The organism is Mesorhizobium sp. M1C.F.Ca.ET.210.01.1.1 (assembly GCF_004791585.1).
GTDB lineage: Bacteria > Pseudomonadota > Alphaproteobacteria > Rhizobiales > Rhizobiaceae > Mesorhizobium.
The window spans coordinates 1-112,470 of the sequence record NZ_SRUU01000007.1 but is presented as its reverse complement, the minus strand read 5'-3'; the positions used below and the strand labels follow the sequence as shown (position 1 = coordinate 112,470).

Annotated in this window: 113 protein-coding genes (1 of these 113 only partly in view); 65 read left to right on the top strand and 48 right to left on the bottom strand. The window is 64.0% G+C overall.

What is annotated here, in order from left to right; all coding sequences use genetic code 11:
- A protein-coding gene (gene waaC, locus EN853_RS10260; protein ID WP_127858459.1) for a lipopolysaccharide heptosyltransferase I crosses the window boundary here: on the top strand, positions 1-862 show its 3' portion. Its footprint begins 113 nt before the window's first position; only the last 862 of its 975 coding nucleotides appear in the window; its start codon lies off the left edge, out of view; the stop codon is at positions 860-862.
- 140 nt (positions 863-1,002) lie between these two features.
- Here the strand turns inward: waaC and greA are convergent, their stop codons facing one another.
- Both greA and EN853_RS10250 read right to left on the bottom strand, forming a co-directional pair.
- Positions 1,003-1,476, bottom strand: a complete 474-nt coding sequence (greA, locus tag EN853_RS10255) for a transcription elongation factor GreA (RefSeq protein WP_127858458.1) — start codon at positions 1,474-1,476, stop codon at positions 1,003-1,005.
- 273 nt (positions 1,477-1,749) lie between these two features.
- Positions 1,750-2,286 (bottom strand): tetratricopeptide repeat protein, encoded by a 537-nt coding sequence (locus tag EN853_RS10250; protein WP_127858457.1) that lies wholly within the window; start codon positions 2,284-2,286, stop codon positions 1,750-1,752.
- 181 nt (positions 2,287-2,467) lie between these two features.
- On the opposite strand from EN853_RS10250, the gene EN853_RS10245 reads away from it, so the two are divergent.
- The 6 genes from EN853_RS10245 to EN853_RS10220 all read left to right on the top strand — a co-directional run bounded on the left by EN853_RS10245 (position 2,468) and on the right by EN853_RS10220 (position 8,776).
- Positions 2,468-2,893: a DUF3775 domain-containing protein gene (locus EN853_RS10245; RefSeq protein WP_127858456.1), complete on the top strand. Its 426-nt coding sequence runs from the start codon at positions 2,468-2,470 to the stop codon at positions 2,891-2,893.
- A 511-nt stretch (positions 2,894-3,404) separates the two neighbouring features.
- Entirely contained in the window at positions 3,405-4,181 is a 777-nt protein-coding gene (locus EN853_RS10240) for an extensin family protein (RefSeq protein WP_245516905.1), read from the top strand.
- Positions 4,182-4,313: 132 nt separating this feature from the next.
- Entirely contained in the window at positions 4,314-5,138 is an 825-nt protein-coding gene (locus EN853_RS10235) for an extensin family protein (protein WP_127858455.1), read from the top strand.
- A 73-nt stretch (positions 5,139-5,211) separates the two neighbouring features.
- On the top strand, positions 5,212-5,919 hold the full coding sequence (locus tag EN853_RS10230) for an LssY C-terminal domain-containing protein (protein WP_127858454.1): 708 nt from the start codon (positions 5,212-5,214) through the stop codon (positions 5,917-5,919).
- Between the two features lie 125 nt (positions 5,920-6,044).
- On the top strand, positions 6,045-7,361 hold the full coding sequence (locus EN853_RS10225; RefSeq protein WP_127858453.1) for a hemolysin family protein: 1,317 nt from the start codon (positions 6,045-6,047) through the stop codon (positions 7,359-7,361).
- A 113-nt stretch (positions 7,362-7,474) separates the two neighbouring features.
- Positions 7,475-8,776, top strand: a complete 1,302-nt coding sequence (locus EN853_RS10220; protein WP_127858452.1) for a glucoamylase family protein — start codon at positions 7,475-7,477, stop codon at positions 8,774-8,776.
- 227 nt (positions 8,777-9,003) lie between these two features.
- Here EN853_RS10220 and EN853_RS10215 read toward each other — a convergent pair whose 3' ends face one another.
- Positions 9,004-9,609, bottom strand: coding sequence for an NADPH-dependent FMN reductase (locus EN853_RS10215; RefSeq protein ID WP_127858451.1), 606 nt, complete (start codon positions 9,607-9,609; stop codon positions 9,004-9,006).
- A 91-nt stretch (positions 9,610-9,700) separates the two neighbouring features.
- Between EN853_RS10215 and EN853_RS10210 the strand changes: the two genes are divergently transcribed.
- A complete protein-coding gene (locus tag EN853_RS10210) occupies positions 9,701-10,069 on the top strand; it encodes a helix-turn-helix domain-containing protein (RefSeq protein ID WP_127858450.1) in 369 nt (122 codons plus the stop codon).
- Between the two features lie 147 nt (positions 10,070-10,216).
- Here the strand turns inward: EN853_RS10210 and EN853_RS10205 are convergent, their stop codons facing one another.
- Positions 10,217-10,441: a hypothetical protein gene (locus EN853_RS10205; protein WP_127858449.1), complete on the bottom strand. Its 225-nt coding sequence runs from the start codon at positions 10,439-10,441 to the stop codon at positions 10,217-10,219.
- A 118-nt stretch (positions 10,442-10,559) separates the two neighbouring features.
- Positions 10,560-10,955, bottom strand: coding sequence for an acyl-CoA thioesterase (locus tag EN853_RS10200; RefSeq protein WP_127858448.1), 396 nt, complete (start codon positions 10,953-10,955; stop codon positions 10,560-10,562).
- 191 nt (positions 10,956-11,146) lie between these two features.
- On the opposite strand from EN853_RS10200, the gene EN853_RS10195 reads away from it, so the two are divergent.
- Genes EN853_RS10195 through EN853_RS10185 form a run of 3 tightly spaced genes read left to right on the top strand, consistent with a single transcriptional unit; the run spans position 11,147 to position 14,891 of the window.
- Positions 11,147-12,763, top strand: coding sequence for a GMC family oxidoreductase N-terminal domain-containing protein (locus EN853_RS10195; protein WP_127858447.1), 1,617 nt, complete (start codon positions 11,147-11,149; stop codon positions 12,761-12,763).
- Positions 12,760-13,971, top strand: a complete 1,212-nt coding sequence (locus EN853_RS10190) for a mandelate racemase/muconate lactonizing enzyme family protein (RefSeq protein WP_127858446.1) — start codon at positions 12,760-12,762, stop codon at positions 13,969-13,971. Before EN853_RS10195 ends, EN853_RS10190 begins: the two co-directional genes overlap by 4 nt.
- Complete coding sequence (locus tag EN853_RS10185; protein WP_127858587.1) at positions 13,971-14,891, top strand: NAD(P)-dependent oxidoreductase; 921 nt, start codon at positions 13,971-13,973, stop codon at positions 14,889-14,891. Before EN853_RS10190 ends, EN853_RS10185 begins: the two co-directional genes overlap by 1 nt.
- Positions 14,892-14,963: 72 nt before the next feature.
- On the opposite strand, the gene EN853_RS10180 is transcribed toward EN853_RS10185, so the two are convergent.
- Positions 14,964-15,902 carry a diacylglycerol kinase family protein gene (locus EN853_RS10180; RefSeq protein ID WP_127858445.1) on the bottom strand — a complete coding sequence of 313 codons (939 nt, stop codon included), beginning with the start codon at positions 15,900-15,902 and terminating at the stop codon, positions 14,964-14,966.
- Between the two features lie 784 nt (positions 15,903-16,686).
- On the opposite strand from EN853_RS10180, the gene EN853_RS10175 reads away from it, so the two are divergent.
- Positions 16,687-17,208 carry a hypothetical protein gene (locus EN853_RS10175; RefSeq protein WP_127858444.1) on the top strand — a complete coding sequence of 174 codons (522 nt, stop codon included), beginning with the start codon at positions 16,687-16,689 and terminating at the stop codon, positions 17,206-17,208.
- 16 nt (positions 17,209-17,224) lie between these two features.
- On the opposite strand, the gene EN853_RS10170 is transcribed toward EN853_RS10175, so the two are convergent.
- Positions 17,225-17,845 (bottom strand): hypothetical protein, encoded by a 621-nt coding sequence (locus EN853_RS10170; protein ID WP_245516904.1) that lies wholly within the window; start codon positions 17,843-17,845, stop codon positions 17,225-17,227.
- A gap of 177 nt (positions 17,846-18,022) precedes the next feature.
- Here EN853_RS10170 and EN853_RS10165 point away from each other — a divergent pair, with 177 nt between their 5' ends.
- Complete coding sequence (locus tag EN853_RS10165) at positions 18,023-18,517, top strand: DUF2314 domain-containing protein (RefSeq protein ID WP_127858442.1); 495 nt, start codon at positions 18,023-18,025, stop codon at positions 18,515-18,517.
- A gap of 12 nt (positions 18,518-18,529) precedes the next feature.
- On the opposite strand, the gene EN853_RS10160 is transcribed toward EN853_RS10165, so the two are convergent.
- Together EN853_RS10160 and EN853_RS10155 are read right to left on the bottom strand one after the other, a co-directional pair.
- Positions 18,530-19,501, bottom strand: coding sequence for a DUF3137 domain-containing protein (locus EN853_RS10160; RefSeq protein ID WP_127858441.1), 972 nt, complete (start codon positions 19,499-19,501; stop codon positions 18,530-18,532).
- Positions 19,502-19,582: 81 nt separating this feature from the next.
- Positions 19,583-20,626, bottom strand: coding sequence for a CapA family protein (locus EN853_RS10155; RefSeq protein ID WP_127858440.1), 1,044 nt, complete (start codon positions 20,624-20,626; stop codon positions 19,583-19,585).
- 134 nt (positions 20,627-20,760) lie between these two features.
- On the opposite strand from EN853_RS10155, the gene EN853_RS10150 reads away from it, so the two are divergent.
- The 6 genes from EN853_RS10150 to EN853_RS10125 all read left to right on the top strand — a co-directional run bounded on the left by EN853_RS10150 (position 20,761) and on the right by EN853_RS10125 (position 28,415).
- Positions 20,761-22,020 (top strand): hypothetical protein, encoded by a 1,260-nt coding sequence (locus EN853_RS10150; protein WP_127858439.1) that lies wholly within the window; start codon positions 20,761-20,763, stop codon positions 22,018-22,020.
- A 109-nt stretch (positions 22,021-22,129) separates the two neighbouring features.
- The gene (uvrB, locus tag EN853_RS10145) at positions 22,130-25,261 is read left to right on the top strand and encodes an excinuclease ABC subunit UvrB (RefSeq protein ID WP_127858438.1); all 3,132 of its coding nucleotides are present in this window, start codon (positions 22,130-22,132) and stop codon (positions 25,259-25,261) included.
- 314 nt (positions 25,262-25,575) lie between these two features.
- Complete coding sequence (locus EN853_RS10140) at positions 25,576-27,102, top strand: ABC-F family ATP-binding cassette domain-containing protein (RefSeq protein WP_127858437.1); 1,527 nt, start codon at positions 25,576-25,578, stop codon at positions 27,100-27,102.
- A gap of 135 nt (positions 27,103-27,237) precedes the next feature.
- Positions 27,238-27,420, top strand: a complete 183-nt coding sequence (locus EN853_RS10135; protein ID WP_127858436.1) for a hypothetical protein — start codon at positions 27,238-27,240, stop codon at positions 27,418-27,420.
- A gap of 145 nt (positions 27,421-27,565) precedes the next feature.
- The gene (locus EN853_RS10130) at positions 27,566-27,982 is read left to right on the top strand and encodes a glyoxalase/bleomycin resistance/extradiol dioxygenase family protein (RefSeq protein ID WP_127858435.1); all 417 of its coding nucleotides are present in this window, start codon (positions 27,566-27,568) and stop codon (positions 27,980-27,982) included.
- A 79-nt stretch (positions 27,983-28,061) separates the two neighbouring features.
- On the top strand, positions 28,062-28,415 hold the full coding sequence (locus EN853_RS10125) for a DUF1428 family protein (RefSeq protein WP_127858434.1): 354 nt from the start codon (positions 28,062-28,064) through the stop codon (positions 28,413-28,415).
- A 213-nt stretch (positions 28,416-28,628) separates the two neighbouring features.
- Here EN853_RS10125 and EN853_RS10120 read toward each other — a convergent pair whose 3' ends face one another.
- Together EN853_RS10120 and EN853_RS10115 are read right to left on the bottom strand one after the other, a co-directional pair.
- Positions 28,629-30,263 (bottom strand): tetratricopeptide repeat-containing sulfotransferase family protein, encoded by a 1,635-nt coding sequence (locus EN853_RS10120; RefSeq protein WP_127858433.1) that lies wholly within the window; start codon positions 30,261-30,263, stop codon positions 28,629-28,631.
- A 187-nt stretch (positions 30,264-30,450) separates the two neighbouring features.
- A complete protein-coding gene (locus EN853_RS10115; protein ID WP_127858432.1) occupies positions 30,451-30,843 on the bottom strand; it encodes a Kazal-type serine protease inhibitor domain-containing protein in 393 nt (130 codons plus the stop codon).
- A gap of 467 nt (positions 30,844-31,310) precedes the next feature.
- On the opposite strand from EN853_RS10115, the gene EN853_RS10110 reads away from it, so the two are divergent.
- From EN853_RS10110 to EN853_RS10100, 3 genes are all read left to right on the top strand, one after another.
- Positions 31,311-31,523, top strand: a complete 213-nt coding sequence (locus tag EN853_RS10110) for a cold-shock protein (protein ID WP_006202520.1) — start codon at positions 31,311-31,313, stop codon at positions 31,521-31,523.
- A gap of 238 nt (positions 31,524-31,761) precedes the next feature.
- The gene (locus EN853_RS10105) at positions 31,762-31,974 is read left to right on the top strand and encodes a cold-shock protein (RefSeq protein WP_006202521.1); all 213 of its coding nucleotides are present in this window, start codon (positions 31,762-31,764) and stop codon (positions 31,972-31,974) included.
- A gap of 193 nt (positions 31,975-32,167) precedes the next feature.
- Positions 32,168-32,575 carry a BA14K family protein gene (locus EN853_RS10100; protein WP_127858431.1) on the top strand — a complete coding sequence of 136 codons (408 nt, stop codon included), beginning with the start codon at positions 32,168-32,170 and terminating at the stop codon, positions 32,573-32,575.
- Between the two features lie 126 nt (positions 32,576-32,701).
- On the opposite strand, the gene EN853_RS10095 is transcribed toward EN853_RS10100, so the two are convergent.
- From EN853_RS10095 to EN853_RS10085, 3 genes are all read right to left on the bottom strand, one after another.
- Positions 32,702-33,343, bottom strand: a complete 642-nt coding sequence (locus tag EN853_RS10095) for an MBL fold metallo-hydrolase (protein WP_127858430.1) — start codon at positions 33,341-33,343, stop codon at positions 32,702-32,704.
- A 145-nt stretch (positions 33,344-33,488) separates the two neighbouring features.
- The gene (locus EN853_RS10090) at positions 33,489-33,797 is read right to left on the bottom strand and encodes a hypothetical protein (protein WP_127858429.1); all 309 of its coding nucleotides are present in this window, start codon (positions 33,795-33,797) and stop codon (positions 33,489-33,491) included.
- Positions 33,798-33,942: 145 nt separating this feature from the next.
- Entirely contained in the window at positions 33,943-34,836 is an 894-nt protein-coding gene (locus EN853_RS10085; RefSeq protein ID WP_127858428.1) for a branched-chain amino acid aminotransferase, read from the bottom strand.
- 260 nt (positions 34,837-35,096) lie between these two features.
- Here EN853_RS10085 and EN853_RS10080 point away from each other — a divergent pair, with 260 nt between their 5' ends.
- The 5 genes from EN853_RS10080 to EN853_RS10060 all read left to right on the top strand — a co-directional run bounded on the left by EN853_RS10080 (position 35,097) and on the right by EN853_RS10060 (position 40,333).
- Positions 35,097-35,630 (top strand): MarR family transcriptional regulator, encoded by a 534-nt coding sequence (locus tag EN853_RS10080; RefSeq protein ID WP_128165513.1) that lies wholly within the window; start codon positions 35,097-35,099, stop codon positions 35,628-35,630.
- The gene (locus EN853_RS10075) at positions 35,617-36,336 is read left to right on the top strand and encodes a response regulator transcription factor (RefSeq protein ID WP_071095537.1); all 720 of its coding nucleotides are present in this window, start codon (positions 35,617-35,619) and stop codon (positions 36,334-36,336) included. Before EN853_RS10080 ends, EN853_RS10075 begins: the two co-directional genes overlap by 14 nt.
- Positions 36,337-36,386: 50 nt before the next feature.
- The gene (locus tag EN853_RS10070; RefSeq protein WP_127858427.1) at positions 36,387-37,802 is read left to right on the top strand and encodes an ATP-binding protein; all 1,416 of its coding nucleotides are present in this window, start codon (positions 36,387-36,389) and stop codon (positions 37,800-37,802) included.
- 271 nt (positions 37,803-38,073) lie between these two features.
- Positions 38,074-39,096, top strand: a complete 1,023-nt coding sequence (locus EN853_RS10065) for a glycosyltransferase family 1 protein (protein ID WP_127858426.1) — start codon at positions 38,074-38,076, stop codon at positions 39,094-39,096.
- Between the two features lie 364 nt (positions 39,097-39,460).
- Positions 39,461-40,333, top strand: coding sequence for a hypothetical protein (locus EN853_RS10060; protein WP_245516902.1), 873 nt, complete (start codon positions 39,461-39,463; stop codon positions 40,331-40,333).
- A gap of 4 nt (positions 40,334-40,337) precedes the next feature.
- On the opposite strand, the gene EN853_RS10055 is transcribed toward EN853_RS10060, so the two are convergent.
- The 3 genes from EN853_RS10055 to EN853_RS10045 all read right to left on the bottom strand — a co-directional run bounded on the left by EN853_RS10055 (position 40,338) and on the right by EN853_RS10045 (position 41,834).
- A complete protein-coding gene (locus EN853_RS10055) occupies positions 40,338-40,697 on the bottom strand; it encodes a tRNA-binding protein (RefSeq protein WP_127858424.1) in 360 nt (119 codons plus the stop codon).
- A gap of 18 nt (positions 40,698-40,715) precedes the next feature.
- Complete coding sequence (locus tag EN853_RS10050; protein WP_127858423.1) at positions 40,716-41,216, bottom strand: YbjN domain-containing protein; 501 nt, start codon at positions 41,214-41,216, stop codon at positions 40,716-40,718.
- A gap of 315 nt (positions 41,217-41,531) precedes the next feature.
- Positions 41,532-41,834, bottom strand: coding sequence for an accessory factor UbiK family protein (locus EN853_RS10045; protein WP_127858422.1), 303 nt, complete (start codon positions 41,832-41,834; stop codon positions 41,532-41,534).
- Positions 41,835-41,965: 131 nt separating this feature from the next.
- On the opposite strand from EN853_RS10045, the gene lgt reads away from it, so the two are divergent.
- From lgt to EN853_RS10015, 6 genes are all read left to right on the top strand, one after another.
- Entirely contained in the window at positions 41,966-42,820 is an 855-nt protein-coding gene (lgt, locus tag EN853_RS10040) for a prolipoprotein diacylglyceryl transferase (protein ID WP_127858421.1), read from the top strand.
- Positions 42,817-43,884, top strand: coding sequence for a class I SAM-dependent methyltransferase (locus tag EN853_RS10035; protein ID WP_127858420.1), 1,068 nt, complete (start codon positions 42,817-42,819; stop codon positions 43,882-43,884). The genes lgt and EN853_RS10035 overlap by 4 nt, the downstream gene beginning before the upstream one ends.
- 152 nt (positions 43,885-44,036) lie before the next feature.
- Entirely contained in the window at positions 44,037-44,825 is a 789-nt protein-coding gene (gene pgeF / locus EN853_RS10030; RefSeq protein WP_127858419.1) for a peptidoglycan editing factor PgeF, read from the top strand.
- Positions 44,825-45,976 (top strand): Xaa-Pro peptidase family protein, encoded by a 1,152-nt coding sequence (locus EN853_RS10025; RefSeq protein WP_127858418.1) that lies wholly within the window; start codon positions 44,825-44,827, stop codon positions 45,974-45,976. Before pgeF ends, EN853_RS10025 begins: the two co-directional genes overlap by 1 nt.
- Positions 45,977-46,030: 54 nt before the next feature.
- Complete coding sequence (locus tag EN853_RS10020; RefSeq protein ID WP_127858417.1) at positions 46,031-46,636, top strand: hypothetical protein; 606 nt, start codon at positions 46,031-46,033, stop codon at positions 46,634-46,636.
- A gap of 156 nt (positions 46,637-46,792) precedes the next feature.
- Complete coding sequence (locus EN853_RS10015) at positions 46,793-47,728, top strand: ribose-phosphate pyrophosphokinase (protein WP_112098911.1); 936 nt, start codon at positions 46,793-46,795, stop codon at positions 47,726-47,728.
- Positions 47,729-47,853: 125 nt separating this feature from the next.
- Here EN853_RS10015 and EN853_RS10010 read toward each other — a convergent pair whose 3' ends face one another.
- The gene (locus EN853_RS10010; protein WP_127858416.1) at positions 47,854-48,729 is read right to left on the bottom strand and encodes a helix-turn-helix transcriptional regulator; all 876 of its coding nucleotides are present in this window, start codon (positions 48,727-48,729) and stop codon (positions 47,854-47,856) included.
- Between the two features lie 131 nt (positions 48,730-48,860).
- Between EN853_RS10010 and EN853_RS10005 the strand changes: the two genes are divergently transcribed.
- On the top strand, positions 48,861-50,105 hold the full coding sequence (locus tag EN853_RS10005) for an MFS transporter (RefSeq protein ID WP_167524412.1): 1,245 nt from the start codon (positions 48,861-48,863) through the stop codon (positions 50,103-50,105).
- Positions 50,106-50,256: 151 nt separating this feature from the next.
- Positions 50,257-51,171 (top strand): alpha/beta hydrolase, encoded by a 915-nt coding sequence (locus EN853_RS10000; RefSeq protein ID WP_127858584.1) that lies wholly within the window; start codon positions 50,257-50,259, stop codon positions 51,169-51,171.
- 73 nt (positions 51,172-51,244) lie between these two features.
- Here EN853_RS10000 and EN853_RS09995 read toward each other — a convergent pair whose 3' ends face one another.
- Positions 51,245-52,108 carry an alpha/beta hydrolase gene (locus tag EN853_RS09995; protein WP_127858415.1) on the bottom strand — a complete coding sequence of 288 codons (864 nt, stop codon included), beginning with the start codon at positions 52,106-52,108 and terminating at the stop codon, positions 51,245-51,247.
- Between the two features lie 146 nt (positions 52,109-52,254).
- On the opposite strand from EN853_RS09995, the gene EN853_RS09990 reads away from it, so the two are divergent.
- On the top strand, positions 52,255-52,698 hold the full coding sequence (locus EN853_RS09990; RefSeq protein WP_127858414.1) for a MarR family transcriptional regulator: 444 nt from the start codon (positions 52,255-52,257) through the stop codon (positions 52,696-52,698).
- Between the two features lie 155 nt (positions 52,699-52,853).
- Here EN853_RS09990 and EN853_RS09985 read toward each other — a convergent pair whose 3' ends face one another.
- The 6 genes from EN853_RS09985 to EN853_RS09960 all read right to left on the bottom strand — a co-directional run bounded on the left by EN853_RS09985 (position 52,854) and on the right by EN853_RS09960 (position 58,412).
- Positions 52,854-53,615 (bottom strand): ABC transporter ATP-binding protein, encoded by a 762-nt coding sequence (locus EN853_RS09985; protein ID WP_127858413.1) that lies wholly within the window; start codon positions 53,613-53,615, stop codon positions 52,854-52,856.
- A 17-nt stretch (positions 53,616-53,632) separates the two neighbouring features.
- A complete protein-coding gene (locus EN853_RS09980; RefSeq protein ID WP_127858412.1) occupies positions 53,633-54,631 on the bottom strand; it encodes an ABC transporter substrate-binding protein in 999 nt (332 codons plus the stop codon).
- A gap of 47 nt (positions 54,632-54,678) precedes the next feature.
- Positions 54,679-55,527, bottom strand: a complete 849-nt coding sequence (locus EN853_RS09975; protein WP_127858411.1) for an ABC transporter permease — start codon at positions 55,525-55,527, stop codon at positions 54,679-54,681.
- A 25-nt stretch (positions 55,528-55,552) separates the two neighbouring features.
- Positions 55,553-56,917: an LLM class flavin-dependent oxidoreductase gene (locus EN853_RS09970; protein WP_127858410.1), complete on the bottom strand. Its 1,365-nt coding sequence runs from the start codon at positions 56,915-56,917 to the stop codon at positions 55,553-55,555.
- A 36-nt stretch (positions 56,918-56,953) separates the two neighbouring features.
- A complete protein-coding gene (gene msuE / locus EN853_RS09965; RefSeq protein ID WP_127858409.1) occupies positions 56,954-57,511 on the bottom strand; it encodes an FMN reductase in 558 nt (185 codons plus the stop codon).
- A gap of 247 nt (positions 57,512-57,758) precedes the next feature.
- The gene (locus EN853_RS09960; protein WP_127858408.1) at positions 57,759-58,412 is read right to left on the bottom strand and encodes a glutathione S-transferase family protein; all 654 of its coding nucleotides are present in this window, start codon (positions 58,410-58,412) and stop codon (positions 57,759-57,761) included.
- Positions 58,413-58,850: 438 nt separating this feature from the next.
- Here EN853_RS09960 and EN853_RS09955 point away from each other — a divergent pair, with 438 nt between their 5' ends.
- From EN853_RS09955 to EN853_RS09930, 6 genes are all read left to right on the top strand, one after another.
- On the top strand, positions 58,851-59,495 hold the full coding sequence (locus tag EN853_RS09955) for a 50S ribosomal protein L25/general stress protein Ctc (protein ID WP_127858407.1): 645 nt from the start codon (positions 58,851-58,853) through the stop codon (positions 59,493-59,495).
- A 24-nt stretch (positions 59,496-59,519) separates the two neighbouring features.
- Positions 59,520-60,251, top strand: a complete 732-nt coding sequence (gene pth, locus EN853_RS09950; RefSeq protein ID WP_127858406.1) for an aminoacyl-tRNA hydrolase — start codon at positions 59,520-59,522, stop codon at positions 60,249-60,251.
- 93 nt (positions 60,252-60,344) lie between these two features.
- Entirely contained in the window at positions 60,345-61,448 is a 1,104-nt protein-coding gene (ychF, locus tag EN853_RS09945) for a redox-regulated ATPase YchF (RefSeq protein WP_127858405.1), read from the top strand.
- A gap of 176 nt (positions 61,449-61,624) precedes the next feature.
- A complete protein-coding gene (corA, locus tag EN853_RS09940) occupies positions 61,625-62,599 on the top strand; it encodes a magnesium/cobalt transporter CorA (protein ID WP_127858404.1) in 975 nt (324 codons plus the stop codon).
- A gap of 114 nt (positions 62,600-62,713) precedes the next feature.
- Positions 62,714-63,175: a MaoC family dehydratase gene (locus tag EN853_RS09935; RefSeq protein WP_127858403.1), complete on the top strand. Its 462-nt coding sequence runs from the start codon at positions 62,714-62,716 to the stop codon at positions 63,173-63,175.
- The gene (locus tag EN853_RS09930; protein WP_127858402.1) at positions 63,172-63,642 is read left to right on the top strand and encodes a MaoC family dehydratase; all 471 of its coding nucleotides are present in this window, start codon (positions 63,172-63,174) and stop codon (positions 63,640-63,642) included. The genes EN853_RS09935 and EN853_RS09930 overlap by 4 nt, the downstream gene beginning before the upstream one ends.
- Positions 63,643-63,795: 153 nt before the next feature.
- Here the strand turns inward: EN853_RS09930 and EN853_RS09925 are convergent, their stop codons facing one another.
- The 4 genes from EN853_RS09925 to petA form a co-directional block, all read right to left on the bottom strand.
- Positions 63,796-64,341, bottom strand: coding sequence for an adenine phosphoribosyltransferase (locus EN853_RS09925; protein WP_127858401.1), 546 nt, complete (start codon positions 64,339-64,341; stop codon positions 63,796-63,798).
- Between the two features lie 96 nt (positions 64,342-64,437).
- On the bottom strand, positions 64,438-65,295 hold the full coding sequence (locus tag EN853_RS09920) for a cytochrome c1 (protein ID WP_127858400.1): 858 nt from the start codon (positions 65,293-65,295) through the stop codon (positions 64,438-64,440).
- A 20-nt stretch (positions 65,296-65,315) separates the two neighbouring features.
- Positions 65,316-66,617, bottom strand: coding sequence for a cytochrome b N-terminal domain-containing protein (locus EN853_RS09915; protein ID WP_127858399.1), 1,302 nt, complete (start codon positions 66,615-66,617; stop codon positions 65,316-65,318).
- A gap of 16 nt (positions 66,618-66,633) precedes the next feature.
- Positions 66,634-67,194: a ubiquinol-cytochrome c reductase iron-sulfur subunit gene (gene petA, locus EN853_RS09910; RefSeq protein WP_127858398.1), complete on the bottom strand. Its 561-nt coding sequence runs from the start codon at positions 67,192-67,194 to the stop codon at positions 66,634-66,636.
- A gap of 312 nt (positions 67,195-67,506) precedes the next feature.
- Between petA and EN853_RS09905 the strand changes: the two genes are divergently transcribed.
- Complete coding sequence (locus EN853_RS09905; RefSeq protein WP_127858583.1) at positions 67,507-67,851, top strand: cupin domain-containing protein; 345 nt, start codon at positions 67,507-67,509, stop codon at positions 67,849-67,851.
- A 156-nt stretch (positions 67,852-68,007) separates the two neighbouring features.
- On the opposite strand, the gene EN853_RS09900 is transcribed toward EN853_RS09905, so the two are convergent.
- From EN853_RS09900 to EN853_RS09885, 4 genes are read right to left on the bottom strand one after another with little or no spacing between them, the layout of a single operon-like run.
- On the bottom strand, positions 68,008-68,319 hold the full coding sequence (locus EN853_RS09900) for a DUF6665 family protein (protein ID WP_127858397.1): 312 nt from the start codon (positions 68,317-68,319) through the stop codon (positions 68,008-68,010).
- Between the two features lie 9 nt (positions 68,320-68,328).
- On the bottom strand, positions 68,329-70,212 hold the full coding sequence (locus tag EN853_RS09895; protein WP_127858396.1) for an ABC transporter ATP-binding protein: 1,884 nt from the start codon (positions 70,210-70,212) through the stop codon (positions 68,329-68,331).
- Positions 70,209-72,089 carry an ABC transporter ATP-binding protein gene (locus tag EN853_RS09890; RefSeq protein ID WP_127858395.1) on the bottom strand — a complete coding sequence of 627 codons (1,881 nt, stop codon included), beginning with the start codon at positions 72,087-72,089 and terminating at the stop codon, positions 70,209-70,211. The genes EN853_RS09895 and EN853_RS09890 overlap by 4 nt, the downstream gene beginning before the upstream one ends.
- Before the next feature lie 25 nt (positions 72,090-72,114).
- On the bottom strand, positions 72,115-72,675 hold the full coding sequence (locus tag EN853_RS09885; protein WP_167524411.1) for a hypothetical protein: 561 nt from the start codon (positions 72,673-72,675) through the stop codon (positions 72,115-72,117).
- A gap of 284 nt (positions 72,676-72,959) precedes the next feature.
- Between EN853_RS09885 and EN853_RS09880 the strand changes: the two genes are divergently transcribed.
- Together EN853_RS09880 and soxR are read left to right on the top strand one after the other, a co-directional pair.
- Entirely contained in the window at positions 72,960-73,418 is a 459-nt protein-coding gene (locus tag EN853_RS09880; protein ID WP_127858393.1) for a tRNA (cytidine(34)-2'-O)-methyltransferase, read from the top strand.
- 147 nt (positions 73,419-73,565) lie between these two features.
- Positions 73,566-74,009 carry a redox-sensitive transcriptional activator SoxR gene (gene soxR / locus EN853_RS09875; RefSeq protein ID WP_127858392.1) on the top strand — a complete coding sequence of 148 codons (444 nt, stop codon included), beginning with the start codon at positions 73,566-73,568 and terminating at the stop codon, positions 74,007-74,009.
- A 62-nt stretch (positions 74,010-74,071) separates the two neighbouring features.
- Here the strand turns inward: soxR and EN853_RS09870 are convergent, their stop codons facing one another.
- Positions 74,072-74,329 (bottom strand): hypothetical protein, encoded by a 258-nt coding sequence (locus tag EN853_RS09870; protein ID WP_127858391.1) that lies wholly within the window; start codon positions 74,327-74,329, stop codon positions 74,072-74,074.
- 121 nt (positions 74,330-74,450) lie between these two features.
- On the opposite strand from EN853_RS09870, the gene hemF reads away from it, so the two are divergent.
- From hemF to EN853_RS09845, 5 genes are all read left to right on the top strand, one after another.
- Positions 74,451-75,365 carry an oxygen-dependent coproporphyrinogen oxidase gene (gene hemF, locus EN853_RS09865; RefSeq protein WP_127858390.1) on the top strand — a complete coding sequence of 305 codons (915 nt, stop codon included), beginning with the start codon at positions 74,451-74,453 and terminating at the stop codon, positions 75,363-75,365.
- A gap of 237 nt (positions 75,366-75,602) precedes the next feature.
- Complete coding sequence (locus EN853_RS09860) at positions 75,603-75,863, top strand: DUF1344 domain-containing protein (RefSeq protein ID WP_127858389.1); 261 nt, start codon at positions 75,603-75,605, stop codon at positions 75,861-75,863.
- A 335-nt stretch (positions 75,864-76,198) separates the two neighbouring features.
- Entirely contained in the window at positions 76,199-76,384 is a 186-nt protein-coding gene (locus tag EN853_RS09855) for a DUF1059 domain-containing protein (RefSeq protein WP_095766497.1), read from the top strand.
- A gap of 288 nt (positions 76,385-76,672) precedes the next feature.
- On the top strand, positions 76,673-77,251 hold the full coding sequence (locus tag EN853_RS09850) for a hypothetical protein (protein WP_127858388.1): 579 nt from the start codon (positions 76,673-76,675) through the stop codon (positions 77,249-77,251).
- Positions 77,252-77,337: 86 nt separating this feature from the next.
- A complete protein-coding gene (locus tag EN853_RS09845; protein ID WP_127858387.1) occupies positions 77,338-78,318 on the top strand; it encodes a S8/S53 family peptidase in 981 nt (326 codons plus the stop codon).
- 124 nt (positions 78,319-78,442) lie between these two features.
- On the opposite strand, the gene EN853_RS09840 is transcribed toward EN853_RS09845, so the two are convergent.
- The 3 genes from EN853_RS09840 to EN853_RS09830 are packed head-to-tail and all read right to left on the bottom strand — an operon-like array spanning position 78,443 to position 80,984.
- Positions 78,443-79,711: a CCA tRNA nucleotidyltransferase gene (locus tag EN853_RS09840; RefSeq protein ID WP_127858386.1), complete on the bottom strand. Its 1,269-nt coding sequence runs from the start codon at positions 79,709-79,711 to the stop codon at positions 78,443-78,445.
- Positions 79,708-80,340 (bottom strand): CoA pyrophosphatase, encoded by a 633-nt coding sequence (locus EN853_RS09835; RefSeq protein WP_127858385.1) that lies wholly within the window; start codon positions 80,338-80,340, stop codon positions 79,708-79,710. The genes EN853_RS09840 and EN853_RS09835 overlap by 4 nt, the downstream gene beginning before the upstream one ends.
- The gene (locus tag EN853_RS09830; RefSeq protein WP_127858384.1) at positions 80,340-80,984 is read right to left on the bottom strand and encodes a DUF1285 domain-containing protein; all 645 of its coding nucleotides are present in this window, start codon (positions 80,982-80,984) and stop codon (positions 80,340-80,342) included. Before EN853_RS09830 ends, EN853_RS09835 begins: the two co-directional genes overlap by 1 nt.
- Positions 80,985-81,129: 145 nt before the next feature.
- Here EN853_RS09830 and EN853_RS09825 point away from each other — a divergent pair, with 145 nt between their 5' ends.
- The 4 genes from EN853_RS09825 to EN853_RS09810 are packed head-to-tail and all read left to right on the top strand — an operon-like array spanning position 81,130 to position 87,952.
- Positions 81,130-82,134: a MoxR family ATPase gene (locus EN853_RS09825; RefSeq protein WP_127858383.1), complete on the top strand. Its 1,005-nt coding sequence runs from the start codon at positions 81,130-81,132 to the stop codon at positions 82,132-82,134.
- Complete coding sequence (locus tag EN853_RS09820; RefSeq protein WP_127858382.1) at positions 82,134-83,048, top strand: DUF58 domain-containing protein; 915 nt, start codon at positions 82,134-82,136, stop codon at positions 83,046-83,048. The genes EN853_RS09825 and EN853_RS09820 overlap by 1 nt, the downstream gene beginning before the upstream one ends.
- Positions 83,045-85,861: a DUF4159 domain-containing protein gene (locus tag EN853_RS09815; protein ID WP_127858381.1), complete on the top strand. Its 2,817-nt coding sequence runs from the start codon at positions 83,045-83,047 to the stop codon at positions 85,859-85,861. The genes EN853_RS09820 and EN853_RS09815 overlap by 4 nt, the downstream gene beginning before the upstream one ends.
- Positions 85,862-85,864: 3 nt before the next feature.
- Positions 85,865-87,952 carry a hypothetical protein gene (locus EN853_RS09810; RefSeq protein ID WP_127858380.1) on the top strand — a complete coding sequence of 696 codons (2,088 nt, stop codon included), beginning with the start codon at positions 85,865-85,867 and terminating at the stop codon, positions 87,950-87,952.
- A gap of 167 nt (positions 87,953-88,119) precedes the next feature.
- Here the strand turns inward: EN853_RS09810 and clpS are convergent, their stop codons facing one another.
- The 4 genes from clpS to EN853_RS09790 all read right to left on the bottom strand — a co-directional run bounded on the left by clpS (position 88,120) and on the right by EN853_RS09790 (position 89,682).
- Complete coding sequence (clpS, locus tag EN853_RS09805; protein WP_127858379.1) at positions 88,120-88,425, bottom strand: ATP-dependent Clp protease adapter ClpS; 306 nt, start codon at positions 88,423-88,425, stop codon at positions 88,120-88,122.
- 177 nt (positions 88,426-88,602) lie between these two features.
- Positions 88,603-88,923: a hypothetical protein gene (locus EN853_RS09800; protein ID WP_127858378.1), complete on the bottom strand. Its 321-nt coding sequence runs from the start codon at positions 88,921-88,923 to the stop codon at positions 88,603-88,605.
- A 149-nt stretch (positions 88,924-89,072) separates the two neighbouring features.
- A complete protein-coding gene (locus EN853_RS09795) occupies positions 89,073-89,339 on the bottom strand; it encodes a hypothetical protein (RefSeq protein WP_127858377.1) in 267 nt (88 codons plus the stop codon).
- Positions 89,340-89,379: 40 nt separating this feature from the next.
- Complete coding sequence (locus tag EN853_RS09790) at positions 89,380-89,682, bottom strand: hypothetical protein (RefSeq protein WP_127858376.1); 303 nt, start codon at positions 89,680-89,682, stop codon at positions 89,380-89,382.
- Positions 89,683-89,918: 236 nt separating this feature from the next.
- Between EN853_RS09790 and EN853_RS09785 the strand changes: the two genes are divergently transcribed.
- From EN853_RS09785 to EN853_RS09775, 3 genes are all read left to right on the top strand, one after another.
- Positions 89,919-90,635: a response regulator transcription factor gene (locus tag EN853_RS09785; protein ID WP_127858582.1), complete on the top strand. Its 717-nt coding sequence runs from the start codon at positions 89,919-89,921 to the stop codon at positions 90,633-90,635.
- On the top strand, positions 90,632-92,041 hold the full coding sequence (locus EN853_RS09780) for an ATP-binding protein (RefSeq protein WP_127858375.1): 1,410 nt from the start codon (positions 90,632-90,634) through the stop codon (positions 92,039-92,041). Before EN853_RS09785 ends, EN853_RS09780 begins: the two co-directional genes overlap by 4 nt.
- A 212-nt stretch (positions 92,042-92,253) precedes the next feature.
- Entirely contained in the window at positions 92,254-92,628 is a 375-nt protein-coding gene (locus EN853_RS09775) for a YciI family protein (protein ID WP_127858374.1), read from the top strand.
- Between the two features lie 24 nt (positions 92,629-92,652).
- Here EN853_RS09775 and EN853_RS09770 read toward each other — a convergent pair whose 3' ends face one another.
- Positions 92,653-94,134, bottom strand: coding sequence for a pyridoxal-dependent decarboxylase (locus EN853_RS09770; protein WP_127858373.1), 1,482 nt, complete (start codon positions 94,132-94,134; stop codon positions 92,653-92,655).
- A 99-nt stretch (positions 94,135-94,233) separates the two neighbouring features.
- The gene (locus EN853_RS09765; protein ID WP_127858372.1) at positions 94,234-95,319 is read right to left on the bottom strand and encodes a pyridoxal-phosphate dependent enzyme; all 1,086 of its coding nucleotides are present in this window, start codon (positions 95,317-95,319) and stop codon (positions 94,234-94,236) included.
- 171 nt (positions 95,320-95,490) lie between these two features.
- Here EN853_RS09765 and EN853_RS09760 point away from each other — a divergent pair, with 171 nt between their 5' ends.
- Positions 95,491-97,557, top strand: a complete 2,067-nt coding sequence (locus EN853_RS09760; RefSeq protein WP_127858371.1) for a BTAD domain-containing putative transcriptional regulator — start codon at positions 95,491-95,493, stop codon at positions 97,555-97,557.
- A 114-nt stretch (positions 97,558-97,671) separates the two neighbouring features.
- Here EN853_RS09760 and EN853_RS09755 read toward each other — a convergent pair whose 3' ends face one another.
- The 5 genes from EN853_RS09755 to EN853_RS09735 all read right to left on the bottom strand — a co-directional run bounded on the left by EN853_RS09755 (position 97,672) and on the right by EN853_RS09735 (position 104,102).
- Complete coding sequence (locus EN853_RS09755; RefSeq protein WP_127858370.1) at positions 97,672-98,709, bottom strand: MBL fold metallo-hydrolase; 1,038 nt, start codon at positions 98,707-98,709, stop codon at positions 97,672-97,674.
- Positions 98,710-98,880: 171 nt separating this feature from the next.
- The gene (locus EN853_RS09750; protein WP_168247747.1) at positions 98,881-100,455 is read right to left on the bottom strand and encodes an autotransporter outer membrane beta-barrel domain-containing protein; all 1,575 of its coding nucleotides are present in this window, start codon (positions 100,453-100,455) and stop codon (positions 98,881-98,883) included.
- Positions 100,456-101,016: 561 nt separating this feature from the next.
- The gene (gene choV / locus EN853_RS09745; protein WP_127858368.1) at positions 101,017-102,198 is read right to left on the bottom strand and encodes a choline ABC transporter ATP-binding protein; all 1,182 of its coding nucleotides are present in this window, start codon (positions 102,196-102,198) and stop codon (positions 101,017-101,019) included.
- The gene (gene choW / locus EN853_RS09740) at positions 102,195-103,049 is read right to left on the bottom strand and encodes a choline ABC transporter permease subunit (protein WP_127858367.1); all 855 of its coding nucleotides are present in this window, start codon (positions 103,047-103,049) and stop codon (positions 102,195-102,197) included. Before choW ends, choV begins: the two co-directional genes overlap by 4 nt.
- A gap of 117 nt (positions 103,050-103,166) precedes the next feature.
- The gene (locus EN853_RS09735; RefSeq protein WP_127858366.1) at positions 103,167-104,102 is read right to left on the bottom strand and encodes a choline ABC transporter substrate-binding protein; all 936 of its coding nucleotides are present in this window, start codon (positions 104,100-104,102) and stop codon (positions 103,167-103,169) included.
- A 234-nt stretch (positions 104,103-104,336) separates the two neighbouring features.
- On the opposite strand from EN853_RS09735, the gene EN853_RS09730 reads away from it, so the two are divergent.
- The 7 genes from EN853_RS09730 to EN853_RS09700 form a co-directional block, all read left to right on the top strand.
- Positions 104,337-104,948, top strand: a complete 612-nt coding sequence (locus tag EN853_RS09730) for a thymidine kinase (RefSeq protein WP_127858365.1) — start codon at positions 104,337-104,339, stop codon at positions 104,946-104,948.
- Between the two features lie 356 nt (positions 104,949-105,304).
- The gene (locus EN853_RS09725; RefSeq protein WP_127858364.1) at positions 105,305-106,393 is read left to right on the top strand and encodes a hypothetical protein; all 1,089 of its coding nucleotides are present in this window, start codon (positions 105,305-105,307) and stop codon (positions 106,391-106,393) included.
- A 31-nt stretch (positions 106,394-106,424) separates the two neighbouring features.
- Positions 106,425-107,573, top strand: coding sequence for a hypothetical protein (locus EN853_RS09720; protein ID WP_127858363.1), 1,149 nt, complete (start codon positions 106,425-106,427; stop codon positions 107,571-107,573).
- 23 nt (positions 107,574-107,596) lie between these two features.
- Positions 107,597-109,507, top strand: a complete 1,911-nt coding sequence (locus EN853_RS09715) for an AAA family ATPase (RefSeq protein WP_127858362.1) — start codon at positions 107,597-107,599, stop codon at positions 109,505-109,507.
- Positions 109,508-109,552: 45 nt separating this feature from the next.
- The gene (locus tag EN853_RS09710; protein WP_127858361.1) at positions 109,553-110,851 is read left to right on the top strand and encodes a DUF6638 family protein; all 1,299 of its coding nucleotides are present in this window, start codon (positions 109,553-109,555) and stop codon (positions 110,849-110,851) included.
- Between the two features lie 15 nt (positions 110,852-110,866).
- The gene (locus tag EN853_RS09705; RefSeq protein ID WP_127858360.1) at positions 110,867-111,991 is read left to right on the top strand and encodes a DUF2333 family protein; all 1,125 of its coding nucleotides are present in this window, start codon (positions 110,867-110,869) and stop codon (positions 111,989-111,991) included.
- 313 nt (positions 111,992-112,304) lie between these two features.
- Positions 112,305-112,470 (top strand): formate--tetrahydrofolate ligase (locus tag EN853_RS09700; protein WP_135857301.1); only part of this gene is annotated, 166 nt, incomplete at its 3' end.

The following is a 112,470-nucleotide window of genomic DNA, read 5'->3' as shown; positions in this document are numbered from 1 at the left end:
AGAGGCATTTGCCGGCATCGTCGCCCTGCATCCGGCGATAAAGTCCATTCACAAGGTGGCGATCCGGCGCTGGCGCAAGAAGCTGTTTGATGGTGGCATCTGGCGTGAGATGGCCGACCTGCGCCGCGTGCTGCGTGCATGCCGCTATGACCTTGTCATCGACGCGCAAGGTCTGTTGAAGTCGGCGCTGGTCGCCATCCAGGCCGGCGCGCCGGTTGCCGGTTTCGATCGCTCCAGCGCCCGCGAGCCCTCGGCGACGCTGTTTTACGATCGCAAATTCGCCGTGCCACGCGACCTGCACGCCATCGAACGCACCAGGCGCCTGTTCGGTCTGGCGCTGGGCTACCAGCCTGGCCTGTCGATGCTCGGGTCCGGCATTGTGCCGCCTGTTGGCGGCCTTGCTGGTATTGAAGGCAGAACCGCCTTCCTGCTGCACGGCACCAGCCGCGAGGACAAGAAATGGCCGGTCGAGAATTGGATCGAAACCGCCCGCCAACTGGCCGACCGGCAATTCACGCCGGTGGTCACCTGGTCGAATGAGGCGGAAAAGAAAGTGGCGGAAGCCATTGCCGCTTCCGTGCCAAGGGCGGCGCTGGTTGCGAAATCGCCGCTCGCGGATGTCGCAGCGATCCTCGGCCACTCGACGCTCGTCATCGGCGCCGACACCGGCCTCACCCATCTCGCCAGCGCCTTCGGCCTGCCGACGGTCGCCATCTTCCTAGCCACGGAACCCGGCCTCACCGGCCCGCGCGGACAGTACGCGTCGACTTTGCTCGCGCCGGCCGGCGGCAAGGTCACGCCGGTTGAGGTGGTTGCAGAGGCTGAGCGCCTGCTGACGCTCAGATCAAACGCGCCGACGTGAGGACCTTTTCAGAATTTGCTCTGGCGAGTCGAATAGCGTGGTTTTCGAGAACCGGAGCGGAGCGTACTTAAAGTACGCGAGCACCGGAAGCGCAGAAAACCGCGCTAGTTGGCCGCCAGAGTAGAATTATCAAAAGGTCCTTAGATAAACTGCACCTGGACGATCTCATAGCCGCGGGCGCCGCCGGGGGCATTGACCTCGATGGCATCGCCGACTTCCTTGCCGATGAGGGCACGAGCGATCGGCGAGGAGATCGAGATGCGGCCGGACTTCACGTCCGCTTCTTGGTCGCCCACGATCTGATAGGTCTTCTTTTCCTCGGTATCCTCGTCGACCAGCACAACGGTGGCGCCGAACTTCACCTTGTCGCCGCTGAGCTTCGAGACGTCGATGACCTCTGCGCGCGCGATCAGGTCCTCAAGCTCGTGGACGCGACCCTCATTGTGGCTCTGCGCCTCTTTCGCCGCGTGATATTCGGCATTTTCGGAAAGGTCGCCATGCGAGCGCGCCTCGGAGATCGCCTCGATGATGCGTGGACGCTCTTCCTGCTGGCGCCAGCGCAGTTCTTCCTTCAATGACGCGAACCCCTCGCCTGTCATCGGGACCTTGATCATTTGCCTGACCTTTCCTGCCGCCACCCCCGTTTTCGGGAATGGCCCCTTGTCGATGGTACAAAAAGAAAACGGTCCGCAAGCCTCGGGCTAACAGAACCGTTTCACCACAATTTCCCCGAATATAGCGATCTTCGCGCGATTTTCACGCCCTAAAATGAAGTTCGCCGAAATCACCACCGCTTTCGCGAGGCCGTCCGGCGACAAATGCGGCAACCGGGCAGCAAAAACCGGCTGCGATTGCTCGCAGCCGGTTCGAAAGGCGTTGGGCGAGACTCAGCTTCTCAGGAAATGATCGATCTGCTCGGACAGCATCCCGTATTCGCGCGAGCCTTTGCCGGTCCGCTTCTCGATCTCCATCAACTGCTCCTGCGCCCCGGCAAGATCGCCGATCTGCAGATGCGCCTCGCCGAGATACTCGCGCACCAGCGTGTAGTTCGGGTCGATGCGCAGCGCTTCCTCGTAGTAGCCGAGGCCGACTGTCACACGGCCGGAATGGCGATGCGAGTAGCCGAGATAGTTGAGGATGCGCGGATCCTGCTTGTTGGCGGCGAGCGTCAGCACCGAGATCGCCTCGTCATAGCGCCCGGCCATCGCCAAGTCGTGGCCGGCCTCGTAGATGCTGTCGTCATCCAACATGCCGTATTGCGGCACGACGCATTTCTTCGTTTTCTTGTCCCAGACCTCGCCCTTCTTGCACTGCGTGGTCTGACCGCCGCTGCCGCCGCCACCCTCGCCGGCCGTGAAGGCAGGCGCTACAAACAGCGGCAGGGCCGCAACAGCCAGGACCTGAACAAGCAATCGTCTGCGCATCGATGCCTCCTTGAGCGTGACAATGGCAGATTAACGCCACCTAGATGCGGTTTCATCCCGAAAAGCTGGCGGCGGCCGAACTATTTTGGATGTCCAAGCGGATTCTGGTCTTTGCGAACGGACGTGACGCGGGCCACAAATCCGCTATCATCAGTCGAGCGCACCACGAGGAGAAAGGCCAGTGCAGCAGCGCCTCGAGAAGGAATGGGATCTTTCCATCGACCCGGATACGGTGCGCCTGTTCATCCTGAAGGCGAAGGCGCTGAGCGCCGGCGTCAACGAGGACTACGACGACGGCGCCGAGCACGAGGTCGAATTCGACGGCGACAGGCACGCCAGCCATCATCATGACGGCCTTGCCGAGGAAGCCGCGGAAGATCTGACCGAGGAGGAGTTCCGCGAACTCATCAACGACCTCAATGTCGATGAAGCGGCCGAGCTCGTGGCGCTGGCCTGGGTGGGCCGTGGTGACTACGAGGCTTCCGAATGGATCGAGGCGGTGGCGGCCGCGCGCGAGCGCGCCAACAAGCGCACCGCAAAGTACCTGCTCGGACTGCCGCAGCTCGCCGACTGGCTGGAGGAAGGCCTCGAGGCGATCGGCGCGTAACGGGCCGGTAACCGATTTTGATCGCGGCGCCGCAAAGTCCAAGGCAACCTTAAAGTGCCGGGCCCGTTTCCGGCCGATGGCAACGCTGAGCTTTTCCGGATTTTGCAGACTGGCGCTGCCCTTGGCGGCGGCGACCTTGCTGTGCACGCCGGCCGATGCCAGGCATCGCCACAGGCAGTCGCTGACACCGCGTATGGAGCAGCCGTTGACGCTGCGGGCTGATCAGCCACTGAGGCCGAGGAGCAGGCACCGCGTGAAATCGCACGGCAAGCGGCAGATCGCGCCAAAGCAGACGCAGCAGCAATCGCAGGACCAGCCGACCTCGCCTGCCGATGTTCCGGTCCCAGAGCCCCGTCCGACGGAAGCGCGAAAGGCCGATGCCGCGACGATGGAAGAGCGCAACGCTGCCGGTCCAAAGAACGCTGGCGCATCCGCCCGCTTCGATCAAGAAAAGCCTCGTCAGGAAAACGAGGGGCGTCCAGAGCCTTCGACCCCGGAGCCATCAACCGATATGGAAAGCGAACCTGAGGCGCCGGCCCAGGTGCCGATTCCGACACTGAGACCAGACATGGCGGAACCGGAGGGAAAGCCGCCCGCTGTCGCCCCCACGCCGCCGCAGAAACCGGCCGAATTGGAGCCGGAACCGCCTGCCGCCGTGCCAAAGCCGCCGGAAAAGCCCGCACAGGCCAACCAGGAGGAAGTGCGTCCCGATCCGCGCTCCGCTGAACTGCCCGCCGACAAGATGCCGGAAGAGGAAGTGGCCTGTCGTGATCGTCTGAAGGCGCTCGGCGTCGAATTCGAGGAACACAAGGCCGAGCACGATGCCCTGATCGGCTGCTCGATCCCCTACCCTGTTGTCCTGAAAACGCTTGGAAAATCGATCGGCATCGGTTCCGGCACCGAGCTCAACTGCCAGATGGCCGAGGCTGCCGCGCGCTTTGCCGCCGATGTCATCCGGCCGGCCGTGAAGGCCGAATTCGGCGCCGATCTCAAATCGATCAACCAGGCATCCGCCTTTGTCTGCCGTCCGCGCCACGGCGGCGGCAAGCTGTCGGAACACGCCTTCGGCAATGCGCTGGACATCGCTTCATTCACGCTGTCGGACGGCAAGAAGATCGAAGTCGGACCGGCACCCCCTGAGAAGGATGGAAAGTTCCTGAATATGATCCGCAAGGCCGCCTGCGGGCCGTTCAAGACCGTGCTTGGTCCGGGCAGCGACGCCGACCATGCGCTGCACTTCCATCTCGACCTCGAACCGAGACGGCATGGCGGAACCTTCTGCCAATAGCGGAAGGATAGATGCCGCAATTCGGCCCCAGGCGTGAATACCGGCGCTGATCTTTCCTTTACTCTTGCCGACTAGACTTGTGCCATCGGGAGCATGATCCCTCGGGATCAGTTCGGGACAGGAAGCCTTTCGATGGCCGGAAGACTTGGCGGCATGCTTGCCATGGCGCGGCAGAACAATTTTGCGCGCTCCACCGCCGTCAGGCTGGCCGCCGGGCTTGCCATCGCGACGGTCTCAGCCTGCACGACCGGCGACGTCTTCTCGCTGCAGCCGGCCGTCGACGTCGGCAGCCAGACCGCCGCCGTGCCCGAGGCGCCGCAATATTCCGGCATGCAGAGACTCGTCCCGTCCAACCCCTATTTAACCCAAGCCGCCTATCCGCGCATGGATGAGCCGATGTCATCGCCCGAGCAGATGCCGGCCAGCGAGATCGACTGCCGCAACGAGCTGAAACAGCTCGGCGTCGTTTACCAGGACGTCCAGCCGATCCATGAAGGCCAGTGTGGCATCGACTTCCCGGTGAAGGTTTCGGCCATCGGCAGCGTCGAGATGAAGCCGGCCGCGACGCTGACCTGCAACATGGCCGCGACCTTCGCCGCCTGGACCAGGAACGAGCTCGTCCCGGCGGCTCGCTGGCGCTATTTCTCCGGCGTCAAGGCCATCCACCAGGGCTCGAGCTATTCCTGCCGCAACATCGCCGGCGAAGGCGTCCTGTCGGAACACGGCAAGGGCAACGCCCTCGATGTCATGAGCATCGAGCTCAACAATGGCGACGACATCGATGTCCGCAAGCCGGGCCTGTTCGCCTTCCGCACCCGCGGCTTCCTCAATAATGTGCGCGCCGACGGCTGCCAGTATTTCAACACGGTGCTCGGCCCGGGCTACAACTACGACCACCGCAATCACTTCCACTTCGACGTCAAGAACCGCCGGAACGGCTACCGCGCCTGCCGCTGACCGGCACAGCCCACTGCCCAAGCTGCCGAACGCCGCATAGAGTGGCCGCGAATAGGTTCGGGAGTGGGCTCTCTTGGGTCAGCGAAGCCTTCAGCGGCGCGTGGCGATCTGGCTGGCGGCCTTCTGCGCCTTCTATCTGGCATTTGCCTATCTCGCCGCGCCGGAATTCTGGACCTGGCGGGAGCGCGGCTTCCGCACGCAGCGTTTCGAGATGGTGACGCACACGCCGCAGGGCATTCCGGGCGATCCCATCAATGTCGGCCTTGTCGGCACGGAGAAGCAAGTGGTCCACGCCTTTGCCGTCGCCGGCTGGGACACGGCCGACGCCGTCACGCTGAGGACCGCGATCGACATCGGCGAAAGTGTCCTCTTCTCCCGTCCCTATCCCGATGCCCCGATGAGCCGCCTGCTGTTCGAAGGCCGCGCCCAGGACCTCGCCTTCGAAAAGCCCGTCGGCGACAGCGCCGACCGGCGCCACCACGTCCGCTTCTGGCAGACGAACACGGTCGGCGACGATGGCCGGCCCCTTTGGCTGGGCGCCGCCAGCTTCGACCGCGGCGTCGGCCTCAGCCACGACACCGGCGCCATCACCCACCATATCGGCTCCGACATCGACGCCGAGCGCGACTTCCTGATCGGCGATCTCAGCGCCGCCGGCATGCTGACCTCGACCAGCGCGATACCGGGGATCGGCGCCACGAAAAACGGCAGGAACGGCGGCGGCGATCCGTATTTCACCGACGGCATGGCTGTGGTCGGCGTGCTGAAGACGCTGCCGTGACGGGTTCGTTGCAATTCAGGCTGCGGTCCGCCTGAATACCCCACCGTCGTGCTTCAAGATTGTCATGCTTCAAAAATAGCGGCGGACTATTTTCGAATGCGCTGCAGCAATGCTATTGACCGCGCATGCTTTACGTTGAAATCGCCGTCGTGGCCGTGCTCATCCTGGTGAACGGCCTTCTGGCCATGTCGGAGCTCGCGATCGTCTCGTCGCGGCCTGCCCGCCTCAAGGCGATGATCGACCGCAACGTCAGGGGCGCCGGCCGTGCGCTGGCGCTGGGCTCCAACCCCGGCAAATTCCTGTCCTCGGTGCAGATCGGCATCACCCTGGTCGGCGTGCTGTCCGGCGCCTTTTCCGGCGCCACGCTCGGCGAGCGGTTGGCGCAGTACCTGGCCTCGACCGGCATCCGCGAGAACATTGCCGACCCCGTTGGCGTCGGCATCGTCGTGGCGATTATCACCTATGCCTCGCTGATCGTCGGCGAGCTCGTGCCGAAGCAGATCGCGCTGAAGGATCCGGAGCGTGTCGCCGTGCGCGCCGCACCGGCTATGACTATCCTTGCCACCGTCTCGGCGCCGCTCGTTTTCCTGCTCGATATTTCCGGTCGCACCGTGCTTTGGTTGCTCGGCCAGGCCGGCGAGGCGGAAGAGAAGGTCACCGACGAAGAGATCAAGATGCTGGTCGCCGAGGCCGAGCATCACGGCACGATCGAATCCGACGAGCGGCGCATGATCGCCGGCGTCATGCGGCTCGGCGACCGCGCCGTGCGCGCCGTGATGACGCCGCGTACCGAGGTCGACTGGATCAACCTGCAATCCGACGAGGCTGCCATAAAACGGCTCCTGATGGAGACGCAGCATTCGCGGCTGCCCGCCGGCGACGGCAATGTCGACGCCATGGTTGGCGTCGTGCAGACGCGCGACGTGCTGGCGGCGATCCTCGACGGCAAGGTGCTGGAGCCGCGCCAGCATGTGCGGGCGGCACCCATCGTGCATGACCAGGCCGACGCGCTGGACGTGCTGCAGAAACTGAAGGAATCGGACGTGCCGATGGCGCTCGTCCACGACGAGTACGGCCATTTCGAAGGCATCGTCACGCCGGCCGACATATTGGAGGCGATCACCGGCGTCTTCCGCGCTGACCTCGAAGCCGGCGAGGACGAGGAGAACGCCGTCAAGCGCGAGGATGGCTCATGGCTGCTTGCCGGCTATATGCAGGCCGACGAGATGGCCGAGGTGCTGGGCATCGACCTGCCGGAGAACCGCGACTACGAGACGGTGGCCGGCTATGTGCTGTCGCATCTGCATCACCTTCCCGCCACCGGCGAATGCGTCGACGCACAAGGCTGGCGCTTCGAAGTGGTCGACCTCGACGGCCGCCGCATCGACAAGCTTATCGCCACACGCCTGCCCGACGGCCACCGCCAGATCGCGCGGCGGTAGTCGGCAAGGTGCTGGATTGGAGGAACGCGGTCTGACGCCACGAGGCTATCCTCACTTATGATTGACCAGCCACAAAGCTGGGAAGCGCCGCGAAAGCTTCTATATCGGCAACCATGGATGCATCGAGCGACCACCCGCTGAGCGACGAGCTTCTCTCGGACGTCCAGCGCCTGTCCTTCGACTATTTTCTCAAAGAGGCCAATCCGGCCAACGGCCTAGTCGCCGACCGCAACACCGCGGGATCGCCTGCCAGCATAGCCGCCGTCGGGCTCGCTTTGTCGTCCTATCCCGTTGGCGTCGAGCGTGGTTTCATGACGCGCGCCGCCGCCGTCGAACGGACGCTCGCCACGCTTCGCTTCTTCTGGAACGCGCCGCACGGACCGGAGGTCGATGCCACCGGCTGCAAGGGCTTCTACTATCATTTCCTCGACATCAGGACCGGCCGCCGCGTCTGGAAGTGTGAGCTGTCCACGGTCGATACGGCCCTTCTGCTTGCCGGCGCCCTGGCGGCCGGCGCCTATTTCGACGGTGACGACGAATCCGAACTGGAAATCCGTCGGCTTGCCGACGCGCTCTACCGCCGCGTCGACTGGCGCTGGGCGCAGAATGGCGGCGCCACCGTCACTCATGGCTGGCGGCCTGAGAAAGGCTTCCTGCGCTATCGCTGGGAAGGCTACGACGAGGCGCTTATCCTCTATGTGCTGGGCCTCGGCTCGCCGACCCATCCGCTGCCGCCCGAGAGCTATGCGGCCTGGTTGTCCGGCTACAAGTGGAAGAAGATCTATGGCCGGGAACTGGTCTATGCCGGCCCGCTCTTCGTCCACCAGTTCTCGCATGTCTGGATCGACTTTCGTGGCATCCGCGATGCCTTCATGCGCAAGCACGGCAGCGACTATTTCGAGAACAGCCGCCAAGCGAGCTATCTGCAGCGCGATTATGCCATCCGCAATCCGAAGGGCTTCGTCGGCTATGGCGAGAATTGCTGGGGCATCACGGCCAGCGACGGCCCGGGCCTGAAGAAACTTCATCTGACGATCGGTGGCCGCAGCTTCTTCGGCTATCTGGCGCGCGGCGTGCCCTTCGGACCGGATGACGGCACGCTGTCGCCGTGGGCGGCGATCACCTCATTGCCCTTTGCGCCGGAGATCGTGCTCCCGGCGCTCCGCCATTTCCATGAGATCGACCTCCAGAAGGGCAACCCCTACGGCTTCACCGCAAGCTTCAACCCGACCATCGCCGCCGCCGACGGCCGACCCTGCGGCTGGGTATCGCCGGACCATGTCGGCATCAACCAGGGGCCGATCGCCCTGATGATCGAGAATTACCGGTCGGACTTCCTGTGGCGACTGATGCGCCGCGTGCCGGCCATCACCACAGGACTGCGCCGAGCTGGTTTTTCGGGCGGTTGGCTATGACAAGCGACGACGACCCGCCGGACCGTCACGATCCGGTCGGGTCCGAGGCTCAAGGCACCACCTTGCCGGTCGAGCGACGCCCGTCCAGAAGCCGGTGCGCCTCGCCGGCCCGGTCCAGCGGCGAGCTCCACCACGCGGGCACGGCTTGCAATCCGTATCCCCCAATTAAAAAGGGCGGCGCAAGCGCCGCCCCTTGACCGTTGGGAGGATGATTTCAGGTCGCGGGTTCAGGCCGCCTGGGCTTCGCTGGCGATCGCGTCAGCCGCGCGCGCCGCCTTCAGCACCTTCGCCCACCAGGCTACGTCGTTGATCAGTGCCGCGGCCGCCTGGTTCAGATGCTCGATGTCCTCGAGCTTCTTTTCGCCCTGACGGACAGCGAGGAAATCGCCCCAGGCGATGTGGACGGCCGACTTGACCGGCGCCATCTGCAACTCGACAGCGGCCAGGCGAAGGTGTTCAACAGCGCGCGAGCCGCCGACGCTGCCATAACCGACGAAACCGGCCGGCTTCTTGTTCCATTCATTCGCGGCGTAGTCGATGGCGTTCTTCAGAACAGCCGTCGGGCCGTGATTGTACTCAGCCGCGGTGAAGATGAAGCCGTCGAACTCGGCGACCTTCTTCTGCCAGCGCTGCGCCACCTCGTTTTGCGACGGCGCCCAGGCGGAGGACGCGACCTCGTCGAAGAAGGGCAGCGGGAAGTCGCGCAGATCGACGACTTCGACGTCGATGTCGGCATGCGCCTTGGCGATCTTGGCGATCCACTGCGCCGGCACGTCGGCGAAGCGGGCGGCGCGCGTCGAACCGACGACGATGGCGATTTTGGGTTTGGACATTGGGCTCTCCTTGCGGGGGGAATTTCTGGTATCGTTTGGATACCGGCGCTATATGTGATACTGACAAAGCCGCACGCAAGGAGGCACGTTTTTGTTACTGAGGCACCCGCTCAACACCGAGGACTGCCGTGCCGTGTCGGAAATCCTGCAAAGGGTCGGCGACAAATGGACGGTTCTGGTGGTCGGCAAGCTGGGCAATGGGGCGATGCGTTTCAACGAATTGCGCACCGCCGTCGGCGGCATTTCGCAAAAGATGCTGACCACGACCTTGCGCGGTCTCGAGCGCGACGGCTTCGTCACGCGCAAGGTATTTCCGACCATTCCGCCGCGCGTCGACTACGAACTCACCGAGCTCGGCCATGAGCTGCTGGTGCCGGTCGGCGCGCTTGGCGAATGGGCGCGCAAGAACACGGAAAGGGTGAAGGCCGCACGCGCCAAATTCGACGGCCGGCACGCTTGAAGGCCTTTTGCCGCAAGGCATCGACATTTCACCGTGGAAACTATCGGCCCTGTGCGGCCAAACCCGTGGCTTGTTTGGAAAGACCTGCCGGCTTCCCCGCTGGCGCTCGATACCGGCCCGACGCTTGGCGGGCTCTGGCGTAGACACTCATGCTTCCGCGATATCCGCTCGCACCTTCGGTGTGATGCTCTCGCACGGCGCCGCATTGCAGTTTTCGCATGTCGCGACCGCTTCCTTCACGCCCGTGTTGCCGTGCAGGCAGGCAGCACGCGGAAGGTCTTCTTTGACCTCTGCATAAGCCGTTACGCCGAGCAGGCAGACCAGGGCCACGAGGGCTGCCACGAGCCAGCCGTTCAGCATGTGTTGACGCATTGTCTTTCCTCCAACGCCTGCAACAGTGAGGCGTGAAGGCAACCACCGGATGTCGCGAAGCGCCTGACCCGCGCGGGCGTTGTTACAAGACCGGAAGCCTGGGAGAATCGACTTTGTGTCAGCTTTCGGCCGGAACCGGCTTCGGCTTGCCCTCACCATCCAGCGCCACCATGACGAAATCGGCATGGGTGACCTTCTCCATCAGGTCGGAGAGGTAACGCTGCGCCCAGGCCTCGACCTTGAGCGTCATCGAGGTGCGGCCGACGCGCTCGACATGGGTGTAGATGCAGAGCGTGTCGCCGATCTTCATCGGCTTGGCGAAGGACATCTCCCTCACTGCGGCCGTCACCACGCGACCCTTGGCGCGCTCGGCGGCGCGGATGCCGCAGGCAAGGTCCATCTGCGCCATCACCCAGCCGCCAAAAATGTCGCCGGCGGCATTGGCGTCGGACGGCATGGCGAGCGTCCTCAGCGTGAGGTCGCCGAGCGGCTTTCCGTCCGCATAGTGTACCATGGAATGGTCCTTCAACTGCTGCCCTGCCTGCACCCGTATCAACGCGGTTGTCGTGTCGCAAGCTCTGCTGAAAGCGAAAAGCGCGCCAACGCGCCGGTCGCTTTTTTCACAAGCTATGCCGGAAGCCCCGGCGACGACGTCAGCCCGCAGTGTCTAGGCTAAGCCCCGGATTTCGGAGCCGGCCGCGCATCATGCAGACCTATGATTTCATTGTTGTGGGCTCCGGCTCGGCCGGTTCGGTCGTTGCGGAGAAGCTCTCGGCCTCGGGCCGCTTTTCGGTGCTGGTGCTGGAGGCCGGCGGCAGCGATCGACGGTTCTATGTCCAGATGCCGCTCGGCTACGGCAAGACCTTCTTCGACCCGGCCGTCAACTGGAACTATAAGGCCGAGCCGGATTCGGGCCTGGCCGGCAATGCCGATCACTGGCCGCGCGGCAAGCTGCTCGGCGGCTCCAGCTCGATCAACGCTATGGTCTTCATCCGGGGCGCGCGCGAGGACTTCGACGCCTGGGCCGCCGCCGGCAATCCGGGCTGGAGCTATGACGACCTGCTGCCCGCCTTCAAGGCGCTGGAGGACAACGAAGCCGGCGCCAATCAGTGGCGCGGCACCGGCGGCCCGTTGCGCATCACCGATTGCTCGAACGCCGTGCATCCGCTGACAAAGCGCTACCTGGCGGCCGCCCAGCAGGCCGGGCTGCCGTTCAATCCGGACTTCAACGGCGCTTCCCAGGACGGCGTCGGCGTCTACCAGATCACGACAAAGAACGGCCGCCGCATGTCGGCCGCACGCGCCTTCCTGCGGCCGGCGATGAAACGCGGCAACGTGCGCGTCGAGATGAATGCGCTGGCAACGAAAATCCTGTTCGAAGGCAAACGCGCCGTCGGCGTCGAATACGAGCAGAACGGCGAGACAAAAACGGCGCGCGCCGGCCGCGAGGTGATCCTCTCCGGCGGTTCGATCAACTCGCCGCAACTGCTGCAGCTTTCCGGCGTCGGTCCGACGGCGCTGCTTGGCGGCCTCGACATCCCGGTCGTCCACGCCAATGACAATGTCGGCGCCAACCTGCAGGACCATGTCGGCATCAACTACACCTTCAAAGGCAAGCTGCCGACGCTCAACCAGATCCTGCGGCCCTGGTGGGGCAAGCTCCTGGTCGGCATGCAATACATCCTTTTGCGCTCGGGCCCGCTGTCACTGTCGATGAACAATGCCGGCGGCTTCTTCCGCACCGACCCGTCAATGGCGCGGCCGAACATGCAGCTCTATTTCCAGGCCTTCTCGACGGTCATCCCGAAAAGCGGCGAGCGGCCGATCCTGACGCCCGACCCATGGCCGGGCTTTTCCATCGGTCTCTCCAACTGCAGGCCCTCAAGCCGCGGCGAGATTATGATCCGCTCGAGGAATCCACGTGATTATCCAAGGATCATCGCGAACGCCTATTCCACCAACGCCGATGTCGACGAGATGCTGGCGGCGGTGAAGTTCGTGCGCAGGATCGCCGCGATGCCGGCCATGGCTGAGATCATCGAGGAAGAGGTTCTGCCTGGCCCGTCAATCACTTCGGATGCCGATCTGATTCAGGATTTCAGGAAGCGCTCGGGCACGGTCTACCATCCCGTCTCGACCTGCCGCATGGGGCCGGACGCCGCGCGCGCCGTCGTCGATCCGCGGCTCAAGGTGCATGGGCTCGAAGGCTTGCGCGTCATCGACGCTTCGATCTTTCCCGATAACATCACGGGTAACACCAACGCCGCCTCGATCCTCACCGGATGGAAAGGCGCCGAGCTGGTTCTGGAGGATCAGGAATGAAAGTCACCGACGTCAAGACCTGGGTTGTCGGCAACCCGCCGCCCGGCATCGGCGGCAAGTATTTCATCTTCGTCAAGCTCGTCACCGACGGCGGCGTGGTGGGCTATGGCGAGGCGTACAACGCCACCTTCTCGGCGCATGTCACCGCCAGGATGATCGAGGACATGGCCGAGCGCTACCTGATCGGCCGCGATCCACACGACGTCGAGAACCTCTTCCGCCGCATCTATTCCTCGGGCTTCACCCAGCGCCCCGACGTGTCCGGCATGGGCTGCTTCTCGGCCCTCGAAATGGCCTGTTGGGACATCATCGGCAAGGAAGCCGACAAGCCGGTCTACAAGCTGCTCGGCGGCCAGGTGCATGAGACGCTGCGCTCCTACACCTACCTCTATCCGCACACCGGCAGCGTCCACTCGGAAGATGCACGCGGCCAGAACGTCTACAACGATCCCGACATGGCCGCCGCCTGTGCGCTCGAATATGTCGAGCAGGGTTTCAACGCGGTGAAGCTCGACCCGGCCGGCCCCTACACCGCTTACGACGGCCACCAGCCGCGCCTCATCGACATCGACCTGTCCGCCCGCATGATCAAGGCGATCCGCGAGGCCGTCGGCACCAGGGCCGACATCCTGTTCGGCACGCACGGCCAGTTCACCGCCTCGGGCGCGCTGCGTCTGGCCCGCGCCATCGAGCCTTACGATCCGCTGTGGTTCGAGGAGCCGGTACCGCCGGACATGCCCGAGGTGATGGCGCAGGTCGCGCGCGGCACGTCGATCCCGATCGCCACCGGCGAGCGGCTGACGACTAAGTTCGAATTCGCCCGCGTCATCGAGAACCGCGCCGCCACCATCCTGCAGCCAGATCTCGGCCGTTCGGGCGGCATACTGGAAACCAAGAAGATCGCCGCCATGGCCGAGGCCTACCACATCCAGGTCGCGCCGCACTGCTATTGCGGCCCGATCGTCGGCGCCGCCAACATCCAGCTTGCGGTGACGCTGCCCAACTTCCTCATCCTGGAATCGCTGAAGCAGTGGGACGGCTTTCACGCCACGCTGCTCAAGAAGAAGATCGAATGGCAGGACGGCAAAGTCATCCCGTCGAAGGAGCCCGGCCTCGGCGTCGAGCTCGACGAGGAGGTTTGCGACGCCCATCCCTATAGCGGCAAGGACCTGCATTTGCAGATGATGCAGACGCCGCTGATGCCGTGATTACGCGCCTCGCCTACGCATTCATCGGCCTCGGCCATCTCGGCGGCAACCTTGCCGCCAGCTTGGTCCGCAACGGCTTTGCCGTCACCGTCTTCGACCGCGATCCGGCTGCCATTGAGCACCTAGTCGCGCTCGGCGCCACGGCGGCGGCGAGCCCTGCCGAAGCCGCGGCCCGCGCCGGAAATGCGATCACTTGCCTGCCCTCCCCGAAAGTCAGCGAGACCGTGCTCGCCGGACCCGATGGGTTGCTCGATGGCCTGCCCATCGGCGGCACCTGGATCGAGATGTCGACCAATGGCCGCGACGAGATCCTGCGGCTGTCGGCGCTGACCGCTGCGAAGGGCATCGACACGCTGGAATGCCCGGTCACCGGCGGCGTGCATCTGGCGGCGGCCGGCAAGATCACCGCGCTGGTCGGCGGCGAGGCCGCTCTCTACGAGCGTCACCGCCCGGCGATCGAGGCGATGTGCGCGAAGTCGTTCCTGATGGGTCCGCTCGGCTCGGCGGCAGTGATGAAGGTCATCACCAACATGCTGGCCTTCATCCATCTGGTCGCCGCCGGCGAAGCGCTGATGCTCGCCAGGCAGGGCGGGCTCGACCTCGCCCAGGCTTACCATGCGATCGTCGCTTCTTCCGGCAACAGCTTCGTGCACGAGACCGAAAGCCAGCTCGTCTTGAACGGCTCCTACGACATCGGCTTCACCATGGACCTGGCGCTGAAGGACCTCGGCTTCGCGCTTCGCATGGGCAGGGATTTCGGCGTCCCGCTCGATCTCGTCGCCCGCGTCAACGCGATCTTCGAGCAAGGCAAGGAAGCGTATGGCGGCGATGCCTGGTCGACGCAGATCGTCAAGCTGCTCGAGGACGCGGTGGGAACTGAGCTTCGCGCACCAGGCTTTCCTGCCCGGCTTGAGCTATAGCCGGCAAAATTTTTGGCCAGCTATTTCAGCACGTTGGCCGCGCCCGCGGAATCGGCCCCTGAGCCCCTTGAATCAACATCTTAGCGTCAGCGCGCCGGGCAGGATCTCGAAGGTCGCCGGGATCCGGCCTGGCGACTCGCCGTCTATGTCGACCAGCGCCCCGTTCTTCTCCGCATCGCCCAGCGGCTCCACCAGCACCTTGCGGCCGCGCAGGATGGTGATCGCCGGATGGTTACGGTGACGCCCGCCATAGAGCAGCCGGATGTCACGGATCAGCCCGAGCTTGCCGGCCGCGCGCAGGATGACGATGTCGAACAGGCCGTCGGACAGCTCGGCATCGGGCGCGATCATCATCCCGCCTCCAAAGAACCTTCCGTTGGCGACCGCCACCAGCGCCATGCGCGCCTCGACCGGCTCGCCGTCGTCTATGGTGATCCTGACGTCCTGGAAGCGGTAGCGGATGAACTCCAGCACCGTGCGCCAGAAGAACAGCGCCTTGACCGAGACTTGACCCTTGCGCTTGTCGGAATTGACCGCACGGTCCGTGACGCCTGAAAGACCAAGGCTGGCAATGTTGATGAAGTGGCGGGTGGCCAGCGCACCATGGTCGTCGATGTAGCAGATGCGCCCGGCATCGACCTTGCGCGGGCTGGCCCCGGCGATGCGCGCCAGCGCCTCCTCGATTTCACCTGTCAGGCCCAGCCCCCGCGCGAAGTCGATACCGGTGCCGCAGGGCAGAAGCCCGAGCTCGATCACCCGGCCTGTCTCATGCTCTGCCTGCAGCAGCCCGTCAGCCACCTCGCTCGCCGTGCCGTCGCCGCCGGCCGCTATCAGCAGGTCGCAGCCATTGGCGGCGAGGTCGATCGCCAACCGCTCGGCGTCGCCGCTGGTCTGCGTCTCGCGCAGGTCGAAATCACCGAAATGCTTCTTGAGCGACCTGGCTGCCTGAGGCCAATGCCGCTTGAGCTTGCCGCCTCCCGCAATCGGATTGAGAACCACCCCGACCTTCAAGCCCCTCCTCCACAAAAGCCCCCCGATCCTTTGCCGGCATTGAAACCCGCGCCGCACCGCAGGGCAAGGGGCCAGTGCCGGCGCGCCGTCGAAAAGCGGGGGGCGGACTGTCTAAGGGGTTTGGCGGCGAAACTCCGGGGATGTTCGCATCGGTCCCCGATAATCCCGCTATCCACAGGTTCGGGTCTATTCCGCAAACCACTTACCCGGCGTACATTGAACCCATCTCAGGCGGCTACCGAACGCCCCAGCCGAAAGGCAAAAGCGCAAGGCGGATTTCCTGAGGCCCGTACGGCCCGGAACGAGAGCAGGCTCGCCTGTTGGAGGGACGGATGTCGGCGGGGCCGCGGAAAGCGTGCGAACGCCGACGGCGGACCGATGCTGGCCATGAAGGCGGTGAAACCTTCGATGGCACGCTGGGCGAAGCCTGCAAGGGTGGAGATCAGCGTGGTCTGGAACGGGCGCTGCCCTTCGGGTGGCGACTGGCAGGACCGTCAAAATCAAGGCCGGCCTGGCGCGACGACTTTACGGAAGTTGCTGCCGCGACTGGTTCCTGATCTGACAGGGAGGCGCTGGGAGAGATCCCAGCGCCGACTGTCTTTTAGGGTCCGCCTCCCCAGCCGGTTGCACGCTAACGCGGTCCCACTGATGTTTTCCCGTCACAGTCGCAAGCCAAGCAACCTTCCGTAACGCGCCGTCATGCACAATTCACAATCGCGGCCAAATCCCGCCTTGTTCCCCGGCGATTGATCGGGCCAGGGAACGACTTCGAAGGGACAAGACCGTGATCAAGACCGCCCTTGTCGCCATGACCATCGTCGGCTGCGACTGCGACGCCAAGCTCTGCGAATATATCGGCGAGACGCCCGCCAAATGGGCGACGATCGCCGACTGCGAAGCGGCGATGAAGAGCCAGATGCTGCATCAGCGCAACTTCAACTATCCGCTGGTGTCCGGCATTTGCCGCACCAAGGGTTCGGCATCGTCCTCGGAGCTCGCCGCGAAAGCGTCCGGGCCGGAGCTTAAGCCGGCGAACCGCGTCGTCGAAACCATCGCTCCATTGCCGCCCGAGCTCAGCCATCGCCCGAGCGTCCCGGTTGGCGGAACGGTGACGGCCAGCGAGACGGAAGCCGCGCGGCCAGTGGCTTTCGAGGCAGCGGTCGATGGCGGCAGCGCCGTGCTCTACCGCACCAAGGCCGGTTATGCGATGGTCAAGACGGATCTCGGCCGCGCGGCCGACGCGACCGTGGACATGGCGAAGCGGTCGGCCAACTGGCTGGCGGGACTGGTGCCGAGCGGGCTGTAACCCAGGCTAAGGCGCGTTACAGCTTGACCTTCAGGGTCTCCCAGAACTTGTCGATCATCGGCTGCTCGGTTGCGGCGTCCTGATCGCCGATGCGTGTGATGAACAGCAGCCCCTGATCGGCGAGGCCGAAGCCGACGATCTCGAAGTCGGCCTTGTCGGTGCGCGTCTTTACGGTTGCCTTGATGCCTGTCAGTTGCTTGCCGTCGGGAAGCTCGCGGCTCGTCGGCTCCTGCGTCAGCGTCCCGCCCGCTTGAACCGATTCCTTCGTCATCTCCTGCAGCATCAGCTGGTCGAGCGAAACCGGGTTCATCTTGCCGTATTCCTGCACCACGACGATGGTGCCCAGCGCCGAGGCCGCCAGGTATTGGGTGATGCTGTCGCCGAGATCCGTCTTGGTGACGGAAATGCTGCTTGGATGGACAAAGGAGAAAGTGCCGCCGGAGAAGGTGGCGAAGTCGTTGCGGTCGAGCCTCACCTTCGCCGTCTTGCCGCCGGGCAAGGTCACGTTCGCGTCCTCGCCGGGATCGATCTCGATCGCCACGCCATCAATCGTCAGCTTGAAAGCCTTCAGGTCCTCGGCGCGGGCCGACCCCGCGCCAAGGATCATCATCGCGAACGCCGCGGCCGCAAGTCTCATTCGCATGTCCTGTCCTCTCCACGCGGTTCCACCGAACGCCTTGATGGCACGGCAGAAGGTCGAGGAAAACAGTTCCGGCCAAAGTCACGGCAGGGAACCATCGCGTCGCTCGCGCTTAGGTTGATAATTCCGGCCTGATGCGGGAAGATCATCGCCTATCTGAAGTTGGGGGGCTTCATGACCTTAAAGGTTCGCATCGCACTATGCCTGCTGCTTTCGCTCGCGCCTCTGCATGTGCGAGCGCAGGACACCGGTCAAAGCGACGACGAGACGGTGATGGTGGCGCCGGACGATCCCGATATGACGGCGGCGATCGCAAAGGCACGATCGAGCCTGGACGACTTCCTGGCTCTGTCAGAAGCGCCGCCGCCGGGAACCGACAAGTTCAAGTTGAAGGTCATGGTCGTGGACGGAAATGTGACGGAGCATTTCTGGGTCATCCCCTTCAAACGGACCACCGACGGCTTTGTAGGCATATTGGCGAATGAGCCGGAACTCGTCGGCAACGTCGTCTTCGGCCAGAGCATCGAATTCACCAAGGACGATATTTCCGACTGGGGATACACCAGGGACGGCCATCAGGTCGGCAGCTTCACCGTCTGCGTGATGTTCAAGAAGATGTCGAAGGAAGAAGCGGACTACATGCGCACCCAATACGGCTTCGATTGCTGACGCCGAAGCCCGCTATTCGGCCGCTTCGTCCCTCGCCCCGATCTTGCGCACCAGCGCCGCCGTCGCCAGCATCGCGCCGAGATCGGCGATCATAGGCGCGACATGGGTGTTGTAGTCGACCGGCACGGAGATATCCGGCAGCTCGAAGAAGTTCTTCGACCGCGGCATCAACAGAAAACCGTCGCTGCCGCTGAGTGCCACCCGGGCCTGGTCGTAAGGCCATGTCTCGCCGAGCCAGGTCAGCGCCCGCGCCAATCGTCCCGTGACCAGCGGCCGCGCCGCATCGACATTGTCGGTGCGGAATTCATAGGTGGCGTCGAGTTCGGCGACACCGCTTGAAAGCTCCTGCATCGTATTGGCGAACATGCCGCGGAAGAAATGCACCACCTTGCCGGCCTTGCGCGCCGCGACCAAGGTGCCCGGGAATGGCTCGATGGTTTCGAAGGCGACGATGACGCCCTTGAAAGCGGTCGTCTCGGTCTTGCCGGAGCCTTCCCACAGCTTCGCCTCGTAAAGCTCGAACGGAAAATCCTCGTAGCGTCCCGAAATGATGTCGTCGAAGCTCTGCCGATTGAACGCGCCGACCGTCTCGCGCGGCATCCTGTCGAAGGAATTCGGCCGCACGCCGTGCTGGTAGCGCACATCGCGCACAAAGCCGAAGATGATCGGCAGCAACGTGTCGCGAAAGGATTGCTGCAGGCGGGTCGCCGGTCTCAGCGCCTGGAAATAGAGCAACACCGCAACGATGAAGCCGCCAAGGTAGAGAAAGACATGCGGCGTCGACAACCACTGCTCGTTGGGGTCGGCGGCGCTGTTGAACAGCCAGGCGATGAGGCCGACAAAGACGATAACCAGGCCGACAAACAGCGGCACGCGCCAGCGGACCTGTTTCTGAGCCGAAGCCCGCCTCGCCTCATAGGCTTCGATATTGTGCCTGATGCCGGCGATATCGGCTTCGCTCGGCATGAAATCCGCTGCTTCCATGGCCACCCCCGGACACCGGCAGATGCCGCATATGATAGCGGCTTTTGCCCGAAAGTCGCCAGCGCTCGCGATGATCGGAAGTCAGCCCTCTTGGTCCGGAAAAATCGCGTCCAGGCGAGTCACAACTCGCTGGCCGATCGCCCCGTCCAGCGACTCCACCGGTACCAGCCGCTCATGGCCGCCTTTGGCGAGGCGCATGAAGAAATGCAGCCGGTAGCCGGCAATCGTGCCGCGCGTGGCGGCGTCGGCGCTCACATCGACGATGAGGATCGAGCCGATCCGGCCGGGCCATGGCTGCCTGGCAAAGGCCGTGCCGAGGAAATCGCCGAGACCGTAGGCGATGAGCGTGCCGCCGATCCGCTCGACAGGCTGCACGACATGGGCATGATGGCCGGTGATCAGCCCGACGCCATGGCTCGCCAGTCGCCGCGCCAGCGCCCGCGTCGCCGGCCTCGGAAAATGCCGGAACTCCCAATCCCAATGCGGCACGGCGCAAAGCAGGTCGGTACCGGGAACGGCTTCGCGTTGCGTATCCGGCGGGTCCATGGAAACCCGCGCCCGAAATTCGGCTTCGTCGGCATTGCGCCAGAGCGTGAAGGCGGCGAAGCCGATCGTCAGTGGCCCGGCTGCATGGCGCTGGACAGACCCGCCGGCACTGGTGCCGATAGTGCGAATGCCGAGCCGCTTCAGCGCAGCGACCGTCTCCTCGAATCCGGCAACCCCCTGGTCGAGCACATGGTTGTTGGCAAGCGATAGCACCAGCTTCTCGCGGGCAACCCCGACGGCTGTCAGTGCGTCGGCGAGAAAGCGCTCGGTCATCGCATGATGCGTGCCGAACCGCGTGCCCGCCACCGCGCTCGGCCGCTCGACGATCGGGCTTTCGCAATTGCCGATCACGAGATCGGCGGAGCCGAGCAGCGTCGCGATCGTCGGATCGCATTCGGGCGCCGCGCGATTGGCGACCGCCGAAGTGTCGCCGATGAAGGCAAGCCGCACCCTTTGCGCGGGTGGCGGCTCCATCAGCGTCGCCGCCGGTGCCGCGAAACCTTTCCCGTCACCGCCAAGCGATGGCTTCAGGAAGCGCGGCAGCCACAACAGTTTGTAGGAAAGCGGATAGTTCGACACGCGATGCCCATTTGTTTGTTCCGTGTGTAGACCGTTCGTCGGGCCGGTAGAAGCCGGCGCGCAAATCCGCGCGCCCAGCGGACGCCGCGGGCCAAACCGGTGTATGCTTGCCGCACTGTCGGTGGAGGATGACGATGACGCGCATAGCCGGCCTCATGGCTGCAGCCTTGTTTCTTTGCCTTCCGAGCTTCCCGGTCGCCGCCGCGGAAATGCCGGCCGCCGCAAACACCCTGTTCGAGGCGAAAACCGTTTCCGAGCGGAACACCGCTCTGTCGGCGCTTGAGGCAGCCGCGCCCAACGATCCGGCGTCGGCCTACGCCGCCGGCGCCGGCGAATTTTTCACCGCCCTGGAGATCCTCGCCAGCGGCCTGCATCGCCACGGTTTCGAAAGCCCGCAATCCTTCATGCTGCCGCTGATGCGACTGCCCGTGCCGGGCAATCCCAACCCCGAGCCGCTGACCTATGAGGAATTCCGCGCCATCCTGGTCGCCTTCCGCGACCGGCTGGAGAAATCCGCCGCCACGCTAGCTTCCGTGCCGGCCGGCGCCGACATAGGCATGGCGGTCGACCTTACCCGCACCGGCATCGATCTCAACGAGGACGGCAACATCGCGCCTGACGAAAGCATCGCCGCGATCATGGCCTCGCTCTCACGCGGCGGCGTCGACGCGAGCGATGCCGCACCGTCGCTTGCCTTCCGCTTCGACCGCGCCGACGGATACTGGCTGCAGGGCTATGCCGAGTTCCTGATGGCCCAGGCCGATTTCTGGCTGGCGCATGATTTCAAGGCCATGTTCGACGGTTCCTTCCACATGCTGTTTCCGCGCGCGAAGCTGCCGCTGCAGGACGCGCTGGTGCCGCCGGATGGCGGCATGAGCGGCAGCATCTTCGCCTCGGAATGGCGCTTTGCCGACTTCATCTCGCTGGTGCATCTCGTCAACTGGCCGGTGGTCGAGCCGGAGCGCCGGCAAGCCGCGCGACGTCACCTGCTGGAGATGATCAGGCTTTCGCGTGAGGACTGGAAAGCGATCCGCGCCGAGACCGACAACGACCGCGAATGGCTGCCGGGACCGCAGCAGAAGGGCGTCAACCCGCTCACCGGCCTTGAGGTCGGCGAGGAGCAAGTGCAGGCCTGGCTCACCGCCCTGACCATGGCCGAAGACCTTCTCGAAGGCCGCGTGCTGCTGCCGCATTTCCGCATCGCCGGCAAAGGCATCAATATGAAGCGCTTCTTCGACGAGCCGAAACCCTTCGACCTCGTGCTGTCGATCACCGGGCCGGCGATCGCGCCCTATCTCGAAAGCGGCAAGATCCTGACCAGCGAGGACTTCGACCAGATCCAGCGCGAGTTCGGCGGCGCCGGCTTCCTGACCTTCGCGCTGTGGTTCAACTGAGGAACTCCGCCGCCGCTCCTGACAGCCCTCTGTCAGCAGCGTCGGCCGGCGACACTTGCCCTTTCACTCCGCTCTTTCCATTTCGGCCGAGTCCTCCCATATTCGGGCCATGGCCAAACGCACAGACAAGAAAACGCCCTCGCCGGCGCAAGAGGGCGCGCCGAAACGGCGCAGCCCGCTGACCGAATTCCTCGACGCGGCCGAGCCGCTGAAGCCCGGCGGCTTTGCCGAGGCGCCACAGAGCGAGTTCTCCGGCGCGCCGCTGACCGGCTCGATCTCCGATTGGGCCGGCCAGATCGAGCGCGAGGCCGAAAAGCAGCCGAAGACAAAAGCACCGAAGAAGATCCCTGAGCGCTCTTCCGCGCCCGGGCGCACGGCGCGCGGTACCTCGATGGGCGGCGCGGCGTCGGCGAAGGAACGCGCGGCAGCCGGCCTCAACCCGGTAGCCGGTCTCGACATCAGCCTCGAGGACGCCGAGTCGGTTTCCTCGAGCGGCGTCACCGCCACGGTCGCGGCGCTGTCGGCGCTGATCGAATCCGGCAACCCGCTTCACAAGGACGGCCAGCTCTGGACGCCGCACCGCCCTGCCAGGCCGGAAAAGTCCGAGGGCGGCATTGCCATCAAGATGGTGTCGGATTTCGAGCCTGCCGGCGACCAGCCGACGGCAATCAAGGATCTCGTCGAAGGCGTCGACCAGAGCGACCGCACCCAGGTGCTGCTCGGCGTCACCGGCTCGGGCAAGACCTTCACCATGGCCAAGGTGATCGAGGAGACGCAGCGCCCTGCCCTGATCCTGGCGCCCAATAAGACGCTGGCCGCGCAGCTCTACGCCGAGTTCAAGAAATTCTTTCCGGACAACGCTGTCGAGTATTTCGTCTCCTACTATGACTACTACCAGCCCGAGGCGTACGTCCCGCGCACCGATACCTATATCGAGAAGGAATCCTCGATCAACGAGCAGATCGACCGCATGCGCCACTCGGCGACGCGCTCGCTGCTGGAGCGCGACGACGTCATCATCGTCGCTTCGGTGTCCTGCATCTACGGTATCGGCTCGGTCGAGACCTACACGGCGATGACCTTCCAGATGCAGGTCGGCGACCGGCTCGATCAACGCGCCTTGCTCGCCGACCTCGTCGCCCAGCAGTACAAGCGCCAGGACATCAACTTCGTGCGCGGTTCTTTCCGCGTGCGCGGCGACACGATCGAGATCTTCCCCGCCCACCTCGAGGACCGCGCCTGGCGCATCTCGATGTTCGGCGACGAGATCGAGGCGATCACCGAGTTCGACCCGCTCACCGGCCAGAAGACCGGCGAGTTGAATAGCGTCAAGATCTACGCCAATTCGCACTATGTGACGCCGCGCCCGACCTTGAATCAGGCTATCAAGTCGATCAAGGAAGAATTGCAACATCGCCTGCAAGAGCTTGAAAAGGCTGGCCGTCTGCTGGAGGCGCAGCGGCTGGAGCAGCGCACGCGGTTCGACCTGGAGATGCTGGAGGCGACCGGCTCCTGCGCCGGCATCGAGAACTATTCGCGCTATCTGACCGGCCGCCAGCCGGGCGAGCCGCCGCCGACTTTGTTCGAATATGTGCCCGACAATGCGCTGATCTTCATCGACGAGAGCCACGTCACCGTGCCGCAGATCGGCGGCATGTATCGCGGCGACTTCCGCCGCAAGGCGACGCTGGCTGAATACGGCTTCCGCCTGCCCTCCTGCATGGACAACCGGCCGCTGCGCTTCGAGGAATGGGACGCCATGCGGCCGCTGTCGGTCGCAGTTTCGGCGACGCCCGGCGGCTGGGAACTGGAGCAGTCCGGCGGCGTCTTCGCCGAACAGGTCATCCGCCCGACCGGCCTGATCGATCCGCCGGTCGAGGTGCGTCCGGCGAAGAGCCAGGTCGACGATGTCGTCGGCGAGATCCGCGAGACGACGAGGCTCGGCTATCGCACGCTGGTCACGGTGCTGACCAAGCGCATGGCCGAGGACCTGACCGAGTATCTGCATGAGAACGGCATCCGCGTCCGCTACATGCATTCCGACATCGACACGCTGGAGCGCATCGAGATCCTGCGCGACCTGCGCCTCGGCGCCTTCGACGTGCTGGTCGGCATCAACCTTTTGCGCGAGGGCCTCGACATCCCCGAATGCGGTTTCGTCGCCATCCTCGACGCCGACAAGGAAGGTTTCCTGCGCTCGGAAACCTCGCTGATCCAGACCATCGGCCGCGCCGCCCGCAACGTCGACGGCAAGGTCATCCTCTACGCCGACCAGATCACCGGCTCGATGGAGCGGGCGATGGCGGAGACCAACCGCCGCCGCGAGAAGCAGATGGAGTGGAACGCCGCCAACGGCATCACGCCGGAATCGGTCAAGTCACGCATCGCCGACATTCTCGACTCGGTCTACGAGAAGGACCACGTGCGCGCCGACATCTCGCAGTTCACCGACGACGCCGGCGCCATGATCGGCAACAACCTGAAGACCCATCTCGAGGCGCTCGACAAGCAGATGCGCGATGCCGCCGCCAATCTGGACTTCGAGAAGGCTGCGCGCATCCGCGACGAGATCAAGCGGCTGCGCGAGATGGAGCTTGCCATCTCCGACGACCCGCTGGCGCGTGAGGTCGAAAGCCAAAGTCCCGCATCAGGCCGCGAAAAGGGCAAGCACAACAAGGGCGTGGCCAGACATCGCACGGCCGAGGAGCAGGAACGTTTCCGCAGGCTCGACGAAGCGCGCGCCGCCGAGGAAGCGGCCAAAGCCGCCCGGCCCAACATGTTCCGCAAGCCGCATCTCGACGAGATGGGCGCCGACGGCGCCGTGCCGGTGAAGAAGCCGCTGTTCGCCAAGCCGTCGATCGACGACATGGGGCCTGGCACCGATATGACGACCCCGGCCGGCGCCGTCTCACGCTCGCTGTTCAAGAAACAGTCGGCGCAGGAAGCGCACGGCTCCGATTTCGGCATTCCCGGCGACCGTACCAAGCCGCTATTCAGGAAGAATACGCTGGACGAGATGACGGTGCGCCGCACCGAAAAACCGGTCGAGGGTGTGAGACCGGCGAAGCCACAGCCAATCTCTCCCGTTGAGGGGGAGATGCACGGCAGGGCAGAGGGGGGCGCGGAGCGCGACGATAAACCAATCGTTCGTCAGCGCTCCGGCATCGGCTCCTACGAAGACCCGGCCGACGAGCGTCGCCAGAAGCGACGGCCGGGCAAGACCGGGCGGCCGGGAAGATAGCGTCCGTCCCTTCTCCCCCTGGGACCCTGGGGGAGAAGGGACGTGCGGTCCGCTTGCCCTCACCCTCGCCTTTGGTGTAATCGCTTCGCATACTCGAACGTCTGGAAAGGAGGGCTGCGTGTCTATCGATCACCACCGTCAGCGCGGCCCTGTCTGTGCCCTGCGAGCTTGCTTGCAGGGCTGACCAGGACGGTCCGGGTTTTTCCCGCTTCGATTTTTGGTCTGCCCTTCGTGGTGCCGCTGATTGGCCTGATGGCTGCCGGCGCACCGTCAAAGTGCATCAGCCGGACTCCGGTAAGACCAGAGAAATCGACATGGCCCTGATCAGCCTGAAATCCCTCGGCGTCACTATGAGTGCGCCGCTCTTCTCCAACCTCGACCTCACCATCGCCGCTGGCGACCGGCTGGGCATCGCCGCCGCCAACGGCCGTGGCAAATCCACGCTTCTCAAATGCCTGGCCGGCGAGCTCGACGCCTCCACCGGCGACATCACCCGCTCGCGCGGCCTGCGCGTCGGCCATGTCGAGCAGTCTGTGCCGGATGCGCTGCTCGACCGCAGCTTCCATCAGGTCGTCGCCGATGCCCTGTCGCCGGAGCAGGCCGACAGCGAGTTCTGGCGTGTCGACGTGGTGCTGGATTCGCTCGACGTTCCCGAGGACATGCGCGGACGGCCGATGCGGGCTCTGAGCGGCGGCTGGCAGCGGCTGGCGCTGATCGCCAGCGTCTGGGTCACCGATCCGGACGTGCTTCTGCTCGACGAGCCGACCAACCATCTCGACCTTGCCAGGATCAGCCTGCTGGAAACCTGGCTCAACGCGCTGCCGCGCGAAGTGCCGGTGATCATCGCCAGTCACGACCGCGCTTTCCTCGACGCCACCACCAACCGCACGCTGTTCCTGCGCCCTGAAGAATCGCCGGTGTTTGCCCTGCCCTATTCGAGGGCCAGAGAGGCGCTCGAGGAGGCCGATGCCTCGACGGCGCGCAGGTTCGAGCGCGACATGAAGGTGGCCCAGCAATTGCGCCGGCAGGCCGCCAAGCTCAACAACATCGGCATCAACTCGGGCAGCGATCTGCTCACGGTGAAGACGAAGCAGCTCAAGGAGCGGGCCGAGAAACTGGAAGACGCGGCGGTGCAGGCGCATCGCGAGCGCTCGGCCGGCGCCATCCGGCTGGCGAACCGCGGCACCCACGCCAAGGTGCTGGTCACGCTGGACGACGCGGTGGTGGAAACGCCCGACGGCACGCTGCTGTTCAGGACCGGCAAGCGCCACATCTGCCAGGGCGACCGTATCGTGCTGCTCGGCCGCAACGGCGTCGGCAAGTCGCGCTTCATTGCGATGATCCGCAGCGCCATCGCCCAACCCGGGACCGCGCAGAATATCAAGGTGACGCCGTCGACCGTGCTCGCCTACAGCGACCAGGCGCTGTCGGGCCTCGGCGGCGGAGACACGCCGCTGGCGATGGTCTCACGCCGCTTCGAGGTCGGCGAGCAGCGTGCCCGCACGCTGCTCGCTGGCGCGGGCGTTGCCATCGAGATGCAGGAGAAAAAGATCAGCGCATTGTCGGGCGGGCAGAGGTCGAGGCTGATGATGCTGGCGCTCAGGCTCACCAATCCCAACTTCTATCTCCTCGACGAGCCGACCAACCATCTCGACATCGATGGCCAGGAAGCGCTGGAGGAGGAGCTGCTCAAGCATCAGGCGAGTTGCCTGCTGGCCTCGCATGATCGTTCCTTTATCCGCGCGATCGGCAATCGCTTCTGGCTGATCGAGAAACGGCGATTGATCGAAGTCGACAGCCCGGAAGAGTTCTTCCGTTCGGTCACCGGGACGGAGCGTTGAGATCGCGATAAGCCGGCTCTTTATGGGCTGGCTTTCGGCCGCGAAAAAATTTGGGCGATCTGTCGGATTGCGAATTCCCGCCCCGTCCTTGGTACGCCGACACGATGGTGCCGGCGTCACCAGGGAGAGTTCATCATGTCGATACTGTCATCCATCGGCCGCATCGCCACTCAATACGCAGCGACGCGCGCCCGCTACCGCAGCGAACGTATCCTGCTTTCGCTGCCGGCCGAACTGCGTAAGGACATCGGCTTTCCGGAAATTCTCGACACGCCGAACAGCCGTCGCACGGCCATCTTCTCGAGCAAGATCATTTGAGGATGGCCGATCGACCGGTGCGACGGTGACCCGCTTCGCCGGTTGCTCGGCTGTCTAAAAAATTCTGCGATCCGTGTAGGATTGCGGCCGCCTCGTCCGTCTTTTGATCGCAACGCCAAAATCAACCCGAGAAGAGGAACAGCAAATGACCGGCCAGACCCCACCCCGCGCCAAAGTCCTTGGCGGACTGACCCCCTATCTGCAGGTCGACGGCGCCATCAAGGCTGCCGAGTTCTACAAGAAGGCTTTCGGGGCCGAGGAAGTCTTTGCCTATCCGCCGGATGACAAGGGCCGCACCATGCATATCCATCTCTACGTCAACGGTTCGACGCTGATGTTGGGCGACGCCTATCCCGAGCACGGCCATCCGCATCAGGCGGCGCAGGGTTACGTGCTGCAGCTCCATCTCGGCAGCGACGATATCGATGCCTGGTGGAAGCGCGCTGTGGACGCCGGCTGCGAGATCGTCACGCCGTTGCAGGTGATGTTCTGGGGTGACCGCTGGGGCCAGGTGAAGGATCCCTTCGGCGTCGCCTGGGCGATGAACGCGCCGGTGAAATAGCTTCCTAGCGAGCAGGCGTCGCCAACTGCAGGGTCGACGCGCCGACCCGGGCTCGTTTTTCAGCAAAAAGGAGTTCACCATGTCCTATGTCGATGGCTTCGTGCTCGCCGTGCCGAAGGCAAATCTCGATGCGTACAAGAAGATGGCTGCAAATGCCGGCGCCGTCTGGATGGAGCACGGCGCGCTCGCCTATGTCGAGTGCATCGGCGACGATGTGCCCTATGGCGAACTGACCTCGTTCCCGCGCGCCGTGCAGGCAAAGGACGACGAGGTCGTCATCTTCGCCTGGGTCGTCTATGAATCCAGGCAGAGCCGCGACGCCGTCATGGCGAAAGTGATGGCCGACGAACGTCTCAAGATGGACTGGTCGAAAATGCCGTTCGACGGCAAGCGCATGATCTTCGGCGGCTTCCAGCCATTTATCGAGCTTTGAGGAGCTGACGCAAGCCAGGGTTGGCAGATCGCAACCCTTTGCGATTGGCCGAGGCGCTCGTTAGGTCGTCATCCTATGGCGGAGCAAGGAGCGAAGCGACGCGGCGCAGACCATAGGATCCATGCCGTTACCTGCTTCTGCGCGTCCGCTTTGCTCCCGCTCCGCCCATGGATGACGAAGTTTGGGCGCTTCGGCAAATCGGCGGACGGTGTGCTAAGCCAGCCGGTCGAGCAGCGGCTTCAGCCTGTCGCCATACCGCTTCCACAGATCGACCGAGCCCTGATACATCGGCTGGCGCACTTGCGCGGCTGAGGCCGTGCGCACCGGCCGGTCGGTCTCGTGGAAGGACAGCACCTTGTCGTCCCAGGGCAGGCCGAGATGCGCCATCAGCGCCCGCGTCTGCCCTTCCTGGTCGGCGACGAAGTCCTCATAGCGCACATCGTGCACGACGCCGGGCAGCACCTTGTGCCAATGCGCCATGATGTCGGTATAAAGGTTATGGAAATCGGCAAGTTCGCCGAGATCGTAGCCGTAGCGGTGGCTGTCGCCGCGGAAATGTACCTTGAAGATCGACAGGCACGTGGCCGCGGCGTCGCGCGCGCAATGCACGATCTTGGCCTTCGGCAGCATCATGTGCAGGAAGCCGACCAGCAGGAAGTTGCCCGGCATCTTGTCGGTGACATGGCGGAAGCCCGGATAGCGGGTATGCAGCATGTCGAGATAGGCCTGCCCCGCCTCGGCGAAGGCTTTGTCCGGCACGTCGGCGATCCCCCAGGGAAAGCCGCCCGGCATGCTCATCGGAAACTGCTTGCCGACCGCCGTCTTCAGGATGCTGAGCTCGCCGGCGCCATAGACCTGGGGATGGCTGGCGATGATCTGCTCGACCAGCGTCGTGCCCGAACGCGGCATGCCGACGACGAAGATCGGCGTGTCGTCGGAAATGTCGCTCGGCTGGTGCTTTTCGAAGAAGGCCTTGTCGAAGACGGCCTTCATCGCCTCGAACTCGTCGCGCGTCTTCACCGGGTCATAGTCGATGCCCTTGCGGCGGATCGCATTGCCCTCGGCGAAATAGTCGAAGGCGCGGCCATAGTCCTTCAGATCGTCATTGGCCTTGCCGAGGCCGAAGGAAAGCTGCATGCGCGCAAGACTGTCCTGCGGCGCCTTGGCATGCTCGGCCACCATGCCGGCAAGCTCGGCGTCGCGATCGGTCTGACGCTTGACCTGCGTCAGCAAAAGCCAGGCTTTCGCCATGGCGGGAGCGATCGCCACCGCCTGGCGGGCAAGATCGGCGGCTTCGGTAAGGTCGCCCTTCTCCATCATGGCGACGCCGAGCCCATAGAGCAGCTCCGCGTCCTTGGGCCGGATCGACAGCGACTCGCGGAAGAGCGCAATCGCCTCGTCCAGCCGCCCGGCCTCCTGGAGCGTTTCGGCCAGACCGATGCGGGCGCGGACATGGAACGGATTGCGGCCGATCGTGCCGCGGTAGACCTCCTCGGCGCCCTCGAACTGGCCGAGTTGCTTCAGCGACGAGCCGAGATTGTCGCGAGCGGCAAGCTGCTCCGGGCGAATATCTACCGCGCCGCGGAAGAAATCGACGGCGGCGGCGATGCGACCGAGGTCGCGCATGACCGTGCCCATATTGTTGAGGAAATCGGCGTTCCTGGGCTGCAGCGTCACCGACTGCTCGATGAGGTCGAGCCCTTCCTCGCTGCGGCCGGTCTGATGCAGCAGAAGCCCAAGGAAATGCAGCGCGGCGGCATGGTTCGGCTGCTGCCCCAGCACCTGCCGGTAAAGCGACTCCGCTTCCTGGCGGCGCCCTGCCTGGTGCAACTGCAGCGCCCGCTGCACATAGGGATCGAGCGGGCTCGCCGATCCTGGCTTGCCGCCCGCGTTTGCCGCTCTTCTCTGATCTCTGTTAATGGGAAACCTGCCGTGTTTGTCCTCCGCCGGACCTAAGCCAAGCGGGCGGGAGATTCAAGGGTGCGCTTGGCGTACCGAAGGATTGCCCGCAAAGCGGACCGCAAACCCGGCCTCCCTAGCACGGCCCGTCGCCGATGATGCGATAGTCCGCCGCGCGGGCCTCGCATGCATTGGGGAAGGTGCGAACCTCGCCGTGACGCCTGGCGCAGACCGGCGCGTATTCGCGGGTGCAGAAGGTCTGCTCGCCACCTGCGCCATCCCGGCAAGGACGGTCGCGCACGATGCGATAGCCTGCCCGCTCCGCCAGGCAGGCATTGGCGAAGGTCTGGCGGTCGCCGCCGCGCCGTGCGCAGACCGGTTCGTATTGCATGGTGCAGAACTGCGGATGCGGCCTCGGCGGGCGTGGACGCGGTCCTTCGTCGACCACCACGGTGCAGGCCGCAAGCAATGCCGGCAGAAGCAGCGCGATCGGGCCCTGCCGCGAAACGATTGCCGCGAGAAATCGCATCGGGTCCCTCCTCGCCATCGAGCCTGGCATTGGCGACAATCCTCGCCATTCCCGCATCAAACGCAACCCTCGGTTTTGTCAATTGCCCGGTCGAAAGAACCGGGCGCCGCCGACCTTCGCGCTGGCCTTCGCGCTGGCCCATGCCTGGCTTTTCTCTGGCCGATGACCGGTCCAGGCGCCGGGTCTATCGATGCGCTGCGTTGGGCGCGCCGAGGGCCGCCCGCGGCGCCGTCTTGCAACTATCACGTTTCCGTGTAATAAATTTGGTGTTCGGGCATTTGCGACCCGGAGAGCGGCACGTTTTGGACGACCTTTCCCCGATAGTGTGAATCTCTGACGGCCCCGTTTTTCGGCGGGGGCTTTGACCATGCGCGAATGCATGACTGCCGAAGCAACCATCTGGACTTACCCGAGGCGCGAGGCAGCGGGCAGGCCCACCAGACTGATACGGGTGAAGGAGTTTCCCCATGGCCCAGACCGGCACCGTAAAGTTCTTCAACGCCACCAAAGGCTTCGGCTTCATCACGCCTGATGGCGGCGCCAAGGACGTGTTCGTCCACATCTCCGCGATCGAGGCCTCCGGCCTGCGCACGCTCGTCGACGGCCAGAAGGTCACCTTCGACGTCGAGCCGGACCGCATGGGCAAAGGCCCGAAGGCGGTCAACCTGCGCGCTGCCTGAGCAGGCGAAGCTGCCTGTTCTAAGCTGATGAATGGCGTAGCAGGACCATGAATTGGCTTCGCAAGAAGCTTGAGTTTTGAGGGCGCGACGGTTCCGTCGCGCCCTCTTTTTGTCCGGCAAATGGCGCGCTTGGCAGGCGAAAACTTTCTCTTGCCGATAGCGCTAAAATAAAGGACAAATTTCCTCTCGGGCAGTTTGCCGGCCCGAGACTGACATGATGGGATCAAAGGAGTTTCCCATGCCGCAGACCGGCACCGTCAAATTCTTCAACCATGCCAAGGGCTTCGGCTTCATCACGCCCGACGATGGCGCGAAGGATGTCTTCGTCCATATTTCGGCCGTGCAGGCGTCGGGCCTTCCCGGTCTTGAGGATGGGCAGAAAGTGACATTCGACACCGAGCCGGACAAGCGCGGCAAGGGTCCGAAGGCCGTCAATCTGTCTATCGGCTAAGCCGGCTCAAGACAGATCCGACGGGGGCTGAGCAGGCGGGACGCTCCCGCAGAGCTCGGAATTGTGTTCGAGCCGCGAAATCGTTTACCCAATTCCGTTCAGCCTCCGTTCAGCCACGGTCTTCTATTAACCTTTGCTAAAGCCGATCCGCATCCCCCTGAAAATACGCGGGCCGGCGCGAAGGAGACCGAAAATGAACCGAATTCTCAAGACCGCCATCCTGACCGCGGGCATCGCTGCGACCACCTTGGCCACCTTCTCGGCGGCCAATGCCGACGACTGGCGCTGGCATCGCCATCACCACAATGGCGACGCCCTTGCCGCCGGCGTTGTCGGGCTTGCGGCAGGCGCCCTGATCGGCAGCGCGCTCAGCAACCCCGGGCCGAGATATTACGATCCGGCCTATGAAGACGGCTACTATGTCGATCGGCCCGTTCGCCGGTATTACGTGCAGCCGCGCGTCGTCTATGCCGACCGCTATGCCGAGCCGTGGACCCGTGACTGGTACGAATACTGCTCGGACCGCTACCGCACCTTCAACTCGCGCACCGGCACCTTCACCGGCAATGACGGCGAGCAGCACTTCTGCGTCGCCAACTAACCGGAGCAATTCCAGGAGAAGTGTGAAGCAGTGTCCGTTCGGAATTGCGTCTAGACAAATTCTTGGGTTCCCTGTCCCAGTCAAAAGCGCCGCGTCCGAGCGGCGCTTTTCTTTTGCCTGTGAGGGTCAGGCCAGGAACGGATTGGTGCGGCGCTCCTCGCCGAAGCGGCCGCCCGGACCGTGGCCGCAAATGAAGCCGATATCATCGCCGAGCGGCAGCAGCTTGTCCTTTATCGAGGCGATCAGCGCAGCGTGATCGCCGCCGGGCAGATCGGTGCGGCCGATCGAGCCGCGGAACAGCACATCGCCGACATGGGCGAACTTGGCCGCGCGGTTGTAATAGACGACATGACCCGGCGCGTGCCCGGGGCAATGCAGCACCTCGAACACATGCCCGCCGAACGAAACCGTCTCGCCTTCGGTGAGGAACCGGTCAGGCACACAATTGCGCACGGGATCGGTCAGCCCGAAACGCCTGGCCTGGTTCTCGAGGTTGGCAAGCAGCGGCCGATCTGCCTCATGCGGGCCGATGACGTCGACGCCCAGCGCATCCTTCAGCTCCATCGCGCCGCCGGCATGGTCGATATGGCCGTGGGTGATCCAGATCGCCTCTACCGTGATCGCATTGTCTTTGAGCACCGCCAGTATCTTGTCGATATCGCCGCCGGGATCGACGACGACGCCGTTCCTGTCGTCCATGTCGAACAGGATGGTGCAGTTCTGCTGGAAGGGTGTGACCGGCACGATACCGGCATTGAGCTGACCCATGGCTTCCCACTGCTCTACTGTCGCAAGTGTCGCTCTGATTTAGAGAGCACTGCGGACTGCGTCCACCCGTCAGCCGACACGAATTGATCTCAAAATGAAATGGGCGGCCGTAGCCGCCCATGAGCGAGCTCGAAAAATGTCGGCCTTATTTCTTCATTGCGTTCATGACCGCGCCGATGATGCCGGTGAGGATCGCACCACCGCCAACACCGCCAGCGAGGTTCGGCAGGTTGAACGCACTTCCAGCCGCCGCCGCGGCCGCTGCCGGATCGACCGTGCCGCCACCAAGCAGGCTGCCAAGAATGGCCGCGCCGCCGACGCCGCCGATCGCGCCTGCAAGGATTTTGGTCAGTTGGCCCATTGCTGCCTGCTTCAGCGCCGCGCCAACTGCCTGACCGCCGATAACACCCGCAATCACTTGTACAACGATAGCGACGAGCGTGTTCGTATCCATGTACCTAGTCCCTCCATAGAGCCAGCCTCCTCGGGCCGGCGCCATCATGAGACGCTGAATTGTTCCAAAGTCAAATGCACATGCGCTCAAATAAAAGGGGCGGCCCGAAAACCGCCCCAACAGCTCAAAAAAGCTGTGACTATCGCTATTCTGCGGCGATCGCGTGCTTTGGTTGCACTGCAGCAGAATAGTCGTTCATCAACGTCTTGGCGATCTCGCCGACCTCGAATCGATACGGGCCGATCTCCGAAACCGGAGTGACTTCCGCGGCCGTGCCGGTGAGGAAGCACTGCTCGAAGCCTTCGAGTTCCTCCGGCATGATGGCGCGCTCGATCACCTCCAAACCGCGGTCCTTGGCCAGGCCGATCACGGTGCGGCGGGTGATGCCGTCGAGGAAGCAGTCAGGCGTAGGTGTGTGGATCTTGCCGTCCTTGACGAAGAAGATGTTGGCGCCGGTGGCCTCGGCCACCTGGCCGCGCCAGTCGAGCATCATGGCGTCGGCGTAGCCCTTGGCCTCGGCGGCATGCTTGGACAGCGTGCAGATCATGTAGAGACCGGCGGCCTTGGACTTGGACGGCGCGGTGCGTGGATCTGGCCGGCGCCATTCGGCGATGTCGAGCCGGATGCCTTTCAACTTCTGCGCCGGGTCGAAATAGCTCGGCCATTGCCAGATGGCGATGGCGCAGTTGATGCGGTTGTTCTGCGCCGAAACGCCCATCTGCTCGCTGCCGCGCCAGGCGATCGGGCGCACATAGGCGTCCTGGAAGCCCTGCTTCTTCAGAAGCGTGCGGCAGGCCTCGTCGATCTCGGCGACCGAATACGGTATCTTGAAACCGAGCAGGCGCGCCGAGTCATGCAGGCGCTCATTGTGCTCGGTCAGCTTGAAGATCTGGCCGCCATAGGCGCGCTCGCCCTCGAAGACGGCACTGGCGTAGTGCAGGCCGTGGGTCAGCACGTGGACCTTGGCGTCGGCCCATTTGACGAACTCGCCGTTCATCCAGATGAAGCCGTCCAGTTGGTCGAAGGGAACGGATGCCATGGAAACCTCCCGCGGGCGGACGCCCGCAAATCGTTGTGTTTATGGGCTTTCGTGTCGGCCCCGCCAGAGGGTCCGAAACGCCGGCCGGTGCCTGGAAAGGTAGGCGGATATTCAATCCATGGCAAACTCAGGAAGTTCCGGAAAAACGGCTTCCGCTTGCCTTTTCGTTCGCAATCCGCCGAAAAGCTTGTCAAAAATTATCATTGCCGGGAAATTACGTCAATAGTACTGACATAATTCCCGCTTGGCATGGAGAAATGATGACGGATCGAAGCCCCGCTGCCGGAAAACCGATCAGGACGGCGATCACCGACGAGGACGGCATCGACTTTGCCATCATCGAGTTGTTTTTCTTCGCCTATCGCGACTTCACCTCCGATCCCGACCAGATCCTCGCCGATTACGGCTTCGGCCGCGCCCATCACCGCGTGCTGCACTTCGTCAACCGCAGGCCCGGCTTGACGGTTGCCGAGCTGCTCGACGTGCTGAAGATCACCAAGCAGAGCCTGGCGCGGGTGCTGAAGCAGCTGATCGACACGGATCATATTGTCCAGGTGCAGGGCCCGCGAGACCGCCGGCAGCGCGAGCTCTACCCGACCGCCAAGGGCCGCGCTTTGGCCCTGGCGCTGGCTCGGCCACAGTCGCGCCGCATCCGTGCTGCATTGGAAGATTCCGGAACCACCGAACGCGCCTCGATCGAAAGATTCCTCGAGGCGATGGTCAATCCGGAACTACGAGCGCAGATCGACATTATGCCTGCGCAAACATCGGGGAAGAAAAATGGAGACCACTGAGAAGGTTGATCATCCGGCAGCGCCCGACGATGATGCGCCGCATCTGCTGGTGGTCGATGACGACACCCGCATCCGCAATCTGCTGAAGCAATATTTGTCGGAGAACGGCTTTCGCGTCACTGTCGCCGGCAACTCCGGTGAAGCCCGGCGCAAGCTCGCCGGGCTCGACTTCGATCTGCTCGTGCTCGACGTCATGATGCCTGGTGAAACCGGCGTCGACCTCACCAAGGCGCTGCGGGCCGAGAAGAACGTGCCGATTCTGATGCTGACCGCGCTGTCGGAAACCGACAGCCGTATCACCGGGCTGGAAGCCGGCGCCGACGACTATCTGCCGAAGCCTTTCGATCCGCGCGAACTGATCCTGCGCATCAACAACATCCTGCGCCGCGGCGGGCCGGCGGCGACGCCGAAGGTCGAGCAGCTGGTCTTCGGCCCCTACACGTTCCAGATCGCCAAGCGCGAGCTGAAGCGTGGCGGCGAAGCGCTGAAGCTGACCGACCGCGAGCAGGAGATCCTGGCGATCTTCGCGGCGCGGGCGGGAGAGACCATACCCCGGCACGAGCTCGTCGGCGACGAATCGGATGTCGGCGAGCGCACCATCGATGTCCAGATCAACCGGCTGCGCCGCAAGATCGAGCGCGATCCGTCCAATCCTGTCTGGCTGCAGACGGTGCGCGGTATTGGGTATCGGCTCAGCGTGGAATAAACTGTTCCCGACGGCCCTTGCTGAACGGCCATCGACGAGCGGAAGGGCGAATGGCGACCACGCAACTGGAAAAGCCCAAGGGCGACAGCCCCGGCGATCTCGCGATGCGGACGCTGAAAGCGATGCCGCGCGCCTGGAACCGCTTCTGGCGGCTGGTCGCGCTCTACATGCCGAAGCGGCTTTATGCCCGCTCCTTGATCATCGTCATCGCGCCGATGATCCTGCTGCAATCGGTCGTCGCCTTCGTCTTCATGGAGCGTCACTGGCAGACGGTAACCCAGCGCCTGTCGCAGGCCACTATCGCCGACATCGCTGCCATCATCGACATGATGGAGACCTATCCGCACGACGCCGACTACGCCAACATCATCCGCATCGCCCAGGACCGCATGCAGCTGAAAGTGGATCTGCTGCCGCCCGACCCGCTTCCGCCACCTGGGCCGAAGCCGTTCTTCTCGATCCTCGACACGGCGCTCTCGTCGGAGATCACCAGGCAGATCAACCGCCCCTTCTGGATCGACACGGTCGGCAACTCCAACGTCGTTGAGGTCCGCGTCCAGCTCGAAGGCAAGGTGCTGCGCGTCTTCGTGCGCCGCAGCCAGGCCTATGCCTCGAACACCCACATCTTCCTGATCTGGATGGTCGGCACCTCGCTGGTGCTGCTGATGATCGCCATCCCCTTCCTGCGCAACCAAATAAGGCCGATCCTGACGCTGGCCGAGGCGGCGGAAAGCTTCGGCAAGGGGCGGCCGATGCCGCGCGATTTCCGTCCGCGCGGTGCGGAGGAAGTGCGCCGCGCCGGTTTCGCCTTCATCCAGATGCGCGAGCGCATCGAACGCCAGATCGAACAGCGCACCGCCATGCTGACCGGAGTGAGCCATGACCTCAGGACCATCCTCACCCGCTTCAAGCTGCAGCTGGCGCTGGCCGGGGGCAAGTCCGAGACCAAAGCCGCGCTCAACCAGGACATCGATGACATGCAGTCGATGCTGGAAGGCTATCTCTCTTTCGCCCGCGGCGAGGCTGCGGAAGACACCGGCCGCTTCGATCTCGATGCCTATTTCCAGAAGCTCGGCGAGGAAGCGCATCTGCGCAGATGCAAGCTGTCGACGACGCTGACCGGTGATCCCACCGTGCATGTGCGGCCGAACGCCTTTGCCAGGCTGATGTCCAACGTCATCGGCAATGCCTTCCGCTATGCCAAGGCGGTCGAGGTCCATGCCGATCACAGTCGCGGCTCGCTGACCGTCACCATCGATGACAACGGCCCCGGCATCGCGCCCGACAAGCGCGAAGAGGTGTTCAAGCCGTTCCTGCGGCTCGACGAGGCGCGCAACCTCGATGCCAGCGGCACCGGGCTCGGCCTGTCGATCGCTCGCGACATCGCCCGCAGCCATGGCGGCGACATCACCCTCGAGGATAGCCCGCTTGGCGGCCTGCGCGCCGTGATCAAGGTGCCCGCTTAGCCGGCGGGTGATCCCGGACCGGGGTCGGCGCGGCAAAAACGGGTACCGGTCCGCGGACAGGATGATACCCAATCAAATTACGGGTTCATCCGCCCGTCATGAAATCATGCTGAAGAGCGCGCATGAAGCGCGCGACCTTCATCGATTCGGCCCTGCCGCCCCGCTTCGATCCCGTACCTGCCCGGGTGCGCTGGAGCGAAGCGCGAGCCGCTGCCCGGCTGCCGTCCCGCCACTGTGCTGGCGTGCTCAAGAGTCTCTCCCAAGGGTCGTCATGCGCATCCTGATGATCACCGATGCATGGCGGCCGCAGGTCAACGGCGTGGTCCATACGCTGGAGCGGCTTACCGAAACGCTGAAATCCTTCGACGTCCAGGCCGATTTCCTGACGCCGAACATCTTCCGCACGTTGCCGCTACCGACCTATCCGGACATCCGGCTGGCGCTGACGACGCCCGGCCATGTCGCGCGCCTGATCGATGCGCGCAAGGCGGACCATATCCACATCGTCACAGAAGGGCCGCTCGGTATCATGGCGCGCCGCTATTGCCGCAAGGCCGGCCGTCCCTTCACCACCAGCTACCACACCCGCTTTCCCGAATATCTCAGCGCCCGCCTACCGGTGCCGGAAAGCTGGGCCTACAACTGGCTGCGCGACTTCCACAATTCCGGACAGGGCACGCTTGTCGCCACCCAGTCGCTGGCGGATGATCTCGCCGCGCGCGGCTTCAGCAAGCTGAGGCCCTGGACGCGCGGCGTCGACACCGATCACTTCCGGCCGGACAAGCGCAAGGAAACCAGCTTCCCCCGCCCCGTCTTCCTCTGCGTCGGCCGCGTCGCGATCGAAAAGAACCTGTCCGCCTTCCTCGACCTCGATTTGCCGGGCAGCAAGGTGGTCGTCGGCGAGGGGCCGGAACTGGCGAAGCTCAAGGCCCGCTATCCCAACGCGCATTTCCTCGGCCATCGCCCGAACGACGAATTGGCCGAGATATACGCATCTGCCGACGTCTTCGTCTTCCCGAGCCGCACCGACACCTTCGGCAATGTCATCATCGAGGCTTTGGCCAGCGGCACGCCGGTAGCCGCCTACCCGGTGACGGGACCCATCGATATTGTCGGCGACAGCGTTGGCGGGGCCGTGTCCGAGGATCTGCGCGAGGCCGCGCTCAAGGCGCTTCACGTCGACCGCGCGGAAGCGCGCCAGCGCGCCATGCGCTACAGCTGGAAGGCCTGCGCCGAAATGTTTCTCGACGTGGTCGAGGAAGCGCTGGGGATGCCGCGCAAGCTGGCGGCCTAACACCCCTCATCCACGGCTCTGCGCGTCCGCTCCGCGTGGATGACGAAGGCTAAATCAATCGACCGCGCTCTGGCGGCAGTTGTTGGCCGCTTCAATGCCGCCCACTCGTTCATTCCCTCAGGAAATCCGGAGCTTCGACAACTTGCCAGTTCCATTGGACAAGTCTTTCGCGTGAGATTTTTGAGATGCGTTGAGAGATCGTTCGCCGGCGAGCTTTAGTCCCTCCGAACGTGCTTCTTGCGAGAGCTTGTGCAACAGGGCCTTACAGTGCATTATTCTGCGTGTGTAGTTCGCTGCGGGGTTGACGCCGATTTCAACGCTGGACGAGTTGCCTGCCGTATCGCGGAAGCGCCGCGTCTTGCGCATGGGCAAGACGGTCGCAAGAGTGTTTGGCTATTGTCGCGCAAATGCCTGGCCGCTCTTCGTGGCCGCCTGGTTTCCCTGGTTTCTGACGACGCTCTGTCTGGCGGTGCTTGTCCTTATTCTTTTTGCCGATCCGGAGAAGGTGCCTACCTGGCTCCTATCGCAAGGCTTCGCCCACAGGACTTGGCTTTCCGCGATTGTTGCCGCGCCGTTCTCGGCGATGGTCTTTGCATTCGTCCTGGATCGCATGGCAAACGCGCCCGAGCGCGGCCATATCGTTGTTCGGCGCGGCATTGAACGTGTCAAACGCTTCGCTATCCCGGGTGTGCGCTTTGAGCTCGGCCAACGGATTCTTCTGGCTGCGTTGCTTCTCGCGGCCGTCCAGCTTTTTTGCGGCTTTGCGGTCGCCGGCGAGCACAGACTGTTTGTTGCCGGCCTGCTGGCCACACATGACCTGCCGCTCAGCCCCGAGGACGTCGCGTCCTGGGCGATGGCGAGGGGAATGTTCAACATGCTTGTGGGCGGTTTCATACTTGCCTGGGCATATCTCTTTGTCGGCGATTTTCTCTGGACGGAATCGTTTGATCCAGTCGGGTGCTGGCGTGCGCTCGACGGCAATCGTCTGCGTTTCGTCGCCATAATGTTCATCGTTTTCGCAATAGTTGCCATACTCAAATATGGGCTTGGCCTGTCCGTAGGCTTGATCCTGATTCCCGCGAATGGCGCGTCGCCTTCCTTCTTGACCCGTATGCTGATGCATTTCGGACTGGCCTCGCCGTTCGACGGCCTCCATCTCGTACTGTCAGCCGCAACGGTCGGAACCATTCTCGGCGCGTTTCGGCCCCCAGCTTTCGCTTCGCAGTCTGCTCGGTAATTTTTTAGAACAGTCGTCCGCCGTCCGGCACCTTGCGTTCGATGGCGCCGAGCACAACGGCGCCCTCCTCGTCCGGAAAGCCAAGCGTCAGCACTTCCGACATGAACGGGCCGATCTGGCGCGGCGGGAAGTTGACCACGGCGAACACCTGACGGCCGATCAGTGCCTCCGGCGCGTAGTATTTGGTGATCTGCGCCGATGACTTCTTCACTCCGATGGCCGGGCCGAAATCGATCTTGAGCTTGATTGCCGGCTTGCGCGCCTCCGGGAAAGGCTCGGCCTCGACGATCGTGCCGGCGCGGATGTCGACACGGTCGAAATCGGCGAAACCGATCTCGGGCTTGCGCTCGCTGCTGGAACTCATCGCTGGTGTCTGCCTGGTTCAGGCGTTCCCGTGGGTCTCAAAGAGCACGCTGGACAGCGCGTCCTTGGCCGATGTACCCGACCAGACCACGAACTGGAAGGCCTGGAAATAGCATTCGCAGGCTTCGAGCGCCGAGGACAACAGCACCTCGACCTGCTGGCTCGACGGCTCCACGCCGCCGGCAAGCAGCAGCGACTGCCGGAACATGATCGCGCCTTCCTGCTCCCACAGATCGAAATGGCCGAACAGCATCTGCTCGTTGATGAGCGACAACAGCCGCATCACTTCGAGCGCGCGCGTCTCCGACACCTTGATGTCGAAAGCGCAGGCCAGATGCAGCGCCTCGAAATCCTCCATCCAGGAAAAGGAGACGTGATAGTCGGTCCAACTGCCGGCCACCGAGATGGAAATCTCGTCGTCGCCGGCGCGCTCGAAGGACCAGTCATTGTTGTGCGCCACCTGCTCGATGACATCCACCGGGTGGATTTCGCGGGAGAATTCGAGTTCGAGGAGTTCCATGAATGCTTCCTGTGTTCAGGGGAGCGCCACACGCTCCGCGGGGCACACACGACGAACAATCTTGTCTAGAACTCGGACGGCCAGGGCTTTCCAAACGCAAAGACCCCAACCGGACCCAACCGCCCGGCGCATGATCCCTGCTCCGAATCATGCAACAAATTCAGTCTATTGATCGGGAGTCGCGTGAACAGCCCAATTTTTCGCACTGCGTCATTCGCATGTGGAAAGGCGCTGTCAAAAAGATTCATGCAATGCCGGTAAGCGATTCACGGCAAAGCGATTTTTCGGATCGCGCTTTGTGGAAAAGTTTAGGGATTATTTTTTTGATCTGGGCTTCGCCGCAGCCGCCGGTGCGGCCTGCCCGGTCAATTCGGCGAGCTTTGCCTCGAGCGCTTCGATACGCGCCGCAAGCTGGATGTTGTCTTCCCTGGCCTTGACGGCCATCTCGCGCGCCGCCTCGAACTCCTCGCGCTGCACCACATCCATGGAGTTGAGGATGCGCTCGGCTTGCCCCCGAAAAGCCGTCTCGACCTCGCGCCGAACGCCCTGGGCGGCACCCGCGGCATCGGTCATCAGCTTTGCGAACTCATCGAGAATGCGGTTCGGTCCGTTCGACATGGCAGATCCTCGCGTGCTGGATTTGACGTAGTGGCGAGCGACACGGATTGCAAGCGAAGCCTTGCCTTGACCCCGCCAAAACCCTGCCGCATGGTCCGCGCCCGACAGACGCCGCAACCGGGAGACCCAGTTTGAGCGAATATTTCCTGCTGCCGCTGGCCTCCCTGCCCTTCCCCAACATAGATCCGGTCATCGTCCATATCGGACCGCTGGCGGTGCATTGGTATGGCGTCGGCTACATCGTCGGCATCCTCTTTGCCTGGTGGTACGCCAAGCGGCTGGTCACCAACCCCCGCCTTTGGCCGGACGGCAAGCTGCCGATGAAGCCGGAAGACCTCGACGATTTCATCGTCTGGGCGGCAATCGGCGTGGTGCTCGGCGGACGCACTGGTTTCGTGTTGTTTTACGACCTGCCGCGCTACATCGCACATCCGCTCGACATTTTTGCCGTCTGGCAGGGCGGCATGTCGTTCCACGGCGGGCTGCTCGGTGTCATCCTCGCCATGACGCTGTTCTCGATCAAGCGCGGCATCCACACCTGGACGCTGTTCGACGTCGTCTCCGCCGGCGTGCCGGTCGGCCTCGGGCTGGTGCGCGTGGCCAATTTCATCAATTCGGAGCTCTGGGGCCGGCCTTCGGACGTACCCTGGGCGATCGAATTTCCCAATGGCGGGCCGTATACCCGCCATCCGAGCCAGCTCTACGAGGCGCTCCTTGAAGGCCTCGTGCTGTTTCTCGTGCTGCGCTTCCTCACCCATTCGCGGCTGAAGCTGAGGACACCGCGCTTCGTCGGCGGCGCCTTCATCTGCGGCTATGGCCTGTCGCGCATCTTCGTCGAATTCTTCCGCGAGCCGGACCAGCAGCTCGGCTATCTGCTCGGCACCAACTGGCTGACCATGGGCATGATCCTGTCCACGCCGATGGTGCTCGCCGGCATTTGGGCCATGGCGACGGCAAAGCCGATGACGCAAACGCTGCCGGCATGACTCGGCTGAGCGACCGCATCGTCGACCTGATCGGCGCGGTGGGACCGATCCCGGTCAGCGAGTACATGGCGCTCTGCCTGTTCGATCCCAAGGACGGCTACTACACGACGCGTGAGCCCTTCGGCGCAGCCGGCGACTTCGTCACCGCGCCGGAGATCAGCCAGATGTTCGGCGAGCTTGTCGCCGTCTGGCTTTACCAGGCCTGGCAGGGCGCCGGGCGCCCGCACCCCGCCACCTTCGCCGAAATCGGCCCCGGCCGCGGCACGCTGATGAAGGACATGCTGCGCACATGGTCGCGCCTCGATCCGGTGCTTGCCGCCGGCACGTCCGTCGCCATGATCGAGACCAGCCCCCGGCTGGCCGAAATCCAGAAGGAAACGCTTGCCGACCGGAGCGCTGCCCTGACCTGGCACCAGACCATCGACACGCTGCCGCGACAGCCGCTGTTCATCGTCGGCAACGAGTTGTTCGACGCGGTGCCGATTCGCCAGTTCGTCCGTGTCGGAGAAGGTTGGCGCGAGCGCATGGTCGGCCTCGACGATGCCGACAATCTTCATTTTTTCGCCGGTGCGGGCTCTGTCGATTCTGCACTGCTGCCGGCTGGCGCGGCGGATGCGCCGCAAGGCGCCATCGTCGAGGTGGCGCCGGCCCGCGCGGCGCTGATGTCGGCGATTGCGGGGCGCATCGCCGGCCAGGGCGGCGCCGGCCTGTTCATCGACTACGGCCATCTTGAGCCGGGCATCGGCGACACATTGCAGGCTGTGCGCAGGCACGATCATGAGGATGTGCTGGCCAATCCCGGCGAAGCCGATCTCACCGCCCATGTAGACTTCTCCGCCCTGGCCGCGACCGCCCGGGCGCATGGCCTCAACGCCGAACTGACCACGCAGGGCGAATTCCTGCTCGGCATGGGCCTGCTCGAGCGCGCCGGCGCACTCGGCGCCAAGGCCGACGACGGCGAGCGGCAGGCGATTTCCGACGCGGTCGAACGCCTCGCCGGCACCGATGCAATGGGGCGCCTGTTCAAGGTAATGAAGATCCTGCCGGCGGCGAAAACCGGCTGACATCGGCAGGGAACCCGTGCAAGCTGCCCCGGCCACTTCCCGAACATCGCCACTTCCGAACATCGCCACTTCCGAACATCGCCACCTGCCCGAACTTCACCCTTGCCGAACTTCACCTTGACGAAATCGCCCACGCGGACAACAACCCATCCATGCTGAATCAGACCAGACCCGATCCAGTACGCTCGCCCCTCCTGCAGAAGGCACAAGGCATCCGTCACGGTTACTTCACCCGTATCGGCGGCGTCTCCAGCGGCATCTACCAGGGCCTCAACATCGGCACGGGCTCCAGCGACGATCAAACGCTGGTGGCCGAGAACCGTCGCCGCGTCGCCGACTGGATGGGCGTGCCGGCGAATCATCTGCTCACCGCGCACCAGGTCCATTCCCCAGATGTCGTCATCGCCAGGGAGCCTTTTGCTGGTCCGCGACCCAAGGCCGACGCCGTCGTCACCGATCGGCCGGGCATCGCTGTCGGCGCCTCGACGGCCGATTGCGGGCCGATCCTGTTCGCCGACGCCGAGGCCCGTGTCATCGGCGCTGCCCATGCCGGCTGGAAAGGCGCCTTCACGGGCGTGCTCGAAAACACCGTTGCAGCAATGGAAGGCCTCGGCGCCCGCCGGGACCGCATTGTTGCCGTGCTCGGCCCTTCCATCGGACCCGACAATTACGAGGTCGGGCCCGAATTCGTCGCCCGCTTCGTCGAGGACGACGCCGGCAATGAGCGCTATTTCAGGTCGTCGGCGAATCCTCGCCACTCGATGTTCGACCTCAACCGATATACGGTCGACCGGCTGCGCAAGGCCGGCGTGACCGCTGAAGGGCTCGGCCGCTGCACCTACGCGGAAGAGGATCTTTTCTACTCCTACCGGCGCACCACCCACCGCAAGGAAGCGGATTACGGGCGCCAGGTTTCTGCAATCGTTCTGGAGAAAGACTAATGGCGCTGCATTTCGAACGTTCGGAATTCGACGCGCGGCGCGACCGGCTGCTGATCGAGATGGCCGAGAAGAAGCTCGACGCCGTGCTGCTGTTCGCGCAGGAGAGCATGTACTGGCTGACCGGCTACGACACCTTCGGCTTCTGCTTCTTCCAGTGCCTGGTGGTGAAGGCCGACGGCTCGATGGTGCTGCTCACCCGCTCCGCCGATTTGAGACAGGCGCGCCAAACCTCGACCATCGAGAACATCATGTTGTGGACCGATCGCGACGGCGCCAATCCCGCGATCGACCTGCGCAACCTGCTCAATGACCTCGACCTGCTCGGCGCCCGCATCGGCGTCGAATACGACACGCATGGCCTGACCGCCTACAATGGCCGCCGCGTCGACGAGCAGCTGCAGACCTTCGGCCAGATCGCCGATGCCTCCGGCATCGTCGGCCGGCTGCGTCTCTTCAAGAGTCCGGCCGAGATCGCAAAGGCCGAAAAGGCCGCAAGCCTCGCCGACGACGCGCTCGACGCCGCGCTGCCGCTGATCAAGCAGGGCGGCGACGAGGCGCTGATCCTGGCCGCCATGCAAGGAGCGATTTTTGCCGGCGGCGGCGACTATCCCGCCAACGAGTTCATCATCGGCTCCGGCGCAGATGCCCTGCTCTGCCGCTACAAGGCCGGGCGTCGCAAGCTCACCAAGAACGACCAGCTGACGCTCGAATGGGCGGGCGTCTTCCATCACTACCACGCGGCGATGATGCGCACGGTCCTGACCGGCAAGGTCTCGAAGCGCCATCAGGAACTGTTCGACGCCGCCCGCGCGGCGCTGCTTGCGGTCGAGAAGGCGATGACGCCGGGCAATACTTTCGGCGACGTCTTCGACGCGCATGCCCGCACGCTCGAGGCGCACAACCTGACAAAGCACCGGCTGAACGCCTGCGGCTATTCGCTCGGCGCCCGCTTCACGCCGTCCTGGATGGATATGCCGATGTTCTACCAGGGCAATCCCGAACCGATCGCGCCCAGCATGACGCTGTTCGCGCACATGATCATCATGGATTCCGAAACCGAGACCGCGATGACGCTTGGCCGCACCTACCTCACCACGGAATCGGCGCCGAAGCCGCTCTCCCGCCATGATCTCGACTTGATCGTGCAGTGAATCCATAATGGTTGGTTCACGCGGGGGCGTTCGCCGCCAGGGAGTTTCGGGCAAATGAGACGATCGCAGGTGACGACCGTGTCATTGCTTGCGGCGCTGGCGCTTACCGCTTGCACCAACGCCAAGGACGTCCTCGATCCATCGGCTGTCACCCCACCCGCGAATTCGGCCCAATCCTCGCCGGCCACTCAAGGCATGTCGGCCACCACGTCGCCGACGACGACCTCGCCGGCCCCTGCACCGGCGGCTTCGACAGCCGGCACGCCGGCTCAGGCCGCGGCCCTCGCCAAGACCCGGCTGCAGGTGGCGCCGATCGTCGGCGCTTCGGTGGAGGCCGCGGCGCCCCTGACGGCGGAACTGCAGACACGCGCCAGGCAGCGCGGCGTGACGCTTGTCGGCAGCGCCGACCAGACGGCGACGCATGTGCTGAAAGGCTATTTTTCAACGATGTCCGAAGGCAAGGACACCACCGTCATCTACGTCTGGGACGTCTACGACCCATCGGGCAACCGCCTGCATCGCATCAACGGCCAGCAGAAGGCGCCTTCCGTCGGCAGCACCGAGGGCTGGCCGGCGGTGGCGCCCGCAACCATGCAGGCGATCGCCGATCAGACGATCGACCAGTTCACCGCTTGGCTCGGCAGCGGTGGCGCCGGCTAGAGCGACCTGTTGTGTTGCCGGCTTGCGATGCCGACGGCCTTTGTTGCGCCTTGTCGAAGGATTCCCGATCTCGAGGCTTGCAATACCGGCGCGGACCGCTAAAAGCCCGCATAAAAGGCTCATGAGAGTCTCTCCATCCTTCACCAGGAACGGTGCATGAAGCTTTTCGCGGGCAATTCCAACAGGGTGCTGGCCGAAGCGGTCGCCCGCTATCTCAACATCCCGCTGGGTAAGGCCAGCGTCCGGCGCTTCGCCGATCAGGAGATCTTCGTCGAGATTCAGGAGAACGTGCGCGGCGAGGATGTCTTCATCCTGCAGTCGACCTCCTATCCGACCAACGACCACCTGATGGAACTGCTCATCATGATGGACGCCTTCATGCGTTCCTCGGCCAGGCGCATCACGGCGGTCATCCCCTATTTCGGCTACGCCAGGCAGGACCGCCGCGCCTCCGGCCGCACGCCGATCTCGGCCAAGCTCGTCGCCAACATGATCACGCGCGCCGGCGCCGATCGCGTGTTGACGCTCGACCTTCACGCCGGCCAGATCCAGGGCTTCTTCGACATTCCGACCGACAATCTGTTCTCGGTGCCGGTGATGGCCCGCGACGTGAAGGCGAAGTACAAGCAGCTCGGCAATGTGGTCGTCGTGTCGCCAGACATCGGCGGCGTCGTGCGGGCGCGTGCGCTGGCAAAGCGCTTCGACGCGCAGCTCGCCATCGTCGACAAGCGCCGCGAGCGTCCCGGCGAATCCGAAGTCATGAACATCATCGGCGCCGTCGCCGGCAAGGACTGCCTCCTGATCGACGACATCGTCGATTCCGGCGGCACGCTCTGCAACGCGGCCGATGCGCTGCTTGCCAACGGCGCGACCAGCGTCACCGCCTACATCACCCATGGCGTGCTCTCGGGCGGCGCCGTTGCCCGCATCGCCGGCTCGAAGCTGCAGGAACTGGTGATCACCGATTCCATCCAGCCGAGCCAGGCCGTGCTCGACGCGCCCAACATCCGCGTCATCTCGATCGCCGACCTGATGGGCGAGGCGATCTCGCGCACGGCGACCGAGGAATCGGTCTCGAGCCTGTTCGATTAATGCACGTCGCCCAAGAGCATGCCCTCGGGCTTGACCCGAGAGTGCGCAGCGGTTTTGGGAGAACGACATGCGTCAAAACAAAGGCTTAAGACGCGTTGCCTGAATACATTTCCGCGCGACGCGCTTCAAGCTGCGGCGCTGCTGGCCTGGGCCGAACCTGCCGGCCGTTTAATCCCCTCGCGCGCGCCGCGCATGTAGCCGCGCGGCGAGGCCCCGAGCATCCGCTTGAACATGGTGATGAAGGCCGGCACACTGTCATAGCCGAGATCGAGCGCCACCCTGGTTATCGGCTCGCCGTCGGCGAGCCTCGGCAGCGCTGCGAACAGGCAGGCCTGCTGGCGCCATGTCGACAATGACAGCCCGGTCTGGCGGTGGAAGGCGCGGGTGAAGGAGCGCCGGCTCATGCCTGCGGCGTCCGCCCATTCGTCGATCGTCGCATGGGGCGAGGGAGCGGCGACAAACCGCCGGCAAAGCGCCGTGAGCTTCGGGTCCGACGGGAAAGGCAGGCCGAGCGGCCGCTCCGGCAGGTTCGGGATCTCGTGCAGCAGAAGCCCCATGATCAGACTGGCGCGCCCTTCGAGCTCGCCGCCCTGCGGCAGCTTTTCCGATTCCACGATCAGGCTGTGCATCAGTTCGGTGATGCCGACGACGCGCAATCCCTCCGGCAGTCCGGGAATGGCGCCCGGCATGACATAGACGGAGCGCATCGAGACATCGCCAAGCATCTCGACGGAATGCTCGATGCCGGCCGGTATCCACATCGCATGGTCCGGCGGCACCATCCAGCGTCCGTGCTTTGTCGTCACCAGCACCACGCCGACCAGCGCATGCAGCAACTGGCTGCGGCTGTGGCGGTGCTGGGGCACGTGGTAGCCGTCGGGATATTCGGTCGGCAGCGCGACCGCCGGCCCAACCGCCTCCTCCAGCCATTGCCAACGGCTTTCGTGCAGCCGGCCGAGCTCGGCGGCGTCGCCCCTGAAGATTTCCCGGCCATGCGGCATCGGATGTGGCCCACTTGCGAAACTATTGGACCAAACCACGAAAGAAGTCGCCATTCAAGCCGATTATAAGGCAAGCGTCCGATAAGACTGCCTGCGGTTCGCCGCCAAAAAGACCACGGAGCATCATTGCCTTGACCGATACGACCGCCACCGCCGTCGCTACCCCAGCGCCGGCCAGCCACCCCTCGGCGCAAGCGACGGCCTTCACCGTCATTCTTGCGGTGAGCTTCTGCCACTGCGTCAACGACATCATGCAGTCGCTGCTTTCGGCTATTTATCCGCTGCTCAAGGACAATTACGGTCTCGATTTCTGGCAGATCGGCCTTCTAACCTTCACCTTCCAGGTGACGGCCTCGCTGCTGCAGCCGGTGATCGGCATGGTCACCGACAAACGGCCGATGCCCTATTCCTTGCCGTGGGGAATGGCCTCGTCGCTGGTCGGGCTGGTGGTGCTTGCCCATGCCGGCCACTACTGGCTGCTCCTGATCGGCGCCTCGCTGATCGGCATCGGCTCGGCGATCTTCCATCCGGAATCCTCGCGCATCGCGCGCTTCGCTTCCGGCGGCCGCTTCGGCCTGGCGCAGTCGCTCTTCCAGGTCGGTGGCAATTTCGGCCAGGCGATGGGGCCGCTGCTCGCCGCCTTCATCGTCGTGCCTTTCGGCCAGACCAGCATTTCCTGGTTCGCCATCGGCTCGCTGATCGGCATCGTCGTGCTGTGGCAGGTCAGCGGCTGGTACAGCCGGCTGCGCGCCTCGATGGCCACCCGCAAGCAGGTGGCCCATGTCTCGCCCTTTCCGCGCAGCAAGGTCATGTGGGCATTGGCGGTGCTGACGCTGCTGGTGCTGACCAAGAACGCCTATATCGCCTCGCTTTCCAGCTACTACACCTTCTACGCCATCCATAAGTTTGGCGTTTCGGTGCAGATGTCACAGGTGATGCTGTTTCTGTTCCTCGGCGCCTCGGCGCTGGGCATTCTGCTCGGCGGCCCATTCGGCGACCGCTACGGACAGAAGGCGATGATCTGGTTCTCGATCGTCGGCGTGCTGCCCTTCACGCTGGCGCTCCCCTACGCCAACCTCGAATGGACGATGGTGCTCACCGTGCTGATCGGCCTGATCCTGTCGTCGGCCTTCTCCAACATCGTCGTCTTCGCGCAGGAACTGGTCCCCGGCCGCGTCGGCATGATTGCCGGCATCTTCTTCGGCTTCGCCTTCGGCATGGGCGGCATAGCCGCCGCGGTGCTCGGCGTCATCGCCGACATGAAGGGCATCGACTTCGTCTACCAGATCTGCTCGTACCTGCCTTTCCTCGGCCTGCTGACAGTGTTCCTGCCCAACATGAAGGAAGCGCGGAAGGCGCACGCGGCGGCCAGTTAAAACCGTCGATCTTCAGGACTCGAAAAAGGGCGTGGCAGCTGCCACGCCCTTTTCGATTCTTCCCCATACGCAAGGTGAAAAGCCTGTTAGTGTTCGAAACGCGTGCGCGGGCGACGCTGCCGCAGATAACTCAATGTCTCTGGAGAATGATATGCGCAAGATCGTGTTGGCCTGGTTGGGCATGCTTCTTGTTACCTTGCCGGCTATGGCACGCATCGTTCCTTTTCCGCCGGGTTTCAAGACGCAGTCCGTCGAAACCAACGGCACGAGCCTCTACGTGCGCGTCGGCGGCAAAGGTCCCGCGGTCGTGCTGCTGCATGGCTTTGCCGATACCGGAGACATGTGGGGCGCGGCGGCGGCGGCGCTCGCAAAGGACCATACCGTCATCGTGCCGGACCTGCGCGGCATGGGTCTGTCCGCCCACCCCGAAGCGGGCTACACCAAGAAGAACCAGGCCGTCGACATCGCCGGCGTGTTGGATGCCCTGAAGATCGACAAGGCAGATCTGGTCACGCACGACATCGGCAACATGGTCGGCTATGCGCTTGCTGCGCAATATCCCAAGCGCATCACCAAATGGATCATCATCGATGCGCCGCTGCCCGGAATCGGCGACTGGGAAAAGATCAAGCAAAGCCCGCTGCTTTGGCACTTCAACTTCCGTGGCCCGGATATGGAACGGCTGGTCGCGGGGCGCGAGCGCATCTATCTCGACCGCTTCTACAACGAACTGTCGGCCGACCCGAAGAAGATCGATGAGGCCACGCGCAAGCACTATGCCAAACTCTATGCCCGCCCGCATGCGATGCATGACGCTTTCGAGCAGTTCAAGGCCTTTGACCAGGACGCGATCGACGACCAGGCGATGCTCGCCACTGGCGGCAAACTGACCATGCCTGTACTGGCTGTTGGTGGGGAAAAATCCGCCGGCACCACGCAGGCCGATATCTTGCGGCTTGTTGCGACCGATGTCACAGGCGGCATCGTGCCCAACTCCGGTCATTGGATCATGGAGGAAAACCCCGACGCCACCGTCAAGCTGATCACTGGTTTTCTCGCCAGATAGGCACTGTCCCGCGGACATGTCGATGAAAGTGCACCCGCCTGACGGCGGGTGCCTTGTCTTCAACTGGACGATTCTAGGCCTTGAAGAAGGCCAGGAGGTCGGCATTGATCACATCGGCTTGGGTCGTGGCCATGCCGTGCGGAAAACCCTTGTAGATCTTGAGTTCGCCCTTCTTGAGCAGCTTGATCGCAAGCAGCGCCGAGTCCGCGATCGGAACGATCTGGTCGTCGTCGCCATGCATGACCAGCACGGGCACGTCGATCTTCTTCAGGTCCTCGGTGAAGTCGGTTTCCGAGAAGGCCTTTATGCAGTCGTAGTGCGCCTTTGCGCCGCCCATCATGCCCTGGCGCCACCAATTGTCGATCACGCCCTCCGACACCGTCGCGCCCGGACGGTTGAAGCCGTAGAACGGACCGGCGGGAACGTCGCGGAAGAACTGGGCGCGGTTGGCCGTCAGCGCCGAACGGAAGCCGTCGAACACTTCGATCGGCAGGCCGCCGGGATTGGCATCGGTCTTGAGCATGATCGGCGGCACCGCCCCGATCAGCACGGCCTTGGCGACGCGGCCGCCTGAGCCGTATTGCGCGACATAGCGCGCCACCTCGCCACCGCCAGTCGAATGGCCGACGTGGATGGCGTCCTTGAGGTCCAGATGCGAAGCAAGCGCCGCCACATCGGCGGCATAGGTGTCCATCTCGTTGCCGGTGTCCGTCTGGCTGGAACGTCCGTGGCCGCGGCGGTCATGGGCGATGACGCGGTAGCCCTTGGAGAGGAAGAACAGCATCTGGGCGTCCCAGTCGTCGCTGCTCAGCGGCCAGCCGTGATGGAAGACGATCGGCTGACCGGTCCCCCAGTCCTTGTAGTAAATCTGCGTTCCGTCCTTGGTGGTGATCGTGCCGCCGCCGGAGCCGGCCTTGGTCTGCGAAGCTTCAGTCATCTCCATCTCCTATTATTTTCGCGATAAGCAATATCGCGATAACGATATGCGTAACCTTATCGAGCTCGCCTGTCCACAAAAATATGTATCACGATAACATTTTCCGTGGTACATAATCAGAGCACCGTCGGCAAAAGGAACGCGTCGTGCCTCTTCCCTTGGACAACCAGCTCTGTTTCACGCTTTACGCCACCAGCATGACAATCAATCGTGCCTACAAGCCGATGCTGGACGCGATGGGGATCACCTATCCGCAATATCTGGTGCTCAATGCGCTGGGCGAGGCGGACGGCATGTCGGTCGGCGGCATCGCGCACCGGCTCGCCCTGGAATCGAGCACCATCACGCCCCTGGTGAAACGCATGGAGCAGGCTGGCCTGGTCACCCGCCTGCGCAACAAGACCGACGAGCGCCAGGTGCAGGTCGACCTGACCGCCGCTGGACGAGAGCTGCTCGTGCAGTGCAATTGCCTGAACGAGACCCTGATCGAGCGCTCGGGCATGACGCTGACTGAGCTCGATGCCCTGAACCGGCAAATCCAGGCGCTGCGCGATGCTTTGAGCGCTGGCCAGACGGTGGGCGCAGCTTAAAGTGCGTTGAGATTCCCGTCAGGTCGGGCCGAGAAGTGCGAGGTCCGAGAACCGGAACGGAACGCACTTTGGGTATGCGAGTACCGGTCTGTGCCGGCCGTAGGAGCGCAGGAAATAGCCGTTCGAGGCCGCCATCGCCTGATTATCATTACATTTTAGTGCAGGCCGAACTCGCGCAGCAGCTCTTCGCGGTAGCGCACGAAGCGGCTTTCGCTGCGGTCGCGCGGGCGCCGCAGGTCGACATCGATCAGCCGTGCCGCGCCGCCCTTTTCCTTGGGCAGGATCAGCACCCGGTCGGCCAGATAGATCGCTTCTTCGAGATCATGCGTGACCACAACCATGGTGACGTTCTCCTCGCTCCAGATGCGCGCCAGTTCCTCCTGCATGGAGATTTTGGTCATGGCGTCGAGCGCGCCGAGCGGTTCGTCGAGCAGCAGGATCTCCGGCTGCACTGTCAGCGCCCTGGCAATGCCGACGCGCTGCGCCATCCCGCCCGAAAGCTGCCTCGGATAGGCATCGCTGAATTCGGCCAGGCCAACCAGCGCGATATAGAAGCGCGCCCGCCTCTCGGCTTCCGCCTTGGGCACGCCGCGCACTTCCAGGCCGAAGGCGACATTGCCGAGCACGGTCAGCCAGGGCAGCAGCCGCGGCTCCTGGAAGATCACCGCCCGCTCCTCGCCGACGCCCTCGATCTTTCTCCCGTCGATGGCAACGGCGCCGCCATCGGCTCTCTCCAGCCCGGCCAGGATGCGCAGCAGCGTCGTCTTGCCGGAACCGCTGGCGCCGACGATGACCAGGCATTCGCCGGAGCGGATGTCGAGGTTGAGCGAGCGCAGCACGGCAAGCTGGCGCCCACCGAGGCTGAAGGATTTCGACAGGTCGCGTATCGTGACCTCGCCGCCGCGTGCGATAGCCATGGCGCCAGCCTCCCTGTTCAATTGGTCTTGGTTTCGCCCCGACGGTAGAGGATGTCGGCGGCCTTTAGCTTGCCTTTCGGCAGGCGGCCGTCACGCTCGAGAATGCTCACCCAGAAGTCGACGTCGCGGTTCGTGACCGCCGCCTTTTCGCGCAGGCCGAAACCGGTCCAGTAGCGCGCCAGGTCGCCATTCTCACCGCGTTTGTTGAGGACGTCGGCGAGCACCTTGCGCGCACCGTCGGGATTTTCCCGGGACCAGTCGGCGGCACGCGCGGATTGCTCGACGAAGTTGCGGGCGGTGTCGGGATTGGCGGCGATGAAATCGCGCCGCAGCACAATGAAACCGCCGGCAATCTCGCCGAGCACGTCGGTGTCGTTGAAGACGCCGCGCACGCCGCCATTGGCGACCAACTGCCCGGCGAACGTCGCCTGCCAGTAGCCGAGCCCCGCGACATCGACCTGCTTCGAGCGCAAGGTCTGCTCGAGCTGCGGCCCCGGCACCACGACCAGCTTGGCTGCGTCCGGCGGCAGGCCGACGCTGCGCAGCGCCTCGCGCACCGTGTAGTCGAGATGGGCGCCAAGCGTGTTGACCGAGATCGTCTTGCCGGCGATGTCGGCGATCGATTTGATCGGGCTGTCCTCGAGCACATAGAAGACGCTTTTGACTTGGCTGTTGATGCCGTTGCTCGGATAGGCCGCGACGAAGTCGTTACCGCCGGCAATCGAGTTGATCACGGCCGGCGTGGCGGCCGAACCCAGATCGACACTGCCGGAAGCAAGCGCGAACAGCGATTCCGGGCCGCCGCCAGAATAGCCGACATCTTCGAGCTCGATGCCGAGGCCCTCGAAATAGCCGAGCTCAGCGGCGAGCTCATGCGGGGAGAAGCCGCCTCGGCTGGCAAGGTAGCGGATCTTGACGGAGGCGGCTTGCGAGCGTGCGATCGAAGGCAGACCGGCGGCGATGATGCCGGCGGCAAGCGGTGCACGCAAGAGAAGCGAACGGCGTGTGATGGTCATGGTCCGGCCTTTCATGGTTTCAACAGTGACAGTGGAAGATTGGCTGCCTAGCCGACGGTGCTGCTCCAGCGGCAGAGCCGACGCTGCAGGCTGACCAGCGCCTGGTTGGCGATCAGGCCGAGCGCCGCAAGGATGACGATCGCCGCGAACATCAGCGGGATCTGGAAGTTGTACTGCGCATTCATCACCTGGAAGCCGATGCCCTTGTTGGCGCCGATCATTTCCGAGGCGATCAGCAGCAGCAGCGCGGTGGTGGCGCCGAGTCTCAAGCCGACAAAGATCGAGGGCACGGCGCCAGGCAGCACGACGCGTCGGAATATGGTAAGCCGCCGGGCGCCGTAGACCCGCGCCATTTCGAGCAACTTCGGGTCGACCTCTTTCACGCCGCTGATGGTGTTGAGGAGCAGCGGAAACAGTGTCGCCCAGAAGATGACGAACACCTTGGAAGCCTCGCCCAGTCCCAGCAGCAGGATGAACACCGGGTAGAGCGCCAGCGCCGAGGTCTGGCGGAAGAGCTGCAGGATCGGGTCGAGCGCCGTCTCCACGGCCTGCACCTGGCCCATGACCAGGCCGAGCGGAATGGCGACGACCACCGCCGCCGCGAACGCGATACCAGCACGCTGCAGGCTGATGGCGATGTCGCCGAGCAGGCTGCCGCCGGCGAGACCCTTCCAGAGTGCTGCGACGATCGTGTCGACCGGCGGCAGCACCGCCGCGTTGACCCAGCCGCTGCTTGCCGCCACCTGCCAGAGCGCCAGGAAGCCGAGAAGCACGCCGTAGCGCGACAGGATGCGCGCCGAGGTGCGGCCGGCCAGCCGCGCAGCCTCCGTGCCGAAGCCATTGCCGCCCTCATGCCTGCCGATGCCAACCGGCCTTTCGATGTGCTGCAAAGTCATCGTCTTGCCTTTCCTTTTCGGAGGATCATTCGGCTGCGAGCACCGTCGAACGGGCGGCCGTCCATGGGTTCTGTGGCCTCCTGAGGCCGAGATTCTCGCGCAGCGTCCTGCCTTCATAGGCGGTGCGGAACAGGCCGCGGCGCTGCAGTTCAGGGATGACCAGGTCGACGAAATCGTCGAGCGCGCCGGGCAGCCATGGCGGCAGGATGTTGAAGCCGTCGGCGGCTTCGCTGGTGAACCATTGTTCCAGCTGGTCGGCCACCTGCGTGGCGCTGCCGATCACGGTGTAGTGACCACGCGCGGTCGCCACCCATTGATAGAGCTGTCGGATCGTAAAGTTGTGCGCGTCGGCGATCTGGCGGATCAGCGCCTGCCGGCTCTTCATGCCTTCGGTTTCCTTGGCTACCGGCAGCGGCCCGTCGAGCGGGTAATCCCGGAGGTCGAGCGTCTGGCCGGCAAGCGCGTTGAGTAGCGCCACGCCGTCCTCGGGCAGGATAAGGTCGTTCAATTGCTGGTATTTCGCGCGGGCCTCCTCTTCGGTGCGGCCGACGAAAGGCGCCACGCCAGGCATGATCAGCACCTGTGCCGGATCGCGGTCGGCCGCCGCCACGCGCGCCTTGATGTCGCGGTAGAATTCCTGCGCGGAGGCCAGATTCTGGTGCGCCGTGAAGATCACCTCGGCCGAGCTCGCGGCGAGCCCGCGACCGTCCTCGGACTGGCCCGCCTGCACCACCACCGGGTGGCCCTGCACCGGGCGCGGCACGTTGAGCGGGCCCTTGACGCTGAAATGCTCGCCCTTGTGGTTGATATCGTGCAGCTTGTCCTTGTCGTAGAAGCGGCCGCTCTTCTTGTCGCGGATGAAGGCGTCGTCTTCCCAGCTGTCCCACAGCGCCTTGACGGTCTCGACATGCTCATGCGCCCGCGCGTAGCGCTCGGCATGGTTGGGCTGGACGTCGCGATTGAAGTTGCGCGCCGTGTCGTCGCCGGCGGAGGTCACGACGTTCCAGCCGGCCCGGCCATTCGACAAAAGGTCGAGCGAAGCGAATTTGCGGGCGAGCGTGTAAGGCTCCTCATAGGTGGTCGAAGCCGTGGCGATGAAGCCGAGATGCGTCGTCAGCGGCGCCAGCGCCGCAAACAGCGTCACCGGTTCGAAACCCGCGATCTTGGCGTTGCCGCCTTCGCGGGCGCCGAGACCGACTGTCAGATTGTCGGCCAGGAAATAGGCGTCGAACAGGCCGCGCTCGGCAGTCAGCGCCAGCTTTTTGTGGAACTCCAAATTGGTCGCGCCGTCGGCCGGCGAGTCCGGATGGCGCCACGCCGCGACATGCTGGCCGCCGCCGGGCAGAAATGCGCCGAGCTTGATCTGTCTGGACTTGCTGGGGCTGGTCATGGCTGGATCCTTGCGTTCGAAACGGTTGCTTCGGAGTCAGGCGGCGAGGCCGACGCTGCGGGAGGCGCCAACGACGTTGACAACCTCGGCGACAGCCTGCCGGGCGCGGGCATGGATGGCTTCCGACGCCAGGACGCCGTCGGCAAAATCCTTGTCGGAGGCGTAGATGACCGTCGGCATGGTCAGCGCTTCGAAGAAGCCGAACAATGGCCGCAGTTGGTGCTCGACGATCAGCGAATGACGTTCGCCACCGCCCGTGGCCGCCAGAATGACCGGCTTTCCACGCAGCGACGCCGGATCGAGAAGATCGAACAAGTGCTTGAAGAGGCCTGTGTAACTGCCTTTGAAGGTCGGCGACCCCGCCACCAGCACATCGGCGCGAAGCAGTTGTTCAACAATGTCGCGGGCGGCCGTGTCGAGTTCGCCGATGCGTCTTGCTTGAAGAAGCGATGGACCGAGATCCTCGATGTCGAAGACCTTCGAGGTCGCGCCGATCCGGCCGGCGACTTCGCCAGCAATGTGGCTGATGAATGCCTTGGTCTTCGACGGACGGGTCAGGTTGCCGGATATCCCCACCACCAGCTTCTTCGTCATCTCGGTTCTCCTCGCGGCGTTTATTCATTAAGCCTACCGATTTTATAGAATTAAATGAGCGAGAAGATTTCAAAACGGGCCCGGCAGAGGGATTGGGTTTGCGTCCTTTCGCCGCCGATTGGTTCAGCGGATGCGAAGTTCCGGCCTGCGCCCCGTCGCCGGGACGGCGCGGTATCGGCCGTTTCCGCCTAGGATCGGCGGGCCTCCGCGGCGCCCGCCCTGCGCGAGAATCCGTTCCGATCCGTGCTCAGTCCGGCAGGGCTTCGCTGTTGGCCGGCGGCAGTGGTGGCGCCTCCAGACCCTGGAACGGGTCGCGCCAGGCGTCGATCGCCTCCAGCCGGCGATACCAGCGGCGGATCGACGGGTAATCGTCGAGCGGCAATCCGGCGGCATCGTTGAAGGGCAGGAACGTCGCCATGCGGAAATCGGCGTAGGAGACGGAATTGCCGACCAGCCACTCGCGCCCGGAAAGCTCGGGCTCGAGGACTGTCGCTGCCGCATGGAACTGCTTCAGCCCCTCCTCGACCAGCGCCTGATTGATCGGACCCAGCCCATAGCGCTGCTTGGTCCCGCGCTCGAAGTGCACCATGTCGCAAGCGAAGGCGAACCGCTCCTTGGCCCAGCTCAGCCAGCGGATCATGTCCGGCTCGTCGTCCCCGCTGCGCCAGAAATCCGAGCCAACGTCGCGCGATAGCCGGCAGGCAATGGCGTCGGCTTCCCACAGGCTCCATCCCGAGCCGGCCAGTATAGGCAATGTCAAATTGGGGTTGAGCGCGCGATAGCGTTCGGCCTGCCCCGGCGCCATGGGCGATGCGAATTCAAATGCGATCTCCGCTTTGAGGTGACGCGCCACCGCGACGGCGAGGCGAGGATTGGGATTGCGGCTGAACAGAAGTTTCATGTCGGGCTCCAAAGGTCCTTCGAGAGTCGATCCATAGGACGATTGAAAACCGCCGGATGCTACATCGCGAAAGTAAATGAGGCTTGGCGCAACTCGCCCGATCACAACCAATCGGGAGGCGCCGCTCGAGGCAGGGTGGAGCGCCAGGAGGAAGCGTTGACCACATTGCGCAGACAGGCCGGATATCTTACTGAAACCCAGGCCAAGGCTTCCAGCTCAACGGCTTGCGCCCTCGCCCGCCTTCCGCTATAGAGCCGCCACCCGCGTAGACACCCTTGGAGGCAACGCGGAGGAAGGCCGGCCGGGCCTGCATGATCCCCAAAAGCGTTTGGACAGCCAAAGGCGTTTGGACCGACCCTGCAAGGCCGTGACGGCTTTCGACGTTTACGGACGGGCTTGCCCGCCGCAAACGCTCCATAACACGCGAAAGGAAATGCCATGAGCCACGATACTTACGAGCTCAAGGCCGAAGCGCGCGAACAGGTCGGTAAGGGGTCCGCCCGTGCAGTTCGTCGCAACGGTAAAGTGCCTGCAGTTATTTATGGCGACAAGCAGCCTCCCCTGGCGATTGCGCTCAACTACAAGGACGTCTTCTACAAGATCCACGGCGGCGGGTTCCTGACCACGGTCGCCACGATCGATGTCGAAGGCAAGAAGATCCAGGTCCTGCCGAAGGACTTCCAGCTCGACCCGGTCAAGGACTTCCCGGTCCATGTCGACTTCCTGCGCATCGGCAAGGACACCGAGGTGAACGTCGACGTGCCCGTCCACTTCATCAACGAGGACAAGTCGCCCGGCATCAAGCGCGGCGGCGTGCTCAACATCGTTCGCCACGAAGTCGAGTTCCACTGCCCGGCCAATGCGATCCCGGAATTCATCACCGTCGATCTCGCCGGCACCGACATCGGCGATTCGATCCACATCTCGGCGGTGGTCCTGCCGGCCGGCGTCAAGCCGGTGATCTCCGATCGCGACTTCACCATCGCGACCATTGCCGGCTCCTCGGCGATGAAGCCGGAGGCGGCCGAGACCACCGAGGCGGCGGAGCCCGAAGCAGCGGCTCCCGCGGCCGAAGAGAAGTAATCTCTTCCGCGCCCGGAGGCGACGATGCTTGTCTTTGCAGGCCTCGGCAATCCGGGCGCGAAATATGAGAACAACCGGCACAATGTCGGCTTCATGGCGGCGGACGCGATTGCCCGCCGCCATTCCTTTTCGCCCTGGTCAAAGAAGTTCCAGGGGCTGATTTCCGAAGGCACGCTCGGCGGCGAGAAGGTCCTGCTGATCAAGCCGCAGACCTTCATGAACCTGTCCGGACAGTCGGTCGGCGAAGCGTTGCGCTTTTACAAGCTCGAACCATCGGCCCTCACCGTCTTCTATGACGAGATCGACCTTGCGGCCGGCAAGGTCCGGGTCAAGGTTGGCGGCGGTTCAGGCGGCCACAACGGTATCCGCTCGCTCGACCAGCATGTCGGCAATGCCTATCGCCGCGTACGCATCGGCGTCGGCCATCCGGGCGTCAAGGAGATGGTGCACGGCCACGTGCTGGGCGACTTCGCCAAGGCCGACCGTGAATGGCTGGACGCGTTGCTCGACGCGATCGCCGATGACGCAGGCCTGCTGGCCAAGGGCGACGACAATTCCTTCATGAACCGCATCACGCTCACCCTGCGCGAAAAGCTCGTGCCGACCGGCGATGACGACCGGCCGCCGCCCAAGGCGCCGAAGCAGCCGAAACAGCAGAGCCACATCCGCCAGGCGCGTCCGCAGCAGCCGGCGCCGAAGGTCCCCGAAAGCGGCCCGATGGCCGCGATGCTGAAGAAGCTCTTCGGAAAAGACTGAGCCTCGAAACGATCCCGCCGAGGGCTTGACGATCGTCCGCGCTTTCGCCCATAGCCCTCACCAAATTTCGAATTCCCGATAGGACCGGATAAAATGGGTTTCAAATGTGGCATCGTTGGCTTGCCCAACGTCGGCAAGTCGACGCTGTTCAACGCCTTGACCAGAACGGCCGCCGCGCAGGCCGCCAATTATCCTTTCTGCACCATCGAGCCGAACACCGGCGAGGTGGCGGTGCCCGATCCGCGCCTGCAGAAGATCGCCGCCATCGGCAAGTCGAAGGAGATCATCCCGACCCGCATCTCCTTCGTCGATATCGCTGGCCTGGTGCGCGGCGCCTCCAAGGGCGAAGGTCTGGGCAACCAGTTCCTCGCCAACATCCGCGAGGTCGACGCCATCGTCCATGTGCTGCGCTGCTTCGAGGATGACGACATCACCCATGTCGAGGGCCGCATCGATCCGGTCGCCGATGCCGAGACGGTCGAGACGGAGCTGATGCTCGCCGACCTCGATAGCCTCGAGCGCCGCATCGTCCAGATCCGCAAGCGCGCCGCCGGCAAGGACAAGGAAGCGATGGCCGTGCTGCCGATGATGGAGGCGGCGCTCGAATTGCTGCAGGCCGGCAAGCCGACGCGCTTCCTGCTCAAGGGCATCGCGCCGGAGGACCTGCGCATCCTGCAGGGGCTGAACCTGTTGACGTCGCATCCCGTTCTCTACGTCTGCAACGTCGCCGAGGCCGACGCCGCCACCGGCAACGAGCACACCAGGGCGGTGGAGACAATGGCGGCCGCACAAGGCGCCGGCACGGTGGTGATCTCCGCCGCGATCGAGGCGGAAGTCGCTCAGCTCTCCGACGAGGAGGAAATGGAATTCCTTGCCTCGCTTGGTCTCGACGAGCCGGGCCTCAACAAGGTGATCCGCGCCGGCTACGAACTGCTGCACCTCATTACCTATTTCACCGTCGGGCCGAAGGAGACGCGCGCCTGGACGATCCACAAAGGCGACAAGGCACCGCAAGCCGCCGGCGTCATTCACACCGACTTCGAGCGCGGCTTCATCCGCGCCCAGACGATCTCCTACAACGACTTCGTCACGCTGGGCGGTGAAGTGGCGGCCAAGGAAGCCGGCAAGGCGCGCGATGAAGGCAAGGAGTATGTCGTCCAGGACGGCGACATCATGCTGTTCAAGTTCAACACCTGACATTGCCTTGTTTTGTCCAGCGTAACTGCCGGTCTCCCGGCCGGAGGTCGGTGCCTGTCTTGACCTCGTGATGCTGCGGGGCTAAGCGGCCGGTGCTCGTGGGCTCCACAAGGCCCACGCAGTTCTGGATGACGCTTCGAACGAAATCTCTTTGCTCCAGCAAGGGAGACCCGGCGATGATCAAGGCCTTCGTCGTGGACAATGATCGCCTGCGCCCCACCGACGATCTCGCGGCGGAAGGCGACAGGGTGGTCTGGGCCGACCTCTTCAACCCCACCAAGGAGGAAGAGGCCCGCATCGAGAGCTGGCTGGGCATCGCCATCCCGACGCGCGAGGAGATGGAAGAGATCGAGATTTCCAGCCGCCTCTATGTCGAGGACGGCGGCTACTTCATGACTGCCGTGCTGCCGGCCCAGACCGAGGCCGACGACCCGCTGATGTCGCCGGTGACTTTCGCGCTCGCCGGCAAGAGGCTGATCACCATCCGCTACCACGAGCCCAAGGCCTTCAAGACCTTCCCGCTGCGCGCCGAGAAGGTGGCGACCGGCTGCACCAGCGGCGACACCATCCTGATTGGCCTCCTGGAGGCGATCGTCGACCGGCTCGCCGACATCCTGGAGCGCGCCGGGCGCGATGTGGAAGCGATCTCGCGCGACATCTTCGAGGCGCGCTCGACCAAGGCCTCGAAGCGCAACCGCGATTTCCAGGAGCTCTTGAAAGGCATCGGCCGCAAGGAGGACCTCGCATCCTCCGTCCGCGACAGCCTGATCTCGCTGCAGCGCCTGGCCGGCTTTCTCGCCCATGTCGCGGCCCAGACCAAGATGAGCAAGGATGTGCGGGCCCGCATCAAGACGCTGTCGCGCGACGTGCTGTCGCTCGCCGACCACGCCACCTTCCTGTCGCAGAAGATCTCCTTCCTGCTCGATGCCACGCTCGGCATGATCTCGATCGAGCAGAACGCCATCATCAAGATCTTCTCGGTCGCCGCCGTCATCTTCCTGCCGCCGACGCTGGTCGCCTCGATCTACGGCATGAACTTCGACGTCATCCCCGAGCTCAAATGGGAGTTCGGCTATCCCTTCGCCATCGGCCTGATGGTGGTCTCGGCGATCCTGCCCTTCTGGTATTTTCGCCGCCGCGGCTGGCTCTGACACTATCGGTCGGCGACAGCTGGCTTACCAGAAAGGACTTGACCAAATTGCCTTGGGCCGTCATCCGGGGTGCCCAACCTTAGGTTTCACGCATTCGCCAACCGGATTGCCGACATGACCGGAAAGACCTGGGCCTACGAGGATTTCGTCGAGGGCGCCTCGCTCGACCTCGGCAGCAAATCTGTAAGCGCGGCCGAGATCATCGAATTCGCCAGCGAGTTCGATGCGCAGCCGATGCATCTCGACGAGGAGGCCGGCAAGGCGAGCATCCTGGGTGGCCTTTCGGCTTCGGGCTGGCACACCTGCGCGATGTTCATGCGTATGCTGTGCGACGCCTTCCTGCTCGATTCGACCTCGCAAGGCTCGCCCGGCATCGAGCATGTAAAATGGAAGAAGCCGGTTCTGGCCGGCGATCGGCTTACCGGCACAGTCACCGTGCTTTCCAAGCGCCAGTCCAAATCGAGGTCCCAGCTCGGCTTGGTCAGCATGCGCAGCGAATTGTTCAACCAGCGCGGCGAATGCGTCTTCGAGCTCGAGAACACCGGCATGTTCCTGACCCGGGAGGCCGCCGCGTGACCCTCGACGAGTACTTCCTCATCGGCGAAACCGTCACGCTCGGCTCGCACAAGTTCGAAGCGGACGAGATCAAGGCGTTCGCCAGGAAATACGATCCGCAAATCTTCCATGTCGACGAGGAGGCGGCCAAGAAGAGCGTGCTTGGCGGGCTCTGCGCCTCCGGCTGGCACACCGCCGCCACCTGGATGAAATACAACCTCGAAAAGCGCATGGAGACCGAGGGCGTGCGCTGGACGGGCCCCGGTCCGCAGCCGGAATTTGGGCCGTCACCCGGCTTCAAGAACCTCAAATGGCTGAAGCCGGTCTATGCCGGCGAGACCGTGACCTTCATGCGCAACGCGCTCGCCCATCGCCCGCTTGCCGCTCGTCGCGGCTGGCATCTGCTGACGCTGCGCTGTGAGGCTTTCGATTCGACCGGCGACAAGGTCATCGAGTTCGACAGCGCCGTGCTGGTGAAGGTGGAGTAGCCCTTCCCTTCTCCCCATGTGGGAGAAGGTGGATCGGTGCGACGCGCCGAGACGGATGAGGGGTGTTCAAGCGAAGACGCTGGTTTTTCCTGGAGCACCCCTCGTCCGTCGCCTTCGGCGACACCTTCTCCCACAAGGGGAGAAGGGGAAGAGCTAATGCCCCTCGAACCCGATCAGCGTCCTGACCGGCACGCCGAGCGCTTCCAGTCTCTGGCGTCCGCCGAGATCCGGCAGGTCGATGACGAAGCAGGCGGCGACGATGTCGGCGCCGATCTGCCTAAGCAGCTTCACCGCCGCTTCCGCCGTGCCGCCGGTGGCAATCAGGTCGTCGACCAGGATCACCTTCTCGCCCTCTAAAACACCGTCCTTGTGCATCTCCATCTCGTCCAGCCCGTATTCCAGGCTGTAGGCGACGCGCACCGTTTCGTAAGGCAGCTTGCCCTTCTTGCGGATCGGCACGAAGCCTGCCGAGAGCTGGTGCGCCACGGCGCCGCCCAGGATGAAGCCGCGCGCCTCGATGCCGGCAATCTTGTCGACCTTGAGCCCGGCATAGGGATGCACCAGCTCGTCGATGGCACGGCGGAAAGCGCGCGCATCGCCAAGCAGCGTGGTGATGTCGCGGAACAGGATGCCGGGTTTCGGGTAGTCCGGGATCGTGCGGATGGCCGAAAGCAGCGTCTCTTCGAGGGAAGATTTCATGGTCGGTTGATCCATTGCCGCACAGTTTTGCCGGCAAGCGGCAGAAAAGAAAAGGGCGCCGTTCGGCGCCCTCGCATTTTTCCGGCCAAGGGCAGCTCAGTGCGCCACCTCGGCCCACACCTTGCGCTTGGTCATGTAGACCAGGGCGCCAAAGAGCAGCAGGAACACCAGCACGCGGAAACCGGTCTTCTTGCGGTCCTCGAGATGCGGCTCGGCGGCCCACATCAGGAAGGCCGAAACGTCGCGGGCATACTGGTCCACCGTCTGCGGCGAGCCGTCGTCATAGGTCACCTGGCCGTCCGAGAGCGGCTTCGGCATCTTCAGCGACACGCCGGACAGGAAGTACGGATTGTAGTGCGTGCCTTCCGGGATCACCATGCCGGCCGGCGGCGTCTGGTCGTAGCCGGTCAAGAGCGAGTGGATGTAGTCCGGGCCGCCCTGGGCGTACTGGGTGAAGATGTCGAAGACGAAGCGCGGGAAGCCGCGCTCGACGCCGCGCGCCTTGGCGAGCAGCGACATGTCGGGCGGCGCGGCGCCGCCATTGGCGGCAGCAGCAGCCTGCTCGTTCGGGAACGGCGCCGGGAAATGATCCGACGGCTTGCCGGGACGGTCGAACATGTCGCCGGCATCGTTCGGGCCGTCATGGATGGTGTATTCGGCAGCCAGCGTCTTCACCTGCCCTTCCGAATAGCCGAGGCCTTCCAGCGTGCGGAACGCCACCAGGTTCATCGAGTGGCAGGCCGAGCAGACTTCCTTGTACACTTTCAGGCCGCGCTGCAGCTGCGCCTTGTCGTAGGTGCCGAACGGGCCGGCGAAGCTCCAGCTCATTTCCTTCGGCTCATTGATCGGGAAATGCGTCGGCGCGGCCGCGTTGTGTTCCTCTTCGGCCGCGATGGCCGCGGTTCCCGCGACCACCAGGCCGAGCAGCGCCAGCGAGGTGAGAATCTTTTTCATACCCAAATCCCCTTAGATTCTCAGCCCTTGGTTTCCGGCGCGGCCGCAGCGCGCGCAGGATGTCCGCTGCCGCCCTTGTTCTTTTCCAGCACCGCTTCGGTGATCGAGTTCGGCAGCCTGCGCGGCGTCTCGATCAGGCCGAGCACCGGCATGACCACCAGGAAGAAGGCGAAGTAGAACAGCGTCGCCATCTGCGCCATGAACACGTAGCTGCCTTCGGCCGGCTGCGAGCCCAGCCATCCAAGCAGGATGGCGTCGGCCACGAACAGCCAGAAGAACAGCTTGTACCAGGGCCGGTAGACCGCCGAGCGCACCTTGGAGGTGTCGAGCCAAGGCACCAGGAACAGCATGGCGATTGCGCCGAACATGCACAGCACGCCGCCGAGCTTGGAGTTGATCGGCCCGATGTTGAAGGTGATGGCGCGCAGGATCGCGTAGAACGGCAGGAAGTACCATTCCGGAACGATGTGGGCCGGCGTCTTCAGCGGGTTGGCGACCGTGTAGTTGTCCGGGTGGCCGAGATAGTTCGGCAGGTAGAAGACGAAATAGGCGAAGAAGATCAGGAACACGATCATGCCGAACGCGTCCTTGATGGTCGCATAGGGCGTGAAGGCGACCGTGTCGGTCTTCGACTTGACCTCGATGCCGGTCGGGTTCGACTGGCCGACGACATGCAGCGCCCAGATGTGCAGCACGACGACGCCTGCAATCATGAACGGCAACAGGTAATGCAGCGCGAAGAAGCGGTTCAGCGTCGGGTTGTCGACGGCGAAACCGCCGAGCAGCAGCTCCTGGATCCAGTTGCCGACCAGCGGAATGGCGCTGAAGAAGCCGGTGATGACGGTGGCGCCCCAGAAGCTCATCTGTCCCCAGGGCAGCACGTAGCCCATGAAGCCGGTCGCCATCATCAGCAGGTAGATGATGCAGCCGAGGATCCACAAGAGCTCACGCGGCGCCTTGTAGGAGCCGTAGAAAAGGCCGCGGAAGATGTGGATGTAGACGGCGACGAAGAAGAAGGAGGCGCCGTTGGAATGGAGATAGCGCAACAGCCACCCCGAATTCACGTCGCGCATGATCTTCTCGACCGAATCGAAGGCGAGAGTGGTGTCCGACGTGTAGTGCATGGCGAGCACGATGCCGGTCAGGATCTGCGAGGCCAGCATGATCGACAGGATGCCGCCGAACGTCCACATGTAGTTGAGGTTGCGCGGCACCGGATAGGCGACAAAGCTGTCATAGACCAGCCTGGGCAGCGGCATGCGGGCGTCGAACCAGCGTCCGATGCCGGTCTTCGGCGTGTAGGTGGAGTGTCCCTCGCTCATCGAAATATCCCCTGCCTCAGCCGATAAGGATCTTGGTATCGGAAATGAATTTGAATACCGGGATCGCCATGTTCTCGGGCGCCGGGCCTTTGCGGATGCGGCCAGCTGTGTCGTACTGCGAGCCGTGGCACGGGCAGAACCAGCCGCCGAAATCACCTTCCTGGCCGAGCGGGATACAGCCCAGATGGGTGCAGACCTGCACCATCACCATCCAGGCTTCCTTGCCGGGAGTGGTGCGGTTGGCGTCGGTCGCCGGCGCGTCGGCCGGCAGGTTGGCGTTGCGGGCGATCGGATCCTTGAGGTCATTGAGGTTGACCCCCTCGCCGTCCTTCATCTCTTTCTCGGTGCGGTTGCGCACCACGACCGGCTTGCCGCGCCACTTCACGATCAGCGAGCTGCCGGGCTGCAGCGAGGAGACATCGACCTCGACCGAAGCCAACGCCAACGTCGAGGCATCCGGCTGCATCTGGTCGATGAACGGCCAGGCGACGGCGCCCGCGCCGACCACGCCGGCCATGCCGGTGGCAATGTAGAGAAAATCGCGACGGTTGGGATCGTGGATGTCGGTTGCGCTCACGGGTGCCTGATCCTTTCGCCTCTTTGCGTGCCGGCGGCCGAGCCTTGTCCCCGCTCAATCGCGCCGGCCCGACAGCGCATGGCGAACAGGCTAGCGAATTCCTCCGGCATTTGGAGTTCGGTTTATGCGTGAAGCCCGTTTTTGTCCAGACGGGTGAAGGCACATGGGCAGATTGTCGCGGCTGCGTCACGCGGCCCCGGCGAGCAGCCAGCCGGCAGGCCGCCGGATGCGTTGAAACTCCTGGGAATCGGCGACGAAATCGTGTGCCTCTTCGCCTCGACAGCGGTCGCTGGGACGGTCTATTCTCCAGCCATGGCGCATGTCATCGAGCGTGATGGATGGGCGGAGGCGCCCGACCGCTGGCAAGGCGAGCTGCAATGCGGCGCCTTCGGCTCGAAAAGCTGCCTGATCTTCAACTATTTGCCGGACGCTGGCGGCGGCCCGCGGCTGCATAAGCACCCCTATGCGGAGATCTTCATCATCCGCTCCGGCACCGCCTTGTTCGCGGTCGGCGACCAGGAGATCGAGGCTTCGGCCGGCCAAATCCTCATCGTGCCGGCCGGCACGCCGCACAAATTCACCAATCTCGGCCCTGGCCCGCTCGAGACCACGGACATCCACGAGAACGGCAGCTTCATCACCGAATGGCTGGAATAGGCGCCTGCCGCCTGTCTTGCTGAATTCCAGACGGAACCCGCTGCGCATTTTCTGGAACTGCCTAGCCAGGAAAAGTGTGTAACGGTTTTCCGTCCGGAATTGCGTAAAAACAAATATTTAGAGCGGTTCGGCGATTCTATGAATCGCCGAACCGCTCTAGCTCGCGCCGAGCCTGACCAGCACCGCCCTCGGGATATCGTATTCGCGGATCACCGCATCGTGCTTGCGAAAGCCGCAGAGCTCGCGCTGGATGAAATAGGCGTGGACGGCCGCCGCGGCCTCCTTGAGCAGCCGGTTGCGATGCTCGCCCTCGCCGTCTTCGCGCAGCTTTGACAGCGTCTCCTCGACGCGCTGCCCGGCGCGACCGAGCGCCGCCGCCTTCTCGGCCAGGATTTCGTGACCGAGCAGGTCGAGCGCGCTTTCCTGGGCGCCGCTTCGTCCGAAATTGCTGGGCATTCTGACCGACATGGCTGTGTTCTACTCCGCCGGCCGCGTCTCTTCCAGCACGCTTTCCTCGTTGAACAGGAAGCCGCCGGACTGGCGTTTCCAGAGCCGCGCATAGAGACCGTCGAGCGCGACCAGCTCGTCATGCGTGCCCTCTTCGACGATGCGTCCGCCGTCGAGCACGACCAGCCGGTCGAGCGCGGCAATCGTCGACAGCCGGTGGGCGATGGCAATGACCGTCTTGTCTTCCATCAGCCTCGCCAGATTCTCCTGGATGGCCGCCTCGATGTCGGAATCGAGCGCCGAGGTCGCCTCGTCGAGGATCAGGATCGGCGCGTCTTTCAGGAAGAGTCGGGCGATCGCCACCCGCTGGCGCTGCCCGCCGGAGAGCTTGACGCCGCGCTCGCCGACATAGGCCTCGTAGCCGACGCGCTCGCGGTTGTCGCGCAGGCTCATGATAAAGTCGTGCGCCTCGGCTTTGCGCGCCGCGGCGATCACTTCAGCGTCGGACGCATCAGGCATGCCGAGCTTGATGTTGTCGCGCAGTGAGCGGTGGAACAGCGCCGTGTCCTGGCTGACCACGCCGATGTTGCCGCGCAGCGAATTCTGCGTCACTTGCGCAATGTCCTGGCCGTCGATCAGGATCTTGCCGCCCTCGAGATCGTAGAGGCGCAGGATGAGATTCGCGAGCGTCGTCTTGCCGGCGCCCGACGGGCCGACCAGCCCGACCTTCTCGCCCGGCCGCACGACGAGGTCGATGCCGTCGAGAACCCCCGCCCCCTTGCCGTAGTGGAAGGTGACCTTCCTGAGGTCGATGCGGCCGCTCGCGACCACCAGTTCCTTGGCGTCCGGCGCATCAACCAACCCAAGTGGCTGTGAGATCAGCGCCTTGGAATTCTCGAGCACGCCGAGGTTTCTGAGGATGCTGTTGAGCTGCACCATCAGCCGTCCCAGCAGCATATTGAGCCTCAGTACCAGCGAAAGCGTGAAGGCGACGGCGCCGACGGTGATCGAGCCTTCGACCCAGAGGTAGATGGCAAAGGCGGCGATCGCTGTGATCATGATGCCCGAGAGCGTCGTCAGCGCCATGCGCACGCCGGTCAGCCGGCGCGTGAACGGCCGCAGCGCATCGAGATAGATGTCGAAGCCGTTGCGGATGTAACGATCGTCGCCGTCGGCCGCGAACAGCTTCAGCGTCTGCACATTGGAATAGGAATCGACGATACGCCCGGTGATCATCGAGCCGGCCTCGGCGGTCGCCTCGGCATGCTTGCGGATCGTCGGCAGATAGAGCCTGGCCAGCCAGCCGAAGGCGGTGATCCAGATCACCACCAGCACCGCCAGCCGCAGGTCGAGCCCCGCGACCAGCGCCAGCGTGGTCACCGTATAGACGATCATGAACCAGACGACCTCGATGAAGCTTTCCATCAGGTCGCCCGTCGCCTGCCCCGCCTGCCAGACTTTGGTGGAGATGCGGCCGGCGAAATCGTTCTGGAAGAAGGCGTAGGATTGGCGCGAGACATGCCGGTGCGCCTGCCAGCGCACCAGATTGTAGAAGCCCGGCGTGATCGTCTGCTCGTCGACCAGTGCCGACAGGCCGACCACCACCGTGCGGATGATCAGCACCACCGCGCCCATGAACAGAAGCTCGGGCCCGGCGGCGGTCCACAACGCGTGCCAGCTGCGCTCGCCGGGAAGCTGGTCGAGGATATCGACCAGCCGTCCGACGAAATAGAACAGCCCGGCCTCGACCAGCGGCGCGATGCCGCCAATGATCAGCATGGCGAAGAAGGCGAGCTTCGCCTGCCCGACATAGTGCCAGAGAAAGCCGCCGACGCTGGCGGGTGGCCGAAGCGTCGCGGGCTCGCGGAACGGGTAGACCCAGTGCTCGAACCAGCGATAGATGGCCTTCATCATTCCGCGGCTTCGCCCTTGGCAATCGCATCGTTGGCGGCCTCGGCCGGAACGTCGTCGAGCAGAAACCCGCCCGACTGGCGCTGCCAGAGCTGAGCATAGAGCCCCCCTTTGCCGACGAGCTCCTCGTGCGACCCTTCCTCGATGACACGGCCCTTGTCCATGACGACGAGCCGGTCCATCGCGGCGATGGTCGACAGCCGGTGCGCGATCGCGATCACGGTCTTGCCTTGCATCAGCTTGTAGAGGTTCTCCTGGATCGCCGCCTCCGCCTCCGAATCGAGCGCCGAGGTGGCCTCGTCGAGGATGAGGATCGGCGCGTCCTTCAGCATGACGCGGGCAATGGCGATGCGCTGCCGCTGGCCGCCGGACAGCTTGACGCCCCGGTCGCCGACATGGGCGTCGAATTCCTTGCGGCCGTTGTGGTCCGAAAGCCCGCCGATGAAATCGAGCGCCTCCGCCCGCCGCGCCGCCTCGATCAGCATCTCGTCGGTCGCGTCGGGCCGGCCGTAGAGGATGTTGTCGCGCACCGACCGGTGCAGCAGGGAGGTGTCCTGCGTCACCATGCCGATCTGAGCGCGCAGCGAATCCTGCGCCACGCCGGCGATCTCCTGGCCATCGATGAGGATCCTGCCGCTTTCCAAGTCGTAGAAGCGCAGCAACAGGTTGACCAGCGTCGACTTGCCGGCGCCGGAGCGGCCGACGATGCCGACCTTTTCGCCCGGCTTTACGACAAGCGAGAGGTTTTCGATGACGCCGCTCTGCTTGCCGTAGTGGAAGCGGATGTCCTCGAAGCGGATCTCGCCCTGGGAGATGGCGATGTCCTTGGCGCCCGGGCGATCCTCGACCAGCCGCGGCAGCGAGATCGACTGGATGCCGTCCTGCACCGTGCCGATGTTCTCGAACAGGCCCGACATCTCCCACATGATCCACTGCGACATGCCCCACATCCTGAGTACCAGGCCGATGACCACGGCGACGGCGCCGATCGTCACCGCATCGGCGAGCCACAGCCACAGCGACAGCGCGGTGACGGAGAACAGCAACAGCGCGTTCAGGATGTAGAGGAGGCCGTAGAGCACGGTCACCAGGCGCATCGAGCGGTAGACCGTATCGAGGAAGCCCGCCATGCCCTCCCTGGCGAAGGCCGCCTCGCGGCGCGCGTGGGAAAACAGCTTCACCGTCTGGATGTTGGCATAGCTGTCGACGACGCGACCGGTCATGGTCGAACGCGCATTGGCCTGTTCCTCGCCGACCTTGCCGAGCCGCGGAATAAAATAGCGCAGCAGCGCGATATAGCCGATCAGCCATACGCCCAAGGGTGCGGCCAGCCGCAAGTCCGCCGAGCCGACGATGAACAGCATGCCAAGGAAGTAGACGATCACGTAGTTGAGGACGTCGATCACCTTCATGACGCAGTCGCGCACGGCGAGTGCCGTCTGCATCAGCTTGGTGGCGATGCGGCCGGCGAATTCGTCCTGGTAGAAAGTCATCGATTGCTTGAGCAGGTAGCGATGCACCTGCCAGCGGATGCGCATGGGATAGTTGCCCATCAGCGTCTGCTGGTTGAACAACGAACGCACCCAGACCGTGCCCGGCAGCGCAAACAGCACGATGAAGGCCATGCCGGCCAGCTTCCAGCTCTCGGTTTGCAGGAAGGTTTCCCGGTTCTGCGCCGACAGCCAGTCGACGATGCGGCCCATGAAACCGAACATCCAAACTTCGGCAAGGGCGATCGCCATCACCAGAACCGCGTCCAGCATGATGTAGGGCCAGGCGCCCCGCGTATAATGCACGCAAAACGCAACCAGCGTCTTCGGCGGCTCGACCGGCTCCGCGGCGGGAAACGGATCGAGCTTGTTTTCAAACCAGCGGAACATTCCAGGCACTCGACTGTCTATGCGCTCACGCGGCGCGGGATTGATAACCAAGGCCTTTCGGCCGCGCTGCGCCGCGGGCCGGCGATACGGAATCATCCGCATCGCCGGCCCTGCTTCGCGCAATATAGGGTGTCTCGGGCTTTTCGCCGACAGGCTCCGCCGAGGATCCTGACGTCAGGCTGGGACCTGCCCGGCCTTTCTCGCCCGGCCGGATCATGCGGATGATCCGGCGCACCAGCGACGGCCGGCCGGGATCGGGCACCGCGCGCGAGAAATCAACGTCCGGCAGCATGCCGCGATGCGGACGCCGGCGCGTCTCAGAGTGCACCGCCGATGAATAGGTCTCGCCGATCAGCAGCGCCCACGTCGCCATCTTGCGCTCGTGCAGGCTTCTTGAACCCGGTATCTTACAGGGATCGAACATCGGTCCATCCTCCATGTGCAAATGCGTTAAAAAGGGTGATACGGACTCGACCTCCGGCATTCGGCCGGAGGCACGAAACGCGTCGGTCAGTGCATGACGGCAAGCGTCAGCTCGGACACGTTCAACGGGGGCGCCTGGCCCCTTTGGCAGTTTGAAAAACATCGCGAGATTCCTTCGTCAGCCGAAAACTGGGTTCGGCGGGAATCGGTGCGATGAGGTCTTAAAGTGTCAGAAGAATCGTCGTACCGAAACCGCCGTTGGGCATAGGTGAGCCCGGGAGAGGAACTGGAAGTGCATGGTCATCATGTGGTCCCCCTCCTTCGGTTTGGGTTGACGATGATGGGCATATACTCGACTTCGCAGAAAATGGCCACCCGCCAGTCCAGAAATCGCCAAAAGCTGGAGACGCCTGTGGCCGATCTGCCACTTATTAGAAGGATGCGGAAATGAACGATCGTCTCCGCATCGCGCTCTTCCAGCCGGATATCGCCGGCAACACCGGGACAATCCTGCGCTTCGCCGCCTGCCTTGATCTTGGCGTCGACATCATCGAACCGGCCGGCTTCCCGCTCTCCGACCGGGCGCTGAAGCGGGCCGGCATGGACTATCTCGAAATGGCGGCGCTTTCCCGCCACGCCGACTGGCACGCCTTCGAGGAATGGCGCAGGACAAATGCGCGCCGCCTGGTGCTGCTCACCACCAAGGCCGAAACCGCCTACACCGATTTCGCTTTCGCCGACGGCGACATCCTTCTGTTCGGCCGCGAATCCGCCGGCGTGCCGCAAGAGGTTCACCAGGCGGCGGAGGCGCGACTGACCATCCCGATGCGGCCGGGTGCGCGCAGCATCAATGTCGCGCTGTCCGTCGCGATGGTCGCCGGCGAAGCGCTCCGCCAGCTCGGATAAGATCCTCAGCCTCTGCTCGCCATCGATGATCACCTCCGCTTCTGCCGTCATTTTCACCCAGGCGCACATCGCCGTCTCCTGCATTTGCCCTGTCAGCATTTCTTCGCTACAAGCTCAACCTAACTTGAGGTCAAGCGGAAACTGCGAATGGCTCCGGTGCGGGAATTGACGGTCGGCCAGGTGGCCATGCGCAGCGGCGTGGCCGTATCGGCGCTCCACTTCTACGAGGCACGCGGGCTGATCCGCAGCCATCGCACGGCCGGCAACCAGCGGCGCTACAGCCGCGACGTGCTGAGACGGGTGGCGATCATCCGCGTCGCCCAGGAGGTCGGCATCTCGCTCGCCGAGATCGCCGCGGCGTTTCAGTCGCTGCCCGAGGGCCGAACGCCGACGCGCGAGGATTGGAACCTGCTGTCAACGGCTTGGCGCGACGGGCTCGACCACAAGATCAGCCAGTTGAAGAAGCTGCGCGACGGCCTGACCGACTGCATCGGCTGCGGCTGCATGTCGATCGACAAGTGCCCGCTGAGGAACAAGGAAGATCGGCTGGCACGGGAGGGTACTGGGGCGAGACGGCTACTGGTGCCCTGACGTTCGCTCCAAGGTGTGCTGAGATTCAGGTCAGGATGGCATCCCCTGAATATCAACACACCTTAGTCGGCCGCCGGCAGCCGCCGCATGGTGAACTCAATGACGTCGCCAGGCCGTTCGAACCAGCTTTCGATCTCGGTCCAATAGGCCTGCTTGGGGAAGCGTTCGAACCACTCCTTCGCTTTGAGGCGCGCGGCCGGCCGCGGCAACACGAAGGTCTCGCGCAGGAATCCGTCGCGCGGCTGCCTTTCGCGCTCGGCGCGCGAGCGCTCCAGCCTCTTCCTCAAGCCATCCAGCGGCGGTCTTGCCGGGGTGCGCACGAAGGAACTCCTTTGCGCCTTGGTCAGACGGGGCTTGACCCTTGCTCTTAAGAGATTAGGGATCGCGCCCTGAAAAGACGAGTCATTTGTCAGGCGAATGGGCCTGTGACCGGAGACGGAATTGGAACGACCTGACCTTCCCGTGGGGCTGCCGGCCGACATCGAGCAGAAGAAGATGAAGGCCCGCCTCTGGTTCGAGGCGCTGCGGGAGCGCATCTGCGCCACGTTCGAGCAGATCGAGCAGGAGCTTCAGGGCCCCCTATCCTCATGGTCGCCCGGCCACTTCGACAAGACGCCGTGGGAGCGCGACGAGGGCAAAGGCGGCGGCGGCACCATGTCGATGATGCGCGGCCGCGTCTTCGAGAAGGTCGGCGTGCACACCTCGACTGTCTATGGCGAATTCTCACCCGAATTCAGGAAGCAGATCCCCGGCGCCGAGGAGGATCCGCGCTTCTGGGCAAGCGGCATTTCGCTGATTGCGCATCCCTGGAACCCCAACGTGCCGGCCGTGCATATGAATACGCGCATGGTCGTGACGACACGCCAGTGGTTCGGCGGCGGCGCCGACCTGACGCCGGTGCTCGACCGGCGCCGCACCCAGGACGATCCTGATACGCTCGCCTTTCACCGCGCCATGCAATTCGCCTGCGAGAAGAACGCCGCGGTCGCCGACTATGCGAAATTCAGGGCGTGGTGCGACGAGTACTTCTTCCTGCCGCACCGCAACGAAGCGCGCGGCATCGGCGGCATCTTTTTCGACTGGCTGCATTCGGGCGAGGATAAGGGCGGCTGGGACGCCGATTTCAATTTCGTCCAGGATGTTGGGCGCTCTTTCCTCGTCGTCTATTCCCATCTGGTGCGCGGCAATTTCAACCAGAACTGGACCGACGGCGACCGCGACGAACAGCTCATCCGGCGTGGCCGTTACGTCGAATTCAATTTGCTTCACGATCGCGGCACCATCTTCGGCCTGAAGACCGGCGGCAATGTCGCCTCGATCCTGTCCAGCCTGCCGCCCGAGGTAAAGTGGCCGTAAAAATCCGGTGAGCGGGAAGCTGGCCGCATTGATGTCCCATTCGCCGAATCTTGGCGGGCAATGTGGCATGCGCGTTTTCTTTTTCGTCTAATATCCTTTTGAAAAAATTGAGTTATTTAACGTTGCCGGGTCGGGAAGCGCCGGCGGTCCATCTGCGATGGGCCGCGACCCGACGCGACCGGACGGCCTGATCGAGAGGGGTGCCCCTACGGCGCCCGCATTCCAGGAGAGCATGCCATGCGCAAGCTTATTGTGACGGCAGCAGCCGCTGCCTTACTCGCCTCCGGTGGCGCCGCGTTCGCCGCGGTCAAGCACACCACGGGCACGGCCAAGACCTTCGATGGAACGGCCATGAGCCTCGTTCTGGACAACGGATCGACCTTCACGCTGTCCAAGGCCTTCAAGGATCCGGGCATCAAGCCGGGCGAGAAAGTCCGCGTTTCCTGGGACATGAGCGGCAAGAACAAGATCGCCGAGGCCGTCAAGATAATGAAGTGACGGCCCGCCCGGCGAGAGCAATTCCTGGCAAAGTGCACAGCATCTTCCCATCCGGAATTGCGTAAAAACAGACAGTTAGCAAAGATCAGGCAGCAAGGGAGGCGGGGCGTCACTGCTCCGCCTTTCTGTTTCAGCACCAGGGTGTGTTGAGATTCAGGTCAGGCCGCCCGCGACAGCACTCCGCCACTATTGATGCAACCGAAGTCGGCGGCATGTGTTATTGTTGTCCATCCGGGCAATTCCAGGAAAAGTGCGCAGCGGTTTTCCATGCGGAATTGCATAAGAACAACCAGTCGGAGCGGCTCGGCCGCTCCGGGTCGAGGAAAGGAAAACCCATGAAGGAATTCCAATGCGGGTCGCTGGTTCCCGGCTGTGACTGGCACACGCGCGCCGAGGAGGAAGCGGAGGTCATGCGCCGGGCCGTCGAGCACATGCGCGAGACCCATGGCGAGACCGTCATCCGCGAGACCATGATCGAGGCGATCCGCTCGCGCATCCAGAAGGTCCGCGACGCGGCTTAAGGCGTCGGCCAGGCGCGAAGTTCGCACGGGCCGCTGTACCGGGCCACCATACTGGACAGAAAGCGGGATGTAGGCATCCCGCTTCATTCGCGGCGATCCGCTCCTGCCGCCGGCAACTTCCTCTGCTCCCACAAATTCGAGCAAAAACTTATATTCGTACCAGCTCAGATAACCCCTCGGTAACGGTCTGCATGCGATCGTCGCGCATGATCCGGCCACAGTCGGTTGCCCGAGGGGGCGCTCGCCACAAGGCGCTGTCCGGATCCGGTGGGGCGAGGTGTTTCGCGCATGCCCGAAAGGTCCGACAATCGAGGCGGTTCCTGCGCGGCGGCGCTCCTGCTGAGCGTATTCCTCGGCGCGTCGCCGGCTACCGCCCAGGAAATGACGACGTCGCTCGTCAACATCCACCAGGGGTCTTGGCTCAGCGACCGCGCGAGAAGCCTCGCTGCCGGTGGCTACGAGTTGCAGGACGGGAGCCTGGTCTCGTTCAATCAATGGTACCGCTCGAACTGGATCGACCTTCACGTCGACTTTCTCACCCAGATCACTGAGAACAGCGGCATCCTGTGGGGCGTGGGGACCGGGGAACAGGGCGAGAAATACCGGATTGCTCCGAGCCTCAAGCTTGGCTTCCTCACCCAGACCCATCCGAGCCCTTACAGCACCCTCTCCTTGTCGGTGACCTCGATCATCGGCGGCAACCTGACTGAGAAGCCATGCGTGGCCGACTATGGGGATCTGGGCACCTACAGCGTCAACTGCCGGCTCGCGGCCGGCGAAACGGCGCCGGAGGAAACGCTGAAATACCTGGTTAACGCTACACCCGAGAGGCTGCGCCTGTGGCTCAATTACCGTGTAACTTTCTGACCGCCGGGAGGCCATGCATGAGAAGTCCTCTTGCTCCCGGACTTCGCGATCGTTCGTCCTCGTTCCTGCTTGACCGGGAGTAGACCATGTCTCGCAATTTCTGGAAGTTCGGCATTGCCGCTGCTCTTGTCCTTCTGCCGGCATCCATCGCATCGGCACAGGAAGCGCTTGATGCGGACCAGGCGGCCGCGCTGTGTCACGGCGGCGGGTCCATCTGCGTGAGCGCAAGGATACCGGCTGCGCGAACGACACAAGCGGTGCAGAGCTGGATGAGCCCCGACGTCGGCGCAGCTTGGGCGGCGGGCTACAAGGGCAAGGGCCTCACCATCACCATCGTCGACGACTTCAGCAGTTCATCGCGCTTCTCCGGCAATTTCGGCATCGGCACGCAATACCAGCGGCACGGCGAATGGACGCGCGAGGAAGCGAGCATGATCGCTCCCGCGGCGACCATCCGCTCCAAGGATTTCTCGACGGGCTCGGCCGTCCCGCTGGCAGGCGGCCGCAACGTGCTCAACCTCAGCTACGGCATGTATGCCGCCGCGGGCTACAGCGTGAACCAGATCGGCTGGGCGCCGGAGGAGGCGTCGATCATCTCCTACGCCACCAAAGGATCGGCCATAGTCTCAAAAGCGGCCGGCAACGACGCGGTCGCCGTCGGCGGTGTCACCGGCGGCCAGCAGGACTATCTCGACCTCGCCCTGATCGGAAAGCCGACGGCCATCTTCGTTGGCGCGCTGTCGACAAACGGCACGACAGCCAACAAGGCCGAGCTTGCCTGGTATTCCAACTACGCCGGTTCCAACACGGCCGTGCAGAGCCATTTCCTGGTGGTCGGTGTCGAAGGGAATAAGACCGGTCTCTACGGCACGTCCTTCGCCGCGCCGATCATCTCCGGATATGCCGCGATCATCGGCAGCAAATTCACCAAGGCGACGCCGCTTCAGATCACCAACGACCTGCTCAACACGGCTCGTACCGACACGCTGGTCAACTACGACCCGTCCGTCTACGGCAAGGGCGAGGCAAGCCTTTCGCGCGCCCTGGCCCCTGTGGCGATACATTGACCAGCGCGCCAGTCGGTCCGGCCTGTCGCTCTGGAGCATTTCCAGGAAAAATGTGAAACGTCCGGAACTGCGTAAAAACAAATACTTGGAGCGGATCGGCGATTCTATGAATCGCTGAAACGCTCTAAGCCTCGAGTGCTTGCGCGGCCCGTTTGAGCAGCGCGCCGCGATCCAGGATGAATCCGGAATCCACCCATTCCTTCTCGAGATTTTTCAGGGTAGCGCCAAGCTTCGGGCCGGGCGAGGCGCCGAGTTCGGTCAGGTCGGCGCCCTTGATCGGAAAAACGGGTTTCGCCCACCTCAAGGTAAAGTTCAGCAGGCGCGAGAAACCGCCGGCTTCCATCATCGCCTGATTGTCCTCGACGGCGCGTGTCCGCGCGGCGGCGAGCGCGAGCCGCAGCCGGTCGAGAAAGCCTTGGCGATCGCCGAAATAAAGCTTCTTCGAGAGTTCCGTCTCGGTCGTCTTGGGCTCAGGCGGTGCAGCCAGCGCCCAGTGCCGTAGCCGGTCGGCCTCCTCGTTCGAAAATCTCAGCCTTTCGGCAAGCGTCTTCATGCGCGCGGCATCGGGCGGAACCATCGCCTCCAGCCTGAGCAGCGGATCGGCGCTCCAGCCGAGATCTCTTTCGGCCCTGACCAGTCCGTGAATGGCGTCGATGCCCCACTTCTCGCTCTCCGGCAGCACCGCGGTGAGAACGCCGGCCTGGCGCATCCAAAGCAGGGCGCGCGAGGGGTCGGGCGCCGAAAAAAGCTTCTTCAGCTCGGACCAGACGCGTTCGGCAGAGAGCCGGCTGAGCCCGTCCTTCAGCCTGGCACAGGCTTTCAAGCCCTCTGCGTCGGGCCGGCCGTCGCCATACCAGGCGAAGAAGCGGAAGAAGCGCAGGATGCGCAGATAATCCTCGCGGATGCGCGCTTCCGGCTCGCCGATGAAGCGCAGCCGCCGCGCCTCGATATCGGCGACGCCGCCGACAAGGTCGACGAGCGTCCCGTCGGCTTCGGCATAGAGCGCGTTGATGGTGAAGTCGCGCCGCTCGGCGTCCGCCTTCCAGTCGCGTCCGAAGATAACTTTCGCCCGCCGGCCGTCGGTCTCGATATCGGCCCTCAGCGTCGTGACCTCATAGGCCTTGCCGCCGGCGATCGCCGTGATCGTGCCATGCTCGATGCCGGTCGGCACTGTCTTGAAACCGGCGGCCTGGGTGCGGCGGATCGTTTCCTCTGGCACGGTCGTCGTGGCGATGTCGATGTCGGCGACCGGCTGGCCGATCAGCGCATTGCGCACCGCCCCGCCGGCGACGCGCGCCTCCTCGCCGCCCTCCTTCAGCGCGGCGAGCAGCTTCTGCAGGTGCTTTTCGCCCAGCCAGTCGGCCCTGCCCGAGAGAGACATCCCCGCGCTCATGCATAGAGCCTTTCATAGAGCGTGCGGATGATGCCGGCGGTGACGCCCCAGATGCGCTGGCCGCCATAGGGCATCTCGTAGAAGAACCATTCGAGGTCGTTCCACATGCGGCTGTCGCGCGCGTGGTTGATGGGGTCCATCAGGAAGCGCAGCGGCACTTCGAAGGCGGCGTCGACCTCGTCGGTATTAAGCGTCAGCGCAAAGCCCGGCCGCACCACGGAAAGCACCGGCACGATGCGGTAGCCGCTGCCGGAGACGTAGTCGGGCATCCGGCCAACGATTTCGATGTGTTCGCGATCGAGGCCGATCTCCTCGAACGTCTCGCGCAGCGCCGCGGCCTCGGGGCCGGGATCCGTCGGGTCGATGGTGCCGCCTGGAAACGCCACCTGGCCCGAATGGCTGCGCAGCTTCTCGGCGCGCTTGGTGAGCAGCACCGTTGCGCCATCGGCATGATCGATGACCGGGATCAGCACCGCGGCGTCGCGCAGCGGCTTTATGTGCTTCAGCCTGGGATGACCGGGATTGAAGCGATGATCGCCGAAGTCGTCTTCAGGATGCGCCTCGGTCTGCGCCGCGACGCGGGCGCGAAAATCAGCGATCGAGAACGGCACCGGCGCCACCTGATCCATCACGCGCTCAGCCGCTCGAGCTTTTCGGCCGGCATGATCGGATAGACCTCGCCGCCGGAGCGGACGGCGAACATCGCCTTGCCGTCGATGTCGATCTTTTCGCCGTGCTCGACCAGCTCATACATCACCGGCCGTGCCACAAGCGCCTCCAGCCGCCCGCGCACCAGCAAATAGGGTTTCAGGCCGCCGGTCGCGTCCTCGTCGACGAAACGCAGCGGATGGCCTGGCCCGGCGGCGACCACGTCGCCGACATTGGTGCGGAAGGTGATGACCTGCTCGTCGCCCATCCCCGACACGTTCATCTCGACGGCGACGAAGGCCGCATCGGCGACGCGGATGCCGACGCGCTCGACCGGTGTCACCAGATAGGTTTTCCCGTCCGCATCCTTGCGCAGGACGCTCGAAAAAAGCTGCACCAACGGCATGCGTCCGATCGGCGTACCGAGATAGAACCAGGTGCCGTCGGCCCTGATCTCCATGTCGAGGTCGCCGCAGAAGTCCGGATTCCAGCGCTCCACGGGGGCCGGTCCCTTGCCGGCCCGCGCCGCCCGCGAGATCAGCGCCTCCAGCCCGCGCGCCTCGGCGGCGCCAATCAGGCTCTGCTCGCCCAGGCTTTGTTCACGATGTTCTGTGGGCTCGATCATGGTCACGAAATAGTCACTGTTGTCCCGATTGTCAGCCTAAGTCTGTGATTTAAGTTCGAATGCAGGCGCCAGGCGAGACCGAATCGCGGCATTCTGCGACTTTGAGAGTGCAGGCCGGCATTTCCAGCCACAAGGATCGAACGGCATGAGCGTGATGATCAAGGAAAGCCCGTTGAGCGACAAGGCGATGATCGAGGAGGCCGAGAAGGCGCTGGCCGACATCTCGAAGGCCCGCGACGCCGTGGGCCGGGTGATTTTCGGCCAGGAAGCCGTCGTCGAGCGCACGCTGGTGGCGCTGCTTGCCGGCGGCCATGCGCTGCTCGTCGGCGTGCCTGGCCTCGCCAAGACCAAGCTGGTAGAGACGCTCGGCATCGTGCTCGGCCTCGATTCCCGCCGTGTCCAATTCACGCCTGACCTGATGCCGTCCGATATCCTCGGCTCGGAAGTGATGGAGCAGGACGAATTCGGCAAGCGCTCCTTCCGCTTCATTTCCGGGCCGATCTTCACGCAGCTTCTGATGGCCGACGAGATCAACCGCGCCTCGCCGCGCACGCAGTCGGCGCTGCTGCAGTCGATGCAGGAGTATCATGTCACCATTGCCGGCGTTCGCCACGACCTGCCCTCGCCCTTCCACGTGCTGGCGACGCAGAACCCGCTGGAGCAGGAAGGCACCTACCCGCTGCCCGAGGCGCAGCTCGACCGCTTCCTGATGCAGGTCGACATCCTCTATCCGGAGATCGAGGCCGAGCGCCGCATCCTGCTCGAAACCACCGGCGTCGAGGAGGCCAAGGCCGACAATGTGCTGCAGCCTGCCAGCCTGAAGGAGATCCAGACGCTGATCCGCCGCATGCCGGTGCCGGAAAGCGTCGTCGAGGCGATCCTCAAGCTGGTGCGCTCGGCCCGTCCGGGCCAGGGCATCGCCGACACCGACAAGCACGTCGCCTGGGGTCCTGGTCCTCGCGCCAGCCAGGCGCTGACACTGTGCGCCCGGGCGCGCGCCCTATATGATGGCAGGTTGGCGCCGTCGGTCGACGACATCCGTGCCTTGGCCGAGCCGGTGCTGCAGCATCGCATGGCGCTGACATTCGCCGCCCGCGCCGAAGGCACTTCCGTGCGCGACGTGGTCGCGAAACTGGCAAAAGGCATCTGATGGGTCGAATAGGCGAGGTCCAGGCACCGGTTGCGACGCGCGACGCGCTCGCCCGCGGCCGGTTGCGGGCCTCTTTGGTGCCGGACCTGCTGGTCGAGGCGCGCCGCATCGTCAACACGGTGATCGCCGGCTGGCATGGCCGCCGCAAGCGCGGCATCGGCGAGAATTTCTGGCAGTTCCGGCCCTATGTCGAAGGCGATTCCTCGCGCATCGACTGGCGCCGCTCGGCGCGTGACGACCACACTTATGTGCGCGACCGCGAATGGGAGGCCGCCCACACGGTCTGGCTTTGGGCCGACCCCTCCCCCTCGATGCTCTACAAGTCGGCGGGAGCCAGCGTTTCCAAGGAATCGCGCGCGCTGGTGCTGGCGTTTGCCATGGCCGAGCTTTTGTCGCGCAGCGGCGAGCGCATCGCCTGGCCGGGCCTCACCGACCCGTTCACCGCCCGCAACGGGGCCGAACGCATCGCGGCACAGCTCAGCCATGCCGGCGCGCTTCCGGCCAAGCCGGACCTGTCGGCCATCCGCCGTTTCTGCGACATCGTCATCGTCAGCGATTTCCTCGACCCGGTCGAGGAGACCATGGCCTGGCTCGACGTGCTCGCCCGTCACGGCGTGCGCGCGCATCTGATCGAGGTCGCCGACCCGGCCGAGGAGATCTTCCCCTATGCCGGCCGCACCGAATTCACCGATCCCGAAACCGGCGACAAGCTGACCGCCGGCCGAGCCGAAACGCTTAAGGAGGAATACCGCCTGCTCTACACCGCCCGCCGCCAGGAACTGGCCGGCTGGTGCAAGCGCCTCGGCTGGAGCTTCACCGTCAACCACACCGACCGCCTCGCCTCCGAGGCGCTGGTGCGCGTCCACATGGCGATGACCACCGATGGCAGCCATGGCGGAAAGGCGGTCGCATGAGCTGGCTGCCGCTTTCCTTCGGCGCGCCGATGGTGCTGTGGGGTCTGCTGGCCCTGCCGGTGATCTGGTGGTTGCTGAGGCTGACGCCGCCGAGGCCGCAGACGGAGGTCTTTCCGCCGCTCAGGATCCTCGCGCGCGTCCTGAGGCGCGAGGAGACGCCGCATCAAAGCCCGTGGTGGCTGACGCTGCTGAGACTGTTGATGGCGGCGCTTGTGATCATCGCGCTTGCCGAGCCGGTGTTCAATCCGCGCGAAAAACTGCCGGCCGAAGGCTCGGCGCTGGCGCTGGTCATCGACAACGACTGGGCCAGTGCCGCCGATTGGGGCAAGCGCGTCGCCACCGCCGAGCGGCTGATTGCCGATGCCGGCTCGAACGGCGTGCCGGTCGTCATCGCCTTCACCGCCGAGAAGCCCAATGCCGAGATCGGCCCCTTCGATGCGTCGGCCGCGTTCGACCGCCTGCGCGCTGCTAAGCCGCGTCCGATCCCGACCGACCGCCCCGCCGTCTATGCCCGGGTTGCCGCGACATTGGAACACCTGCCGGGCGCCAGCGTCGCCGTGCTTGCCGACGGCCTGGCGGCCAATGGCGACGAAGCGGCTTTCAGGACGCTTCTGGAAAAAAATGCCTCGCGGCTGGTCTGGGTCACCTCGGACCGGATATCGCTCACCGGCCTGACCGGCGCCGACAATGAGGTCGACGGGTTCACGCTGACCGCCATCCGCGCGCCGGGCGACCCGGCGCCGGCGCAGGTCACGGCCGGCGCCTTCGACGACAAGGGCCGCCGCATCGCCGACGCGACGCTGACCTTCGCGCCGGGTAATACCACCGCCACCGGAACGATGAAGGTGCCGTTCGAATTGCGCAACGACTTCGCCTCGATAGCGCTGGACGGCGAGCATCAAGCCGGAGCCGTGCGTGTGCTGGACGAGAGTTCCAAGCGCCGCCGCGTCGGATTGCTTTCGCAGGCCGAGGCCGACCAGGCGCAGCCGCTGCTTTCACCGCTCTATTACATCCGCCGCGCCCTGCAGCCCTTCGCCGATCTGGTCGAGCCGTCAAGCGCCGATCTAGCCGACGCCATTCCGCAGCTTCTCGACCAGAAGCCGGCGATGATCATCATGGCCGATGTCGGCACCATCCCCGAGCAGGTCCGGCAACGGCTGGTCGATTGGGTCGACAAGGGCGGCACGCTGGTGCGCTTTGCCGGTTCAAGGCTTGCTGCCGCCGGCAACGACGACGACCTCTTGCCGGTCAGGCTGCGCAGCGGCGAGCGCGCGCTGGGCGGCGCTTTGTCGTGGACCACGCCGCAGGCGGTCACCGAGTTCCCCAAGAACGGCCCATTCGCCGATCTCGCGCCGCCGGCCGAGGTAACGGTCAGCCGGCAGGTGCTGGCCGAGCCGACCCCCGACATCGTCGAGCGCACCTGGGCGACGCTTGCCGATGGCACACCGCTGGTCACGGGCATGAAGAAGGACAAGGGCACGCTGGTGCTCTTCCATGTCACGCCGGAGGCGACATGGTCGAACCTGCCGATCTCAGGCAGCTTCGTCGAGATGCTGAGACGCATCGTGCAATTGTCGCGCAACCAGGGCGCCGCGGTCGCCAATGCCGAGGCCGCCGCCTCGTCGCTGGCGCCCTACCGCATGATCGGCGCCGACGGCGCGCTGGTGCCGCCGACACCCGATGCGCGGCCGCTCGTGCCCGCCGCCGGCCCGCTGCCGGTGACGCTGGAAAACCCGCCCGGCCTCTATGGCTCGGAGACCGGCGTCTTCGCGCACAACCTGCTCAACGCCTCGAGCACGTTCACGCCGCTTGCCCGGCCCCAGATCTCGCTGCCGGTGACCGCCATCCCCTACGCTTTCGACGAATCGGAGAACTTGAAAGGTCCGCTCGTCACATTGGCCCTGCTGCTGATGGTGCTCGACACGCTTGCCGTATTCTGGATGGGCGGGCTGTTGTCGCGCCGGCCACGCCGCGCCGCTACGACCGCGGCCGCCGTGCTGATAGCGGTCGGCGGGCTCTTCGGCCACGCCGATCTTGCCCGCGCGGACGATTCGAAACCCGGCGATTCCCAAGCGATCGAGGATATTTCGAAAACCCGCATCGCCTATGTGATCACCGGCGAGCCCGGCATCGATTCGATCAGCCGCGCCGGTCTTGAGGGTCTCACCCGCTTCCTGATCGAGAAGACGGCGCTGGAGCCAGGCCCACCGGCCGGCGTCGATATCGCGAAGGACGAGCTGACCTTCTATCCGCTGATCTATTGGCCGATCGACGCCACCGCCCCGATGCCCAGCGAAGCCGCGATCGCCCGCATCGATGCCTATATGCAGCAGGGCGGCACGGTCCTGTTCGACACGCGCGATCAGTTCGCCAACGGCATCGACGCCGGCTCGGCAAGCCCGGCCACCGAGCGGCTGCGCGACATCCTCGCCAATCTCAACGTGCCGCCGCTGGAACCGGTGCCGTCGGACCATGTGCTGACGAAGTCTTTCTTCATCCTTCCCGAGTTTCCGGGCCGTTTCAACGGCAGTCCGCTCTGGGTCGAGGCCTCGCTGGACGCCAGCAACACCGAGAACCGTCCGGTGCGCACGGGCGACGGCGTGTCGCCGATCATGATCACCGCCAACGATTTCGCCGGCGCCTGGGCGGTTGACGAGAACGGTGATCCGATGCTGCCGACCGTGCCGCCGGACCCGATGCAGCGCGTCTATGCGCTCCGCGCCGGCGTCAACATCATGATGTACATGCTGACCGGCAACTACAAATCCGACCAGGTGCATGTGCCCGTCCTGCTCGAACGGCTGGGGCAGTAGGTCATGAACTGGTCGATCTCCTTCGAGCCGCTCGTTTCCTGGCCGCTGTTTTGGCTTGTCATCGTGCCGCTCTTGCTGCTCGCGCTGGCAGGCCTGTGGTTCCGCCAGCGCGGCTCTGTCCTGCGCTTCATCGCCCTGCTCGCGCTCGGCGCGGCACTCCTCAATCCCGTTTTCCTCGACGAGGAACGGGAGGCATTGAAGAGCGTCGTCGCCGTCGTCGTCGACCGCAGCCAGAGCCAGGACATCGGCGAGCGCACCAAGCAGACGGACGAGGCGCTGGCAGAGCTTCGGCAGCGCCTTGGCCGCTTCAAGCAATTCGACGTCCGCATCGTCGATGCCGGCAAGTCCGAGGCCGCCGACGAGCGCACCGAAACCAGGCTGTTCGGCGCGCTGGAGAGCGCTTTCCGCGACGTACCGCCCTCGCGCATCGGCGGCGCGATCATGGTCACCGACGGCGAGGTGCATGACGCGCCGGCCGGCGCTCCGGAGTTCAATGCGCCGCTGCATGCGCTGATCACCGGCAACGAGCATGAGAAGGACCGCCGCATCCGCTTCGAGAACGCGCCGCGCTTCGGTCTCGTCGGCAAGCCGCTCGACATGAGCTATCGCGTCATTTCCACTGAAGGCCAGGGCGGCCCGGTCGACGTGCGGGTCTCGGTCAACGGCGAGCAGGTCTCGGTCGAGCATGCGACCATCGGCCAGCCGGCGAAGCTTGAGGTCACCATACCCAACGCCGGCCGCAACATCGTCCAGCTTTCAATCGATCACGAGCCGGGCGAGCTGACCGACGCCAACAACCGGGCCATCGCGCTGGTCGACGGCATCCGCGATCATCTGCGCGTGCTTCTGGTCTCTGGCGAGCCGCATGCCGGCGAGCGCACCTGGCGCAACCTCTTGAAGTCCGATGCGTCGGTCGACCTCGTCCATTTCACCATTCTGCGCCCGCCGGAAAAGCAGGACGGCACGCCGATCAACGAACTGTCGCTGATCGCCTTCCCGACGCGCGAGCTGTTCGTCGAGAAGATCAAGGATTTCGACCTGATCATCTTCGACCGCTACCAGCACCGCGACGTGCTGCCGATCCTCTACTACGACTACATCTCCGAATATGTCGAAAAGGGTGGCGCACTGCTGATTGCCGCCGGCCCCGAATATTCCGGCGAAAGCTCCATTGCCCGCACGCCACTGATGTCTGCCCTGCCGGCGATGCCGAGCGGCGAGGTCGTCGACAAGGCCTTCTACCCGCGTCTCACCGATCTCGGCCAGCGCCACCCGGTGACGCGCGGGCTCGACGGCTCCGCCACCGAGCCGCCGCGCTGGAGCCGCTGGTTCCGCACCATCGGCGTGAAGAATCCGGAAGGCGAGGTGGTGATGAAAGGTGCCGACGACCGTCCTCTGCTTGTGCTCGACCGCAAAGGCGAGGGTCGGGTCGGCATGCTGCTTTCCGACCAGGGCTGGCTGTGGGCGCGCGGCTTCGAAGGCGGCGGGCCGCATGTCCAGCTCTACCGGCGCATCGCCCATTGGCTGATGAAGGAGCCAGAACTGGAGGAGGAACGGCTGACCGCCGATGGCCGCGGCATGGTGCTGGAGATCCGCCGCCAGACGATGAGCGACGATCCCGGCCCAGCCCAGGTGATCACGCCCTCTGGCAAGGCAATGACGGTCAAGCTGCAGAAATCGGAGCCCGGCATCTTCACCGGCAGCCTGCAGACCAGCGAGATCGGCCTCTATCAGGTGGGCAATGGCGACCTCACCGCGCTTGCCCATGTCGGCCCGATCAACGCGCCGGAATTCTCCGACGTTATTTCCACCGAAGACAGGTTGAAGGCGCCGGCTGAGGCGACCGGCGGCAGCGTGCGCCGGCTCGCGCCGTCGTCCGTGCTCGGCAACCTTGCCGGCGGCGTGGCGCTGCCTTCCATCGTGCCGGTCCGCTCCTCGGGCGCGGCATCGGGCGACGACTGGATCGGGCTCCGCACCACCAACGACAGCACCCTCAAGGCAGTCTCGCGCGTGCCGCTGTTCGGCGGCTTCCTCGGCCTCGGCCTGCTGCTCCTGGCCATCGGCTCGATGTGGTACCGCGAAGGGCGGTAGCGCCACTTTCCCTTCTCCCCTTGTGGGAGAAGGTGGATCGGCGCAACAGCGCCGAGACGGATGAGGGGTGCTCCAGCGGAGTGAGACGTCGGCGTTCCCTGGAACACCCCTCATCCGTCGCCTTCGGCGACACCTTCTCCCACAAGGGGAGAAGGAAAAAGCGCTCCCTACTCTTCCGGCTCGACGGTAAACAGCAGCGGATAGCCTTTGGCCTTGCCGGCATCTGTCGCCCGCGCGGCCTTGGTCTCGGCGACGTCGCGCGTGAAGACGGCAACCACGCAGACGCCGCGCGTGTGCGCGGTGATCATCACGCGATGCGCCTGATCCTCGCTGAGCTTGAATTCACCTTTGAGCACCGTCACCACGAACTCGCGCGGCGTGAAATCATCATTGACCAGGATGACCTTGTAGAGCTTCGGCCGCTCGGTTTTCGGCTGCGTCTTGGTGCGCGGTTTGAGGACGGTTTCAGGCATCGGAATCCGCCAGTAGGGATAAAGCAATTCCAGGAAAAGTGCTTAGCGATTTTCCGTCCGGAATTGCGTAAGAAATAGCCTCGCTTCCACTCTGTCATGCAAGGAAGCATTCGTCCATTTGCCCGCTGTTGCGACGGGCAGGCATCGGACCTTATGTGGGAAAGCGCCGTCTGCCGTTCAACGACCCTGCCGGCGCATCGTTGTGCCGGAGCCGCCATCATCCATGCCGGAACCGCGCTCCATGAAGGCCGCAACCATCCAGGCGGCGAAGCCGATCAGCGTTGCGCCGGTCAGCACGATCAGGATCCAGCTCTGCGCCGGCGTGATGTAGTCGAAGCTCGACGAGATCACCGGCGCGAAAAGTTCCGGCTCGGTCCTGCCGCTGGCGGGATCCGGCACTGGGCTGGCGGTGAAGATGATCAACGCTCTTGCCGCCGCGGTGGCAACCAGGCCGCCGAGGGTCAGCGAGCGCATCCGGGACGAAAGCCGCTTCTTCATGCGGATTGCCCTACAGCACCGGCATTGCGATCGGGTTAAGGATCGGAAGCAGCGCGGCGGAAGCTGCCGGTGTCAGGCTTCGGCCACCATAAAGCCGCTCCGGCCGATCGGGCCGGAGCGGTCTTGAAAGATCAGGACCGAAGCCTGGATCAGGGCTTCTTCGCGGCCGGCTTCGCGGCGGCGGGCTTCGCCTTCGCCTTCTTGACCGGGCACTTGTGCGTCTTGGTCACTTTGCAGATCTTCTTGGCGGCGACCTTCTTCGGAGCGGTCTTCATCGGAGCGGCAGCGGCCGGCGCAGCGGTCGTGGTCGAAGCAGCCGGAGCCGCGGTCGTCGTGGCGGCGGCGTTTCCGAGAGCCGGCATCGAGAACGCGAGAGCAACAGCGAGACCGAGGGCGGAGAGGAGGGACTTCTTCATGGCTTCATTTCCTTTTTCATGCGGGTCGAGGAGGCGAGCGTCACTGAACCGGGTCGATCGGTGTCACTCCAAGCAGCTTCAAAGCATTTGCGAGCATCCGGATGCCCTGTGCCTGTTTCTTGGCGGCGCAGAACCGGTTTCCCTTTCTTTGAAGTGCCTTCGCCGCGGTGACCTGCGTTGCCGCGGCATGGGTTTCGAGGGCTTCGTCGACTTGACGGCTGAGATTGGTGCAGCGCTCGGCCCGGGTCAGCGGCGTTACCTTTGCGTTGGAGGCCCCGACCGCGGCGGTGATGAGCGACATGCTGAGCAAAGCACCCGTCACGCTGATCCAGAACCTCTGCATTGGTCTTGCCCGTTACTCCGGAAACTTGCGTCGCAGCCGATGACCTGACCGCCACGACACCGGTTATGCCCTTGAAATTTTTCACGAGTTTTTCCCGATTGTAGAATTTTGTTTCTGAATTGTTTCTGGGGAAGCCGATCCGTCCGCATCGTCGCCTCTGGCCAAGATATGGCCCGAATTCTATCGTGTGGGTGATCACCGAAGGACGGCTTGGCTACAGCGATCGCGGGGTTCTCGTGAAATCCGACGCGCACATACTGATCGTCGATGACGACAAGGGCATCAGGGACTTGCTTCAGGAATTCTTCCAGAAGCGTGGACTGCGCACGACCGTGGCCGCCGACGGCACCGAGATGGAGGCGATCCTGCGCCGCACGCAGGTCGACCTGATCGTCCTCGACGTAATGCTGCCCGGCAAAAGCGGGCTGGAGCTTTGCCGCGAGATCCGCGCCAACTACACCACCCCGATCATCATGCTGACGGCGGTCACCGAGACGACGGACCGCGTCGTCGGCCTCGAGATGGGGGCGGACGACTATGTGCCGAAGCCCTTCGATCCGCGCGAGCTGCTGGCACGCATCCGCGCCGTGCTACGGCGCAACGGCGCGGCCGAGCCGCGCCGGCCAGCCAGCAAGCAGGTCTACCGCTTTGCCGGCTGGACCATGGATTGCTCGCGCCGCCGGCTGACGGCGCCTGACGACGTCAGGGTGGAACTGACGATGGCGGAGTTCAACCTGTTGCAGACCTTCGTCAGGAGCTCGCAGCGCGTGCTCACCCGCGAGCAGCTCATCGAGCTCTCCGGCGGCGACACCGGCTACAGCTTCGACCGCAGCGTCGACATCCTGGTCAGCCGCCTGCGCCGCAAGATGGAGGATGACCCGAAGACGCCGAAGCTGATCCTGACCGTGCGCAGCGGCGGCTATCAGTTCCTGCCCGAAACGGTCTCCGAATGAGACGCTTCCTGCCGCAGACCCTGCCTGTGTGGGTGCTGCTCATTGTCATTGCCGGCCTGATGATCAGCCAGGTCGCCACTCTCTACATCGTCTCGCGCGACCGCGCCGCGGCCAACGACATCGTCGATCTCTATCGGCTGAACGATCGCGCCTTTTCGCTGGTGCAGCTGATGCATGACGCCACGCCCGAGGAGCGCAAGGCGACTGCATCCGGCCTGTTCAACGCCACCTATGCGCTGACGGTCTCGGACACCCCCGCCGTCACCTCCTCGATCGCCGGCGACGACCAGCTTGCCGAGCTGGAGGACATCCTGGTCGGCCGCCTGTCGAAATTCGGCATCACCGACGCGCGCGTGCGGCGCGACCCGGCAACGCAAGAGGCCGATGCGCCGGACGGCGAGGTGATGAACAAGGATGTCGGCCAGGTCGAGCGGGATCTTCTGGTGCTGGCTGCCGATTTCGCCCAGAGCGACAAGCTGACAGCCTCTCTGCGCTTTTCCGATGGCCAGTGGCTGAACTTCACCGAGCCGATCACCCCGGCCGGGCCGATCCTGAGTTGGGACAGCCTACCGCTCTATTCGCTGATCGCGGGGCTGATCGTGGTGATGTCGATCTGGTCGCTGCGCCGGCTGACGGCACCCTACCGGATGATGGAAACCGCGGTGAACCGCATCGGCAATGACTTGAAGAGCCCGCCGATAGCCGAAACCGGCAGCCGCGAGATCCGCGCCGCGGCGAAGGCGGTCAACGCCATGCAGATGCGGCTGCGCGAATATGTCGAGGACCGCGAACACCTGGCGGCAGCGCTTGCGCATGATTTGCGCACGCCGCTGACCAGGATGCGGCTGCGGCTCGAGCTGCTGCGCAAATCGTCTGCCCGCGAAGCGCTTGCGCATGACCTTGCCGACATCGAGAGTATCGCCAGCTCGGTGATCGACTTCGCCAAATTCGAGGTCACGGAGGAAAAGGCCGAGCGGATCGATTTCTGGTCGCTGGTGGAATCGATCGCCGACATGTTCGAGGATGCTTCATTCGACGAGGACGCCACGCCGACGCGCGGCCTGATCTGCATCGCGCGGCCAGTGGCCCTGCGCCGTTGCATCACCAATCTCGTCCAGAACGCGGTCACCTACGGCAAGAAGGCGCATATTGGGGTGCGACGGTCGGGCGACACGATCACGCTCACCATCCGCGACGAGGGCCCAGGCATTCCGCAGGCAAAGCTGGATCAGGTGTTCGCTTCCTTCGTGCGCCTCGAACAGTCGCGCAACCGCGAGACCGGCGGCCTGGGCCTCGGCCTCACCATCGCCCGCAACATTGCCCGCGGCGCCGGCGGCGAGATCAGCCTTTCCAACCATCCTGGCGGCGGCCTGCTGACGGAGCTGCGGCTGCCACTGGCAGCTTGAGTCAGGAGCCGGTCGCTCGCACCCGCGCGCCCACTGGATCAGCCGCGCCATCCTTGTGATAGTGCGGCCCGCTCTACAGGGGGCGCGCGCCCTCTTGGACGCGCAAAGCATGCTGAAGCACTTCAATTTGGCGCATGATCCTTTCCAAACCGAAGGTCAGCGACGCAAAAATCGATTCCGATTTTCGGGGTCATGCACGAGGAAACCGAACCATGTTCTACGCGATCCTTGCCTATCACGTCGAAGAGACCGTCCAGTCCTGGACGTCCGAGGAGGATGCAGCGCTTATGAAAGACCTGCTCGAAATCAACGACAGGCTGACCCGCGCCGGCAAGCTGGGGCCGGCGGCCAGGCTGGGCGAGACCGCGAAAGCTGTCACACTGCGCGGCCCGGGCGACGGCATGGTGATCGACGGTCCCTTCGCCGAGACCAAGGAGCAGTTGCTTGGCCTCTATGTGCTGGATTGCGCAAACCAGGACGAGGCGGTCGCGGTGGCGCGCGACCTCAAGCGCGTCAATCCCACCGCCGTCTACGAGATCCGGCCGATCATGCTCTATCTGCCGGGCGCGCCGCTGGCTGCCAGTTGAGATACTTACTTCCGGCCACTCTCTTCAAACCGGTAGCGCCGCGGCTGCGATTTCCTTTCCCACCCGAAGCGTTTCGCACACCAGGAGATCGAGATCTTCGCGCCGCGTGCGGTGGTTGGTGATGGCCACCCTTAGGCAGTGCCGGCCGCGCACGGTGGTGTCGGACAAGACGGCGATGCCTTCTTCCTGCAGCCGCAGCATGATTTCGGTGTTGAAGGCCTTGAGCCGCTCCTCCGATGCGCCGTCTTGTCGATGCCGGAAGCAGACGATGTTGATGGTGGTCGGCGCCGTCAGCTCAAGCGCCGGCTCGGCCTCGATCCGTCGCGTGAGATAGCCGGCCTGGGCGATGTTCTGGTCGATCAGCCGGCCGAATTTCTCGACCCCGTGCTGCTTAAGCGCCATCCAGATCTTCAGCGCGCGAAAACCGCGCGACGTCTGCAGGCCGTAGTCGTGCAGCCATTGCCCGGAGGCGAGGCCGCGCGGCGTCGATTCCAGATATTCGGGCGTCACGGCGAAGGTGTTGCGGTGAGCGGAGGCATCGCGAACCAGCGCGCAGCCTGCCTCGAACGGCGCATGCAGCCATTTGTGCGGATCGAGCGCTACGGAATGCGCCTGCTCGATGCCGGCGACGAGCGACCTGTTTTGAGGTGCGATGGCGATCAGCGCTCCGATGCAGCCGTCGACATGGAACCAAAGGTCTTCTTCCGCCGCCAACGTGGCCAACGCCTGCAGGTCGTCGATCGCGCCGGTGTTGACGGTGCCGGCGGTGCCGATCACACAGGCCGGCTTGAAACCGGCCGCGCGGTCCTCGGCGATGGCCGTCTTGAGCGCACCGACGTCGATGCGCAAATCGGCGTCGGTCGAGATGCGCTGCAGCGCCCGGTTGCCTAGGCCGAGCGCTTCCATCGCCTTGCGATGGCAGGAATGGACCTGCTCCGAAGCGTAATAGCGCAGCGGCCTTGAGATGGCGCCGACGCCCCTTTCGCGAACGTCGACGCCCGCCTTGGCATTGCGCGCCACGGTCAGCCCGATGATGTTGGCCATCGAGCCGCCGCTGACCAGCGTGCCGCTGGCCGAAGCCGGGAATCCGACCATCTCCTTGCACCAGTCGACCACTTGGCTGTCCATCAGCCCGGCGGCGTGGTTGCCGCCGCCGAGATTCGAGCCCTGGACCGCCGCCAGGAAATCGCCGAGCGCGCCGGTGAAATTGCTCGAGCCCATATACCAGGACCAGAAGCGCGGATGGATGTTGCCCATCGGATAGGCCATGACGTTGCGAACGACGTCGCCATAGACATCGGCGATCGGCGCCGGCTCGCGCGGCATTGGCGCATTGAAAAATGTCCGCACCTCGGCCGGCATCTCGCGCCACACCGGACGATCGCGGACATCCCGCAGATAGCCGATGGCATCGTCGACAATCCGATGCGACAGGGCCCGCACGTCGGTCCAATCCGACGGATCGAGCGTTTCATCCATCACCGTTGTTTCCTGCAAATTGTCCATCCGCTCCTCCCCAAAGGCACGCGATCATTCCGTGGATCGTCGTGCGAGATCGTCATGCGGCGCCGCCATCCGGATGGACGACAGCGCCGTGCATTGTCTTCAGGCGTCGAACTGGCAGCTTGGCGTCGAACGCGACAGTGCCATCTCGTCGGCATCCATCTCGGCCTCGATGCCGTCGAAGAGCGGCGTCGACATGTAGCGCTCGCCGGTGTCGGGCAGCATGCACAGGATCACCGAACCGGCCGGAGCCGTGCCTGCGATCTGGCGCGCCACGGCGAAGGTGGCGCCGCCGGAGATGCCTGTGAAGATGCCTTCCTGCTGCGCCAGCGCCTTCGCCCATTTGATGCCTTCCGGACCGGGGATCGGCACCACCTCGTCATAGTAGCGCTGGTCGATCGCCTCCTGCAGCACGTTAGGGATGAAGTCCGGCGTCCAGCCCTGGATCGGATGCGGTTCGAAGGCCGGATGGCTGGCCGCCGGCGCGCCGCCGGCGCCGCGTTCCTGCGTCTTGCCGCTGCCGATAAGCTGCGCGTTCGCCGGCTCGGCAAGCACGATGCGGACATCCGGCCGTTCGCGGCGCAGCACTCGGCCGACGCCGGCGATGGTGCCGCCGGTGCCATAGCCGGTGACCAGCACGTCGAGCCTGGAACCCGCGAAATCGTTGATGATCTCGCGCGCCGTGGTCGCCTCGTGGATGGCGGCATTGGCTTCGGTCTCGAACTGGCGGGCCAGGAACCAGCCATTGGCTTCGGCGAGCTCCACCGCCTTCTTGTACATTCCGAACCCCTTCTGGGCGCGCGGCGTCAACACCACCTTGGCACCCAGCATGCGCATCAGCTTGCGGCGCTCGATGGAAAAGCTGTCGGCCATCGTCACCACAAGCGGATAGCCCTTTTGCGCGCAGACCATGGCAAGGCCGATGCCGGTGTTGCCGCTGGTCGCCTCGACGACGGTCTGGCCCGGCTTCAGCTTGCCGCTGCGCTCGCCTTCCTCGATGATGTTGAGCGCCAGCCGGTCCTTCACCGAGGCCGCCGGATTGAAGAACTCGGCCTTCACATAGATCGTCGCATGCGCCGGGCCGAGATTGTTGATACGGATGACCGGCGTGTCGCCGACCGTGTCGAGAATGCTGTCGAACAGCCGGCCCCGGCCGGCTGTGGTCCTGATTTTCAACTGCTGCAACATGGGCTTTTCTCCTCGATGTCTCACGCGCCGGTTACAGACCGGCGGCTTCGGCGGCGCGGTTTCGACACTTTGCCGCGTTAGCCTGCATGACCAGCCGCAAATGCGGCAACGGCGGCATTCCGGCATGGAATGAGGCTGCCGGATGCTTCCTGTCGTCTTTGGTGATAGAACATGGATCAGCTGGTCAGCGTTGGAGAGAGCGTGGAAACTTACGTGGAATCCACCCGATCGAGCCTGAACAAAACCGCCGCCGGCCTGTCCGTGCGATTGCTTGGGCAACTGGCGATTGCCCGTTATGGCGAGCCGGTCAAGCTGCCTTCCTCGCGCAAGCTGCGCGCGCTGCTGGCCTATCTGGCGCTCGCGCCGCGCCCCGTCAGCCGCAGCCGGCTCTGCGAGCTTCTGTGGGACGTGCCCAATGATCCGCGCGGCGAACTGCGCTGGTGCCTGAGCAAGCTTCGCGGCGCGCTCGACGAACCGGCTCTGCACAGGATCGAGACCGACGGCGACACCGTGGCGCTTCGCCTTGCCGATGCGAGCGTCGATGCAGTCGAAGCTTCTGTTGCGGCCGCCGAAGGGATCGAGACGCTTGGTCTGGAACGTCTGCGAACGCTGGCGCAACTCTTCGCCGGCGATTTCCTTGATGGGCTGGAGCTCGACAGGAGCCCGCATTTCACCAGCTGGCTCACCGCGCAACGTCGCCGTTTCAGCTCATGCCATGTCGCTGTTCTGGAGCACATAATCGGCCTTCTCCCGCAGGGAGCCGATGAAGCCGGTGCCTATCTGGACAAATGGCTGGAACTCGCGCCCTTCGACGGACGCGCGCATGTGGCGCTGCTGGAAAACCTCGCGCGGCGCGGCCAGATCGGCGCCGGCGAGGAACATCTGGCCACCGCGGCGGAGCTGTTTCATTCAGAAGGGCTGGATTTCGCGCCGTTGCGCGAGGCATGGCACGAGATCAGAGCCCGGAACGCCGGCGCGACGCCATGCGCCCGGTCCGGGCCAACTTCTCTCGCCCCACAACCGCCGATGTTGGCCGTCGAATCCGAACCCGCCGCGTTGCGCCGGGCATCGCTGGCGGTGATGCCGTTTGCCGAAAGCGCCGTCAATTTCCGCGGCGGACTTGCCGATGGCCTGACCCACGACATCATAACGCGCCTCGCCAAGCTTCGCGATTTCTTCGTCATCGCCCGCGGATCGGTATTCGCTCTGGCCGAGAAGGACATCGCGCCGGAGGATGCCGGGCGCCGGCTCAATGTCGACTATGTGGCGACAGGTTCGGTCCGCAGCGTTTCGGGCAGGGTGATCGTCTCGGTCGAGCTCGTCGAGGTCCGCACCGCGAGGATCGTCTGGGCCGAGACCTTCGAGCACAGGCCGGACGAGATCTTCGCCGTCATCGAGGATATCGGCAACAGCATCGTTTCCTCGATCGCGGCCGAGATCGCGACGGTCGAACGAAACCGGGCAATGCTCAAGGCACCGAATTCGCTCAATGCCTGGGAGGCCTACCATCGCGGTCTGTGGCACATGTACCGCTTCACCCGTCAGGAGAACGAGCTGGCGCAGCAGTTCTTCAACGACGCCCTGAAGCTCGACCCCACTTTCGCTCGTGCCTATGCCGGGCTTTCCTTCACCCACTGGCAGAACGCTTTCCAGCGTTGGGGCGATCGCGACCGGGAGACAGCGCTGGCTTTCGAATCCGCCGGTCATGGCCTTCTGGTGGATGACCGCAATCCGGCCGCGCACTGGGCGATGGGCCGCGCCTTGTGGCTGCGCGGCGATCAGGACGGCTCACTCATCGAACTGGCAAAGGCCGTCGACCTCAGCCCAAACTTCGCGCTCGGCCACTATGCGCTGTCCTTCGTGCACTCGCAGTCGGGCGATCCGCAATCGGCGATCGGCTCGTCCGATCACTCGCGTCATCTCAGCCCCTTTGATCCGCTGCTGTTCGGCATGATGGGCGCACGCGCCATGGCCCATGCGCGGCTGGGGCAATTCAACGATGCTGCCGAATGGGCGCTGAAGGCGGCAGCCCGGCCCAATGCCCATGTCATCATCCTGGCCATCGCCGCGCATTGTCTGGCATTGGCGGGCCGCCAGGATGAGGCGCGAAACTTCGCCGCCGCAATCCGCAAGACGTTGCCCGACTACCGGGCCGACGATTTCATCGCCACCTTCCGCTTCGATCGGGACGCGGAAACCATGTTCCGGAAGGGCTCCAAGCTGGTCGGACTGAGCTGAGTCTGCTTCCTGCTAGAGCAATTCCAGGAAAAGTGTGTAACGGTTTTCCGTCCGGAATTGCGTAAAAACAAATACTTAGGGCGGTTCGGCGATTCTATTAATCGCTGAAACGCTCTAATGCACGAGCGGGCCGCTTGCCTTCCGCCATGCATCGATGCCGCCCTGGATGTGCTTGGCGTTCGATATCCCGACATCCTGCGCTGCCTGCACAGCCATCGCCGATCGCTCGCCGAAGGCGCAGTAGAACAGGATTTGCTTGGCCGTCGATTTCGCCAGCTCATGCAGCATGCCGCCGGCGGCGATGTTCTCCTGCAGCCGGGTGTAGGGCAGATGGATGGCGCCGGGGATGACGCCGTGGCGTTCCCGCTCCGACTGCTCGCGCAGGTCGATCAGTGCCACATCGGGCCGACCGACCAGCGCCAGCGCCTGCTCGGCGGTCACCGACCAGCCGCGGCTGGCGATATCGTCCTGGTGCAGCCCGACCCGCATGTTGGCGGGCACCGCGACATCCATCATCTTCGGGTTGGACAGATTCAGATTGTTCATGATGTCGACGTATTCGTCGACCGACCTCACCTGCAGGCGCGGATTGAAGGCCTTCTCCTCGCCTATCGTCGACACGGTCTCGCCCTTGTAGTCGTGCGCCGGAAAGATCAGCGTCTCGTCGGGAAGCTTGAGCAGGCGGCCGAAGATCGATTCATATTGCTGGCGCGGATCGCCGTTCTGGAAATCGGTGCGGCCGGTGCCGCGGATGAGCAGCGTGTCGCCGGTGAAGACCCGGTCCGGCAGGACGAAGCTGTAGGAATCGTCAGTGTGGCCCGGCGTGTAGACGACGTCCAGCGCCAGCCCCTCGATGGCAAGCTTGTCGCCGTCGGCAAGCCGCATCGACACGACGTCGGCCTTGGTCTGCTCGCCCATCACCGTCACGCAATGCGTCCTGTCGCGCAGCGCGCCGAGGCCGGTAATGTGGTCGGCATGGAGATGTGTGTCCACCGCCTTGACCAGCCTGAGGTCGAGCTCGTTGACCAGTTGCAGGTAGCGTTCGACCTTCTCCAGCACCGGATCGATGATCAGCGCCTCGCCGCCGCGGCGGCTGGCGAGCAGATAGGAATAGGTGCCCGAAACGGAATCGAAGAGCTGTCGGAAGATCATTGCCGCATACCCCGCTGCATTCGCACCGTCGGGCACCGCCCGCGCGGTCGCGGCAATATCCTACCTCATAGAACAGCGGAATCGGAATGGATTTCGAAAAATGCCGGGGCAGATGCTCCTTGCACGGTCTCGACATGCATGCGCCGGCGGCTGGATTTGTCGGGAACCCCCTCAAAAGGCTCTGCTGAGGCGGGCCTGGCCTCGGACAGTGAAGGCATTGTCACTCCCGTAGCCTGCCTCGAAGCCGGCATTCAGGGTCATGCCGGCGCCCAACTCCGCCGCGACGTCCGCGCCGGCAAAGCCGCGGAACACCGCTTCTCCGCCGCCTGCGGCAAAAGAGATGTCCTGGCCAAGCAGCGTCGCCGACAAGTCGCCGCTGTTTTGCCCGATCGCATCGATCCCGGCACGAAGGGTGGTTTGCCAAGTCTGGCCCGGCGTGCTGGCAGGCGCCAAAGCCAGGGCGAGTTGGCCACGCGCCTCGAACACGTTGACGTCGCGCCCCGAGACCGCGAGGTCGCCGTCCGAGCCGGTCTCCGCGTAGTCGTCGACAAAGAGCCCCACGTAACGCAGCCGCACGCTGGGTATCAGCGTGCCGGCCGCGACCGGCAGCCGCGTGCCGAGCGTAACCGACGGGCTGAGGAAGATGCTGTTGAAATCGGCTCGCGCCGTCTCGACGCCGCCGAGCACCAGGTTGTTCGCGACACGGCGGCGGCTCCGCTCCTGCAGCACGCCGGCAACGAAAGTCGCCTCAGCAAAGCGCGTTCCTGCGTCATAGCCCAGATAGCCGCCCGCAAATACGCTGCGATGGACGATTTCCTGCGCGTCGTCGTCGACGTCGGTCGATCCGGCAGCACCTCCCAGCAGCACGCCACCCATGAAGCCGTCTCCAGAGCGCCTTTCAGCGCCGGCGACCATACCGCCCAGCGCCTCGCCGAATCCAGCCGATGCGCCGGAACCGCCCTGGGAGCGTATCCCGCCAAATGTGGAGATCCAGGCGTCTGGACCGTTATTCGGCGCAAGCGCATCGCCGCTTGGGGCAGGCATGCGCGCCTCGACGGTGCCGGCTAAGCCGTTGACGAGATCTTGTATCAGCGGCCCAGCGCTCGCAGACCCGGTTGTGTCCAGGACCGCCACAGTGTCGCCGCTTGTCACGTACGGCCTGCCGCCGGCTCGGATGGTTTGCGGCGGCCCGCTTCCGGCGAAGCTCATGACGGCGTTCAGTGCGGGGCCGAAGGTCGCCGTGTTGCCGCCGCCGGAAAAGACGATCGGTCCCTGGAGCGCCGTGCCGCCCAAAAGGTTCAGCGTGGCTCCAGGCGCGCCGAAAAAGATTGCCGCGCTCTGGTCGCTGAACACACGACCAGAGTTGGTAATGATCGAATTGTCGCCGAGCGCGGCGATGCCCACTGCGCTCGCGCCGTCCACGACGACCGTACCGGAATTGGTGACCGTGGCATTGCCGGACAGGGTACCGATACCTGTCGCGCCTGCGCCGGAAACGGTGACGGCGCCGCTGTTGACGATTTGGATGTCATTGCCAACAGCGCCGATACCGATGGAAGCCAGCCCGGACACGAAGATCGACCCGGAATTGTCCAGCCGAAGGCCGCTGTTCTGCCAAAGGATCCCGGCAGCCGCGACCCCATAGGCTTCGATCGAGCCGCTGTTGGAAACCGTCAGGTCCGGCCCGGCGCCGATGATGCCCGCGGCCGCCGCGCCGGCAACACCGATGAAGCCGCGGTTGTCCACACGCCCGCCGGACGCATCGCTGATGATGCCGTATGTGGCGACACCAAGTGCTTCTATCGAGCCGTTGTTGACGATGCGCGCGTTCTCGCCCTCGGACAGTATGCCGATGGAAGCATCGCCTATTGCTAGGATCGCCCCGTCATTGAGGATTGTTGCGTCGGGGCCTTGTGAATTGACATTGATGGCGCCGCCGCCCGACGTTTCAACCAGACCACGGTTGGTGAATCTCTGGTCTGGGCCGAACATCCGCACGGCATCGACGCCGGCGCCAAAAGTTTCGATCGCTCCCGCTGGGCTGACCACGCCGGCGTCGCCGGCACCGGTCATCGTCTGCTGGCCGGCAGTCACGCCGTTGCCGATGACAAAACTTTGGCAGCGCGCCGCGCCGCTTTCAAGCGAGACCGCGGCGAGAATTGACAGCGCAACCGCGCCGGAAAGCCCAGCATGCGACGTCGGTATCCCCCTCGCATGGGCACGCAACAAGCGAATTCTGCGCTCGGCAGGAGCGAAAAACAAGCCGGAGGCAGCACCCAGACCTCGGGTGGACGCGCGCGGACAGACCTATCGCCTGAGCACCGCGCTCAGCACGTCCCGGATGCCGATCGCGCCGACGAAGCGCGAGCCTTCGTCGAACAGCGCCACTGGCGCGGTCTGCGAGCGGTGCATGGCCAGCATCACCGTCTTCAGCGACGTGCCGGGATTGGCCCAGAACACCTGCGCTCCCTCCTCCGGCTGGCGCTCGACATCGGCGCAGGACACCCACACCGCAGGCTTGCCGTCGCGTTCGGCCGCCGCCACCAGGCCATGCTCGTCGATCTGGAAGCGCGTCGTCTTGCGACGATCGAGCCAGACCCAGCCATTCTCGCCCTGCTCCAGGTCGCGGCGATCGCGCATCACGTTCCACGCCGTCAGCACCGAGAGCGGGTTCACATTGGCGATGAAGTCGCGGACATAATCGTTGGCCGGACGCAGGACGATGTCTTCCGGCGCGCCGGTCTGGACGATACGCCCGCCTTCCATGATGGTGATGTGGGTGCCGATCTTCAGCGCTTCCTCGAGGTCGTGACTGACGAAGATGATGGTCTTCTTCAGCTCCGCCTGGAGCTGCAGGAGCTCGTCCTGCAGCTTGGTGCGGATCAGCGGATCGAGCGCCGAGAACGGCTCGTCCATCAAGAGGATCGGCGCCTCGGTAGCGAAGGCGCGCGCCAGGCCCACGCGCTGCTGCATGCCGCCCGAAAGCTCATGCGCGTATTTCTTCGACCATTGATCGAGATGGACCAGCTGCAGCTGCTTCTGCACGCGGGCCTTGCGCTCGGCTTCCGGCACGCCGGCAAGCTCCAGCCCGAAGCCGACATTCTCCTCCACCGTACGCCACGGCAGCAGGCCGAACTGCTGGAACACCATCGCCACCTGCTTCTGCCGCAGGCGCCGAAGCGTGGCCTCGTCGCAGCCGACGACGTCGACCGTGCGGTCGCCGTCCTTCACCAGAACCTGGCCGCGCGACACCACGTTCAGCCGGTTGACGGCCCTGAGCAGCGTCGACTTGCCCGAGCCCGAAAGGCCCATCAGCACCGAGATCTCGCCCTCGTGAACGGTGAGGTTGGCGCCGGCGCAGCCCAGCACATTGCCGGTCTTTTCGAGGATCTCGGCGCGGGTGGCGCCCTGGTCGATCATCGCCAGCGAACCCGCCTGATCGGCGCCGAAGACGATATCGACATTCTTGAAGTCAACGGCGACAGTCATTTCTTGCCTCCAACGCCAATGCGGGTCATCCGGTCGAGCACGATGGCCAGCACGACGATGCCAAGGCCGGCCTCGAGCCCGAGGTCGATCCGGCGCGAGCCGAGCGCGCGGTTGATTTCAGTGCCGAGGCCGCCGGCACCGATCAGGGCCGCGAACACGACCATCGACAGCGACAGCATGATCGACTGCGTCAGGCCGGCCATGATGGTGGGCAAGGCTGAAGGCAGCTCGACCTTCCAGAGAAGTTGTCTTTTGGTGGCGCCGAACGCCTCACCTGCCTCGACGATCGATTTCGGCACCGAGGTGACGCCGAGATGCGTGAGACGAACCGGAGTCGGAATGACGAAGATGATGGTGACGATGAGGCCGGGGGCGTTGCCAAGCCCGAACAGCGTCAGCACCGGGATCAGGTAGACGAAGGTGGGCAGGGTCTGCATCAGGTCGAGCACCGGCAGCATGAAGCGGTAGACCTTCGGCTTGTGCGCAGCCCAGATGCCGAGCGGAACGCCGATAGCCATCGAGGCGGCGGCGGCGGCGACCACCAACACCAGTGTCTCCACGGTCTGCTTCCACAGGTTCTGGTTGATGATGAAGACGAGGCCGATGAAGACGCCGATGGCGAGCGGGCGCGAGCGCTGCAGGAACCAGGCGATGACGGCGACCACCAGGGCGAGCAGCACCGGCGGCACCACCAGCAGCAGGTCCACCGCCCCGTCGAGGATAAAGTTGAGGCCGTTGGAGAAGGCTCTGAAAATGGTGTCGAAATTGTCAGTGAGGAACCCGAAGAAGGCCTTCCCCCACGGACCTATGGGGATCTTGTAGGCGATCAGGAATTTCGAAATCGGATCCATCTTTCCCCTCTTTGGCCTTCGCCGTCCTGGCGGACGGTCGTCTTCTCAGCATATGAAAAAGGGCAGCCTTCTCCAGTGGCTGCCCTTTTCCGGAGATCACACCGGGCTCAAGTCGGCTTAGCCTCCGAGCGCCGTCTTGACAGCCGCAGCCGCATCGCCGCCGTCGAAAGTGGTCACGCCGGCGATCCAGGGAGCGACCGCGTCCGGATGTTTCTTCAGCCAGTCGGTGGCGACCGTCTGGGCATCGCCGCCCTTCAGGATCGCGTCCATCATCTCGCCTTCCATGTCGAGATTGAACTTCAGGTTTGAGATGAACTTGCCGGCATTCGGGCATTCGGTGGTGTAGCCCTTGCGAACATTGGTATAGACGGTCGCGGCGCCGAAGCCGCTGTCGCCCATGCCGTCGAGATAGGTGATCTTCATGGCGCCCATCACCGGATGCGGCGTCCAGCCGAGGAAGGCGATCCACTCGTTGTTCTTCATCGACTGCTCGGCCTGCGTCAGCATGCCGGCTTCCGACGACTCGACCAGCTCGAAACCTTCGAGATTGTCCTTCGGGTTCTTGATCATGTCGAGGATGATGCGGTTGCCGTCATTGCCGGCCTCGATGCCGTAGATCTTGCCGTTGAACTTGTCCTTGAACTTGCCGAGATCGGTCAGCGTCTTGACGCCGGCGTCCGCGACATAGGTCGGCACGACGATGCCATAACCGGCGCCGGTCAGGTTCGTGCTTACCGTCTCGACCGAGCCGTCGGCGGTATAGTCCTTGATGTCGTTGGTCATCGACGGCATCCAGTTTCCGAGGAAGACGTCGAGGTCCTTGTTCTTCAGCGACGCATAGGTCACCGGCACCGAAAGCTGGATCGTTTGCGGCTCGTAGCCGAGCGCGGTCAGCAGCACCGATGCCAGCCCGGTGGTTGCCTGGATGTCGGTCCAGCCGACATCCGAAAGACGCACCGCCTTGCAGCTTGCCGGATCGCCGGCATAGGCGGCGGTCGTAGACAGAAGCGCCGCCAGGCCGAGGCCGGCGACGAAGGATTTCATGCGCGACATAAACTTTTCTCCCATTGCAATTCGAGGCGCCGCGAAGCCACGGTTCTTGCGCCCGCCTTGTTTCGTCAGCCAAACACCATTTTGATGCGGTTTCAAGCGGCGCCGCATCACGAACAACGGCGCGCGCTGGCCATTCAGCGACATGCCGGGGATCTTTCTGGCAGGGGCTGAGTTTTTGGTGGATGGAGCAAGCGCCCCCTCCCCGCGCCGCGGCAATTGAGCTTAAAGACCCGTATGGCCAAGCTCTACTTCAACTATGCGACGATGAATGCCGGCAAGACGACCATGCTTTTGCAGGCGTCCTACAACTATCGCGAACGCGGCATGACGACGATGCTGTTCGTCGCCGGCCATTATCGCAAGGGCGACAGCGGACTGATCTCGTCGCGCATCGGCCTTGAGGCCGAGGCCGAGATGTTCCGCGGCGGTGACGATCTCTATGCCCGGGTCGCCGAGCATCACGAGCACACCACCGTGCATTGCATCTTCGTCGACGAGGCGCAGTTCCTCGAGGAAGAGCAGGTCTGGCAGCTTGCCCGCATCGCCGACCGGCTGAACATCCCGGTCATGTGCTATGGCCTGCGCACCGATTTCCAGGGCAAGCTGTTTTCCGGCTCGCGCGCGCTGCTTGCCATAGCCGACGACTTGCGCGAGGTGCGCACCATCTGCCGCTGCGGCCGCAAGGCGACGATGGTCGTGCGCCTCGGTCCCGACGGCAAGGTGGCGAGACAGGGCGAGCAGGTGGCGATCGGCAAGGATGTCTATGTCTCGCTCTGCCGCAGGCACTGGGAAGAGGAAATGGGCAGGGCCGCGCCCGATGACTTCATCGGTTTTACGGGCAATTGAACAGTGAGCGCCGTGGCCGATTGTCCGCGCGGCAGTCATCGCCTGACGGGTCGAGCCGTTGGCCGGTTGACGGGATCGGCTGATCTCGCGGCGATCCGCAACAAGAGATTTCGCTGCACCATTCCAGCGACGCACCCCGTTCGCAAAAACAATAGCTTGAGGCGTATCAGCTAAAGCTGCCCGAGGGCGAGGCGCATTACTCGCGCCATGAGCGTGCTTGCCTTGTCTTTCAAGGACCTGACCAATTCTTTTGTTTTGGCGTCTCTCCTTGTGTTCCTTCTTTCAATCCCCTGAGGCCCCACATATATTCGCCGCCACATGCGACACGAAACCGGATGCCGAAGCGGGAGGCCCCTATGGCGACATTGCAGAATTTCGATGCCGAAATTGCCAAGACCAAGCAGGTCGTTGAGGACATGCGCACCAAGATCGAGCAGTCCGGCACCGTGCTCGACACGCTCGCCCAGGCCGACAAGAAGATCGGCGACGCCAATTTCGACATCGAGAACGCCCGCATCGAGGACGTGCTGAAGCAACAGAAGGTCATGGAAGGCAACATCGCCGACCTGATCATCGGGCTGGAGGACGCCACCAATGTCTTCGGCGCCGAATTCGAGAGCATGAAGAATTACACCGGCTGGGAAAGTTTCGTGGGCGTCTTCTCGGAGCAGCGCAAGCAGCGCATGCGCACCGACCGCGTGCGCAACATGTCGCTGGCCGGCAATCTGCAGGAGCTGCTGGCCAAATCCGACACCATTGTCGGCATTCTGAAAGCCCAGAAGCAGATCCTCGACCAGCGCTACAAGACCTCAGAAACCAGCCTGTCGCAGGTGATCGAGCGCCGCAAGACGACCATGGCCAATCTGGAGACGGTGCAGAAGCGCATCGAGGAGCTCAACCCGATGCTGCTCGACATCGAGAACAAGATCGCCGCCTCGACCAGCCAGAAGGAGCGCACCCAGTTCGAAGGCGAGCGTTCCAAGATGGCGACCGAATACAACGAGAAGCAGGCCAAGGAGCAGGAACTGCTCGCCGAAAGCCAGACACTGGAACGCTACACCTCGATGTTCCATACGTTCGTGGACTCTCTCAACAACCAGATCGCCGCGCAGTCGACGCTGATCAACAAGCTGACCATCGACACCGAGCAGCGCATCGTGCTGTACAAGGCGCTGGAAGACTCGCTCAAGACCGCCGCCCAGCAGGATGTCGCCCACAAGATCAACACGCTTGGCAGCCAGGTCGACAATACGGCCGAAGAGACGATGGCCGGCATCGGCGCCGCCTCGCAGAAGCACATCGGCGATCTCTTGGAAATGCACGAGAAGAACATGGTGGCCTCGGCCGACATCCAGCGCCGCAAGAAGCTCGCCGACGATGCCTTCGCCCGCCGCTTCGACGAGGTGATGAAGAAGCACAACGCCGCCAACTACGTGCAGCAGTAGGCGGCGTGACGGCATTTTTCAGGGCAGTGCCATGACCCCCGAAAATGAAGCGGCGGCGCGCTACTTCTCCGCCATCACCGCGGCGCTGAGCGGGCTGGAAGTGTTCATGCGCGACGACCGCTCGCCGCTCTACCGGCACGGCATCGTCGCCAGGATCGTCGCCGAATACATCGCCCGGCTGGACAAGTCCTTCGCCTGCTGGCGCAACCGGCTCGGCTTCATGGACACGTTCCGCATCTCGCGCGCCGACAGCGGCTATCCGGTCTTCCAGAACCTGCTCGAGCTGGAAAACGACCGCCGCCAGGCAGATAGCCGCCTGGCCAACATCCCGCAGGCCGGCGAGCTGCGCGAGGAGATGGCGGACTTCATCCTGCGCCACAAGGAGTTTCCCGCCGCGCTCCAGAAGTCGATGGCCGAGCGGCTCTATCTGGAGGACGTCAAGAGCGAGGCGACCTTCGGTCCCTTCATCCTGGCGCAGACGGCCAAAGTCTCGGTCAATCCGAAGACCATGCGGCCCTATTACCTGGTTCATTGGGCAACATTTGACGGCAGCGCCAACCTGCCGCTGGTCTACATGGTGACGGTGGAGGACTCGTCCGAAAGCATGGTGCGCCAACTTGTCGACGACAGTACCGGCAAGCTGAACGAGCGCGTCGACATTCCCCTTCCGGTCGACGGCCTGCTCAACCCCGAGCTTGCCCACCGCTTCGACGATTTCACCAAGAAAAATTCGGCCTATGCGCTCTCGCCGGCGACCATCGCGGTCAACCTCGACAAGGATTTCGAGCCGCTGCACCCCAAGCAGCTCAGGCGCGTCGTGCTCGGCCCCTTCTACTCGGCAGGCATCACCGAAAACAATTCGACGGTGACCGAGGTTCTGGCCAAGGTGCGCAAGCCCGAAAATGCCTGGCTGCTCACCTGGACCATCCAGGAGGTCTTTTCCAAGGCCGAGAAACCCGGCCGCAAGGGCCTGTTCTCCAGCGAGAAGTCGACGCAGGAATTCTTCATCAACACCGACGACCTCGAAGCGGCGCGCCAGGGTGTCTCGAGTTACGAGAACCACGCGCTGATCCCGCATGAGGCCTATCAGGCGCTCTACGCCGCCGGCGAGGCGCAGAAGATCTTTTCCGGCTACAAGGTCCACATCCTGTCGAACGGGCAGGTCATCAGCGACGTCTGATTTCAAACCGCGGAGCATCCTTCATGGACACCGGGCTGACCACGATCTCGGAAGCGGCAATCGAAAAGCATCGCGCCACGGCACAGAGCTTCATCACCCGCATCGTCGTGCTGGAGGATCCGTCTAGCTCCTCCGGCACCGCGCTTGCCGGCACCAACCGCCGCTTCGTCTCGACCGTCTCGGTCGGCTCGGTGCGCCGCACGCGCGAGGTGGAACTCACGAAGACGGTTCAAGCCATCCATCCCGACGACCAGTTGCTGACCATTCCCCAGCACACGCTTCTCTACCGCGCCCGGCGCGGCCTTGCGATCGCGCTGGCCATTTCGGATGTCTTCGCCGAGGGCTCGGACCTCGAAAGCCTGCAGTCGAAGAATGCGCGCGCGCCGCTCGAAGGCGACGAGGCGTCGGCCTTCAAAAGGCTCCTGTCGGCCTCGGCTTACGTTTCGGCCTTCAGTCTCGCCTCCTACCTCTTCCAGCTGATCGATAGCGATGGCGAAGCGCCGAACGACAGTCCCGAACCCGACTTCCTCTTCGACACGCCGCAGGATGCGGTGAAGTCGATCGTGGCCGGGCTCGACAAGGCGATTGCCGGCGCCAAGGACGACGCCGACCTGATGACGCGAGCTCGCGCCTTCGCCCGCGTCGCCATCGACGGGCTCTTGGCGAGGAAGGGCCGCTTCGACGGCATCGGCGCGTTCGAGAATGCGCATATCCGCATCGACGTCGACGATTTCACCCTCGACGGCTTCGACGTCGCGCCCGGAAAGCGCTCGAAGCCATTGGTGATGACCTTCAAGAAACCGGAAGAGGTTGTCGGCAACCACATCGCCAAATTCCAGTCGGTCAGGCTGGCCAAGATGCTGATGGCCTACGACTTCGAGCGCGAGTTGAACCCCTTTGTCGAGCTCGGCGGCTTCCTGTTCACCTTCATCGGCGACGGCGCTCCCGGCACCGGCAAGACGACGCTGATCCAGATGATCGCCGGCCTCGTCAACGGCTATTGCCAGGTCGCGGGCTATCCCTTCGCCTACGAGAATTTCGGCGTCGACCAGATCTCGTCCTACCAGGGCAAGTCCGGCCAGAACTGCCGCCAGTTCATCAACAACGTTCTCAACCCGCGCGCCATCGGCTTCGGCACCATCGACGACATCGACCAGGTGGCGGCGCGTCGCTCGGACGATCGCGCCTCGGCCGGCCAGCAGGAAATCACCGGCGTCTTGATGGATGCCTTTGCCGGCGCGTCCACGGTGGTGCGCGGCAATTGCTCCTTCGGCATGTTCTCCAACTATCCCGAGAATGTCGACGACGCGCTGCGCCAGCGCGCCGGCGCCCGCTGGCTGGTCGACGGGCCGCAGACCCGCGACGACTACATCGACATCTTCGTGCTGCTCGCCGGCAAGAACCACAAGATCCCGCTTGGCGACCACAAGCTCTATGCGGCGCAGGAGATCCAGCGCGCCGTGGCCGAAGCCTATGAGGAGCATGAGAAGCCGCAGGAAGACGGGCTGATGAAGGTCTATGAGCGCTACATGAAAGAGAACGGCGCGCCAAAGACCATGGCCGACATCGGCACCTATCTGCACATGATCAAGGACGCCGAGCCGCGCTTCACCGGCCGCGCCATCAAGAACGTCACCGACGCCATCAAGATGCGCGCCATGGACATCGAGCTGCCGGACGACTGGTTCGAGAAGCCGGAAGCCTTCATGCACAAGAGCTACGACGACAAGAAGGCGATGATCGAGGAACTGCGCGGGCCTTTTTCGATGGACATGGTCATGCAGGAGATCAACCGCTACGCTGATTCCGAATTCCGCTATTCCGACAAGTCCGACGATGCGGCGGTAGAGAAGCTCCTTCGCGATGCGCGGCTACGCGAACGCGCGGCGAGCGAGATGGAGGAGTTGAAGAAGAAGGGCTTGTGGAATGCGTGAGTTGCGCCGACCTCCCCTTCTCCCCGTGAACGGGGAGAAGGAATAATGGTCAAGAAACCCGACCTCCTGCGCGACAACGAGCTGATCTACGGCAGGTTGCTCGCAATCGACGAGCCGCATCTCATCCAGCGCTACAACAAGGCGCTTGTCGCCTTCGGCCTCGAGCCCACCAAGCTGAAGAGCTTCCAGATCGACCGCACCGGCTTTTCGCCCGAGGTCGCCGAGGAGTGTGGCGACTACAACTATCTCGATCCCAACGAGGTCAACCGCCGCTTCATCATCCTGACGCCCTCGCAGATCGATCTGCCGGTGGTCCACACCGCCTTCTCCAACACCTCGCAGCTGATGTTCGAGTTCATGTCCAGGAACCAGCGCGCCATCGACGCGCTGACCATCAAGGACGTCATCTACGGCGAGATCGAGGACTCCATTCCCAAGGTCAACGACATCGAGGACCTGCTGTCGATCAACCAGGTCGAGTTCAAGGTGCTGTCGGCCGAGGATGTGCTGGGCAAGGCGGCCGAGCTCGGCAAGCTGGTCGACCGGCTGAAGCTGGAGCCCGACGCCTGGCGCGACAATGCCATGCTTGAGCGCATGGTGGAACTCGCAAAGGTCTGCGGCGACATCCGCGAGAACGCGCTGGTGCCCGACCAGGTCATCTTCCGCCACAATGCCTACTGGACCAGCCATTTCGGCGGGCTCTACGTCTTCGTCGATCCTGACGTGACGACAGTGATCTCCGATCCGGCCGCCCCGGGTTTCCGCCGCTCGCGGCCCTGGCAGGTGAGCTATCTGTCGATCAATGACGCCGACAAGGTGTTCCGCTTCCTGGCCGCCACCGGGCGTCTTGACCTGCCGCGCGCTTCCTGGATCGAGGCCTCGGGCTATCTCGAGCATCGTGCCGAGATGGTGGTGCGGGCGCTGATCCGCGACGCCGAGCCCAACCGCAACCTGACGGACGTCGACAAGGTCTGGCTGCAGACCTGGATCCTCGGCCATGCCGACCTGATCGCCAGCGACGGCAACTTCCCTTTCCTCAACGCCGCCAAGCGTGAGATCGCCCAGTTCGGCCACCTGAAACTGGAAGATGTGCCGCCGCGCCAGCGCTTCCTGGTCGTGCGCGCCAAACCCGATCATCCCGATGCCTGGCTCACCAACCAGCTGATCTCGGATTTCGTGCCGCAGGACTTCGTCTCGCGCTACGTCTTCAACAAACCGGGTTTCTACAAGGACTTCGACGGCTTCAGCGACGCCTGGCGATCGCATGTTGTGGACGTTCTGAAAACCACATATTTGAAGGACAAGGCGGCGTTCCGCGCGCGCCTTTACGGCTTGACTGACTGAGGGGTGACGGGAGCCATGCTTGATCCGATCGTTAATTTTTTCACCCAGATTTTCCAATGGATCGGCCGCGGCATCGGCTTCTTCATCGGCATCATCCTGTGGCCGTTCATATGGGTTGGCCGCTGGTACGGCCAGCGCGGCTGGATCCTGAAAGCGGTGGTGGGCCTGGCCCTTCTGGTGCTGATCGGCCTTTACGCCAACTTCTTCTATGCAACCCAGTGGTGGAACAATTTCGACCCGAACTATCCCGACAAATATACCTTCGAGAAGCGCAACATTTCGGCCGGCGAGCAGGTCTCGGCCGGAGCCGGCACCGACACCGCGAAGACCTGCGGCAACTCGGCGATCGCCCAGGTGGCTGCGGACCTGACCGACTTCAATGTCAACCAGAATGCCTGGATCTCGTCGATGATCCTCTACAAGCTGGGCCTCTTCGGCATCGACTGGGACCATACGCCGTGGATGGACAACAAGGCCTCCTTCCAGCGCGGCATCAACCAGGCGGTGCGCCGTACGGCGACCGAGCTCGCCGACAACCTCGGCCGCGTGCGCACCACCTCGCAGATCGACGCCGACCTGCAGGACGCGCGCGGCAATCTGCAGTTCGATGAATACACCTGGTATTTCGGCCTCAACCCGTTTGGCCCGAAGACGCCGACGCCGAGCTACTACCGCGACGCGGTGCGCAAGCTGCGGTCGTTCAACGCAAGGCTGGCCACCTGCCAGGCGACGTTCGATGCCCGTGCCGACAATCTGAAGCAGTACATCGACCGCATCTCGTCCGACATCGGCTCGACCTCGGCCATCCTCAAGGAGCGCGCCGAGAACCACAATGACGGCTGGTTCGATTTCCGCGCCGACGACCGTTTCTGGTTCGCCTACGGCCAGCTCTATGGCTATTATGGCCTGATGAAGGGCGCCCAGGCCGACTTCGAGGACGTCATCAAGGAAAAGCACCTGCAGAATCTGTGGGATACGATGGATGCCCAGTTCGTCTCAGCGCTGCGCATCCAGCCCTTCATCATCGCCAATGGCCGCGAGGACGGCTGGCTGTTGCCCACGCATCTGACGACAATGGGCTTTTATATCCTGCGCGTGCGCTCCAACATGGTCGAGATCAGCAACGTACTAAGCCAGTAAAGGCTGCTGCCGACAGCCGGGGCTGGCGGATTTGCGCCGTCGCCTCTGTCGCTTTTTGCGTATTGCGCGGCTGTTTTGAGACGGCGGAACGCCACCCTCTCTGGCTTCTATACGGCCCAACGACCGCGCGCCGAAGACGCTGGCAAGGTCGGCCGGGAACAGCAATCTTTCTTCGCAGGAAAAATAGTTGCATGAAAGTTGACGCCGCCGCAGCGACAGGGTTAGAACATGCCCTTGCGTCCGGGTGGCGTTTTAAGCATGCACCAACGATCGAACCCCTCCCCTCCACCGCCCAATCCAGAGGAAAGCCGTCATGGCCGAAGTGAAATCCGACATCGAGATCGCGCGCGCCGCCAAGAAGAAACCGATCCAGGAGATCGGCGCCAAGATCGGCATCCCCTACGAGCACCTTTTGCCTTACGGCCACGACAAGGCGAAGGTCTCGGCCGAGTTCATCAAATCGGTGAAGGGCAACAAGG

Bases quoted from the DNA above. Each gene is read 5' to 3' on its own strand.
- greA (WP_127858458.1), bottom strand. From the start codon at position 1,476: ATGATCAAGGTCCCGATGACAGGCGAGGGGTTCGCGTCATTGAAGGAA.
- EN853_RS10250 (WP_127858457.1), bottom strand. From the start codon at position 2,286: ATGCGCAGACGATTGCTTGTTCAGGTCCTGGCTGTTGCGGCCCTGCCG.
- EN853_RS10240 (WP_245516905.1), top strand. From the start codon at position 3,405: ATGGAAAGCGAACCTGAGGCGCCGGCCCAGGTGCCGATTCCGACACTG.
- EN853_RS10235 (WP_127858455.1), top strand. From the start codon at position 4,314: ATGGCCGGAAGACTTGGCGGCATGCTTGCCATGGCGCGGCAGAACAAT.
- EN853_RS10225 (WP_127858453.1), top strand. From the start codon at position 6,045: ATGCTTTACGTTGAAATCGCCGTCGTGGCCGTGCTCATCCTGGTGAAC.
- EN853_RS10220 (WP_127858452.1), top strand. From the start codon at position 7,475: ATGGATGCATCGAGCGACCACCCGCTGAGCGACGAGCTTCTCTCGGAC.
- EN853_RS10215 (WP_127858451.1), bottom strand. From the start codon at position 9,609: ATGTCCAAACCCAAAATCGCCATCGTCGTCGGTTCGACGCGCGCCGCC.
- EN853_RS10205 (WP_127858449.1), bottom strand. From the start codon at position 10,441: ATGCGTCAACACATGCTGAACGGCTGGCTCGTGGCAGCCCTCGTGGCC.
- EN853_RS10200 (WP_127858448.1), bottom strand. From the start codon at position 10,955: ATGGTACACTATGCGGACGGAAAGCCGCTCGGCGACCTCACGCTGAGG.
- EN853_RS10195 (WP_127858447.1), top strand. From the start codon at position 11,147: ATGCAGACCTATGATTTCATTGTTGTGGGCTCCGGCTCGGCCGGTTCG.
- EN853_RS10190 (WP_127858446.1), top strand. From the start codon at position 12,760: ATGAAAGTCACCGACGTCAAGACCTGGGTTGTCGGCAACCCGCCGCCC.
- EN853_RS10170 (WP_245516904.1), bottom strand. From the start codon at position 17,845: ATGAGACTTGCGGCCGCGGCGTTCGCGATGATGATCCTTGGCGCGGGG.
- EN853_RS10165 (WP_127858442.1), top strand. From the start codon at position 18,023: ATGACCTTAAAGGTTCGCATCGCACTATGCCTGCTGCTTTCGCTCGCG.
- EN853_RS10160 (WP_127858441.1), bottom strand. From the start codon at position 19,501: ATGGAAGCAGCGGATTTCATGCCGAGCGAAGCCGATATCGCCGGCATC.
- EN853_RS10150 (WP_127858439.1), top strand. From the start codon at position 20,761: ATGACGCGCATAGCCGGCCTCATGGCTGCAGCCTTGTTTCTTTGCCTT.
- uvrB (WP_127858438.1), top strand. From the start codon at position 22,130: ATGGCCAAACGCACAGACAAGAAAACGCCCTCGCCGGCGCAAGAGGGC.
- EN853_RS10140 (WP_127858437.1), top strand. From the start codon at position 25,576: ATGGCCCTGATCAGCCTGAAATCCCTCGGCGTCACTATGAGTGCGCCG.
- EN853_RS10135 (WP_127858436.1), top strand. From the start codon at position 27,238: ATGTCGATACTGTCATCCATCGGCCGCATCGCCACTCAATACGCAGCG.
- EN853_RS10130 (WP_127858435.1), top strand. From the start codon at position 27,566: ATGACCGGCCAGACCCCACCCCGCGCCAAAGTCCTTGGCGGACTGACC.
- EN853_RS10125 (WP_127858434.1), top strand. From the start codon at position 28,062: ATGTCCTATGTCGATGGCTTCGTGCTCGCCGTGCCGAAGGCAAATCTC.
- EN853_RS10115 (WP_127858432.1), bottom strand. From the start codon at position 30,843: ATGCGATTTCTCGCGGCAATCGTTTCGCGGCAGGGCCCGATCGCGCTG.
- EN853_RS10110 (WP_006202520.1), top strand. From the start codon at position 31,311: ATGGCCCAGACCGGCACCGTAAAGTTCTTCAACGCCACCAAAGGCTTC.
- EN853_RS10105 (WP_006202521.1), top strand. From the start codon at position 31,762: ATGCCGCAGACCGGCACCGTCAAATTCTTCAACCATGCCAAGGGCTTC.
- EN853_RS10100 (WP_127858431.1), top strand. From the start codon at position 32,168: ATGAACCGAATTCTCAAGACCGCCATCCTGACCGCGGGCATCGCTGCG.
- EN853_RS10095 (WP_127858430.1), bottom strand. From the start codon at position 33,343: ATGGGTCAGCTCAATGCCGGTATCGTGCCGGTCACACCCTTCCAGCAG.
- EN853_RS10090 (WP_127858429.1), bottom strand. From the start codon at position 33,797: ATGGATACGAACACGCTCGTCGCTATCGTTGTACAAGTGATTGCGGGT.
- EN853_RS10085 (WP_127858428.1), bottom strand. From the start codon at position 34,836: ATGGCATCCGTTCCCTTCGACCAACTGGACGGCTTCATCTGGATGAAC.
- EN853_RS10080 (WP_128165513.1), top strand. From the start codon at position 35,097: ATGACGGATCGAAGCCCCGCTGCCGGAAAACCGATCAGGACGGCGATC.
- EN853_RS10075 (WP_071095537.1), top strand. From the start codon at position 35,617: ATGGAGACCACTGAGAAGGTTGATCATCCGGCAGCGCCCGACGATGAT.
- EN853_RS10070 (WP_127858427.1), top strand. From the start codon at position 36,387: ATGGCGACCACGCAACTGGAAAAGCCCAAGGGCGACAGCCCCGGCGAT.
- EN853_RS10065 (WP_127858426.1), top strand. From the start codon at position 38,074: ATGCGCATCCTGATGATCACCGATGCATGGCGGCCGCAGGTCAACGGC.
- EN853_RS10060 (WP_245516902.1), top strand. From the start codon at position 39,461: ATGGGCAAGACGGTCGCAAGAGTGTTTGGCTATTGTCGCGCAAATGCC.
- EN853_RS10055 (WP_127858424.1), bottom strand. From the start codon at position 40,697: ATGAGTTCCAGCAGCGAGCGCAAGCCCGAGATCGGTTTCGCCGATTTC.
- EN853_RS10050 (WP_127858423.1), bottom strand. From the start codon at position 41,216: ATGGAACTCCTCGAACTCGAATTCTCCCGCGAAATCCACCCGGTGGAT.
- EN853_RS10045 (WP_127858422.1), bottom strand. From the start codon at position 41,834: ATGTCGAACGGACCGAACCGCATTCTCGATGAGTTCGCAAAGCTGATG.
- EN853_RS10035 (WP_127858420.1), top strand. From the start codon at position 42,817: ATGACTCGGCTGAGCGACCGCATCGTCGACCTGATCGGCGCGGTGGGA.
- pgeF (WP_127858419.1), top strand. From the start codon at position 44,037: ATGCTGAATCAGACCAGACCCGATCCAGTACGCTCGCCCCTCCTGCAG.
- EN853_RS10025 (WP_127858418.1), top strand. From the start codon at position 44,825: ATGGCGCTGCATTTCGAACGTTCGGAATTCGACGCGCGGCGCGACCGG.
- EN853_RS10020 (WP_127858417.1), top strand. From the start codon at position 46,031: ATGAGACGATCGCAGGTGACGACCGTGTCATTGCTTGCGGCGCTGGCG.
- EN853_RS10015 (WP_112098911.1), top strand. From the start codon at position 46,793: ATGAAGCTTTTCGCGGGCAATTCCAACAGGGTGCTGGCCGAAGCGGTC.
- EN853_RS10010 (WP_127858416.1), bottom strand. From the start codon at position 48,729: ATGCCGCATGGCCGGGAAATCTTCAGGGGCGACGCCGCCGAGCTCGGC.
- EN853_RS10000 (WP_127858584.1), top strand. From the start codon at position 50,257: ATGCGCAAGATCGTGTTGGCCTGGTTGGGCATGCTTCTTGTTACCTTG.
- EN853_RS09995 (WP_127858415.1), bottom strand. From the start codon at position 52,108: ATGACTGAAGCTTCGCAGACCAAGGCCGGCTCCGGCGGCGGCACGATC.
- EN853_RS09985 (WP_127858413.1), bottom strand. From the start codon at position 53,615: ATGGCTATCGCACGCGGCGGCGAGGTCACGATACGCGACCTGTCGAAA.
- EN853_RS09980 (WP_127858412.1), bottom strand. From the start codon at position 54,631: ATGACCATCACACGCCGTTCGCTTCTCTTGCGTGCACCGCTTGCCGCC.
- EN853_RS09975 (WP_127858411.1), bottom strand. From the start codon at position 55,527: ATGACTTTGCAGCACATCGAAAGGCCGGTTGGCATCGGCAGGCATGAG.
- EN853_RS09970 (WP_127858410.1), bottom strand. From the start codon at position 56,917: ATGACCAGCCCCAGCAAGTCCAGACAGATCAAGCTCGGCGCATTTCTG.
- msuE (WP_127858409.1), bottom strand. From the start codon at position 57,511: ATGACGAAGAAGCTGGTGGTGGGGATATCCGGCAACCTGACCCGTCCG.
- EN853_RS09960 (WP_127858408.1), bottom strand. From the start codon at position 58,412: ATGAAACTTCTGTTCAGCCGCAATCCCAATCCTCGCCTCGCCGTCGCG.
- EN853_RS09955 (WP_127858407.1), top strand. From the start codon at position 58,851: ATGAGCCACGATACTTACGAGCTCAAGGCCGAAGCGCGCGAACAGGTC.
- pth (WP_127858406.1), top strand. From the start codon at position 59,520: ATGCTTGTCTTTGCAGGCCTCGGCAATCCGGGCGCGAAATATGAGAAC.
- ychF (WP_127858405.1), top strand. From the start codon at position 60,345: ATGGGTTTCAAATGTGGCATCGTTGGCTTGCCCAACGTCGGCAAGTCG.
- corA (WP_127858404.1), top strand. From the start codon at position 61,625: ATGATCAAGGCCTTCGTCGTGGACAATGATCGCCTGCGCCCCACCGAC.
- EN853_RS09935 (WP_127858403.1), top strand. From the start codon at position 62,714: ATGACCGGAAAGACCTGGGCCTACGAGGATTTCGTCGAGGGCGCCTCG.
- EN853_RS09925 (WP_127858401.1), bottom strand. From the start codon at position 64,341: ATGAAATCTTCCCTCGAAGAGACGCTGCTTTCGGCCATCCGCACGATC.
- EN853_RS09920 (WP_127858400.1), bottom strand. From the start codon at position 65,295: ATGAAAAAGATTCTCACCTCGCTGGCGCTGCTCGGCCTGGTGGTCGCG.
- EN853_RS09915 (WP_127858399.1), bottom strand. From the start codon at position 66,617: ATGAGCGAGGGACACTCCACCTACACGCCGAAGACCGGCATCGGACGC.
- EN853_RS09905 (WP_127858583.1), top strand. From the start codon at position 67,507: ATGGCGCATGTCATCGAGCGTGATGGATGGGCGGAGGCGCCCGACCGC.
- EN853_RS09900 (WP_127858397.1), bottom strand. From the start codon at position 68,319: ATGTCGGTCAGAATGCCCAGCAATTTCGGACGAAGCGGCGCCCAGGAA.
- EN853_RS09895 (WP_127858396.1), bottom strand. From the start codon at position 70,212: ATGATGAAGGCCATCTATCGCTGGTTCGAGCACTGGGTCTACCCGTTC.
- EN853_RS09890 (WP_127858395.1), bottom strand. From the start codon at position 72,089: ATGTTCCGCTGGTTTGAAAACAAGCTCGATCCGTTTCCCGCCGCGGAG.
- EN853_RS09885 (WP_167524411.1), bottom strand. From the start codon at position 72,675: ATGTTTTTCAAACTGCCAAAGGGGCCAGGCGCCCCCGTTGAACGTGTC.
- EN853_RS09880 (WP_127858393.1), top strand. From the start codon at position 72,960: ATGAACGATCGTCTCCGCATCGCGCTCTTCCAGCCGGATATCGCCGGC.
- soxR (WP_127858392.1), top strand. From the start codon at position 73,566: ATGGCTCCGGTGCGGGAATTGACGGTCGGCCAGGTGGCCATGCGCAGC.
- EN853_RS09860 (WP_127858389.1), top strand. From the start codon at position 75,603: ATGCGCAAGCTTATTGTGACGGCAGCAGCCGCTGCCTTACTCGCCTCC.
- EN853_RS09855 (WP_095766497.1), top strand. From the start codon at position 76,199: ATGAAGGAATTCCAATGCGGGTCGCTGGTTCCCGGCTGTGACTGGCAC.
- EN853_RS09850 (WP_127858388.1), top strand. From the start codon at position 76,673: ATGCCCGAAAGGTCCGACAATCGAGGCGGTTCCTGCGCGGCGGCGCTC.
- EN853_RS09845 (WP_127858387.1), top strand. From the start codon at position 77,338: ATGTCTCGCAATTTCTGGAAGTTCGGCATTGCCGCTGCTCTTGTCCTT.
- EN853_RS09840 (WP_127858386.1), bottom strand. From the start codon at position 79,711: ATGAGCGCGGGGATGTCTCTCTCGGGCAGGGCCGACTGGCTGGGCGAA.
- EN853_RS09835 (WP_127858385.1), bottom strand. From the start codon at position 80,340: ATGGATCAGGTGGCGCCGGTGCCGTTCTCGATCGCTGATTTTCGCGCC.
- EN853_RS09830 (WP_127858384.1), bottom strand. From the start codon at position 80,984: ATGATCGAGCCCACAGAACATCGTGAACAAAGCCTGGGCGAGCAGAGC.
- EN853_RS09825 (WP_127858383.1), top strand. From the start codon at position 81,130: ATGAGCGTGATGATCAAGGAAAGCCCGTTGAGCGACAAGGCGATGATC.
- EN853_RS09820 (WP_127858382.1), top strand. From the start codon at position 82,134: ATGGGTCGAATAGGCGAGGTCCAGGCACCGGTTGCGACGCGCGACGCG.
- EN853_RS09815 (WP_127858381.1), top strand. From the start codon at position 83,045: ATGAGCTGGCTGCCGCTTTCCTTCGGCGCGCCGATGGTGCTGTGGGGT.
- EN853_RS09810 (WP_127858380.1), top strand. From the start codon at position 85,865: ATGAACTGGTCGATCTCCTTCGAGCCGCTCGTTTCCTGGCCGCTGTTT.
- clpS (WP_127858379.1), bottom strand. From the start codon at position 88,425: ATGCCTGAAACCGTCCTCAAACCGCGCACCAAGACGCAGCCGAAAACC.
- EN853_RS09800 (WP_127858378.1), bottom strand. From the start codon at position 88,923: ATGAAGAAGCGGCTTTCGTCCCGGATGCGCTCGCTGACCCTCGGCGGC.
- EN853_RS09795 (WP_127858377.1), bottom strand. From the start codon at position 89,339: ATGAAGAAGTCCCTCCTCTCCGCCCTCGGTCTCGCTGTTGCTCTCGCG.
- EN853_RS09790 (WP_127858376.1), bottom strand. From the start codon at position 89,682: ATGCAGAGGTTCTGGATCAGCGTGACGGGTGCTTTGCTCAGCATGTCG.
- EN853_RS09780 (WP_127858375.1), top strand. From the start codon at position 90,632: ATGAGACGCTTCCTGCCGCAGACCCTGCCTGTGTGGGTGCTGCTCATT.
- EN853_RS09775 (WP_127858374.1), top strand. From the start codon at position 92,254: ATGTTCTACGCGATCCTTGCCTATCACGTCGAAGAGACCGTCCAGTCC.
- EN853_RS09770 (WP_127858373.1), bottom strand. From the start codon at position 94,134: ATGGACAATTTGCAGGAAACAACGGTGATGGATGAAACGCTCGATCCG.
- EN853_RS09765 (WP_127858372.1), bottom strand. From the start codon at position 95,319: ATGTTGCAGCAGTTGAAAATCAGGACCACAGCCGGCCGGGGCCGGCTG.
- EN853_RS09760 (WP_127858371.1), top strand. From the start codon at position 95,491: ATGGATCAGCTGGTCAGCGTTGGAGAGAGCGTGGAAACTTACGTGGAA.
- EN853_RS09755 (WP_127858370.1), bottom strand. From the start codon at position 98,709: ATGATCTTCCGACAGCTCTTCGATTCCGTTTCGGGCACCTATTCCTAT.
- choV (WP_127858368.1), bottom strand. From the start codon at position 102,198: ATGACTGTCGCCGTTGACTTCAAGAATGTCGATATCGTCTTCGGCGCC.
- choW (WP_127858367.1), bottom strand. From the start codon at position 103,049: ATGGATCCGATTTCGAAATTCCTGATCGCCTACAAGATCCCCATAGGT.
- EN853_RS09735 (WP_127858366.1), bottom strand. From the start codon at position 104,102: ATGTCGCGCATGAAATCCTTCGTCGCCGGCCTCGGCCTGGCGGCGCTT.
- EN853_RS09730 (WP_127858365.1), top strand. From the start codon at position 104,337: ATGGCCAAGCTCTACTTCAACTATGCGACGATGAATGCCGGCAAGACG.
- EN853_RS09725 (WP_127858364.1), top strand. From the start codon at position 105,305: ATGGCGACATTGCAGAATTTCGATGCCGAAATTGCCAAGACCAAGCAG.
- EN853_RS09720 (WP_127858363.1), top strand. From the start codon at position 106,425: ATGACCCCCGAAAATGAAGCGGCGGCGCGCTACTTCTCCGCCATCACC.
- EN853_RS09715 (WP_127858362.1), top strand. From the start codon at position 107,597: ATGGACACCGGGCTGACCACGATCTCGGAAGCGGCAATCGAAAAGCAT.
- EN853_RS09710 (WP_127858361.1), top strand. From the start codon at position 109,553: ATGGTCAAGAAACCCGACCTCCTGCGCGACAACGAGCTGATCTACGGC.
- EN853_RS09705 (WP_127858360.1), top strand. From the start codon at position 110,867: ATGCTTGATCCGATCGTTAATTTTTTCACCCAGATTTTCCAATGGATC.